Source organism: Pseudomonas yamanorum (assembly GCF_900105735.1).
GTDB lineage: Bacteria > Pseudomonadota > Gammaproteobacteria > Pseudomonadales > Pseudomonadaceae > Aquipseudomonas > Aquipseudomonas yamanorum.
This window is the reverse complement of record NZ_LT629793.1, coordinates 4949085-5064059: the sequence shown is the minus strand read 5'-3', so window position 1 is coordinate 5064059 and position 114975 is coordinate 4949085. Positions and strand designations below refer to the sequence as shown.

The 114975-nt window shown below is 60.6% G+C and carries 104 protein-coding genes, 1 tRNA gene and 2 pseudogenes (2 of these 107 running past the window's edge); 54 read left to right on the top strand and 53 right to left on the bottom strand.

What is annotated here, in order from left to right; genetic code table 11:
- The 4 genes from BLU46_RS23780 to BLU46_RS23765 form a co-directional block, all read left to right on the top strand.
- On the top strand, positions 1–280 hold the 3' end of the coding sequence (locus BLU46_RS23780) for a glutathione S-transferase family protein (RefSeq protein WP_093206923.1). Its footprint begins 353 nt before the window's first position; only the last 280 of its 633 coding nucleotides appear in the window; its start codon lies beyond the left edge, outside the window; its stop codon occupies positions 278–280.
- Between the two features lie 16 nt (positions 281–296).
- Entirely contained in the window at positions 297–1034 is a 738-nt protein-coding gene (locus BLU46_RS23775; RefSeq protein ID WP_093206920.1) for an NAD-dependent epimerase/dehydratase family protein, read from the top strand.
- Positions 1035–1045: 11 nt separating this feature from the next.
- Complete coding sequence (locus BLU46_RS23770; RefSeq protein WP_093206918.1) at positions 1046–2455, top strand: MFS transporter; 1410 nt, start codon at positions 1046–1048, stop codon at positions 2453–2455.
- A gap of 135 nt (positions 2456–2590) precedes the next feature.
- On the top strand, positions 2591–3097 hold the full coding sequence (locus BLU46_RS23765) for a hypothetical protein (protein ID WP_063027741.1): 507 nt from the start codon (positions 2591–2593) through the stop codon (positions 3095–3097).
- Positions 3098–3172: 75 nt separating this feature from the next.
- Here BLU46_RS23765 and BLU46_RS33615 read toward each other — a convergent pair.
- From BLU46_RS33615 to BLU46_RS23755, 3 genes and pseudogenes are all read right to left on the bottom strand, one after another.
- Positions 3173–3598 (bottom strand): annotated as a pseudogene (locus BLU46_RS33615) (methyl-accepting chemotaxis protein); the annotation flags it as partial.
- Between the two features lie 165 nt (positions 3599–3763).
- Positions 3764–4387, bottom strand: a pseudogene (locus BLU46_RS33610) (PAS domain-containing protein); the annotation flags it as partial.
- A 272-nt stretch (positions 4388–4659) separates the two neighbouring features.
- A complete protein-coding gene (locus BLU46_RS23755) occupies positions 4660–5529 on the bottom strand; it encodes a LysR family transcriptional regulator (protein ID WP_093206915.1) in 870 nt (289 codons plus the stop codon).
- 98 nt (positions 5530–5627) lie between these two features.
- Between BLU46_RS23755 and gstA the strand changes: the two genes are divergently transcribed.
- Entirely contained in the window at positions 5628–6230 is a 603-nt protein-coding gene (gene gstA, locus BLU46_RS23750) for a glutathione transferase GstA (RefSeq protein WP_093206912.1), read from the top strand.
- A gap of 107 nt (positions 6231–6337) precedes the next feature.
- On the opposite strand, the gene BLU46_RS23745 is transcribed toward gstA, so the two are convergent.
- From BLU46_RS23745 to BLU46_RS23705, 9 genes are all read right to left on the bottom strand, one after another.
- A complete protein-coding gene (locus BLU46_RS23745) occupies positions 6338–7732 on the bottom strand; it encodes an HAL/PAL/TAL family ammonia-lyase (protein WP_093206909.1) in 1395 nt (464 codons plus the stop codon).
- Positions 7729–8733 (bottom strand): ornithine cyclodeaminase family protein, encoded by a 1005-nt coding sequence (locus tag BLU46_RS23740; RefSeq protein ID WP_093206906.1) that lies wholly within the window; start codon positions 8731–8733, stop codon positions 7729–7731. The genes BLU46_RS23745 and BLU46_RS23740 overlap by 4 nt, the downstream gene beginning before the upstream one ends.
- A gap of 65 nt (positions 8734–8798) precedes the next feature.
- On the bottom strand, positions 8799–9725 hold the full coding sequence (locus BLU46_RS23735; RefSeq protein ID WP_093206902.1) for an aliphatic sulfonate ABC transporter substrate-binding protein: 927 nt from the start codon (positions 9723–9725) through the stop codon (positions 8799–8801).
- Positions 9725–10738 (bottom strand): ABC transporter substrate-binding protein, encoded by a 1014-nt coding sequence (locus BLU46_RS23730; protein WP_093206899.1) that lies wholly within the window; start codon positions 10736–10738, stop codon positions 9725–9727. Before BLU46_RS23730 ends, BLU46_RS23735 begins: the two co-directional genes overlap by 1 nt.
- A gap of 165 nt (positions 10739–10903) precedes the next feature.
- Positions 10904–13543 carry a TonB-dependent receptor gene (locus BLU46_RS23725; RefSeq protein WP_093210186.1) on the bottom strand — a complete coding sequence of 880 codons (2640 nt, stop codon included), beginning with the start codon at positions 13541–13543 and terminating at the stop codon, positions 10904–10906.
- Between the two features lie 253 nt (positions 13544–13796).
- Positions 13797–14732, bottom strand: a complete 936-nt coding sequence (locus BLU46_RS23720) for a FecR domain-containing protein (RefSeq protein WP_093206896.1) — start codon at positions 14730–14732, stop codon at positions 13797–13799.
- A complete protein-coding gene (locus BLU46_RS23715; RefSeq protein ID WP_093206893.1) occupies positions 14729–15238 on the bottom strand; it encodes a sigma-70 family RNA polymerase sigma factor in 510 nt (169 codons plus the stop codon). The genes BLU46_RS23720 and BLU46_RS23715 overlap by 4 nt, the downstream gene beginning before the upstream one ends.
- A gap of 137 nt (positions 15239–15375) precedes the next feature.
- Complete coding sequence (locus BLU46_RS23710; RefSeq protein WP_093206890.1) at positions 15376–16155, bottom strand: phosphate/phosphite/phosphonate ABC transporter substrate-binding protein; 780 nt, start codon at positions 16153–16155, stop codon at positions 15376–15378.
- 9 nt (positions 16156–16164) lie between these two features.
- Positions 16165–17106, bottom strand: coding sequence for a fatty acid desaturase (locus BLU46_RS23705; protein ID WP_093206887.1), 942 nt, complete (start codon positions 17104–17106; stop codon positions 16165–16167).
- 334 nt (positions 17107–17440) lie between these two features.
- Here BLU46_RS23705 and BLU46_RS23700 point away from each other — a divergent pair, with 334 nt between their 5' ends.
- Entirely contained in the window at positions 17441–17878 is a 438-nt protein-coding gene (locus BLU46_RS23700; RefSeq protein ID WP_093206884.1) for a GNAT family N-acetyltransferase, read from the top strand.
- Between the two features lie 60 nt (positions 17879–17938).
- A complete protein-coding gene (locus BLU46_RS23695; protein ID WP_093206881.1) occupies positions 17939–18763 on the top strand; it encodes a class I SAM-dependent methyltransferase in 825 nt (274 codons plus the stop codon).
- A gap of 124 nt (positions 18764–18887) precedes the next feature.
- Here the strand turns inward: BLU46_RS23695 and def are convergent, their stop codons facing one another.
- The 3 genes from def to BLU46_RS23680 form a co-directional block, all read right to left on the bottom strand.
- Entirely contained in the window at positions 18888–19427 is a 540-nt protein-coding gene (gene def, locus BLU46_RS23690) for a peptide deformylase (RefSeq protein ID WP_003213049.1), read from the bottom strand.
- Between the two features lie 3 nt (positions 19428–19430).
- On the bottom strand, positions 19431–20375 hold the full coding sequence (locus tag BLU46_RS23685; RefSeq protein WP_063027715.1) for a YihY/virulence factor BrkB family protein: 945 nt from the start codon (positions 20373–20375) through the stop codon (positions 19431–19433).
- 182 nt (positions 20376–20557) lie between these two features.
- Positions 20558–20743, bottom strand: a complete 186-nt coding sequence (locus tag BLU46_RS23680) for a CsbD family protein (RefSeq protein ID WP_003213044.1) — start codon at positions 20741–20743, stop codon at positions 20558–20560.
- 199 nt (positions 20744–20942) lie between these two features.
- Here BLU46_RS23680 and BLU46_RS23675 point away from each other — a divergent pair, with 199 nt between their 5' ends.
- The gene (locus tag BLU46_RS23675; protein ID WP_093206874.1) at positions 20943–21320 is read left to right on the top strand and encodes a hypothetical protein; all 378 of its coding nucleotides are present in this window, start codon (positions 20943–20945) and stop codon (positions 21318–21320) included.
- 184 nt (positions 21321–21504) lie between these two features.
- Here BLU46_RS23675 and fadD1 read toward each other — a convergent pair whose 3' ends face one another.
- Together fadD1 and fadD2 are read right to left on the bottom strand one after the other, a co-directional pair.
- Positions 21505–23196: a long-chain-fatty-acid--CoA ligase FadD1 gene (fadD1, locus tag BLU46_RS23670; protein ID WP_093206871.1), complete on the bottom strand. Its 1692-nt coding sequence runs from the start codon at positions 23194–23196 to the stop codon at positions 21505–21507.
- A 394-nt stretch (positions 23197–23590) separates the two neighbouring features.
- Positions 23591–25279, bottom strand: coding sequence for a long-chain-fatty-acid--CoA ligase FadD2 (gene fadD2 / locus BLU46_RS23665; RefSeq protein ID WP_093206869.1), 1689 nt, complete (start codon positions 25277–25279; stop codon positions 23591–23593).
- Positions 25280–25486: 207 nt separating this feature from the next.
- Here fadD2 and BLU46_RS23660 point away from each other — a divergent pair, with 207 nt between their 5' ends.
- Positions 25487–26431: an alpha/beta hydrolase gene (locus BLU46_RS23660; RefSeq protein WP_063027711.1), complete on the top strand. Its 945-nt coding sequence runs from the start codon at positions 25487–25489 to the stop codon at positions 26429–26431.
- A 58-nt stretch (positions 26432–26489) separates the two neighbouring features.
- Entirely contained in the window at positions 26490–26960 is a 471-nt protein-coding gene (locus BLU46_RS23655) for a MaoC family dehydratase (RefSeq protein ID WP_003213034.1), read from the top strand.
- 56 nt (positions 26961–27016) lie between these two features.
- Here the strand turns inward: BLU46_RS23655 and BLU46_RS23650 are convergent, their stop codons facing one another.
- Entirely contained in the window at positions 27017–27484 is a 468-nt protein-coding gene (locus BLU46_RS23650) for a ferritin-like domain-containing protein (protein WP_017475745.1), read from the bottom strand.
- 206 nt (positions 27485–27690) lie between these two features.
- On the opposite strand from BLU46_RS23650, the gene BLU46_RS23645 reads away from it, so the two are divergent.
- Together BLU46_RS23645 and BLU46_RS23640 are read left to right on the top strand one after the other, a co-directional pair.
- Positions 27691–27927 (top strand): DUF3820 family protein, encoded by a 237-nt coding sequence (locus tag BLU46_RS23645; RefSeq protein ID WP_003213031.1) that lies wholly within the window; start codon positions 27691–27693, stop codon positions 27925–27927.
- Positions 27928–27939: 12 nt separating this feature from the next.
- Positions 27940–29115, top strand: coding sequence for an aminotransferase class V-fold PLP-dependent enzyme (locus tag BLU46_RS23640; protein WP_093206866.1), 1176 nt, complete (start codon positions 27940–27942; stop codon positions 29113–29115).
- A gap of 220 nt (positions 29116–29335) precedes the next feature.
- Here BLU46_RS23640 and BLU46_RS23635 read toward each other — a convergent pair whose 3' ends face one another.
- The 3 genes from BLU46_RS23635 to zwf are packed head-to-tail and all read right to left on the bottom strand — an operon-like array spanning position 29336 to position 32185.
- A complete protein-coding gene (locus BLU46_RS23635; protein WP_076015855.1) occupies positions 29336–30001 on the bottom strand; it encodes a bifunctional 4-hydroxy-2-oxoglutarate aldolase/2-dehydro-3-deoxy-phosphogluconate aldolase in 666 nt (221 codons plus the stop codon).
- A 17-nt stretch (positions 30002–30018) separates the two neighbouring features.
- A complete protein-coding gene (pgl, locus tag BLU46_RS23630; RefSeq protein WP_093206863.1) occupies positions 30019–30732 on the bottom strand; it encodes a 6-phosphogluconolactonase in 714 nt (237 codons plus the stop codon).
- A complete protein-coding gene (gene zwf / locus BLU46_RS23625; RefSeq protein WP_063027707.1) occupies positions 30719–32185 on the bottom strand; it encodes a glucose-6-phosphate dehydrogenase in 1467 nt (488 codons plus the stop codon). The genes pgl and zwf overlap by 14 nt, the downstream gene beginning before the upstream one ends.
- Positions 32186–32403: 218 nt before the next feature.
- On the opposite strand from zwf, the gene BLU46_RS23620 reads away from it, so the two are divergent.
- Positions 32404–33264, top strand: a complete 861-nt coding sequence (locus BLU46_RS23620; RefSeq protein WP_172834605.1) for a MurR/RpiR family transcriptional regulator — start codon at positions 32404–32406, stop codon at positions 33262–33264.
- A gap of 142 nt (positions 33265–33406) precedes the next feature.
- On the opposite strand, the gene BLU46_RS23615 is transcribed toward BLU46_RS23620, so the two are convergent.
- From BLU46_RS23615 to BLU46_RS23570, 10 genes are all read right to left on the bottom strand, one after another.
- Entirely contained in the window at positions 33407–34252 is an 846-nt protein-coding gene (locus tag BLU46_RS23615) for a D-hexose-6-phosphate mutarotase (protein ID WP_093206860.1), read from the bottom strand.
- A gap of 178 nt (positions 34253–34430) precedes the next feature.
- A complete protein-coding gene (locus tag BLU46_RS23610) occupies positions 34431–35777 on the bottom strand; it encodes a carbohydrate porin (RefSeq protein ID WP_063027703.1) in 1347 nt (448 codons plus the stop codon).
- Between the two features lie 105 nt (positions 35778–35882).
- Positions 35883–37043 carry an ABC transporter ATP-binding protein gene (locus tag BLU46_RS23605; protein ID WP_017475738.1) on the bottom strand — a complete coding sequence of 387 codons (1161 nt, stop codon included), beginning with the start codon at positions 37041–37043 and terminating at the stop codon, positions 35883–35885.
- Between the two features lie 2 nt (positions 37044–37045).
- Positions 37046–37891, bottom strand: coding sequence for a carbohydrate ABC transporter permease (locus BLU46_RS23600; RefSeq protein ID WP_003213012.1), 846 nt, complete (start codon positions 37889–37891; stop codon positions 37046–37048).
- Entirely contained in the window at positions 37884–38792 is a 909-nt protein-coding gene (locus tag BLU46_RS23595; RefSeq protein WP_003213011.1) for a carbohydrate ABC transporter permease, read from the bottom strand. Before BLU46_RS23595 ends, BLU46_RS23600 begins: the two co-directional genes overlap by 8 nt.
- An 87-nt stretch (positions 38793–38879) precedes the next feature.
- Positions 38880–40166 (bottom strand): ABC transporter substrate-binding protein, encoded by a 1287-nt coding sequence (locus tag BLU46_RS23590; RefSeq protein WP_003213009.1) that lies wholly within the window; start codon positions 40164–40166, stop codon positions 38880–38882.
- Positions 40167–40272: 106 nt separating this feature from the next.
- Positions 40273–41532 carry a D-mannose isomerase gene (locus BLU46_RS23585; protein ID WP_093206857.1) on the bottom strand — a complete coding sequence of 420 codons (1260 nt, stop codon included), beginning with the start codon at positions 41530–41532 and terminating at the stop codon, positions 40273–40275.
- Between the two features lie 156 nt (positions 41533–41688).
- On the bottom strand, positions 41689–42516 hold the full coding sequence (locus tag BLU46_RS23580) for a hypothetical protein (RefSeq protein ID WP_063027699.1): 828 nt from the start codon (positions 42514–42516) through the stop codon (positions 41689–41691).
- Between the two features lie 117 nt (positions 42517–42633).
- Positions 42634–43632, bottom strand: coding sequence for an NAD-dependent epimerase/dehydratase family protein (locus BLU46_RS23575; protein ID WP_093206854.1), 999 nt, complete (start codon positions 43630–43632; stop codon positions 42634–42636).
- A gap of 52 nt (positions 43633–43684) precedes the next feature.
- A complete protein-coding gene (locus tag BLU46_RS23570; RefSeq protein WP_063027695.1) occupies positions 43685–44578 on the bottom strand; it encodes a LysR family transcriptional regulator ArgP in 894 nt (297 codons plus the stop codon).
- Positions 44579–44677: 99 nt separating this feature from the next.
- Here BLU46_RS23570 and BLU46_RS23565 point away from each other — a divergent pair, with 99 nt between their 5' ends.
- From BLU46_RS23565 to BLU46_RS23540, 7 genes are all read left to right on the top strand, one after another.
- Positions 44678–45079 carry an ACT domain-containing protein gene (locus BLU46_RS23565; RefSeq protein WP_093206850.1) on the top strand — a complete coding sequence of 134 codons (402 nt, stop codon included), beginning with the start codon at positions 44678–44680 and terminating at the stop codon, positions 45077–45079.
- 5 nt (positions 45080–45084) lie between these two features.
- Positions 45085–45687: a LysE/ArgO family amino acid transporter gene (locus tag BLU46_RS23560; protein ID WP_076015866.1), complete on the top strand. Its 603-nt coding sequence runs from the start codon at positions 45085–45087 to the stop codon at positions 45685–45687.
- Between the two features lie 175 nt (positions 45688–45862).
- Positions 45863–46459 (top strand): superoxide dismutase, encoded by a 597-nt coding sequence (locus BLU46_RS23555; protein WP_003212997.1) that lies wholly within the window; start codon positions 45863–45865, stop codon positions 46457–46459.
- A gap of 153 nt (positions 46460–46612) precedes the next feature.
- Complete coding sequence (locus BLU46_RS33085; protein WP_167410150.1) at positions 46613–46789, top strand: hypothetical protein; 177 nt, start codon at positions 46613–46615, stop codon at positions 46787–46789.
- A gap of 220 nt (positions 46790–47009) precedes the next feature.
- Positions 47010–49061, top strand: a complete 2052-nt coding sequence (locus BLU46_RS23550) for a putative bifunctional diguanylate cyclase/phosphodiesterase (protein WP_063027689.1) — start codon at positions 47010–47012, stop codon at positions 49059–49061.
- A 162-nt stretch (positions 49062–49223) separates the two neighbouring features.
- A complete protein-coding gene (locus BLU46_RS23545; RefSeq protein ID WP_063027687.1) occupies positions 49224–50561 on the top strand; it encodes an imelysin family protein in 1338 nt (445 codons plus the stop codon).
- 261 nt (positions 50562–50822) lie between these two features.
- A complete protein-coding gene (locus tag BLU46_RS23540; protein ID WP_093206847.1) occupies positions 50823–52277 on the top strand; it encodes a TrkH family potassium uptake protein in 1455 nt (484 codons plus the stop codon).
- Here the strand turns inward: BLU46_RS23540 and BLU46_RS23535 are convergent.
- Positions 52234–53289, bottom strand: coding sequence for an AraC family transcriptional regulator (locus BLU46_RS23535; RefSeq protein WP_003212986.1), 1056 nt, complete (start codon positions 53287–53289; stop codon positions 52234–52236). The two genes, BLU46_RS23540 and BLU46_RS23535, sit on opposite strands and share 44 nt — an antisense overlap.
- A gap of 161 nt (positions 53290–53450) precedes the next feature.
- Between BLU46_RS23535 and BLU46_RS23530 the strand changes: the two genes are divergently transcribed.
- Both BLU46_RS23530 and BLU46_RS23525 read left to right on the top strand, forming a co-directional pair.
- A complete protein-coding gene (locus BLU46_RS23530) occupies positions 53451–53762 on the top strand; it encodes a DUF962 domain-containing protein (RefSeq protein WP_063027685.1) in 312 nt (103 codons plus the stop codon).
- Between the two features lie 33 nt (positions 53763–53795).
- Complete coding sequence (locus BLU46_RS23525) at positions 53796–54380, top strand: HD domain-containing protein (RefSeq protein WP_063027683.1); 585 nt, start codon at positions 53796–53798, stop codon at positions 54378–54380.
- On the opposite strand, the gene BLU46_RS23520 is transcribed toward BLU46_RS23525, so the two are convergent.
- On the bottom strand, positions 54377–55651 hold the full coding sequence (locus tag BLU46_RS23520) for an MFS transporter (RefSeq protein ID WP_063033910.1): 1275 nt from the start codon (positions 55649–55651) through the stop codon (positions 54377–54379). The two genes, BLU46_RS23525 and BLU46_RS23520, sit on opposite strands and share 4 nt — an antisense overlap.
- Positions 55652–56215: 564 nt before the next feature.
- On the opposite strand from BLU46_RS23520, the gene BLU46_RS33080 reads away from it, so the two are divergent.
- Together BLU46_RS33080 and BLU46_RS23515 are read left to right on the top strand one after the other, a co-directional pair.
- Positions 56216–56389, top strand: a complete 174-nt coding sequence (locus BLU46_RS33080) for a hypothetical protein (protein WP_010169883.1) — start codon at positions 56216–56218, stop codon at positions 56387–56389.
- A gap of 86 nt (positions 56390–56475) precedes the next feature.
- Positions 56476–57675, top strand: coding sequence for an MFS transporter (locus tag BLU46_RS23515; protein WP_017475721.1), 1200 nt, complete (start codon positions 56476–56478; stop codon positions 57673–57675).
- On the opposite strand, the gene arfB is transcribed toward BLU46_RS23515, so the two are convergent.
- Positions 57672–58085: an alternative ribosome rescue aminoacyl-tRNA hydrolase ArfB gene (arfB, locus tag BLU46_RS23510; protein WP_093206840.1), complete on the bottom strand. Its 414-nt coding sequence runs from the start codon at positions 58083–58085 to the stop codon at positions 57672–57674. The two genes, BLU46_RS23515 and arfB, sit on opposite strands and share 4 nt — an antisense overlap.
- Before the next feature lie 414 nt (positions 58086–58499).
- On the opposite strand from arfB, the gene BLU46_RS23505 reads away from it, so the two are divergent.
- Entirely contained in the window at positions 58500–59675 is a 1176-nt protein-coding gene (locus BLU46_RS23505; protein WP_093206837.1) for an integrase core domain-containing protein, read from the top strand.
- Between the two features lie 763 nt (positions 59676–60438).
- Here BLU46_RS23505 and BLU46_RS23500 read toward each other — a convergent pair.
- Both BLU46_RS23500 and BLU46_RS32925 read right to left on the bottom strand, forming a co-directional pair.
- A complete protein-coding gene (locus tag BLU46_RS23500; RefSeq protein ID WP_093206834.1) occupies positions 60439–61845 on the bottom strand; it encodes an amino acid permease in 1407 nt (468 codons plus the stop codon).
- Positions 61846–61951: 106 nt separating this feature from the next.
- Entirely contained in the window at positions 61952–62251 is a 300-nt protein-coding gene (locus BLU46_RS32925) for a hypothetical protein (RefSeq protein ID WP_157721311.1), read from the bottom strand.
- A 118-nt stretch (positions 62252–62369) separates the two neighbouring features.
- Between BLU46_RS32925 and BLU46_RS33075 the strand changes: the two genes are divergently transcribed.
- Together BLU46_RS33075 and BLU46_RS23495 are read left to right on the top strand one after the other, a co-directional pair.
- Positions 62370–62507, top strand: a complete 138-nt coding sequence (locus BLU46_RS33075) for a hypothetical protein (RefSeq protein ID WP_003175756.1) — start codon at positions 62370–62372, stop codon at positions 62505–62507.
- Positions 62508–62584: 77 nt separating this feature from the next.
- A complete protein-coding gene (locus BLU46_RS23495) occupies positions 62585–63544 on the top strand; it encodes a M29 family metallopeptidase (protein WP_017475719.1) in 960 nt (319 codons plus the stop codon).
- 210 nt (positions 63545–63754) lie between these two features.
- On the opposite strand, the gene rluB is transcribed toward BLU46_RS23495, so the two are convergent.
- The 6 genes from rluB to BLU46_RS23465 form a co-directional block, all read right to left on the bottom strand.
- Entirely contained in the window at positions 63755–65005 is a 1251-nt protein-coding gene (gene rluB, locus BLU46_RS23490; RefSeq protein WP_093206831.1) for a 23S rRNA pseudouridine(2605) synthase RluB, read from the bottom strand.
- A 143-nt stretch (positions 65006–65148) separates the two neighbouring features.
- Positions 65149–65340, bottom strand: coding sequence for a DUF1289 domain-containing protein (locus tag BLU46_RS23485; protein ID WP_093206828.1), 192 nt, complete (start codon positions 65338–65340; stop codon positions 65149–65151).
- Positions 65341–65466: 126 nt separating this feature from the next.
- Positions 65467–66426, bottom strand: a complete 960-nt coding sequence (scpB, locus tag BLU46_RS23480; RefSeq protein WP_093206825.1) for an SMC-Scp complex subunit ScpB — start codon at positions 66424–66426, stop codon at positions 65467–65469.
- A 12-nt stretch (positions 66427–66438) separates the two neighbouring features.
- Positions 66439–67137 (bottom strand): segregation and condensation protein A, encoded by a 699-nt coding sequence (locus BLU46_RS23475; RefSeq protein ID WP_172834604.1) that lies wholly within the window; start codon positions 67135–67137, stop codon positions 66439–66441.
- Between the two features lie 120 nt (positions 67138–67257).
- Complete coding sequence (locus BLU46_RS23470) at positions 67258–67887, bottom strand: L-threonylcarbamoyladenylate synthase (protein WP_003220075.1); 630 nt, start codon at positions 67885–67887, stop codon at positions 67258–67260.
- A 13-nt stretch (positions 67888–67900) separates the two neighbouring features.
- Positions 67901–68764: a PHP domain-containing protein gene (locus BLU46_RS23465; protein ID WP_017475714.1), complete on the bottom strand. Its 864-nt coding sequence runs from the start codon at positions 68762–68764 to the stop codon at positions 67901–67903.
- 87 nt (positions 68765–68851) lie between these two features.
- On the opposite strand from BLU46_RS23465, the gene BLU46_RS23460 reads away from it, so the two are divergent.
- The 7 genes from BLU46_RS23460 (at position 68852) to BLU46_RS23430 (ending at position 74481) form a co-directional block, all read left to right on the top strand.
- Entirely contained in the window at positions 68852–69448 is a 597-nt protein-coding gene (locus BLU46_RS23460; RefSeq protein ID WP_093206822.1) for a septation protein A, read from the top strand.
- Position 69449: 1 nt separating this feature from the next.
- The gene (locus BLU46_RS23455) at positions 69450–69749 is read left to right on the top strand and encodes a YciI family protein (protein WP_063027669.1); all 300 of its coding nucleotides are present in this window, start codon (positions 69450–69452) and stop codon (positions 69747–69749) included.
- Between the two features lie 106 nt (positions 69750–69855).
- Positions 69856–70263, top strand: coding sequence for a hypothetical protein (locus tag BLU46_RS23450; protein ID WP_003220067.1), 408 nt, complete (start codon positions 69856–69858; stop codon positions 70261–70263).
- Between the two features lie 7 nt (positions 70264–70270).
- On the top strand, positions 70271–70948 hold the full coding sequence (locus tag BLU46_RS23445; RefSeq protein ID WP_093206819.1) for a response regulator transcription factor: 678 nt from the start codon (positions 70271–70273) through the stop codon (positions 70946–70948).
- 269 nt (positions 70949–71217) lie between these two features.
- Positions 71218–71682 carry an LTXXQ domain protein gene (locus BLU46_RS23440; protein ID WP_093205766.1) on the top strand — a complete coding sequence of 155 codons (465 nt, stop codon included), beginning with the start codon at positions 71218–71220 and terminating at the stop codon, positions 71680–71682.
- A gap of 65 nt (positions 71683–71747) precedes the next feature.
- Positions 71748–73091, top strand: coding sequence for a sensor histidine kinase (locus tag BLU46_RS23435; RefSeq protein ID WP_017475708.1), 1344 nt, complete (start codon positions 71748–71750; stop codon positions 73089–73091).
- 40 nt (positions 73092–73131) lie between these two features.
- Complete coding sequence (locus BLU46_RS23430) at positions 73132–74481, top strand: CoA transferase (protein ID WP_093205761.1); 1350 nt, start codon at positions 73132–73134, stop codon at positions 74479–74481.
- Positions 74482–74597: 116 nt separating this feature from the next.
- Here BLU46_RS23430 and BLU46_RS23425 read toward each other — a convergent pair whose 3' ends face one another.
- Entirely contained in the window at positions 74598–75461 is an 864-nt protein-coding gene (locus BLU46_RS23425) for a DNA-3-methyladenine glycosylase family protein (protein WP_093205756.1), read from the bottom strand.
- 2 nt (positions 75462–75463) lie between these two features.
- Complete coding sequence (gene arcD / locus BLU46_RS23420; protein WP_063027659.1) at positions 75464–76891, bottom strand: arginine-ornithine antiporter; 1428 nt, start codon at positions 76889–76891, stop codon at positions 75464–75466.
- 450 nt (positions 76892–77341) lie between these two features.
- On the opposite strand from arcD (BLU46_RS23420), the gene arcD (BLU46_RS23415) reads away from it, so the two are divergent.
- The 12 genes from arcD (BLU46_RS23415) (at position 77342) to BLU46_RS23360 (ending at position 91767) form a co-directional block, all read left to right on the top strand.
- The gene (gene arcD, locus BLU46_RS23415; protein ID WP_063027657.1) at positions 77342–78769 is read left to right on the top strand and encodes an arginine-ornithine antiporter; all 1428 of its coding nucleotides are present in this window, start codon (positions 77342–77344) and stop codon (positions 78767–78769) included.
- 24 nt (positions 78770–78793) lie between these two features.
- Entirely contained in the window at positions 78794–80050 is a 1257-nt protein-coding gene (gene arcA, locus BLU46_RS23410) for an arginine deiminase (protein WP_093205752.1), read from the top strand.
- Between the two features lie 11 nt (positions 80051–80061).
- Entirely contained in the window at positions 80062–81072 is a 1011-nt protein-coding gene (locus BLU46_RS23405; protein ID WP_010169901.1) for an ornithine carbamoyltransferase, read from the top strand.
- Between the two features lie 167 nt (positions 81073–81239).
- Positions 81240–82169, top strand: coding sequence for a carbamate kinase (arcC, locus tag BLU46_RS23400; protein ID WP_063027655.1), 930 nt, complete (start codon positions 81240–81242; stop codon positions 82167–82169).
- An 18-nt stretch (positions 82170–82187) separates the two neighbouring features.
- Positions 82188–82550, top strand: coding sequence for a DUF5064 family protein (locus BLU46_RS23395; protein ID WP_063027653.1), 363 nt, complete (start codon positions 82188–82190; stop codon positions 82548–82550).
- A 184-nt stretch (positions 82551–82734) separates the two neighbouring features.
- Positions 82735–84243, top strand: coding sequence for a sigma-54-dependent transcriptional regulator (locus BLU46_RS23390; RefSeq protein WP_093205747.1), 1509 nt, complete (start codon positions 82735–82737; stop codon positions 84241–84243).
- A gap of 387 nt (positions 84244–84630) precedes the next feature.
- Positions 84631–85014 (top strand): glycine cleavage system protein GcvH, encoded by a 384-nt coding sequence (gene gcvH / locus BLU46_RS23385; RefSeq protein ID WP_005790845.1) that lies wholly within the window; start codon positions 84631–84633, stop codon positions 85012–85014.
- A 10-nt stretch (positions 85015–85024) separates the two neighbouring features.
- Positions 85025–87871 (top strand): aminomethyl-transferring glycine dehydrogenase, encoded by a 2847-nt coding sequence (gene gcvP, locus BLU46_RS23380; protein WP_093205742.1) that lies wholly within the window; start codon positions 85025–85027, stop codon positions 87869–87871.
- Positions 87872–88040: 169 nt separating this feature from the next.
- Positions 88041–89417: an L-serine ammonia-lyase gene (locus tag BLU46_RS23375; RefSeq protein ID WP_063027647.1), complete on the top strand. Its 1377-nt coding sequence runs from the start codon at positions 88041–88043 to the stop codon at positions 89415–89417.
- 39 nt (positions 89418–89456) lie between these two features.
- Positions 89457–90581, top strand: coding sequence for a glycine cleavage system aminomethyltransferase GcvT (gene gcvT / locus BLU46_RS23370; protein ID WP_063027645.1), 1125 nt, complete (start codon positions 89457–89459; stop codon positions 90579–90581).
- A gap of 389 nt (positions 90582–90970) precedes the next feature.
- A complete protein-coding gene (locus BLU46_RS23365; RefSeq protein WP_003316897.1) occupies positions 90971–91183 on the top strand; it encodes a cold-shock protein in 213 nt (70 codons plus the stop codon).
- Positions 91184–91278: 95 nt separating this feature from the next.
- Positions 91279–91767, top strand: coding sequence for an RDD family protein (locus BLU46_RS23360; protein WP_093205738.1), 489 nt, complete (start codon positions 91279–91281; stop codon positions 91765–91767).
- Positions 91768–92613: 846 nt separating this feature from the next.
- Here BLU46_RS23360 and nadA read toward each other — a convergent pair.
- The 3 genes from nadA to BLU46_RS23335 form a co-directional block, all read right to left on the bottom strand.
- Complete coding sequence (gene nadA, locus BLU46_RS23345) at positions 92614–93672, bottom strand: quinolinate synthase NadA (RefSeq protein WP_003209852.1); 1059 nt, start codon at positions 93670–93672, stop codon at positions 92614–92616.
- 219 nt (positions 93673–93891) lie between these two features.
- Positions 93892–95463, bottom strand: coding sequence for a lactate dehydrogenase (locus BLU46_RS23340; RefSeq protein ID WP_231988830.1), 1572 nt, complete (start codon positions 95461–95463; stop codon positions 93892–93894).
- A 128-nt stretch (positions 95464–95591) separates the two neighbouring features.
- On the bottom strand, positions 95592–96878 hold the full coding sequence (locus tag BLU46_RS23335) for an OmpP1/FadL family transporter (RefSeq protein WP_093205723.1): 1287 nt from the start codon (positions 96876–96878) through the stop codon (positions 95592–95594).
- A 359-nt stretch (positions 96879–97237) separates the two neighbouring features.
- On the opposite strand from BLU46_RS23335, the gene BLU46_RS23330 reads away from it, so the two are divergent.
- Entirely contained in the window at positions 97238–99196 is a 1959-nt protein-coding gene (locus BLU46_RS23330; protein ID WP_093205718.1) for a hybrid sensor histidine kinase/response regulator, read from the top strand.
- On the opposite strand, the gene BLU46_RS23325 is transcribed toward BLU46_RS23330, so the two are convergent.
- Positions 99193–100101: a LysR family transcriptional regulator gene (locus tag BLU46_RS23325; RefSeq protein ID WP_017475691.1), complete on the bottom strand. Its 909-nt coding sequence runs from the start codon at positions 100099–100101 to the stop codon at positions 99193–99195. The genes BLU46_RS23330 and BLU46_RS23325 overlap by 4 nt on opposite strands.
- 108 nt (positions 100102–100209) lie before the next feature.
- Between BLU46_RS23325 and lldD the strand changes: the two genes are divergently transcribed.
- The 7 genes from lldD to pstB all read left to right on the top strand — a co-directional run bounded on the left by lldD (position 100210) and on the right by pstB (position 112375).
- Positions 100210–101352 (top strand): FMN-dependent L-lactate dehydrogenase LldD, encoded by a 1143-nt coding sequence (lldD, locus tag BLU46_RS23320; protein ID WP_063027632.1) that lies wholly within the window; start codon positions 100210–100212, stop codon positions 101350–101352.
- A gap of 394 nt (positions 101353–101746) precedes the next feature.
- Positions 101747–103417 carry a ShlB/FhaC/HecB family hemolysin secretion/activation protein gene (locus BLU46_RS23315; protein WP_218167857.1) on the top strand — a complete coding sequence of 557 codons (1671 nt, stop codon included), beginning with the start codon at positions 101747–101749 and terminating at the stop codon, positions 103415–103417.
- A 103-nt stretch (positions 103418–103520) separates the two neighbouring features.
- On the top strand, positions 103521–108476 hold the full coding sequence (locus BLU46_RS23310; RefSeq protein ID WP_093205709.1) for a hemagglutinin repeat-containing protein: 4956 nt from the start codon (positions 103521–103523) through the stop codon (positions 108474–108476).
- 173 nt (positions 108477–108649) lie between these two features.
- On the top strand, positions 108650–109666 hold the full coding sequence (pstS, locus tag BLU46_RS23305; RefSeq protein WP_093205704.1) for a phosphate ABC transporter substrate-binding protein PstS: 1017 nt from the start codon (positions 108650–108652) through the stop codon (positions 109664–109666).
- Positions 109667–109731: 65 nt separating this feature from the next.
- Entirely contained in the window at positions 109732–110727 is a 996-nt protein-coding gene (gene pstC / locus BLU46_RS23300) for a phosphate ABC transporter permease subunit PstC (protein ID WP_093205700.1), read from the top strand.
- Positions 110724–111596 (top strand): phosphate ABC transporter permease PstA, encoded by an 873-nt coding sequence (gene pstA / locus BLU46_RS23295; protein ID WP_063027624.1) that lies wholly within the window; start codon positions 110724–110726, stop codon positions 111594–111596. The genes pstC and pstA overlap by 4 nt, the downstream gene beginning before the upstream one ends.
- Positions 111596–112375 carry a phosphate ABC transporter ATP-binding protein PstB gene (pstB, locus tag BLU46_RS23290; RefSeq protein WP_063027622.1) on the top strand — a complete coding sequence of 260 codons (780 nt, stop codon included), beginning with the start codon at positions 111596–111598 and terminating at the stop codon, positions 112373–112375. Before pstA ends, pstB begins: the two co-directional genes overlap by 1 nt.
- Positions 112376–112492: 117 nt before the next feature.
- On the opposite strand, the gene BLU46_RS23285 is transcribed toward pstB, so the two are convergent.
- The 5 genes from BLU46_RS23285 to pal form a co-directional block, all read right to left on the bottom strand.
- Positions 112493–112568, bottom strand: a tRNA-Lys gene (locus BLU46_RS23285).
- Between the two features lie 63 nt (positions 112569–112631).
- Positions 112632–113309: a 7-cyano-7-deazaguanine synthase QueC gene (queC, locus tag BLU46_RS23280; RefSeq protein WP_093205696.1), complete on the bottom strand. Its 678-nt coding sequence runs from the start codon at positions 113307–113309 to the stop codon at positions 112632–112634.
- A gap of 1 nt (position 113310) precedes the next feature.
- Positions 113311–113958 carry a 7-carboxy-7-deazaguanine synthase QueE gene (queE, locus tag BLU46_RS23275; protein ID WP_063027618.1) on the bottom strand — a complete coding sequence of 216 codons (648 nt, stop codon included), beginning with the start codon at positions 113956–113958 and terminating at the stop codon, positions 113311–113313.
- Between the two features lie 164 nt (positions 113959–114122).
- Positions 114123–114959 (bottom strand): tol-pal system protein YbgF, encoded by an 837-nt coding sequence (gene ybgF, locus BLU46_RS23270; protein WP_063027616.1) that lies wholly within the window; start codon positions 114957–114959, stop codon positions 114123–114125.
- A 6-nt stretch (positions 114960–114965) separates the two neighbouring features.
- A protein-coding gene (gene pal / locus BLU46_RS23265) for a peptidoglycan-associated lipoprotein Pal (RefSeq protein ID WP_003209827.1) crosses the window boundary here: on the bottom strand, positions 114966–114975 show its end. The gene runs 491 nt beyond the window's last position; 10 of the gene's 501 nt are visible here — the last part of the coding sequence; its start codon lies off the right edge, out of view; its stop codon occupies positions 114966–114968.

The window sequence follows — 114975 nt, the reverse complement described above, 5'->3', positions numbered from 1 at the left end:
GGTGCGCAAGAACCCGGACTACCAGGACCCGCAACGCATCAAAGCCGGGGTAAAAAGCTGGAACGACAAGATGGGCCTACTGGAACAGCAATTGATCAAAACCGACGCCTACGTCGCCGGTAATGACTTCACACTCGCCGACATCCTCATCGGCCTGTCGGTGCACCGCTGGTGGATGACGCCCATGGAGCATCCGTCCTACCCGGCCGTCAGCGCTTACTACGAAACCCTCAGCCAGCGCCCCGGCTTCAAAACCTTCGCCCTCGATGGCCATAACTAAAAACAAGGACTACACAATGAACGGACTCAACGTACTACTCACCGGCGCCTGCGGCCGCATTGGCAAGACGTTTTTCGAAGCATCGAAAGACCGCTACCGCTTCACCCTCACCGATCGCATCGAGCCGGATTTCGCCCTCGGCGAACACCGTTTCATCCGCGCAGACCTGAGCGACAAAACCGCCCTCGCCGCCCTGCTCGACGGCATTGACGTGATCGTGCACCTGTCCGGCATCCCTCACGCCAGCGCCACCTTCGACGAGTTGCTGCCCAACAACATCCTGGCCACCACCTACCTGTTCGAAGCCGCCGTGGCTGCGGGTGTGAAGCGCCTGGTGTTCGCCAGCAGCGCCCAGACCATCGAAGGCTACCCGGTCGACCGGCAAATCACCCCCGGCATGCAGGTGATGCCCGCCAACCTGTACGGCGTGAGCAAATGCTACGGCGAAGCCCTGTGCGGTTTTTACGCTGCCAAAACCCCGCTCTCCACCATCGCCCTGCGTATTGGTGCATTCGAATTCCCGGAAGCCCCCGACCTGAACAACGCCCGCGACCTCAGCGCCTGGCTCAGTCCGCGGGATGCCGTGCAATTGCTGCAACGCTCGGTAGAAACCGAAGGTGTGAAACACCTGATCGCCCACGGCATCTCCAACAACCGCTTCAAACGCCTGGACCTCAGCGAAACAACCCGTGTGCTGGGTTACCAACCGGTGGATGATGCGTTCCAGGAATTCGAGATCCCGATCACTTATTGAGTCTTCTGCCCATGTCTTTCCCTTCTACCGCAGACGGCATCGACCCGATCCGCGCCGCGCACATCAGCGCGCGCATTGATCGGTTGCCCGCCGTCGCCACCGTCTGGCGCTTGGTGGCGCTGCTGTCGATTGGCGGTTTTTTCGAGCTGTATGACTTGTTCCAGACTGCCTATATCAGCCCCGGCCTGATCAGTGAAGGAATTTTCCACACCGGCAGCCAGGGCGTATTCGGCTTCTCTGACCAGGCGGCCTTTGCCTCGGCGACCTTCCTCGGCCTGTTCCTCGGCGCCAGCCTGCTCAGCCCGATTGCCGACCGTTACGGGCGCCGGGCGATCTTCACCTTTGCGTTGATCTGGTACACCGTCGCCACCGTGTTGATGGGCATCCAGACCTCCGCACTGGGCATCATCTGCATGCGCTTTTTGGTGGGCATTGGTTTGGGGATCGAGCTGGTGACCATCGACGCCTACCTCTCGGAACTGGTGCCCAAGCGCATGCGCAGTTCGGCATTTGCCTTCGCGTTTTTCATCCAGTTCCTGTCGGTACCGGCGGTGGCCTTGATGTCGTGGTGGCTGGTGCCCCAGGCGCCGTTCGGGATCTCCGGCTGGCGCTGGGTGGTGGTGAGCAGTGCGGTGTTTGCGCTGTTTATCTGGCAACTGCGCAAGCGCCTGCCGGAGTCACCGCGCTGGCTCGCGCAAAAAGGCCGCTTCGACGAAGCCGGGCAGATCATGGACAGCCTTGAAGCGCGCTGCCAGAAAGACCACGGCAAGCCGCTGGACGAACCGGAGCCGGAAGCCGTCAGCGTGCAGGGCCAAGGGCGCTTTGCCGATATCTGGCAACCGCCGTACCGGCGCCGGGCGTTGATGCTGATTGTGTTTCACGTGTTCCAGGCCATCGGCTTTTTCGGCTTCGGCAACTGGCTGCCGGCGCTGCTCTCGGGCCAGGGCGTAAGCGTCACTCACAGCTTGGGTTATGCCTTCATCATCACCCTCGCCTACCCGCTGGGGCCGCTGCTGTTTGTGAAGGTGGCGAACCGATTTGAGAACAAATGGCAGATTGTCGGCTCGGCCCTGGGGGCGGTGATCTTCGGCAGTTTGTTCGCGCTGCAAACCACCGCCGTGGGGCTGGTGATCTGCGGGGTGATGATCACCTTCTGCAACGCCTGGCTGAGTTTCAGTTATCACTCCTACCAGAGCGAATTGTTCCCCACCAATATCCGCGCCCGGGCGGTAGGGTTCTGCTATTCGTTCAGTCGGCTGTCGACGGTGTTCAGCAGCCTGTTGATCGGTGTGATCCTCGAACACCTAGGCACGCCCGGCGTGTTGGCGTTTATCGCCAGCAGCATGTTGATCGTGATGATCACCATCAGTTGGTTCGGCCCGCGCACCCGCAACCTGGCGCTGGAGAACATTGCCCACTAGCGGCAAACCCTGGCCGTCGGCGTGCCAAGGCTTGCCGACGGTGGCGGCCAAAAGCCCCGTAAACACGGGGCCACACCATTGGGCACGCTAATTGCTCCTCCTGTGGCACCGCCCACATCCACAGGTGTCCTGATCATGCTGATCAACAACAATCCCCAGGCTCAGTCGACGATCCAACGCATCAAGCGCGCAGACATGGACCCGGCCAACGCTGCCGCCAGCGCGCTGTACAGCGGTGCCGCGCAAAACGCGCAGGGTGCCGCCGGCGTGTCCACCACCCAGGCCGCCGCGGATGCCAAGGCTGACAACATCGACGCAGCCTTTGCCAAGACCCGCGTGCAGTTGCAGGCCACCACCGCGACCACGTCGAGCACCGATGTGCCCAAGACCGACTCCACCACATCGGCCCGCAGTGACTTCACCGACTACATGAAGAAAAGCCCGGCCGAGCGCATCCGCGAGCAACTGCTCAAGGAACAGGGTTTGACCGAAGAAGATGTGAAAAACCTGCCACAGGAAAAGCAGGATGCCATTTCCAAGGAAGTGGCCGCACGCCTGAAGGACCAGCAGGCGCAGCAAGTAGCAGCGAAAACCGCTGACCCGCAGGCGCAGACGGTGAAAGAAACCCTGGCTGCGATCTAAGCAACACCACAAACCAAATGTGGGAGCGGGCTTGCTCGCTCCCACACAAGCTCATTCCACATTTGATCTGCGGTGTTACTGCAGTTGCAGTGTCGAGTTGAACTGACTGATCGCATCCACCACATGCCGTGACCCTTCCTGAATCTCCAGGATCACCTGCCCCGCTTCATTCGCCAGCTCCACCCCAAGCCCCGTGCGGCTCAAGCTCGACTGCATGCTCGACACCGCGCTGATCGACAGGTCGTGGTTCTTGCGCACCACGTCCACAATCTCGATCGTCGCCTGGCTGGTACGTGCCGCAAGGCTGCGCACCTCATCCGCCACCACCGCAAACCCGCGCCCATGTTCACCGGCCCGGGCCGCTTCGATCGCGGCGTTGAGCGCCAGCAGGTTGGTCTGGTCAGCAATGCCCCGGATGGTCTGGACGATGCTGCCGATAATGTCCGACTGCTTGCTCACCGCATCGATACTCACGGCAGCCTCATTCAGGTCACGGGAAATTTCTTCGATGATCTGCACGGTCTGCTGCACCACTTCCGAACCCTTGCGGGCGCAGGCGTCGTTCTGCACCGAGGTGGCGTGGGCCGAGTCGGCGGCGGTGCGCAAGGTGGTGACCTGGTCGGTGATGTCACTGGCGAACTTCACCACTTTGTACAGGCGTCCGCTGGCATCGAAGATCGGGTTGTAGGAGGCTTCCAGGAACAGCGTCTGGCCGAATTTGTCTTTGCGTTCAAACCGGTGGGAGTGATATTCGCCGCGATTGAGCGAGGCCCAGAAGGCTTTATAGGCCGGCGAATCGGTCTCACCGCGATGGCAGAACATACTGTGGTGCTGACCAACAATTTCACCGAGGGAATACTTCACCGTCTTCAGGAAGTTGTCGTTGGCATTCAGAATCTGGCCTTGTGGGGTGAATTCGATCACCGCCATGGAGCGGCCGATGGCGTCGATCAAGCTTTGGTTTTCATGCTCGTGGTGAATCCGCGCCGAGATGTCAGAGGCCACCTTGATCACGCTCTGCACCTGGTTGTCGGCACCGATTACCGGCATGTAACTGGCCTCCAGCCACACTTCCTGACCATGCTTGTTCAACCGCATGAAGGTGCCACTGAGAGGCTCGCCCCGCGCCAGGTCGCGCCAGAGCTTGGCGTAGGCGTCGGTGTGGGTGTAGGCCTCTTCGCAGAAAATCCGGTGATGCTGGCCGCGAATTTCTTCGGCGCGGTAGCCCATGGTCCTGCAGAAGTTTTCATTGGCATCCAGCACGATGCCGTCGCGATCAAACTCGATCATTGCCATGGAACGGCTGATGGCGGCCAATTTGGCTTTGGCTTCGGTAAGCGCACAGGAGAAACGTTCGATTTCCAGCAGGTCGGATTTGTGTTGGCGGTTGAACATGGCGGATCACCCTTTATTTTCCCGACGCCCACGCGGGCGCATTCCATTCACGGTTTGAATCTTGATCGCAGACCTTTATGGGGGAACCTATCCGAAACGCTTTATATGCCGAGCGTCATCAACGGTTCTGGGTGAGCATAGACAGGCGTTGGCGCTATGCAAGGCCACTAGTCAGCCAGCATTTGCAACAAAGCATTAACCACTGCGGAAGGCGGTTGGTGGCGTGATGTCACCAACGCAAACTCGCGATGCACCGGCTCCGCCAGCGGCATGATGCGCAAGCCGTGGCGCTGGGCCGGCAGGGTCATCTCGGGTACCAGGGTGACGCCGACACCTTCGCGCACCAGGCTGAAGGCGCTGTTCCATTCCCGCACTTCCACCCGTACCTCGCGCAATGTCAGACCGGCTTCCTGCGCCAGGCTGCGGGCGTTGACGGTGCAGCCGCCGGTGGCAAGCACAAAGGGTTGCTCCACCAATTCTTCCAGCATCACGGTTGCCTGCGCCGGGCGCCGGGAAAACCCGTGGGCCATCGGCAGCACCGCCACCCAGTTATCGCGCCCCAGCACCGCAGCATTGCGCTCGGAAGGCGGGTTGAGCACCACCCCCAAGTCGATCAGATTTGCGTCGAGCAAGGTGTTCACTTCATCGTCCGTGACTTCCAGGGCCGTGACCTCGATGCCCGGGTAAAGCTGGTTGAACCGCCGCAACAGCGGCGGCAGGAACACCGCCAGCACCATGGGGAAACTCGCGATGCGAATCGTCCCACGCAGCATGGGCCGCGCCTCGTCCACCGTGGTACGAATCGCCTGCAAGGTCCCCATCATCACCCGCGCCTGCTCGATCACTTGCAGGCCCAAGGCGGTGGGCACAGTCTGGCGTGCCTCACGCACAAACAGTTGCGCACCGAGGTTGGCCTCCATGGCCGCCATGGCCTGGCTGGCGGCGGACTGAGTCATGCCCACCCGCTCGGAGGCCGCGGTGATACTGCCGTTGTCCGCCACGGCTACCAGCAGGCGCCAGTGCATCAGGTTCATCATGGCAGTAGCTGTCCTTATGGCAGGGTTCTGAAAGATTAATTTTACGCAAGGTGCCATGCCCACGAGACTGAAGGCAACTGTCCTGCGGAGTTGCCCCGATGAAGCTGTATTTTTCCCCGAATGCCTGTTCCCTCGCGTCCCATATCGTGCTGCGGGAACTGGCCCTGCCGTTTGAATTGATTCGCGTCGACAACCAGAAAAAGCTCACCGCTGACGGTGATGATTTCCTGCAGATCAACCCCAAGGGCTACGTGGCGGCGCTGCAACTGGACAACGGCGAGGTGCTGACCGAAGGCGCCGCGATCCTGCAATACCTGGCTGACCGGGTACCTGCGGCAGGCCTGGCGCCGGCCAATGGCAGTTGGGAGCGGGTGCGTTTGCAGGAGTGGCTGAACTTTGTCTCCAGCGAGATTCATGGCGGGCTGGGGGTGTTGTTCAAGGATGCGATTCCGGATGAGGTGAAGGCGCTGTTCAAGGCCACGCTGTTCAAGCGGTTTGCAATTCTGGTGCAGACCCTGGAGCGTCAGGACTACCTGCTGGGCGCGCAGTACTCGGTGGCGGATGCGTACCTGTTTGTGGTGCTGCGCTGGGCGGGGTTGTTTGATATCGATTTGCAGCAGTGGCCGGCGCTGGCGAAGTTCCAGCAGCGGATCAGCGAGCGGCCGGCGGTAATTGCCGCCCTGGCCGCTGAAAATCCATGACCTGAAATGCAGTCAAAAATGTGGGAGCTGGCTTGCCTGCGATAGCGATGGTGAATCCAATACCGCTATCGCAGGCAAGCCAGCTCCCACATTTGATCTCCATTGTTTTAGAGAATGGGTTTCAAGCCATCGTTTTCGATGAATGTAGCCAACGCCAGCACATCCACCGACCCCGATCGATCCTGATCCAGATGCGCCACCTGGCTGCGCACTGCCTCATGAATACGCCGGGTGCCCTCCCCCAGTTGAACCGTGCCGCGCAGATCCACTGCCTGCGCCGCCACGATCAACTCAATGCTGCCCAGCCACACCACGCGCTGCACCAGCTGCCGGGTTTTCTCGACCACCGCCAACGCCTGCCCCGCATAATCTTCCACGCGATCCGCCACCGGCACGCTCACCGCCGGGATCGGATTGGCCAAATGCCCAATCTCCGCCACCAACGCCGAACCGGTGCGCTGCAAGGCGGCCATGCCTACGTGCCCGGGCTGTTTGATCAAAAAGCGTGGCAGTTCACTGGAGGCCGGCGACAGCAACTTGGCAATCCGCTCGGCGCTGCACACCGCCACGCGGCTCAACGCCAGGCCCAAGCCTTCGGCCGCCAGCGCGAGATGGGTGCTGTCGAAATTGGCCGTGGCCAGCACCAACACGTCTTCGCTGATCAACGCCGGATTGTCCGCACCGCTGGCCAGTTCCAGTTCGATCAACTCGCGCAACGCCTGCACCGCCTGTCGCGCCGCGCCTTGAATCACCGTGGCACAGCGAAAGCTCAGCGGGTCCTGTAACCGACGCGGGTTATCGGCCAATTCGCCGCCCGCCAGCAATTCCAGCACCGCCGCTGATTGCCCGCTTTGCCCCGGCGCCGGACGCAACCGCGAAGCCCACGGCTGGAACGGACTGAGGTTGGCCCGATAGCCTTCACACGACAACGCCAGCCCCGCCAACACGGCCTGCAATGCCTGTTCGGCTTCAGCCACCAGCAACGCCCCAAGGCCGATACTCGCAGCGTTGGCCGACACCAGCGCCAGGCCATCCTTGCCCGTCAGTGGTACGTTCAGCGCCAGGCTCAAATGGGCCAACGGCGCCAGGTCGCTCTCGCCTAATGATCCGAGCAACGGCACCTCGGGTTCGAGGCCGCTATTAAGCAAATCCAACAGCGCCTGCGCCGCCCTTGGCGAAATGCCCGAGCGCCCCTGGGCCAACCCGGCCAACCGGGCTGCCGTGATCGCGCGTAACTCCTTTCGATTGGCCAGGCGCCCAACGCCCACTGCGCGCCCCAGTGGAATGTTTGCCTGCACCGGCGACACCGGCGTATCCACCGCCGCACCCAGGCCGGTGGTCACCCCGTAAATCGGCGTGCCTTCAGCCACCAGGCGCAGCAACAGTTGATGGCCTTCGTCGATACGCTGGCGGGCCGCACCGCTGAATTCAGCCGGTGCATCCTGCCGGGCAATCAACAGTAAATCCTCAATCGCCAAACCATCGGGATCGAAGTGAATCATGCCCAACGCAACCGCTGGCCGATGCCCAGGCGCTTGGATTTTTCCAGCAGTGCGTGGCCCAAGGCGATGTCGCTCAGGCTCAACCCACGGTGCCAGAACAGGATGGTTTCTTCGGGTGTTTCGCGGCCGTTCTTCAACCCCGCGACGATCTGCCCCAACTCCGCATGCAAGGTCTCGGCACTGAGTTTCCCGGCATCGACATGGGCGCGCAATGCGCCAAACATACCGTCCTTGCACTGGCCCCAATCGTCCACCACCCGTTTGTGCATGATGTCGGTCAAGGACAATTCCACTGCGCTCATGGTGCCGTAGGGCACGACGAAGGCGCCGGGCTTGATCCACTCGGTACGCAGCAAGGGTTGCGGCTGATCCAGGCGTGACGCCTCCACCACAATGTCGGCGCCGCGCACCGTAGACTCCCAATCGTCGGTGACAATCACCGGTTTGCCGAGGTCCCGGCGCAGGCGCTCGGCGAAGGCTTCGCGGCTTTCGCTGCGCCGCGAGTGCACGCGGATTTCGTCGAAGTCGAACAGATGGTCCAGCAGCCGCACGTTCCAATACGCGGTGCCACGGGCGCCGATGTGCGCGAGGATTTTACTGTCGGGCCGGGCCAGGTATTTGGCGCCGATAGCAGTGACGGCGCCGGTGCGCATGTCGGTGATCGCCGAGGCATCAAGGATAGCCTTGGGGATGCCAGTGGCCGGGTCCAGCAGGTTGAGAATCGCCAGTTCCGAGGGCAGGCCCTTGCGGTAGTTGTCGACAAAGTCGCCCACCACCTTGACCCCGGCGTAGCCGATTGCGCCGCCCAATACACCGCGCAGCACGTTGAAGTGGCCGTTTATTTCACCGCCGGGAATCAGGTGCATGCGCGGCTCGATCACCGCCTCGCTGCGGCCCTGGATCGCCAGGCTGGATTCGATGGCGTCGAGGATTTCGTCGTTGGTCAGGGCCAGTTCGTCGATGTCCAGGCCGTTAAGGAAGTCGATGTAGATCGGTTGCATGGTCTGCTCACTGATGGGTTACGAAGGTCGACGCTGAAGAGGCTTTTATGTGCCGAGGGAGCTTGTTATGGGGCCTTGAACACAACTTGCTGCACATCGACCTTTTTCGGGATTAGGCCATTGGCAAAAAACGCGTCGGCGGTGCCTTGTTGGGTGGCGATGTCCGTCGCATTCAGTGGCCGGCTCGGCGTCGGCGAGCGATGCTGGAAGTAGCTTTCCACCACCGCCGGCTGCAAGCCCAGTGTCTTGGCCATCAGCGCGACGCTTTCGTCGTGCTGGTCCAGGGACAACCGCTGCGCCTGGGCAAACACCTTGAGAATCGCGGCAATCGCCTGCGGGTGCTGCTTGGCAAACGGGCCGCTGGCGATGAAGAAACTGCCCGCCGGGTTCAGCCCCTGGCCATCCCCCAACACTTTCGCCGAACCGTCCACCACCGCCGCCGAGTAGTACGGGTCCCACACGACCCAGGCGTCGACCTTGCCTTGTTCAAACGCGGCACGGCCGTCGGAGGGCGACAGGTACACCACGTTCACATCCTTCCACTGCAAGCCCGCACGCAGCAGGCTTTTGAGGAACAGGTTGTGGGCGCTGGAACCCTTGAGCAGCGCAACGCGCTTGCCCTTGAGTTCGGCCACGCTTTGCACGGTGCTGTCCTTGGGCAGCAGGATCGCTTCGGTGCGCCCGTCATTGGGTTCGACGCCGATGTAGCGGATGTCGATGCCGGCAGCCTGGGCGAAGATCGGCGGGATGTCGCCGATATTGCCGATGTCGATGCTGCCGCCGTTCAAGGCTTCGATCAGCGGCGGGCCGCCGAGGAATTCGATCCACTCGACCTTGGTGCCCGGCAGCCCTTCTTCGAACAGGTGATGCTCACGGGCAAGCACCATGCTCACCGAGCTTTTCTGGTACCCGACGCGCAGGGTGGCCGGGTCTGCCGCCAGCAGAGGCCCGGCGCACAGCGCCAACAGTGTGGCAGCGATGAGCTTGTGCATCAGAGACTCTCCTTGACCTTGGCTGCGACGTCCGCCGGCACCCATTGCTGCCAGACCTGCGGTTGTTCTTTCAGGAACGCTTCGGCCACTTGGCGCGGCGCGGTGCGTTTCTCGGCCATTTGCGCGAGGATGCCGTTGAGCAGGTCAATCGGCAGGTCGACCTTTTCAAAGAACGTCACCAGTTGCGGGTACTGCGCCTTGAACGGCGCCGACACGCCAATCGCCAGGTGCGCTGGCATCGAGCGAGTACCGATGGGGTGCGGGTTGTTGGCGTCGGCCAGGGTCTTCCAGGCTTCGGCGTTGAACGGTGGCTCTTCCAGTTTGATCAGCTTGAAGCGCCCCAACAGTGGCGTCGGCGACCAGTAGTAGAACAGCACAGGTTTGCCGCGTCGGATCGACGAAGCGACCTCGGCATCCAGCGCCGCGCCGGAGCCGGTGCGGAAGTTGACGAAGGTGTCGGTCAGGCCGTAAGCCTTGAGTTTCTGGCTGTTGACGATCTCCGAGGTCCAGCCGGTGGGGCTGTTGAGGAAGCGCCCGCGGGTGGGGTCTTCGGGGTCGCGGAACGCATCCTTGTAGCGGGCCAGGTCGGCGACGGATTTAAGCTCCGGGGCCAGGGGTTTAATGCCGCGTTCGGCGTCGCCCTTGATCACGTATTCCGGCACCCACCAGCCTTCGGTGGCGCCTTTGACGGTATCGCCCAGGCCGAACACTTTACCTTCGCTTTCGGCCTTGACCCACGCCGGACTGCGCCCGGCCCACTCTTCGCCGATCACCTGGATATCGTCCTTGGCCAGGGCGGCTTCCAGGCTCACGGTGCTGCCGGGCAAGGTGTCGGTGGGCAGGCCATAGCCTTTCTCGACGATCAGGCGCAGTACTTCGGTGATGAGGCTGCCGCTTTCCCAGGTGATGTCACCGAAGTGGATCGGTTTGACCGGTTCGGCGGCCGTGGCGGACTGCGCCAGGACGGTCAGTGCCAGTAGCGAGCCACCGAGCAGGTTTTTGAGTGTTCTCATAAGTAGCCTCTTGGAGATTCAAGACAGATCCAGAGTGGGCAGTGTCAGCGTGGGAGCTGGCTTGCCCGCGATGCAGACACCTCGGTTTTTCAGGAAGACCGAGGTGATGCAATCGCAGGCAAGCCAGCTCCCACAGTTGATCTCCACACCTTTCTAGATCAGGGTTTAAAAGTCATAACTGAGCCGCGTGTAGTAAAACGCCCCTTCCGGCGCTGTCGGCGACAGGTAGCTGTATTGCTGGCCCGGGGTCTGGCGCAAACGGGTGTTGTAGTCATCAGGCTTGCTGTCGAACAGGTTGTTGACGCCCACCGACACCCGCAGTTGTTTGGTGAAGGCGTAGTTCACGTCCAGGTCGGTGGTCCATTGCGCGCTGAAGGTCTGGTCGTACTGGGCGTTGGCTTCGCTCGAGGCATATTTGCGGTACTTGCCGTAACGGGTTTCGTTGAGGGCGATGGTCCATTGGTTGAGCTTGTGGACCGCGCCGAACACCACCTTGTCTTCCGGGTAACCGTGCTCCAGGAAGCCACGGGACTCGCGGGTCAGCACTTCGAAACCATTGGGGTTTTCGTGGACCTTTTCGATTGTGGTGCGGGCCTTGGTGTAGCCCGCCGACAGGTTCAGGTTGCCGAACTGCTCAAGGTCCAGGTTGTACTTGCCCACGATGTCGACGCCACGGGTGCGGGTGTCGGCAGCGTTGGTCATGAACTGCGCCCAGGAGTACTGGCCGTAGCCGGCATCCTTGAGGATCTGCTCGGCCAGTGGTCCGGAAATCCCGCCGCTGAACAGCAGGCGGTCACGAATCGAGATCTGGTAGGCATCGATGGTCAGCGAGGCCTGTTCGGTTGGGCGCAGCACCAGGCCCAGGGAATAGTTGGTGGACTTCTCGGGTTTCAGCGGCTGGGCACCGAGGGCGCGGGCGGCCGGGTTGTCGGCGGGCAGCATGCGGGTCAGCACCGGGTTGCCGTTGGCGTCGAGGTTGGTGGTGGTGGTCCAGGAAGTACCGATCTGCCCCAGGCTCGGCGCGTGGTAGGCGTTATTGACCGTGGCCCGCAGGCCGACTTGCGGGGTGAAGTCATAGCGCGCCGAGAGCTTGCCGGTGGTGGCCGAGCCGAAGTCCGAGTAGTGCTCGGTACGCCCGGCAATGCCCACCTGGAGCTTGTCGGTGACCTGGTTTTCCAGGCCGAAGTACACGCCACCTACATCACGCTTGAAGGTGCCGGCGTCGTCCGGGGTCAGGCCCGACGCCTGCACCGCACCAACCTGCACGCCGTCGATGCCGCCGTAAGAGTAGGAATCGTAGTCGCCCGCCTCCAGCCGATACTGTTCATGCCGGTAGGCAACGCCCGCCGACACGGTGAGGGGATGGCTCGACCAGTCGACGTTCAGATCCTTGGCGTAATCCAGGGCGATGTTGGTCTGGTCGTTGACCAGCGTGGCCACGTTGAACTTGGTCGGGCTGTTGAGTCCATAGCTCGGGTTGACGGTGTTGAAGGCCAGCTCGTCGTGCTCGTCGCGGCCATAGGTAGCGCTCAAATCGAAGCGACCGATGCTCTCGTCTTCGTAGCGGGTGCCGACGGTGACGGCGCCGTCTTCATAGCGATAGCGGTATTTCGGGATGGTGCCGTTGGGGTAGATCCCGGCCACGTTGTTAGGGCTGCTGGCCAGCAGCGGCGGCGTGTTGTTGACCGAGGTGTCCTGGCCGAAGGTGGCGAAGCTGTAGAGACGCCATTGGTCATTCAGGCCGATCTCGGCGTTGGCTGCCAGGTTGTATTTGTCGCGCCCGGCACCGCCCCAGCGCGGGTCTTGTACCTGGCCATCGGCGACGTATTTGTCGCCGATGTCATCGGGTTTGTTGTTCAGGGTGTTGAAGCTCAGGGTCAGGAAACCGTCCCCTGGCAAGCCGATACCGTACCAGCCATCGGTGGTTTTGCTGAAGCCGTCGCCTTGGGCGTATTTGCCCAGTTGGGTGTTGATGCCGCCACCGCTGTCGCGCTCCTTGAGCACGATGTTGACCACCCCCGCCACCGCGTCAGACCCGTATTGCGCCGAGGCGCCATCGCGCAGCACTTCGACGTGGTCGATGGCGCTGATGGGGATCATGTCCAGGTCCACCGGCTGCGCGCCAATGAACGGCACGCCGCCGGAAATGTTCACCACCGCCGAGGTGTGCCGGCGCTTGCCGTTGATCAGCACCAGGGTCTGGTCCGGGGACAAGCCGCGCAGGGACGCGCCTTTCGGATCCTGGCCGCGGGTGGCGCTGTTGTTCTGCGGAAAGTTGAACGACGGCAGCAGTTGGAACAGCGCCTGGTTAAGGCTGGTGGCGCCGGTTTGCTTGAGTTCTTCGGCGTTGATCACGTCTACCGGGGCGCTGCTGGTCAGGGCCGTGGCATCGCTGCGACGGGTACCGATGGCGACCACGCGGTCGAGGGTCGGCGCCTGGGCTTCGGCGGTTTGCGCCTTGATGCTGTTGCTGGCGGGCGCGGCTTTGGCGCCTTCCTTGATGATGAAGGCACCGTCCGGGCTGACCTGGACTTGCAGGCCGGTGCCCTTGAGTGCGGCGTCTACGGCCTGTTGCGCCGACAGTGAACCGTCGACCCTGGCCGAGGAATAGTTGCCCAGCTGCGGCGTGAAGGAAATCACTTGGCCGCTCTGGCGGCTGATGTTCAGCAGCACTTCGTCCAGCGGGCCGGGCGCGATGTGGTAGACCTGTCGCGCGTCTTCGGCGCTGGCAGCGAAAGAAAGGAACAGACTGGCCAACGGCACCAGGGCAAAGGTTCGAAGCGGTGTACGGTTGAATGGGCTCACGTTGGCTCCCCCCAAGGAAACTCCTGAGCGCTGCTCCCCGCAGCGCTTACGGGAGTGATGTGGGATGGCCGGGGCAAAACTTGCAGATCGTTTGGTTATGTCGTTAGAACCGACATTCGGAAACGACGCGGTCAACTGTGGAAGCTGTCGAGCTTTAGCGAGGCTGCGATGGGATCGCTGCGGTACATCTGAGAGGCCGAGGTGCTCGCATCGCAGGCAAGCCAGCTCCCACCTTGACCGAGGTGAACCGTTTTCAGGTGGCACTGACGGTCACCCACAACCCGGTCCGACGGGTGATGTGGATCGGCAGGGTGCGCGCCAGGGTGTCGAGGATCTGGTCGGGATTGTCGAGGCGGTACAGGCCGCTGACCCGCAACCCTGCTACTGCCGGATCGAGGCGCAGCACGCCGTTGTGATACGGACGCAGTGCATCGATCACCTCCACCAGCGGGCGGTCGCGCACTTGCAGGAAGCCATCGATCCAGGCGGTCGCGCCCGAGGAACTGGCGAGCACCGGTCCGAAGCCGAAGCGGTCGTAAGTGACCTCGTGCCCGGCCTCCAGCTGCAGGCGTTCGCCGTTCTGGCCGTCGATCTCCAGGGCGCCGTTGAGCGCAACCACGTGGCCCTGCCCTTCGCGCTCACGCAACAGCAGGCGATTGCCATCGGCGCGCACTCGGGCCTGGTCGGTCTGGATGAAAAACGGCCGGTGGCTGTCCTTGGCGATCTTCGCCAGCAACTCACCGTCGCGCAGGCGCACCACGCGGCGTTGTGGGTCGAATTGAATATCGGCGGCACTGCGGGCGTTGAGCAGTAACTCGCTGCCATCGGCCAGCTCTACAGTGCGCCGTTCGCCGGTGCCGGTGCGGATATCGGCGGTCAAATCCTCCACCACCGGCCGGGCCAGCCAACCGGCGCCCAGCATCAGGCCAGCGCCCACCAGGGCGCCGCGCAACACGGTGCGGCGGCTGGAAGGCGCGTCCAGTGCCTGCTGCAATACCTTGCCGCTGACGCCTTGGGCCTGCGGAATTTGAAACACACCGAGGCGGGTTTCCAGTTGTTGGCACAAGGCTTCGTGACGCGGATCTGCGGCGCGCCACTGGTGATAACGCTGCCAGTCCGTGGCACTCGCCTCGCCGGAGCGCAGCAACACCACCCAGCGAGTGGCGCTGTCGATCAGTTCGTCACTCATTCCAGGCACAGCCGCAGGCAGCGATTGACGGCGCGGGTCATGTAGTCGCTGACCGAGCGTTGGGAAATGCCCAGCTCGGCCGCGATTTCCGGGTAGGTCAGGCCGTTGAGTTGCGACAACAGGAAGGTCGCCTTGACCTTGGCCGGCAAGCCGTCGAGCAACTGGTCGATGGCCTGCAGGGCTTCGAGCATTTGCGCGAGGTCTTCCGGGGATGGCGCGGGCGAGGTTTCGTCCTGATAGAGGGCGTCGAGGTAGGCGCGCTCCAGGTCTCGACGGCGCCATAGCTGGTACATCAGGCGTTGGGCGATGGTGGTGAGCAAGGCGCGTGGCTGGCGGATCGGCGTCACGCCCGGGGAACTCAACAGTTGGACGAAGGTGTCGGCGGCGATGTCTTCGGCGTGGGCACGGGAATCGAGATGGCGGTGCAAACGGCCGCACAGCCAGTCGTAATGACTGCGGAATAATCCGCCCACGTAATCGCTGTGAGAAGTGTCGGCGCCGGACATAGTGGCTCCATCTGAGTAGGTTGCGCGTTATGTCCGGTGTTCCGGTGGAGCGATCCTAGCAAGGCTGCTTATTCTTTAATAATATTTAAAAGGCATTTTTATATAACCTATCGTTCCCACGCGGAGCGTGGGAACGATCATTGGAGGCGTGGATAACCCAAGGCTTCCGCCTGCTGCCGGTAATCCAGCAGCACCTGGTAATCCGCTTCGCTGGCGGGCAGCACTTCGTGTACGCCGAGGGTTTGCACCACGTCGGGCAGGTCCTGCAAGGCCAGGTTCATGGCTTCCCGCAGGTGTTCACTTGAGCCCGGCGCGGTGATGTACGGCAACGTCGGGCTGGGCGCACTGCGGGTGACGATCCGCAGCCCGGCCACTTCCTGCGGCGCAAAACGCGCGAGGTAGTCGAAGGTCACGCTGTCGATGGCGGCAAGGTCGGCGCGGTTTTCCCGCAGCCAGCGCAGGCTTTCGCGATGAGCGCCGCTGATGCCGACTTCGGCAAAGAACCGACCGCCCTGCTGCAGCGGCGCCAGGCGTTCACGCAGCAGGTTCATGCCGCTGTTGGAGTCATGGCCGTTGATCACGCCGCGGCTGTTATGGAAGTCGGCCAAGGCGGTGCGTGGATTGTCGTCGCGGGTCAGCAGCAGGCTGCAATGCTGGCCGCCGCTGCTGTGGGGCAGTTCGTAGCGCGGGCGGCCAATCACCTGGACTTGCCCGCGCAACTCGGTCATCAGCGGGTAGCCGCAGGTTTGCGTCAGCAGCAATTCGGGGGCGCGCCACAGGCTGCGCAGGTCGAGGTGTTCGGCATTGCGGCGGGTCAGGCCCAGGCGTTCAAGGATACGCGAAAGCCAGCGCTCATTGGCCTGTTGCACTTCTTGTGGCGCCACGTACATCAGCAGTTCGGCGTAGCGGTCACTCATGGTCGTCTCTCAAGCAAAGGGATGCCGTGGGCTGTCGATGGCCTTGAGCCCGTGACGGCCGATCAACTGGCCGTAACCCTGCACCAGGAACCCGCCGCTGCGCGCCACCCATTGTTCCCGGCGCGCACGATAGACGGTGGGCAGCAAGTACCACGGCAACTTCGGCAAATCGTGATGCACCAGGTGCAGGTTGTTGTTGAGGAACAGCCAGGTCCACGGCCAGGCCGCTTCATTGAGCACCGTGCGCTGTTCCGGTTGTGGGTGCGGGCGGTGTTCATAGTAGGAACGGATCGCCGCCACCGACAAGGCCGGCACGCTGACCAGCACCACGTAGTGCCACACCGGCAACACGCTGTAGTGGGCAATGAAGGTCAGCATCAGCGCGGTCACGGTGCCATGGCTCAGCCACATCAACCAGGCTTGGCGCTGGCCTTGGCGCAGGCGCCTGAATTCGTTGCGCGCCAGTTTCCACAGCGCCAGCGGCGAACCCAGCAGGAAGCGCCCGAGGACGGTCTTGGTGAGCCAATGCAGGGTGCGCTCAAAGGGTGAACTCGCTGACCACTGCAATTGATTCAGGTAGCGGCTTTCCGGATCGACACCCGGCACCGTCAAGTCTTCGTCGTTGTGGTGCACCAGGTGGTAGTTGCGGTACAGGGTGTAGGGGTACCAGACGGCAAACGGCGCGTAGCCGAGGACTTTGTTCAGGGCATTGAAACGGGTGGGATGGCCGTGCAGGAGTTCGTGTTGCAGGGACATCCACAGCGTCACAAGCGGAATCAACAGCGCGGTACTCAGCCACAGGCCAAGCCAATGGCTGCCGAGCATCACCGTAAACCAACCGGCATACACACCGATCAACAGCAGCCAGGTCGGCCACTCGGTGCGAGCGGTAAAGGTCTGGGCCAGGGCTTCGATTTCGAGGCTGTGGGTTTCATCAAGGTAGTTGGACATCGGCAGCTCAGGGCAGGCGTGGCCGACGAGAAAGTCGGCTTCATCCTGCTCTGTGCAATGAGGCGGGAAAATCTTGCAGATCGTTTGGTGCTTAGCTTAGAACTTTAGTGACCGAACAGATTGCTGTCGGTTTTCTTGGCCTTTTTCTCGGCGCGTTTTTCATCGGCGGTCTTTGCCGGTTTCTTCTTGTCAGCTTTCTTGGAATTCAGACCTTTGGCCATGATGCGTGCTCCACTTACAGGGGATGTAACACTGGGTATAACACCGATTGCCCAACAGAAGGCGCTTTGCCCGACTTATAATCTTCGCCCCTGAATTCGCGTGTTTGAAAACCATGCCCGAGTTGCACATCGACCGACTGGCAGAGCCTCTGTGGCCGCTGCTGAACAAGTTCTACCGCAGCCATAACTCACCGATGAAGGCCCTCAAGGGCGGCCAGTTGTGGGTGGCCAAAGGCGGCGAGATTATCGCGGGCCTGTGCCTGACGCCGGTGGTGGGCGGGCAATGGTTGACCGGGCTGTTTGTCGACCCGGCGATGCGTGGCCAGGGGCTGGCGGCGCAATTGGTTCGAGCCTCGGTGGCCGGTGTTGAAGGCACGGTATGGCTGCTGTGCCATCCGGACCTGGAAGGCTTTTACCAACGCCTGGGTTTTACCCAGGACACGTTGCTGCCGCAGTCTCTGTCCGAGCGCCTGGTGCGTTACAAACGTAACAAGCCAATGATTGCGATGGGCTTAGAACCGTTGGTGAGGTCGACCTTCAATAAAGTGTGATCAGCCGTTGTGGGCCCCATGCTAGCCTCGGCGGCACCAGCGGCCCATTACAGGATGATCATGAAAGCGACCCTTGCAGCCTTATCCCTTGCAGCCCTCCTCGCCCCGGCCTTGAGCCAGGCAGCCGAAGCGCCGGTTTCCGCCGAGCAGTACGCAAGCGTGCTCGCCGGCAGTTGGCGCCTGCCGGCCAACAGCGCGCGCGATGTTTATCGTCACCCGCAACAGACCCTGGAATTCTTTGGCTTGCGGGCTAACCAGACCCTGATCGAAATCACCCCGGGTGCCGGCTGGTACAGCGAAGTGCTGGCGCCGCTGCTCAAGGATAATGGCCATTACATCGCCGCTGTGCAGGCGCCGAATAGCAGTGCCTATGCGCGTACGTCAGAGGAAAACCTGAAGAAGAAATTCGCCGCAGACCCGGTGCATTATTCCAAGGCAGGCTTTGCCGAGTTCGACCCCAAGGCGCCGGTGCTGGGCACGCCAGGCTCGGCGGACACCGTGCTGACTTTTCGCAACGTGCATAACTGGGTGATGGCGGATACGGCGCCGGCGATGTTCGAGGCGTTCTTCAAGGTGTTGAAGCCGGGTGGCGTGCTGGGGGTGGTGGATCACCGGGCCAAGGATGGGGCATCACTGGAAGACATCAAGCACAGCGGTTACCTGACCACGGCGTATGTGGTGAAACTGGCGACCGATGCGGGGTTCAAGCTTGAGGGGCAGAGCGAGGTGAATGCCAACCCGAAAGACACCAAGGATTACCCGGATGGGGTCTGGACGTTGCCGCCAGCGTTGACGCTGGGGGAGAAGGACAAGGCGAAGTATGTGGCGATTGGTGAGTCGGATCGGATGACGTTGCGGTTTGTGAAGCCCGCAAAATCTGAATGAACATGACCTGATTGTGGGAGCTGGCTTGCCTGCGATGCAGGCACCTCGGTGTATCAGCTAAACCGAGGTGATGCTATCGCAGGCAAGCCAGCTCCCACAGTTTGATGTGTGTTTTGCCTGAGGGTTATTCGTCTGCCGTCGGATCCATATCCGGGAACATCACTTCAATAAACCCGAATTTGCTGAAATCGGTAATCCGCGACGGATACAGCCGGCCGATCAGGTGATCGCACTCGTGCTGTACCACCCGTGCGTGAAAGCCTTCGGCGATCCGCACAATCGGCTCGCCCTTGGGATCAAACCCTTCGTAGCGAATCTGCTGGTAGCGGTCCACTGCCCCACGCAAACCAGGCACCGACAGGCACCCTTCATAACCCTCTTCCAGCACCGGGCTGAGCGGCGTGATCAGCGGGTTGATCAGGATGGTCTGGGGCACGGCGGGCGCGTCGGGGTAGCGTTCGCTGCTCTCGAAACCGAAGATCACCAGTTGCAGGTCCACGCCAATCTGCGGTGCGGCCAGGCCAACGCCGCCGACGTGTTCCATGGTCTGGAACATGTCATCAATCAACTGCCACAGCTCGGGGCTGTCGAACATCTCCGGCGGAACCGGCGGGGCAATACGCAGCAGGCGTTCATCGCCCATTTTCAGGATTTCACGGATCATCGATCAGACTTCGTCGGTAGTGGGCTTGAGTGAGGGGTCTCGGCCGAGGCCGGAAACATGCTTTTTTTCGTCGTGCTCGTCAAAGTCCTTTTCACCAGGATCCTTGCCTTCCGCCGACATGTGTTCGATCACCGCGTTCATCTCCGCCCCCAGCAACAGCACGGCGGCCGAAATGTAGAAGTACAGCAACAACACAATGATCGCGCCGATACTGCCATACATGGCGTTGTAGTCTGCGAAGGTTTTGACGTAGTAGCCAAACCCCAGGGAAGCGATGATCCAGACCACCACCGCCAGCACCGATCCTGGGGTGATAAAGCGAAACTTCTGCTTCACGTCAGGCATTACGTAGTACATCAAGGCCACGGAAAACATCAACAGGATCACGATCAGCGGCCAGCGCAGGATGGTCCACAGCGTGACCACGAATTCCTGCATGCCGATCTGCCCCGCCAGCCATTCCATCACCTGCGGCCCAAGCACCATCAGTGCAGCGGCGGCCAACAGCATGCCGGCGAAACCTACGGTGTAGAAAATCGACAACGGGAACCGCTTCCAGATCGGCCGGCCTTCCACCACGTCGTAGGCGGCGTTCATCGCACTCATCATCAGGCGCACACCCGCCGAGGCGGTGTACAGCGCAATCACGATACCCACCGACAACAGTCCACCCTTGGATTGCTGCAACTGGTCGATCACCGGGTTGACCTGCTCCAGGGCCTGGGGCGGCAATACCAATTCCGATTGCATGCGCAGCCAGGTGAAGAAGTCCGGCAGGTGCAGGAAACCGATCAGGGCAATCAGGAACAGGAGGAAGGGAAACAGCGAGAACAGCATCTGGTAGGCCAGTGCCGAGGCGTACGTAGGCATCTCGTCATCGAGGAACTCTGTGACGGTGCGCACCAGCACTTTGTGCAGGGGCAGGCCTTGTAATACCGGAAAAATCATAGCGTCTCCTTTCGCCGCAAAAAATATGAGTTCGTGGGCGACTCAGGGGCCGTTTTCTACATCAAGGTAGCCCATTTGGCGACCTTGAAACAATTTCCAATGTTTAATCACTACGGGTGACACAAAAACGGCCATCCGTGGATGGCCGTTCGGCTGCTGGAGAGCAGTCAGCCAGGTCAGGACTATTTGACCGCTTTCTTTACCGCGTCCTTGGTGTCGCCGACTGCTTTTTGCACTTCGCCTTTCTTTTCCTGAACCACGCCTTCAGCCCGCAACTTGTCGTTGCCGGTGACTTTGCCAACACCTTGTTTGATGTTGCCGACGGCTTCGTTCGCCAAACCTTTTGCCTTATCCGATGTGCTACTCATGGTATTTCTCCTGGGAACAATCGAGGATTTTGGTCACTACGTAATCGTTGACCCTTGGCCTTTCCAGAGAGTTTCAATTATTTTTTGAGCGGCATTTCATCGCGCCGTACAGGTTTGGCTTTATGTTTTGCGGCCAACCCACGAGAATGCCGGGCACATCCAGGCGCAAGCGCTGGATAACAGATCCCGTAGGAAGGTTATGAAACTCAATAAAGCACAGGCCATTGCCCGCAGAAACCAGGAACTGGGCGGTGCCGTACTCGGCGTCAACAACTGCCACTTCACCGACCTGGACCGCAAACGCAACATCTGGTGGTTCGACCTGCCGGTGGGCCGGATTGCCCTGGGCCAGTACGAGTGGATTCACTTGTTGATGCACAACGCCGAAAGCGACCAGTTGCTGCACCTGAAGGTGCCGACGGTGTTTTTACGCGAGAAGCTCGAAGGGCTGGTGGTGCGCAATGCTGGCAAGCGTAAGCCGGAGATTACCCTGGAGCTGAGTGCCGACAAGGACTCGTTCCTGAAGGATGTACGCCCGGCTGGTGCCGGTGTGAGCTTCGCGCAGTTCGCACTGTAGGAATACGGTTCAAACCTGTGGGAGCTGGCTTGCCTGCGATAGCGGTGGGTCAGCTCACACGGCGGTGACTGGCCCACCGCTATCGCAGGCAAGCCAGCTCCCACATTTGGATTGCATTCCAAGTGGCGGAATCAGCGTTCAATAAAAAGCCCCGCATCTGCGGGGCTTGTTTATTGGGGCCGAGTTACTTCTTCAAACCCAACTTTTTCAGTTCTTCGTCCCGCAGTTCACGACGCAGGATCTTGCCCACGTTGGTGGTCGGCAGCGCATCGCGGAACTCCACGGCCTTGGGCACCTTGTAGCCGGTGACGTTGGCACGCATGTGCTCCATCACCTGGTCTTTGGTCAGGGTGGCACCGGGCTTGACCACGATGAAGATCTTGATGTGTTCCCCGGACTTCTCGTCCGGCACACCAATGGCCGCACATTGCAGCACGCCCGGCAGGGTCGCCAGCACGTCTTCCAGCTCGTTGGGGTACACGTTGAAACCGGAGACCAGGATCATGTCCTTCTTGCGGTCGACAATGCGCATGTAGCCATCGGGCTGGATGATCGCGATGTCACCGGTCTTCAGCCAGCCTTCGCTGTCGAGGATCTCGGCGGTGGCGTCTTCGCGCTGCCAGTAGCCCTTCATCACTTGCGGGCCCTTGACGCACAGCTCGCCCACTTCACCCAGCGCCAGTTCGACGCCGTCATCGGTGATGACCTTGCACAGGGTCGACGGCACCGGGATGCCGATGGTGCCGATCTGGATGTTCTGGATCGGGTTCACGGTGGCCACCGGGCTGGTTTCGGTCATGCCGTAACCTTCGCAGATGGAGCAGCCGGTAACCGCTTTCCAGCGCTCGGCCGCCGCCAGTTGCAGGGCCATGCCACCCGACAGGGTGACTTTCAACGCCGAGAAATCCAGCTTGCGGAAGGCGTCGTTGTTGCACAGCGCAACAAACAGGGTGTTCAGGCCGACAAAGCCGCTGAACTTCCATTTCGACAGTTCCTTGACCATCGCCGACAGGTCGCGCGGGTTGCTGATCAGGATGTTGTGGTTGCCGATCAGCATCATCGCCATGCAATGAAAGGTGAAGGCATAGATGTGGTACAGCGGCAGCGGGGTAATCAGGATCTCGCAGCCTTCATTGAGGTTGGAGCCCATCAGCGCCTTGCACTGCAGCATGTTGGCGACGAGGTTGCGGTGGGTCAGCATCGCGCCCTTGGCCACGCCGGTGGTGCCGCCGGTGTATTGCAATACGGCGACTTCGTCGCTGGCGGGGCTGACTTCGTTCACCGGCTGGCCGTGGCCCTTGGCCAGGACGTCGTTGAACTTGATGGCCTTGGGCAAGTGGTAAGCCGGGACCATCTTCTTCACGTACTTGATGACGCTGTTGATCAGCAGGCGCTTGAGCGGCGGCAACAGGTCGGCGACTTCGGTGACGATCACGTGCTTGACGGAAGTCTTGGGCACGACTTTTTCAGCCAGGTGCGCCATGTTGGCCAGGCAGACCAAGGCCTTGGCACCGGAGTCGTTGAATTGGTGTTCCATTTCCCGCGCGGTGTACAGCGGGTTGGTGTTGACCACGATCAAGCCGGCACGGATGGCACCGAATACGGCGACCGGGTATTGCAGGACGTTGGGCAGTTGCACGGCGATTCGATCACCGGGCTGCAAGTCGGTATGCTGTTGCAGGTAGGCGGCAAAGGCGCCGGACAGTTCGTACAGTTCACCGTAGGTGATTGTCTTGCCCAGGTTGCTGAAAGCCGGTTTGTTGGCGAAGCGTTGGCAGGACTGTTTCAGTACCGCCTGAATATTCGGATACTCGTCTGGATTGATTTCTGCAGCAATCCCGGCGGGGTACTTATCCTTCCAAAAGTCTTCGATCATGGAAGCCCACTCCTCAGCGACGCGAATTCATTCATCGCATTTGATGCGATTATTATTTGTTTGTTTTTGGGTGAGTCTGGCGGTTAAAAGCAGGCCAAGAGGTCACAAAGCGCGCCGAGAGTAGCAGCTTTGCCAAAGGCCGCCTAGAGCCAAAAGAGGCCCCTACGGTCATAAACATGACTCAAGAATATCTAATGGTCATTTTTAGAGCAAAGATTCTATAAGCCGATAAAAGGCTCTGGAATGGGCTTCTACACATTTAAACTGAATGAATAAACACCACATGTGGGAGCGGGCTTGCTCGCGAAAGCGCAGTGTCAGTCACAGGATATGTCGACTGGTACACCGCTTTCGCGAGCAAGCCCGCTCCCACATTTTTTGACCTTATTTCAAATCAGGCTATGTCGCGCAATTCACGCCGCAAGATCTTGCCCACCGGCGTCATCGGCAACGACTCACGCAACACAATGTGCTTGGGCACCTTGTAGCCAGTGAAGTTGGCCTTGCAGTAGGTCTTCAGCTCTTCAAGGCTCACGCCCTGGGCACGGGCCACCACAAACAGCTTCACCGCCTCGCCGGTACGCTCGTCCGGTACGCCGATCACTGCGCAGCTGGCCACCGCTGGATGCGCCATCACCACGTCTTCGATCTCGTTGGGGTACACGTTGAAACCCGAGACGATGATCAAATCCTTCTTGCGATCAACAATGCGCACAAAACCATCCGGGTCGATCACCGCGATATCGCCGGTCTTGAGCCAGCCTTCGGCGTCCAGGGTCTCGGCGGTCGCCACCGGTTGCTGCCAGTAGCCTTTCATCACTTGCGGGCCCTTGATGCACAACTCGCCCCGCTCACCCAGCGGCAACTCCACGCCGTTGTCGTCGATGACTTTCATCGCCGTGCCCGGCACCGGAATGCCCACGGTACCCAGCTTCGATTTGCCGCCATAGGGGTTGGTACTGGCCACCGGTGAGGTTTCGGTGAGGCCGTAGCCTTCACCAATCGCACAGCCGGTCAGTTGCTGCCAGCGCTCGGCCGTCGCCTTGACCAGCGCGGTGCCGCCGGAGTTGGTGAGCTTGAGGTGAGAGAAATTCAGGCTTTTGAAATCAGGGTGATCCATCAACGCCACAAACAGCGTGTTGAGCCCCAGCAGCCCGGTGAAGCGCCACTTCTTCAGCTCCTTGATAAAGCCGCCGATGTCCCGGGGATTGGTGATCAGCACGTTGTGGTTGCCCGACACCATCATGCACATGCAATTCGCGGTGAAGGCATAGATGTGGTACAGCGGCAGCGGCGCGACCATCACCTCCTGCCCTTCCTTGATCAGCGGATGGCCGTCGTCCCCCAGTTGCGACATGCACGCCCGCACTTGCTGCATGTTGGCCACCAGGTTGCCGTGGGTGAGCATGGCGCCCTTGGCCAGGCCGGTGGTGCCGCCGGTGTATTGCAGCACCGCGATGTCGTCCAGGGTCACCGGGTGGCGGATGAGCGCCTGGCCGGCGCCCAAGTGCAGGGCACGCTTGAACGAGATGGCCTGGGGCAGGTTATAGGCCGGGACCATCTTCTTGACCTTGTCGACCACGGTGTTGATCAGCCAGCCCTTGGCGGCGGGCATGAAGTCGCCCATTTTCGCTTCGATCAGGTACTCGATCTCGGTGTCTTTGCTGACTTCTTCAACCCGCGAGCCGAACAGATTGAGGTACACCAATGCACGAATGCCGGCGTCCTTGAACTGGTGACGCATCTCCCGCGGGGTGTACAGAGGGTTGGTGTTGACCACGATCAGCCCGGCGCGCAGGGCGCCGAACACGGCAATCGGATAATGCAGGACGTTGGGCATCTGCACCGCAATGCGGTCACCCGGCTTGAGGTCGGTGTGCCCTTGCAGGTAACCGGCGAACGCGGCACTGCGCCGGTCCAGCTCGGCGTATGTCAGAGTGATCCCCATGTTGCTGAACGCCGGACGATCGGCAAAGGTCTTGCAGGAACGCTCGAAGACTTCGATCACCGACTTGTAGGCGCTCAGGTCGATCTCGCTGGGCACCCCGGCCGCGCGTTTGTCATTCCAGAAATCAGGTTGCATTATTCTTGTCCTCTTACCTGAGTGGTCCGGCCGCTTTTGATTGCAATGAAAGCGGAGCTTTGGGGACGTTAGCAGCTATGGTCAATCAGGCAAATACAACAAGATGCGTCATTGATTGTGTGAATCTCCCCGCCAAGGCCAGCACTGATCCAGCGGCCCGAGGCGATTGAGCGATACACTGCAACGACCCTGAGCAAAGGAAGCGCCATGAACCACACCACTTTCTGGCTGACCGCGAATGACCGCAGTCGGGTGTACGTCAACCAATGGCTACCCGACGGGCCGCCCAAGGCGCTGATCATGCTGGCCCACGGCATGGCCGAGCACAGTGGCCGCTATGGGCGCCTGGCCCAGGCGTTGTGTGACGCCGGTTACGGCCTGTACGCCCCCGACCAGCGCGGCCACGGGCGTACCGCCGACGAGGGCACCCTGGGGCTGTTCGCCGAGAAAGACGGCTGGAACAAAGTGGTGGGTGACCTGGCGAGCCTCAATCAGCACATCGGCCAGCAGGCGCCGGGCGTGCCGATCATCCTGCTGGGGCATAGCATGGGCAGCTACATCGCCCAGGCGTATCTGCTGCACCACAGCGCCAGCCTCAATGGGGCGATTCTCAGCGGCTCGAACTTCCAGCCGGTGGCGCTGTACGGCGCGGCCAAGGTGATTGCCCACGTCGAACGCCTGCGCCAGGGCTTGCGGGGGCGCAGCGCGCTGATTGATTTCCTGTCATTTGGATCGTTCAACAAAGCGTTTAAACCCAATCGCACCGCTTTCGACTGGCTCAGCCGCGACCCGGCGGAGGTCGACAAGTACGTCAACGACCCGCTCTGCGGCTTTCGCTGCACCAACCAGCTGTGGATCGACCTGCTCGGCGGCTTGCAGCAAATCAGCAAAGCGTCCAATCTCGCTCAGATCGATCCGGGCCTGCCGATCCTGATAATGGGTGGAGAATGTGATCCGGTCAGTGAAGGCAAGCGTCTCAAAAGTCTGGCCAACGCGTTGCGCGAAGCCGGCTGCCAGAATCTGGAGCTGAGCATTTATCCGCAGGCGCGCCACGAATTATTCAACGAAACCAACCGTGATGCGGTCACAGCCGATGTGCTGACGTGGCTGGCCCAGGCAGCAGTACTGCGCCGCCCTACTCGCTGCGAATGATTTTTCGTTTAAAATCAATACATTAAGATTATCGATTAGCCACAGGATGCAGCATCTGATGACCCAGGTTACCAACACGCCTTACGAAGCCCTCGAAGTCGGCCAGACCGCCAGCTACAGCAAGACCGTCGAAGAACGCGATATCCAGTTGTTCGCAGCGATGTCCGGCGACCACAACCCGGTGCACCTGGACGCCGAATTCGCCAAGGCGACCATGTTCAAGGAGCGCATAGCCCACGGCATGTTCAGCGGCGCCCTGATCAGCGCAGCGGTGGCGTGCGAGTTGCCCGGGCCCGGCACGATCTACATCGGCCAGCAAATGACCTTCCAGAAGCCGGTCAAAATCGGCGACACCCTGACCGTGCGTCTGGAAATCCTGGAGAAGCTGCCGAAATTCCGCGTGCGCATCGCCACCCGCGTGTTCAACCAGCGCGATGAATTGGTAGTGGACGGTGAGGCCGAGATCCTCGCGCCGCGCAAGCAGCAGACCGTGACCTTGACCGAATTGCCGGCCATCAGCATCGGCTGAATAATCGCCCATGAAAAAGCCCCGCATCTGCGGGGCTTTTTTTATTCAGGCGGGGCTCAAGACTGAGCGCGAGCCTGGTTACGCAGGGCTTTCACCTGGTCGTGGTTACGTTGCGCGCCGTGGAACTGACGCTCCACCAGGTCACGAATGCCCAGCAGGTTGTGCTTGTTGATCTTCTCGATCGCTTCTTTGTAAGCCTTCAGTGCGTGGTCTTCACCGCGCTCGGCTTCGTTCAGTACAGCCTCTTCGTCTTTACCGGTAACCATCGACTTCACGTCGACCCAGCCACGGTGCAAGGCACCGGCGACGCTACCGGATTTTTCCGGATCGCCACCCAGGGCTTTAACGGCAGTCTGCAGTTCGGCAGCGGCGGTGGCGCAATCAGCGGAACGCTTGGCAAACAGAGCTTTTAGCTCTGGATGCTTGATGTCTTCTGCGCAGGTCTTGAAGCCTTCCTGGCCGTCCTTGCTGGTCTCGATCAGGTCATTCAGTACGGAGATCGATTCTTTGTTGATATCAGTCATTTTTCAATTCCTTCGCGGGTTAAGAAACGTGTCTTAGTAATTGCAGCGCCCGTGCCAGCTTTTGAAAAACGATTTAACCCTTATATTTCAACAAGTTATAAATTAACCAAAAATCTGTATCCGCTTTATTTGCATGATCTGTCATTTGGCCTCCATGCAGAATGCCTGTATTTTCCAAGGCATCGACTCAAACACCTGAAGCCCCAATGAATCCTGAAAAACTTGAATTGCTGATCACCCGCGAAATGCCCTTCGGCAAGTACAAGGGCCGGATCATCGCTGACCTGCCCGGCCCCTACCTGAACTGGTTTGCCCGTGAAGGCTTCCCCCACGGCGAGCTGGGCGGGTTGCTGGCACTGATGCAGGAAATCGACCACAACGGCTTATCCGAATTGCTGGAGCCCCTACGCGCCAAACACGGCAAGCCTGCCCCTCGTCATTAATAGAGCACGCACATGGACAGTACCCGCGACGAACAACACTGGCACGCCATCGCCCAGCGCTACGACCTGGAGCCCGGCCCGATCAACCTCGAAAACGGTTACTTCGGGCGCATGAGCCGCGCGGTACTGCAGCAGTATCAAGACAACGTCGCCTTCATCAACCGCAGCAACTCGATCCATGTGCGCCAGCGTTTCGAGCAGGGCGAGAACGTCGAGATCCGTAACCAGTTGGCGCAATTGATGGACGCCGACCCTGAAGCCATCGCCCTCACCCGTTGTGCCTCGGATGCGTTGCAGTCGCTGATCCGTAACTACAACCGCTTGCAGCCCGGCGACCAGGTGCTGATCAGCGACCTGGAGTACGACACCGTCAAGGGCGCCATGCGCTGGCTGGCGCAGAATCGTGGCGTAGAAGTGATCGAGATTGCCCACGAACACCCGGCCAGTTTCGACAGCCTGGTGCAGACGTACCGCGATGCCTTCGTGCGCTACCCGCGGCTCAAATTGCTGGCACTGACCTACGTCACCCACCGCACCGGGCTGGTAATGCCCGTGGAAGCGATTGCCAGCGCGGCCAAAGAACACGGAATTGATGTGATCCTCGATGGCGCCCATGCGCTGGGGCAGATCGAATTCAACCTGGCACAGTTGGGTATCGCGTTTGCCGGTTTCAACCTGCACAAGTGGATTGGCGCGCCATTGACCCTGGGCTTTATCTACATCGACCCACAGCGCTTGGCGGACATTGATCCGGACATGGGTGAGTTTCACTACCCCATCACCGATGTACGGGCCCGTACGCCGTACAGCACACCGAATTTCCCGGCGTTGATGACCTTGCCGCTGGTGTTCGAGGAGCATCGCTTGTTGGGCGGTTCGAGGGCCAAGGGTGCCCGACTCAACTACCTGCGGGATTTGTGGGTAAGTGAGGTGCGGCAGTTGCCGGGGATTGAAGTGCTGACGCCGGATGATCCACGGCTGTATTGCGCGATCACCTCGTTCAAGTTCACTGATCAGCCGGATCAGCAGGTGATGGCGGATCGGTTGCTCAAGGAATACGACCTCTTCACCACAACCCGCAGCGGGGCGTCGTTCGGCAGTTGTATTCGGGTGACACCAGGCTTTTTGACCTCAGCGGCGGACATTCATGTGCTGATCAAAGCCATCACCGAACTCTGCAAAAACTGATCCGTAGCAGCTGTCGAGCGCCAGCGAGGCTGCGTCAGGCGCGACTCGGTTTTGCGCCGGGCTCGATATCAGCGGTGCTGCAACGCAGCCTCGCTGGCGCTCGACAGCTGCTACGGGGGTCGTGTCCTTGGTTTTCCTCCAGGCAAAAAAAAGCGGCACACCGACCAAGTGCGCCGCAAAAATGCCGTAGAACACAGCAACAACGATTCGGTAAATCCAATCAGTCCAGCAGGGCCAGCGCCTCGGCGGTGGTTTCCTGGATACGCGCCCAGTCGCCGTTCTTGACCCATTCAGGATCAAGCATCCAGCTACCGCCCACGCACATCACATTCTTCAAGGCCATGTAGCTCTTGATGTTGGCCGGGCCTACACCGCCAGTCGGGCAGAATTTCACTTCGCCAAACGGGCCGCCCAAGGCCTTGATCGCCGCCACGCCACCGCTCACCTCAGCCGGGAACAGTTTGAAGCGGCGATAACCCAGGCCATAACCTTCCATGATCCCGGAGGCATTGCTGATGCCCGGCAACAGCGGAATCGAGCTGTGTACCGAGGCTTCCAGCAGATCACGGGTAATCCCGGGGGTGACGATAAATTGCGAACCGGCCACTTCGGCCGCTTCCAGCATCTGGCGATCCAGCACGGTACCGGCACCGGTGCACAGCTCCGGACGCTGCTCACGCAGCACCTGGATGGCCTTGAGGCCGAACTGCGAACGCAGGGTCACTTCCAGTGCGGTCAAACCACCGGCTGCCAGGGCATCGGCCAGAGGCAGAATGTCCTGTTCACGGGCAATGGTGATCACCGGCAGGATCCGCGCCTTGGCGCAGAGGCTGTCGATCAAGGCAACTTTGTCCGCCATGGAAACGGTAGGTTGAGGGCTGTTCATCGCGGCTGATCCTTGGCTCATGGGCACCAGTAAATCTCTAAAGTAGGTTGCAAAAACGCGCGTATCGGCATGGCAGCAACGTCGTCACTGGCCAGCGCGGCGCTCAAGGTGGTCAATTTCGAGCTGCCGGAAATCGACAGCACGGTGTAGTGGGCGGTAGCCAGCAACGCGCGACTCATGGTCAGGCGCTGGTGCGGCACGGTCGGCGCCAGCATCGGCCAGCAACGACGGCTGCCATCGGGCTTCAGCGCTTCAGCCAGGTTCGGGCTGTTGGGGAACAGCGATGCGGTGTGGCCGTCGTCGCCCATGCCCAGCACCAGCACGTCAATCGCCGGCAACTCGGCCAACAGGCGATCGGCCTGCTCGGCAGCGTCATCAAGGGTGGCGGCCACGCTGTACAGGCTCAGGAACTTCGCCTTGGCCGCCGGGCCTTGCAGCAAATACTTCTTCAACAGGCCGGCATTGCTGTCGGCATGTTCCACCGGCACCCAGCGCTCGTCGGCCAGGGTGATGGTCACCTTGGACCAGTCCAGGCCTTGCTTGGCGAGGTTCTGGAAGAACGCCACCGGGCTGCGGCCACCGGATACCACCAGGGTCGCTGCGCCACGGGCACTGATGGCCGCGCGCAGTTGTTCGGCCACGTCATTGGCCAAGCCATCGGCCAGCAGCACCGGGTTGCGGTACTCATGGGCCGTCACGCCCTGAGGCAGTTTCAAATCAGATATCGCCATACCAAGACCTCCCGTCCCGCGTGATCAGTGCAATCGAGCTCATCGGCCCCCAGGACCCCGCCGCGTACGGCTTGGGCGCATCACCGGATTTTTTCCACCCGGCGATCAACTGGTCACACCACTTCCACGCGGCTTCGATTTCATCTTTGCGTACAAACAGGTTCTGGTTGCCACGCATGACTTCAAGTAACAACCGCTCGTAGGCATCGGGAATCCGCGCGCTGCGATAGGTGTCGGAAAAATTCAGTTGCAGCGGGCCGCTGCGCAGTTGCATGCCCTTGTCCAGGCCCTGCTCCTTGGTCATCACCCGCAAGGAAATCCCTTCGTCCGGTTGCAGGCGGATGATCAGTTTGTTGCTGATCTGCAAGCGCTGCTCGGGGGCGAAGATGTAGTGGGACGGTTCCTTGAAGTGGATGACGATCTGCGACAGTTTTTGCGGCATGCGCTTGCCGGTACGCAGGTAGAACGGCACCCCGGCCCAACGCCAGTTACGGATATCGGCACGCAGGGCGACGAAGGTCTCGGTGTCGCTCTGGGTGTTGGAGTTCTCTTCTTCCAGGTAACCCGGTACCGGCTTGCCGGCGCTGTAGCCGGCGATGTATTGGCCACGCACCACCTGGGTGGTCAGGCCGTCCGGGCTGATGGGCGCCAGGGCCTTGAGCACCTTGACCTTCTCGTCACGAATACTGTCGGCAGACAGGTCGGCCGGCGGGTCCATGGCGATCAGGCACAGCAGCTGCAGCAGGTGGTTCTGGATCATGTCCCGCAGTTGCCCGGCCTTGTCGAAATAGCCCCAGCGACCTTCGATACCTACCTGCTCGGCCACGGTGATTTCCACGTGGGAGATGTAGTTCTGGTTCCACTGGGTTTCAAACAGGCTGTTGGCAAATCGCAGGGCGATCAGGTTCTGGACGGTTTCTTTGCCCAGGTAGTGGTCGATGCGGTAGGTGCGGTTTTCCGGGAAAAACTGCGCCACGGCGTCGTTGACCTTGCGCGAGGAATCCAGGTCCGAGCCGATGGGTTTTTCCAGGACGACCCGGGTGTTTTCCGCCAGGCCGACCTTGGACAGGTTCTCGCAGATCGCGCCATACACTGCCGCCGGGGTGGCGAAGTAGGCAATCAGGCGTTGTTCGGTGCCGGCGTTCTCTGCCAGGGCGACGTAGTCGTCGGCCTTCAGGAAGTCGACGTGCAGGTACGTCAGGCGGGCCAGGAAGCGCTGGGCGACGGTTTCGTCCAGTTCCTTGCCAACGTAGCTACGCAATTCTTTTTCGATGTGGGCCAGGTGCTGTTGCTCGGAACCGGCCTCACGGGCCAGGGCCAGGATGCGTGTGTCTTCGTGCAGGAGGCCGGCGCCATCGAGTTGATAGAGGGCAGGAAATAACTTGCGCAGCGCCAGATCACCCAAGGCGCCAAACAGGGCAAAGGTGCAGGGTTCTACGGTTATCGAAGGCATGATGTTTGTTCTTTTATCAAGTTAAGCTACAAATACCTTTTTTTAAGGCATCACTCAAGGAAAAATGTAGTAATAACCACAACATTTTCCCGAAAAACGTATTCCGAGTGGTGGTGTTCAACTACCCTCAGTAGGATAGGCCACCGCAAAGGGCCGCTCGTCGATTGGTTGACGACCCTTATTTGCATCGTCGCCCTAAGGAAACATGAATGGACCGCGTGCGAAATCTACTGGAACAGATCCAGAAACGCCTCGATGAATTGAACAAGGCTGAACGTAAAGTCGCCGAGGTCATCCTGCTCAACCCGCAGCAGGCGACCCGCTTCTCTATTGCCGCCCTCGCCCAGGCCGCCTCGGTCAGCGAACCTACAGTGAACCGCTTCTGCCGCTCGTTCGGCGTGAGTGGTTACCCTGAACTTAAATTGCAGCTGGCGCAAAGCCTGGCCAGTGGCGCGGCGTATGTCAGCCGCGCGGTGGAGGCCGATGACAACCCGGAGGCCTACACCCAGAAGATCTTCGGCAGTGCCATCGCGTCCCTCGACAGCGCCTGCCAGGCCCTGGACCCGAACCTGATCAGCAAGGCCGTCGACCTGCTGATCCAGGCCCGGCAGATCCACTTCTTTGGCCTGGGTGCTTCGGCGCCGGTGGCCATGGATGCCCTGCACAAGTTTTTCCGCTTCAACCTGTCGGTCACGGCCCATGCCGATGTGCTGATGCAGCGGATGATCGCCTCGGTGGCCCACACCGGGGAATTGTTCGTGATCATTTCCTACACCGGGCGTACCCGTGAACTGGTGGAAGTGGCGCGTATTGCGCGGGAGAACGGCGCCTCGGTGCTGGGGGTGACCGCCGAGAACTCGCCGCTGGCCAAGGTCAGCACGGTGAGCCTGAACATTCCGTTGCCGGAAGACACCGACATCTACATGCCAATGACCTCGCGGATCATTCAGTTGACAGTGCTGGACGTGCTGGCGACGGGCATGACCTTGCGTCGCGGGGTGGATTTCCAGCCTCATTTGCGCAAGATCAAAGAGAGTTTGAACGACAGCCGGTATCCGGTTGGGGATGAATTCAACTAGGCCCGAATCGACTGTGACTGTGCCGGCCTCTTCGCGAGCAAGCCCGCTCCCACATTAGACCGAGTTCCACTTTTGGAATGCAGTCGAATGTGGGAGCGGGCTTGCTCGCGAAAGCGGCATCAGCAACACCAGAACATCCGGATCAAGCCCCCGCCCTCGCCTGCAAACTCAAATGCGCCCTCTCCCCCGGCGCAAGGCTCGCGGCAGCCATCGCCGACTCCACACACACAAACCCCGAAGCCTCGTTGAAGCTCACCCCCAGCAACGGCCGGGTCCCTGGGTGCCACACCACCGTGTCGGCACTCTCACCGGTATCGATGCACAGCTCGCGCTGCCAGGCGTGGTCCTTGAGGTGCAATTCGCCCTCGTGCTGGAACACTCGCTGACAACCGCCATCCACCCGCAACTCGCCTTCCTGCTGGCACGCCTGGCGATTGAGCTGGTCGTAGCCTTGCGCACCATCCAGCCCAGACAGCGCTACCTCACCCACGTTGCCAATCCGCCAATAGGCATGCAAAGCATGGCTCAGTTGGCACGGCAGCTCATCCTGGTGCTCGGTGGCCAGACGCAGTTCCAAGGTTTCCCCCAGGTGCGCATGCAGATCGACCTGCCAATCACATAACTGCAATTGCCAGTGCAAACGCACGCCGTCGTCGTCGGTGCTGCTGTCCAGCAGCTTCCAGTCGATCAGCCGCGCCCAACCATGGGATGGCCAGGCGTTTTCGCTGGGATGGCGGCCATACCACGGCCAACACACCGGCACGCCGCCACGAATGGCGCCGACCTGCGGCCACTTGGCCGTGCACCACAGCCAAGGCTTCTGGCCCGTGGGCTGAAAGTGCAGCAATTGCGCGCCCTGACGACTGAACACCGCTTGGCAGAGCGGGTGATCAATCACCAACACATCGCGCATCTGGAAGCGTTCCCACGCGAATACCGGCCGCTCGCGCAGGGATTTGAAAAAGCGTTGCAGCGGATGCTCATGCATGTGCCACGGTCCTGAATATCCTTGCAGGAGCTGGCTTGCCTGCGATGGCATCGCCTCGGTGTGCCAGATACACCGCGGGGCTCGCATCGCAGGCAAGCCAGCTCCCACACAAAAAAAAGCGGATAGCCATGGCTACCCGCAAAATGCGCACAGAGAGAAGGAGCTTATCGCAACAACGTTAGAACGTAGACTGAATTTTCAGGCCCGCTACCACCGCGTTGTCGACTTGTTTCACACCACCTGGGTTGGCGATGTACTGCAGGTTAGGACGCACGGTCAGCCAGTTGGTGACGTGGAAGCCGTAGTTGAGTTCGACGTTGTACTCCGTGTTACGCAGCGGTGCGTAACCCGATTGGTCGTAATCCGTGAAACCGCCGGCCGCGTTGAGCAACTCAGCGTTTTTCTTCACGTCACTGTTGGCATGGATACGGGATACACCGATACCCACGTCATCTTTTGTACGTGCGTCGAATGGACCTTTATACACAAGCATCAGCGACTGGTAGTTGTCGACCAGGTTGGTGTCTTTGTCGTGGAAGGTGACGTTGGCCGCAATGTTCAAGCCGCGGGACGCATCGCCATTGTGGGTGGTGAGTTGCTGTTGCAGAACGCCCCAGTAACCGCTTTTGCTGCTGCGAACGCGGAAGGCTGCGCCCGTGGTGCCAGCATCGTTACCGTTGACGTCTTCACGTACGTCGGTAGCGTCGGCGGTGCTCTTGTAGTAACCCACACGGTATTCGCCCGGCAGGCCATTGACCTTCGGCGACCAGACCAATTCAACCGGCAATACGGTGCCCTTGGTGCCGCTGCCGCTGAGTTTGAAGCCGTTGCCGTGCTCCAGTTGCGACGGGTTCTGGTTGTACGCACCGATTTGCGCATACAGCTCAGGCGTGATGTTGTACTTCACGCGGATAGCCGCCTGGCTGACGGGCCAGTTGTACCAGGTGTTTACATAGTTACCGACCTGCGAGCCACAGAACGACAGGTTCTGGAAGTCGCACGGGAAGGTGTTGAAGTCTTCGCCTTCACCGAAGTAACCGAGTTTCACGTCCAGCTTGTTGTCGAACATCTGGTGCTGAATCCAGAACTGGGTCAGACGCACCATGTGGCCTCGGCCGTCGACTTCTTGAGACGAACTCAAGGTGCCGGCACGCGGGTCACCAATACGGTCGTTGGAGATGTTTGCGCCATTACGATTGGTCAACTGGATCTTGGCCTGGGTGTTATCCCAACCCCACAGCTTTTGCAGGTCCAGTGCCACGCCCAGACCGAACTGGTCAGCGTAACGGGCAGTTTTGTCGTTGTTGTAGCCACCGCTGAGGTTGCCACCGACTTCACCGACGTAATCCGCCTTGATGTCGATACCTTGCTCGATCAGCTTGGTACGCTCGCCGCCCCAATCGCCGGTCATCCACTTGGAATCGGCGCTGAACGCGTCGTCCGCCATCGCATTGGCGGACAGTACCAGGGCGGCTGCTGCTGACAGTTGGCAGATCAGCCGGGTGTTGTTGTGGTGCTTTTTCATCCCTACATCCTCGTCTTTATTGTTATTAACTGTTTTTATCTAACGCGGTTTACTTCTTTGTGAGAGCAGGACTCTCACAAAAGCCCCTACACATCATTTGAAACTTCAGCGTCCCTTGAATTGAGCGACGTTGTCCGCACGGTCCTGTGCCGGCAACGAAGCGGCAGTGCCCAGGCGCTCGCCGGTCTTGGCGTCGAACAGCAACACCTTCGCCGGGTCGAACTGCAAGGTCAGGGTCTCGCCCACTTGCGGCGCCACATCGGGCGCCAGGCGGCAGCAGACCTTGGTGTCATTGATTTGCACGAACACCAGGGTGTCCGGACCGGTCGGCTCGGTGACTTGCACCTCGGCGCGAATGGTCGGCGCGCCGGTGGCTTCAGCGGCGGCCAGTACGATCTGCTCCGGGCGCAGGCCCAGGATCACTTCGCGGTCTTCAAGACCAGCATCGTTCATGTTCAACGGCAACTCACAGCGGGCCTGGCCGCTGTCCAGCAACGCCACCAGGCGGCCGTCCTTGCGTTGCAGGCGCAGTGGAATGAAGTTCATCGGCGGCGAACCGATGAAGCTCGCCACGAACAGATTGGCCGGGTCGTTGTAGATCTCTTTCGGCGTGCCGAACTGCTGGATGATGCCGTCCTTCATCACCGCCACTTTGTCGCCCAGGGTCATCGCCTCGATCTGATCGTGGGTGACGTAGACGGTGGTGGTTTTCAGACGCTGGTGCATCAGCTTCATTTCAGTACGCATCTCGACCCGCAGCTTGGCGTCGAGGTTGGACAGTGGTTCGTCGAACAGGTAGATCTTCGGACGACGCGCCAGTGCACGGCCCATGGCCACACGCTGTTGCTGGCCGCCGGAGAGCTGGCCCGGCTTGCGATTGAGCAGGTGCTCGATCTGCAGCAGCTTGGCCACTCGCGCCACTTCTTCGTCGATCGCCGCCTGGGGCATCTTGCGAATCTTCAGGCCGAATTCGATGTTCTCGCGCACGCTCATGGTCGGGTACAGCGCGTAGGACTGGAACACCATGGCGATGTCACGATCCTTGGGGCTCATGCCGCTGACGTCCTGGTCGCCGATCATGATCGCGCCGCCGGTGATGTTTTCCAGGCCGGCGATGCAGTTCATCAGGGTCGACTTACCGCAACCCGAAGGCCCGACCAGGATCAGGAACTCACCCTCCTTGATCGACAGTTCGATGTTCTTCAGGGTGTCCGGCAGGCCGGTACCGTAGGTCTTGTTTACGTTACGAAGTTCAAGCGTTGCCATGATTACCCCTTGACCGCGCCGGCCGTCAGGCCGCGCACGAAATACTTGCCTGCGACCACATAGACCAGCAGGGTCGGCAGCCCGGCGATCATCGCCGCCGCCATATCAACGTTATATTCCTTGACCCCGGTGCTGGTGTTGACCAGGTTGTTCAGCGCCACCGTGATGGGCTGCGAATCACCGCTGGAGAACACCACGCCGAACAGGAAGTCGTTCCAGATCTGCGTGAACTGCCAGATCAGGCACACCATGATGATGGGTGTCGACATCGGCAGGATGATCAGGCGGAAGATCGTGAAGAACCCCGCGCCATCCAGGCGTGCCGCTTTCACCAGTGCATCGGGAATGCTGACGTAGTAGTTACGGAAGAACAGTGTAGTAAAGGCCAGTCCGTAGACGATGTGCACAAACACCAGGCCCGTGGTAGTACTGGCCAGGCCCATCTTGCCGAGCGTGAACGAGGCTGGCAGCAGCACGGTCTGGAAGGGCAGGAAGCAGCCGAACAGCAACAGGCCGAAGAACAACTGCGAACCGCGGAAACGCCACATCGACAGCACGTAGCCGTTCAGCGCACCGATGGCGGTGGAGATCAGTACCGCCGGAACGGTGATCTTGATCGAGTTCCAGAAGTAGCCGTCAACCGTGGCCCAGGCTTTCACCCAGCCAATGCCGGTGATCACGGTGGGCCAGCTCAGCAGGTTGCCGGTGCTGATGTCTTCCGGGGTCTTGAAGCTGGTCAGCAACATGACCACCAACGGCACCAGGTAAAGCAGGACAGCGAGGATCAGCACCGCGTAGATCGCGACGCGGCTCAGGCTGATGGCAGGTTTGCCGGCGAGACTAGTCATTACGCTTGGTCCTTAGCTCGGAGTACAGGTAAGGCACGATGATTGCGAGAATCGCACCGAGCATCAGAATCGCACTGGCCGAGCCCATGCCCATCTGGCCGCGGCTGAAGGTGAAGGAGTACATGAACATCGCCGGCAGGTCGGAGGAGTAACCCGGACCACCCGCCGTCATTGCCGCCACCAGGTCGAAACTCTTGATCGCGATGTGCGCCAAGATCATTACCGCACTGAAGAACACTGGACGCAGGCTTGGCAGCACCACTTTCCAGTAGATGCGCGGCATGCTCGCGCCGTCGATCTGCGCGGCACGGATGATCGATTGATCAACACCCCGCAGGCCGGCGAGGAACATCGCCATGATGAAGCCCGAGGCTTGCCACACAGCGGCGATCACCAGGCAGTACACCACACGGTCCGGGTCGATCAGCCAGTCCAGGCGAAAGCCTTCCCAGCCCCAGTCTCGCAGCAATTTGTCCAGGCCCATGCCCGGGTTGAGCAGCCATTTCCAAGCCGTACCGGTAACGATCATCGAGAGCGCCATCGGGTACAGGTAAATGGTGCGGATAAAACCTTCGCGACGGATTTTCTGGTCGAGGAAAATCGCCAGGGTCACGCCGATCACCAGGGTGATGCCGATGAACATGCCACCGAACACCGCCAGGTTCTTGCTCGCGACCCACCAGCGGTCGTTGTCGAACAAGCGCACGTATTGCGCCAGGCCTACAAACTTATAGGTTGGCAGGAAAGTCGAGTTAGTGAACGACAGCACGAACGTCCACAGGATGTAGCCATAGAAGCCCACCAGAACGATGAACATGCTCGGCGCCAGCACCAGTTTGGGTAGCCAGCGCTGCAGTGCATCGAACGGCGAGGCTTTGCTGAACACAGCAACAGAACTCATGGGAAAATCCAGTACAGGGAAAAGGACTACAGGAACATGCCTTGTGGGGGTTAGGGGTCCCCCCACAAGGCCATTCGGTACTAACCGTTACTTGGCCGACTTGATCGCCGCCGCGAGTTTCTTCGCGGTATCGGCAGGGTCAGCTTTCGGGTCGTTGATGTAGTTGGTCACGACATCAAAGAACGCGCCTTGTACCGCCAGCGTGGTCGCCATGTTATGGGCCATGCTTGGTTGCAGGCCGCCAGTCTTGGCATCCGCCAGGAAGTCCTTGGCCGCAGTCTGGGCGCAGGAGTCGAAGCCGTATTTGCCCATGTCTTGCAACATGTCGATACGAACCGGGATCGAGCCCTTGTTGATGCTGAAGACTTTCTGGAAGTTTTCGCTCAGCACGACCTTGGCGATGTCCTGCTGACCGGCAGCAGTGCCTTTGTCTTTCTGCTTGAAGGCTGCGAGGGAGTCGATGTTGTAGGTGAAGGCCTTGTCGGTGCCCGGGAAGGCTACGCACTCGTAGTCTTTGCCGGCGACTTTCTTGGCGGCGGTCCATTCACTCTTGGCCCAGTCACCCATGATCTGCATGCCGGCCTTGCCGTTGATGACTTTGGCGGCTTCGAGGTTCCAGTCCTGGCCCTTGCCGTCGGCATCCATGTAGGTCGCGACTTTCTTCAGCTCGGTCAGGGACTTGATCATTTCAGGGCCGGTCAGGGCTTTTTCGTCGAGGTCCACCAGGGCTTTCTTGTAACCGTCAGCCCCCATGACCGAGAGCACGACCGCTTCGAATACAGTGCTGTCCTGCCAAGGCTGGCCACCGTGGGCGAGCGGAATGAAGCCCGCGGCCTTGAGCTTGTCGCCCGCTGCGTAGAATTCTTCGAGGGTGGTCGGGTTCTTGGTGATACCGGCTTTCTTGAAGACTTCCGGGTTGATCCACAGCCAGTTGACGCGGTGAATGTTCACCGGCACGGCCACGTAGTTACCTTCGTACTTCACGGTATCGGAGACTTTCTTGTCCAGCAGGCTGTCCCACTTCTCTTCTTTGGCGGGTTCCTTCAGGACGTCGGTGTCGAGCAGCCCGGTGGACGCCCATTCCTGGATGTCGGGGCCTTTGATCTGAGCCATGCCAGGCGGGTTGCCAGCAACGGCGCGGCTTTTCAGGACGGTCATGGCAGTCGAACCACCACCGCCGGCGACGGCACCGTCTTTCCAGGTGAAACCGTCTTTTTCAACTTGGGCCTTCAGGACATCTACTGCCGCTTTCTCGCCACCCGAGGTCCACCAATGCACAACTTCAACCGTCCCTTTCGAGTCGGCGGCAAAAGCACTGAGGGGAAACAACGAGGCAACGGAAATAGCTACGGCGAGGCGACTGATCGCTTTCATCTGAGTACCTTTTTTCTTGTTGTTATGCATGCAAGTCGGTGCTTGCGCTGCAAACGAGTTTAAACAGGGATTTTTCAGGTGCAGGTAACAAAGGGACGCCAAAATGTCACCACTTGGTGACATAACGCCCGGCGGCCACGGCACTGGCCATGCTCGGTGACAAGGGTAGACCCGGCAACAAGACAGACTGCCAAGCGTGGTAGAGGTCCGGCTTGCCCCCCCAGATCTTGCTGCTGGGCTGGTTTTTCGGGCTCAGTTCGTGGTGCCAGCTGCCGAGGGTTCGGTCAATGAAATGGCTTTCACAGAACTCCCAGAAGCGCCGGTACCAGGTTTCGTAATGCAGTTCGCCCGTGCGCTTGAGCAGCGCCTGGGCAGCGGCGCTGGCTTCGCAATGGGTCCAGTGCAGGCGCTCGCGCACCACGGGGCGCTGGCTCCAGTCGAGGGTGTAGACAATGCCCGGGGCGCCGTCGACGGCCCAGGCATATTCGCAGGCGCTGGCGAACAGGCCCTTGGCATCGGTGACCAGCCACTCAGGGGTGGCGAGCCCGGCATCCAGGCGCGCGGCCTCAAGGTGCAACACCAGCCGCGCCCATTCGAAGCCGTGGCCGGGGGTGATGCCGTAGGGGCGAAAACCATCGGCCGGGTTGTCTTCGTTGTAACCGCGCAGGGGTTGCCAGTGGCTGTCGAAATGCTCGATGACCATGTCCCGGTTTTCCGCCGCATGGGTATGAATAATTCGTTCGACGATGCGCAGCGCGCGGTCCAGCCAACGGGTTTCGCCGGTGACATCGGCCAGGGCCAGGAACGCTTCGGTGGCGTGCATGTTGCTGTTGGCGCCGCGATAGGCTTCTACACCACTCCAGTCCTGGGCAAAGGACTCGAGCATCGCGCCCTCCTCTTCACTCCAGAAATACTGGTCGATGATGTGGGTCGCGTCGTTGAGCAAGGTTTGTGCGCCGGGCGCGCCGGCCACTACCGCGGAGCTGGCGGCCAGGGCGACAAAGGCATGCAGATAGGCGGCCTTGCCGGTGTTGCCATCGCTGGCATTGGGCGTGGCGAACCAACCGCCATGCCGGGCATCGCGCAGCGGGCCGCTGAGGGCCGCAACCCCGTGCTCCACCAGGTCGGCATAACCGGGCAGGCCCAGGCCATGGGCCATGGCGAAGCTGTGGGTCATGCGGGCGGTGTTCATGGTTTCGGCGACGGCATCGGGCGGCAAAACACCGTGATCGTCGAGATTGCCGAAGCCTTCAGGCAGTTTGGAAGCCTTGGCGAATGACAGCAGGCGCTGGCCTTCAGTGGCAAGCCAGGCGTGATGGGCAGGAGCGTTCAGCCAACTACTGGCAGGCAGTGGTTGCGTGGTCATGATTAGCCCTTTTTATTATGTGCGGGATAACGGGAGTCTAAACAAGGGCGGGGCGAGGGCAAGTAACGAAGGAGGTAGGAAATGTCACAGGATGGTGACATTGATTGTGCTAGGGCCTGCAGGCGTCATGTGTAATGACGCCTGCAGCGCCTCACATCACTGCTGCCCGAGAGGGGTGATCCGGGCTGGCTGGTTGATCTGCTGCTGCAGGTTCTGCACCTGGCTTTGCAAGGCAGTGACGTTACGCGTGGTCTGGATGCGGAACACGTCGAACTCCTTGGTGGACGGACCGTCGGAAGCCGCCGCGCGGTTGTCCAGTTCGCTCTTGAGGACCACAAGGTCCTGCTCCAGGCGGGCGATGGCGGCCGTGGGGTTGCCCTGTTTTTTCAGGGCTGCGACGTCGGCGGAGAGGTCCTTGAACTCGGCATCCCGGGACTTGAGGGCAGCCACCGCCTCCGTCAGCGCCTGGACCTGCCCTTGCAGTTGCGCGTTGGCACTGGACAGTTGGGTCGTGCTGGCGGTCATTTGCTCCAGGCGCTTGTCCAGGTCAGTGGCCTGGCCGGCCACGCCCAACTGCTGCTTGCCCTGCTCCAGCAACTGGGTCTCCAGTTGCTTGATCTGCAGCTTCAGGGCTTCGCTACCGTTGTTCACGTTGGCTTCGCTGGCCACCACCTTGCCGGAAATATCCTGCAGGCGCCCCGCCGCTTCCTCGCTGATGCGCGCGAAGCTTTCCTGGGTGGCCACCAGTTGCTGGCCCATCAGGGAAATCTGCTGGAAGCTCCACCAGGCAAGGCCGGCAAAGGCAAACAGCAACGCACCGACCAGTGCCCACAACGGCCCGGTGCTGGCGCTCTTGACCTTGACCACAGGCGCTGGCCGGGAGCGCACGGACGTGGCCGGCGTAGGCTCGAAATCATCGTCGTCCGAGGTGTCCGCCCGCAGGCTGGGAACGTTGTCAAAGTCGTCGTTAGCATCGTTACGCATGAATCAACCTTAAATCCTTTGAGGTGGCATATGGATAGCCAAGCGCCGGAGTATAAACCTCCGGCTGCCGCACTGATCGACCGGGGTTCGCCCATTCGGTTCCCGGTGTGTTGCCGGTTATTTAAGCCCTGCGTCCTGAGCCTTCCACCAACTGCAGAACTCATCAAGGGCCGCCCACAGGCTGACCTTGGGCTGGTAGTCGAGATAATGCCGTGCCCGGGTGATGTCGAGGGTGAAATCTTTGTTCATGACCTGCATGCCCAGCCGTGACAACGACGGTTCCGGGCGCCCCGGCCACATGGCACAGAAGGCTTCGTTGAGCGCCGCGACACTGTAGGACAAGCCGTAGGACCGGTAACAGGTGACCTGGGGCATGTCCATTTGACGCATCACATAGTTCACCACATCCCACACCGGCACCGGGGCGCCGTTGCTGATGTTGTAGGCCTTGCCCAACGCTGAACCCGTCGCCAGCAAACCGCTGAGCAACGCTTCATTGAGGTTGTGCACGCTGGTGAAATCCACCTTGTTCAGGCCATCTCCGACAATCGCCAGGCGGTTCTTGCGCTGCATCTTCAACAGGCGCGGGAAGATACTCATGTCGCCGGCACCGGTGACAAAACGCGGGCGCAGGGCCAGCACTTCCAGGCCAAACTCCTGGGCGCCAAACACCTTTTGCTCCGCCAGGTACTTGGTGGCCGCATACGGGTGCTTGAAACGCTTGGGCACTTGTTCTTCGGTCAACCCCAGGTGGTCGCGGCCATCGAAATAGATCGACGGCGACGACAGGTGCACCAGGCGCCCCACCCGCTGCTTGAGGCAGGCCTCCACCACGTTTTCGGTAACCAGCACATTGCCCTGGTGGAAGTCCTGATAGCGCCCCCACAGCCCCACGGCCCCGGCGCAATGCACCACGGCCTCGACGTCGCGGCACAACTCGCGCACCAGGTCCGGATCATTCAAATCACCCTGGATAAACTCGGCGCCGCGCCGTACCAGGTGCTCCACACCTTCGGCCCGCCGCCCGTTGACCCGCACGTCCAGGCCCTGCTCCAGGGCGAAACGCGCAAAACGCCCGCCAATGAAGCCGCTTGCGCCGGTGACCAGAATTTTCATGACTTACTCCGCATTCTTTCGTTTTTCATCGCTGTTGCCTTGACGCTGGCCATCACGCCAACGGCACCAACCATTGCCCCGTTGTGTGTGCCAGATGATCCGTCAGCAGACCCAGCAATTGTCCACCACTGCGCCAATGATGCCAGTACAGAGGCACATCGATCGGCTTATCTGGTAATAACTCCACCAGCACGCCTCTTTCCAGTTGATCGCGCACCTGCAATTCGGGCACCAGGCCCCAGCCCAATCCAGCTTCCGTCAGGCGGATAAAACCTTCGGACGAGGGGCATAAATGGTGTTCGAAACCACCGTCGACACCCAGGGATGCCAGGTAGCGATGCTGCAGAAAATCATCCGGGCCAAACACCAGCGCCGGAGTGCGGGCCAGTTGATCGGCGCGTACGCCATCGGGAAAGTGCCGTGCGACAAACGCCGGGCTGGCCAGCGCCCGATAGCGCATGGCACCGAGCAACAGGCTGCGGGCACCGGCCACCGGGCGTTCGCTGGCGCAGATACACGCCGCCACTTCGCCGGCACGCATGCGTTTGAGGCCGACGGTCTGGTCTTCTACGACCAAATCCAGCAGCAGGTGTTGCTCGGCGCAGAAGTCGCTGACGGCCTCGGCCCACCAGGTGGCGAGGCTGTCGGCATTCAAGGCGATGCGCAGGCGCTCGGGCATGCCCTCTTCATCCAGCGCGGGCACTTGGCTTTGCAGGTCGCGCTCCAACAGCCGCACCTGTTGCACGTGGTTGAGCAAACGGCGGCCGATTTCGGTGGGCGTCGGCGGCGTGGCGCGCACCAGCACCGGCTGGCCGACCCGCGCTTCCAGCAGCTTGATGCGCTGGGAGATCGCCGACTGAGAGATTCCCAGCACCTGGGCGCCCCGCTCAAAGCCGGCCTGTTCCACCACCGCAGCGAGGGCGGAAAGCAATTTATAGTCGAACATCAGTTTTCCTAATGAGCGATCAGCAATATTGGTTTTTCTTATACAGCCTTGGACGGGAGAATAGCCAGCATCGCTTCTTTTTATTCAAGGACCTTCCACATGGCTGGCGAAACCGCCCTGGCAACCCTGCTGCGCAGCATGAGCCCACAGCTTAATGACGGTGACTACGTGTTCTGTACCCTGGCCGACGGCCGCATCCCCGAGGGTTGCGAAGTGATCGGCAGCTTCCGCGAGCAGGAAGGTCTGACGCTGATCGTCGAGCGCCAGCAGGCCGAACGGGCCGGACTGGCTTTCGAATACGTAGCGGCGTGGATCACCCTCAACGTGCATTCGGCCCTGGAAGCCGTCGGCCTGACCGCGGCCTTCGCCACCGCCCTGGGCAAGGCCGGGATCAGTTGCAACGTGATTGCCGGCTACTACCACGATCACTTGTTCGTTGGCCGCGCCGATGCCGAGCGCGCGATGAAGGTGTTAAAGCAATTGGCAGCGGACGCGGAGTAAATCCTATGTGGCAGAGCTATACGAATGGCCTGTTGGTAGCCTTTGGTTTGATCATGGCGATCGGCACCCAGAACGCGTTTGTGCTGGCGCAGAGCCTGCGGCGCGAACATCACCTGCCCGTGGCGGCATTGTGTGTGGTCTGTGACGCAATCCTGGTGGCCGCCGGCGTGTTCGGCCTGGCGACCGTGCTGGCGCATAACCCGATATTGCTGGCAGTTGCCCGTTGGGGCGGCGCGGCGTTCCTGTTGTGGTACGGCACCCTTGCCCTGCGCCGGGCCTGCTCGAAGCAGAGCCTGGGCCAGGGCGAGAACCTCAAGGTACGCTCGCTGAAGGCGGTGATGCTCAGCGCCCTGGCGGTGACGTTGCTCAATCCCCACGTGTATCTGGACACCGTTCTGTTGATCGGCTCCCTCGGCGCCCAGCAGACCGAGCCGGGCGCCTACGTGGCCGGTGCCGCCAGCGCTTCATTCCTGTGGTTCATGACCCTGGCCCTGGGCGCCGCATGGCTGGCACCGTGGCTGGCGCGCCCTGCCACCTGGCGAATTCTGGACCTGCTGGTGGCGGCCATGATGTTCAGCGTGGCCTATCAATTAATCAGCGCCGCGTAGATATTCCAAAACGCTCTGGAACCTCTATCCCACACAGTTGTTGCGTGGTTTTGCCGCACCCCCGGTGCTATGATCCAGCCCCTGCGCCGCAAAGAGTACAAACTCCCCGGCGCTTGTTTGGCCGCCCGTGATCGGCCTTGCGCTCACCGCAACTGACCTGATTAGGAGAATCATCATGGCTTTCGAATTGCCGCCGCTGCCCTACGCACACGATGCCCTGCAGCCGCACATTTCCAAGGAAACCTTGGAATATCACCACGACAAGCACCACAACACCTATGTCGTGAACCTGAACAACCTGGTGCCCGGCACCGAGTTCGAAGGCAAGACCCTGGAAGAAATCGTCAAGTCTTCTTCGGGCGGCATCTTCAACAACGCCGCTCAGGTCTGGAACCACACGTTCTACTGGAACTGCCTGGCGCCAAACGCCGGCGGCCAACCTACCGGCGCGCTGGCTGAAGCCATCAACGCTGCGTTCGGTTCGTTCGACAAGTTCAAGGAAGAGTTCACCAAGACTTCCGTCGGTACCTTCGGTTCCGGTTGGGGCTGGCTGGTGAAAAAGGCTGACGGTTCCCTGGCCCTGGCCAGCACCATCGGCGCCGGCAACCCGCTGACCAGCGGCGACACCCCGCTGCTGACCTGCGATGTCTGGGAACACGCTTACTACATCGACTACCGCAACGTGCGTCCAAAGTATGTGGAAGCGTTCTGGAACCTGGTCAACTGGAAGTTCGTGGCTGAGCAGTTCGAAGGCAAAACCTTCACCGCTTAAGCAACGCTTGCAGTAGAAAAAGCCCGGCAATTGCCGGGCTTTTTTGTGGCTGATGCAAAAGCGTAATGCAGGCCCCGTGGAACCCAAGGAGATGAACTGGCCACCCACCAAGTGAGAGAAATAACTCTCTCATTTCTAGTAGGAGAGTGCGCAATGGATCCGTTAACGATGGGAATGTCTGCCGTGTCATCACTCATGCCGCTGGCAGAAAAAGGCATGGATTTGCTGGGGAAGCTCCTGGATTCACAAAATCAGGGTGCCGATAACGGGCAGGGAAAAATCGGCGAAGATGTCCACCAGCAATCATCCGCGCAGATTACTTTCAGCTGATAAAACTCTCGACAATCTCTCGCGAGCTCTCAAAAAGGCATTTGCCTTCGCTCCCCCGCGCGGTACAAGAGGACGGCGGACAGGATCCGCCTTCCTCCTTCCCGGCCTTCACTTGTTAGTATTCACGTTCTTCGGGCCCAATGTTCCTTTGACTGCCTTCACGGGATTGCCAATACTCATGGCATATTGAGGCTACCCGCATGGAACAAGGAATACCCCTTTGAAGCTGGAACTCAAAAACAGCTTGTCGGTGAAGTTGCTACGGGTGGTGCTGCTTTCGGCATTGGCAGTGGGCGTGGTGCTGAGCGCGGCGCAGATCGTCTTTGATGCCTATAAGACGCGCCAGGCCGTGGCCGGTGATGCCCAGCGCATCCTCGACATGTTTCGCGACCCGTCGACCCAGGCCGTCTACAGCCTGGACCGGGAGATGGGGATGCAGGTCATCGAAGGTCTGTTCCAGGACGATGCCGTGCGCATGGCCTCCATCGGCCACCCCAACGAAACCATGCTCGCGGAAAAAACCCGCGACCTGCAACAATCCCCAACCCGCTGGCTGACCGACCTGATTCTGGGCCAGGAGCGCACGTTCACCACGCCACTGGTGGGGCGCGGGCCTTATAGCGAGTACTACGGCGACCTGAGCATCACCCTCGACACCGCCACCTATGGCAAAGGGTTTCTCGTCAGTTCGGTGATCATTTTCATCTCCGGGGTGCTGCGGGCCCTGGCCATGGGCCTGGTGTTGTACCTGGTCTATCACTGGCTGCTGACCAAGCCGCTGTCCCGCGTCATCGAGCACCTGAGTTCGATCAACCCCGATCGCCCCAGCGAGCACAAGATTCCGCAGCTCAAGGGCCACGAGAAAAACGAGCTGGGGATCTGGATCAGCACCGCCAACCAGTTGCTCGAATCCATCGAGCGCAACACCCACTTGCGCCACGAGGCGGAGAACAGCCTGCTGCGCATGGCCCAGTACGACTTTCTCACCGGCCTGCCGAACCGCCAGAAGTTGCAGGAGCAACTGGACAAGATCCTGACCGACGCCGGCCGCCGGCAGCGCCGTGTCGCAGTGCTGTGTGTGGGGCTGGATGACTTCAAAAGCGTCAACGAGCAGTTCACCTACCAGGCCGGCGACCAATTGCTGCTGGCCCTGGCCGACCGCCTGCGCGCCCACAGCGGCCGCCTCGGCGCCCTCGCCCGCCTGGGTGGCGACCAGTTCGCCCTGGTGCAGGCCGATATCGAGCAACCCTACGAAGCCGCCGAGCTGGCGCAAAGCATCCTCGATGACCTGGAGGCCGAATTCGCCCTCGACCACGAACAGATCCGCCTGCGTGCCACCATCGGCATCACCCTGTTCCCGGAAGACGGCGACAGCACCGAGAAGCTGCTGCAAAAAGCCGAACAGACCATGACCCTGGCCAAGAGCCGTTCGCGCAACCGCTACCAGTTCTATATCGCCAGCGTCGACAGCGAAATGCGCCGCCGCCGCGAGCTGGAAAAGGATTTGCGCGACGCCTTGAGCCGCGAGCAGTTCCACCTGGTGTACCAGCCGCAGATCAGCTATCTCGACCACCGCGTGGTGGGTGTCGAAGCCTTGATTCGCTGGCAGCACCCGGAACATGGCCTGGTGCCGCCTGACCTGTTTATCCCCCTGGCCGAACAGAACGGCACCATCATTGCCATCGGCGAATGGGTGCTGGACCAGGCCTGCCGGCAACTTCGGGAATGGCATGACATAGGCTTCACCGAGCTGCGCATGGCGGTCAACCTGTCCACCGTACAGTTGCACCACGCCGAGCTGCCACGGGTGGTCAACAACCTGCTGCAAATCTACCGCCTGCCGCCCCGTAGCCTGGAGCTGGAAGTTACCGAGACCGGCCTGATGGAAGACATCAGCACCGCCGCCCAGCACCTGCTGAGCCTGCGCCGCTCCGGGGCGTTGATTGCAATTGATGACTTCGGCACCGGCTATTCGTCCCTGAGCTATCTGAAAAGCCTGCCGCTGGACAAGATCAAGATCGACAAGAGCTTCGTCCAGGACCTGCTGGATGACGACGACGACGCGACCATCGTGCGGGCGATCATCCAGCTCGGCAAAAGCCTCGGCATGCAGGTGATCGCCGAAGGTGTGGAGACCGCCGAACAGGAGGCCTACATCATCTCCGAGGGTTGCCACGAAGGTCAGGGCTACCACTACAGCAAACCCCTGCCGGCACGGGAGTTGGCGGCCTACTTGAAACAGGCCCAACGCAATAACGCCGCCATTCTCTGAAGCAATGCTGGCCAGCGGTGCCGCACGCGCCGATGGCCAGCAAATCGATACTAAATATTTCCTAGTTATAACCCTTTACACAAAATGCAAATCTTTCGCATTATGTCGCAGTTTTGCGCGCCCCCCGCGTGCCCCATCATCAACCGAAGCAGGATGTTCGCCATGATTCGTATGCCCCTGGCCACCGCCAGCCTTCTCGCCATTGCCATTTCTCTTGCCGGTTGCGGTGAAGGCAAAGACAAGGCCGCCGCGCCTCAAGCCCCGGCCGCCGCCAGCACTCCAGCCCCTGCGGCTGCCCCGGCAGGCCAGGTCGACGAGGCCGCTGCCAAGGCCGTGGTCGCGCATTACGCTGACATGGTCTTCGCCGTATACAGCGATGCCGAGTCCACTGCGAAGACCCTGCAAACCGCGATCGACACCTTCCTCGCCAACCCGAACGACGACACCCTGAAAGCGGCCCGTACCGCCTGGATCGCCGCGCGCGTGCCGTACCTGCAGAGTGAAGTGTTCCGCTTCGGCAACACCATCATTGACGACTGGGAAGGCCAAGTGAACGCCTGGCCCCTGGACGAAGGTCTGATCGACTACGTCGACAAAACCTACGAACACGCCCTGGGCAACCCTGGCGCAACCGCCAACATCATTGCCAACAACGAAATCCAGGTCGGCGAAGACAAGGTCGATGTGAAAGACATCACCCCGGAAAAACTCGCCAGCCTGAACGAGCTGGGCGGTTCCGAGGCCAACGTGGCCACCGGTTACCACGCGATTGAATTCCTGCTCTGGGGCCAGGACCTGAACGGCACCGGCCCGGGCGCCGGCAATCGTCCAGCGTCAGACTACATGACCGGTGATGGCGCTACTGGCGGCCACAACGAGCGCCGCCGCACCTACCTGCGCGCCGTGACTCAACTGTTGGTCAGCGACCTGGAAGAAATGGTCGGCAACTGGAAACCCAACGTCGAAGACAACTACCGCGCCACCCTGGAAGCCGAAGCGCCGACCGATGGCTTGCGCAAAATGCTGTTCGGTATGGGTAGCCTGTCCCTGGGCGAACTGGCCGGTGAGCGCATGAAGGTTTCCCTGGAAGCCAACTCGCCGGAAGACGAACAGGATTGCTTCAGCGACAACACCCACAACTCGCACTTCTATGACGCCAAAGGCATTCGTAACGTTTACCTGGGCGAGTACACCCGCACCGACGGTACCAAAATGACCGGTCCAAGCCTGTCGTCCCTGGTGGCCAAGGCTGATCCAACCGCCGATGCGACACTGAAAGCCGACCTGGCGTCGACCGAAGCGAAGATCCAGGTGATGGTGGATCACGCCAACAACGGCGAACACTACGACCAGTTGATCGCGGCCGGTAACGATAAAGGCAACCAGATCGTGCGTGATGCCATCGCCGCGCTGGTCAAGCAGACCGGTTCGATCGAACAGGCCGCTGGCAAGCTGGGCATCAGTGACTTGAACCCGGATAACGCTGATCACGAATTCTGATCCGTGCCGCGTTGAATGAGGCGACCTTCGGGTCGCCTTTTTTGTGCCTGCCCTTCAAGGTCCATTAACCACCGCAACCCCCCTGTGGGAGCGGGCTTGCTCGCGAAAGCGGTGGGTCAGCCAATGCATCCGTTGACTGGCACACCGCTTTCGCGAGCAAGCCCGCTCCCACATTTGCCCGGCGTCGCCTTCCAGCCCCCGGTTTACTTGCCCTGCACCGCAGGTAGAATGGCGCCTTTCCTGTCACACCGAGCGGACCTCATGGCGTTGCCGACCTTACGGATAATCGGTTTCATAATCGGCATCTTCCTGATCACCCTGGCGATCGCCATGGTCATCCCCATGGCGACCCTGGTCTTCTTCGAACGCACCAGCGACCTGCCATCGTTCCTCTGGGCCAGCCTGATTACCTTCATCGCCGGCCTGGCGCTGGTGATCCCCGGCCGCCCGGAGCACGTGCACCTGCGCCCCCGGGACATGTACCTGCTGACCGTCTCCAGCTGGCTGGTGGTGTGCATCTTCGCCGCACTGCCGTTCCTGCTGACACAGCACATCAGCTACACCGACTCGTTCTTCGAAAGCATGTCCGGCATCACCGCCACCGGTTCCACGGTGCTCAGCGGCCTGGACACCATGTCCCCGGGCATCCTCATCTGGCGCTCGCTGTTGCACTGGCTCGGCGGCATCGGCTTTATCGGCATGGCGGTGGCGATCCTGCCGCTGCTGCGCATCGGTGGCATGCGTCTGTTCCAGACCGAATCTTCCGACCGCTCGGAAAAGGTCATGCCCCGCTCGCACATGGTGGCGCGCCTGATCGTTGCCGCGTACGTGGGCATCACCATCCTCGGCAGCCTGGCGTTCTGGTGGGCAGGCATGGGCCTGTTCGACGCGATCAACCATGCGATGTCGGCGATTTCCACCGGTGGGTTCTCCACCTCCGATGAATCCCTGGCCCACTGGAAACAGCCGGCGGTGCACTGGGTGGCGGTGGTGGTGATGATTCTCGGCAGTCTGCCGTTCACCCTGTATGTGGCCACGATGCGCGGCAACCGCCGGGCGCTGATCAAGGACCAGCAGGTGCAGGGCATGCTCGGTTTGCTGGTGGTGACTTGGCTGGTGCTCGGCACCTGGTATTGGTGGACCACCGACCTGCATTGGCTGGATGCGCTGCGCCACGTGGCGGTGAACGTCACTTCGGTAGTGACCACCACCGGTTTTGCCCTGGGGGACTACAGCATCTGGGGCAATTTCTCGCTGATGCTGTTCTTCTACCTGGGCTTTGTGGGCGGTTGCTCCGGTTCCACCGCCGGCGGGATCAAGATCTTCCGGTTCCAGGTGGCCTACATCCTGCTCAAGGCCAACTTGAACCAGCTGATTCACCCAAGGGCAGTGATCAAGCAGAAGTACAACGGCCATCGCCTCGATGAAGAAATCGTGCGTTCGATCCTGACCTTTTCGTTTTTCTTCGCCATCACCATCTGCGCCATCGCCCTGGCCCTGTCACTTCTGGGCCTGGACTGGATGACCGCGCTGACCGGCGCCGCCAGCACCGTGTCCGGCGTGGGCCCGGGCCTGGGGGAAACCATCGGCCCGGCCGGCAACTTCTCCACCCTGCCGGATGCCGCCAAGTGGATCCTGTCGTTCGGCATGCTGCTGGGCCGGCTGGAGATCATTACGGTGTTTGTGCTGTGCATTCCGGCGTTTTGGCGTCACTGACAGGCAACTCGTGCAACCGCGCCCGGTACTCGCCGGGCGTGGCATCGAACCAGCGGCGGAACGCGCGGAAGAAGTTGCTCGGGTCGGCAAACCCCAGCAGGTAGGCAATTTCCAGCAGGGTCATGCTCGGCTGCGCCAGGTATTGCTCGGCCAGTTCGCGGCGGGTGTCATCGAGCAAGGTCTGGAAACTGGTGCCCTCCTCCTGCAAACGACGCTGCAAGGTGCGCTGGGACAGGTGCAACGTTTGCGCGACCACCTCGCGCTTGGGCTCGCCTTGAGGCAGCAATCGACACAGTACCTGCCGCGCCTTGTGGGTCACCCGGCTCTCGGAAAACCGCGCCAGGTATTCCCCGGCAAAACGATCGTGCAGCAACGCCATCGCCTCGTTCGCCGTAGGCAACGGCGCCTCCATATCCGCCCGCTCGAAGATCAGCGCGTCATAGGGCGCGTTGAACACCAACGGTGCATGGAACGCTTGTTTGTAGGGTGCCAGGTCCGCCGGTTGATCGCCCTGCACGAGCACCTTGCGCGGTTGCAGAGTGCGCCCGGTCAGCCAGCCGCATAACGCCAGGGCACTGGCCAGGGACGCTTCGGCGCTTTGTCGGGTGGGCGGCAGGTGGTCGCCGTGCACGGTAAGAATCAACGCATAACCTTCGGGTAACAGTCGGAAACTCAAGTCGGCACTTTCAGCGATGATTCGCTGATAACGCACCAGGCGCATGAAACCTTCGGCCAGGGTGTTACTGGACATCAACGCGTAGCCAGCCACATGAAACGACGCAGGGCGCACCACCTTGCCCATGTTCAAGCCGATCGCCGGGTTGCCCGACAGCTCGACCGCACGCTGCCAGAGCCGGGTCATGGAGTCCTGGGGGAAACGTGCATCCGGGTCATTCAGCGCGGCGTAATCCAGGCCAAGCTGCTTGAACAAGGCACGGCAATCCAGGCCGTCCATCTCCAGCGCCTTGACTATCCCCATCGCCCAGCTTGCAGAAGTCGTTCGTTCGCTCATGGCGTTTTCTTAACAAGGAAGGCTGAAACGACAGCCAGGAATCCGAAGGATACTAAAGTGGCATCTATTGTCACTGGCTGTTACCACTGATGACTCTAGACTCAAATAAGCTCCCCGCCGAACATCTGTCGGGCAGAACAATAATCAGAGGGCCGGATACTGTGGAAAATGTCAGACAATTCAATAGCTTCGCTGATTTCTACCCGTATTACTTGAGGGAACACGGCAACAGCACCTGCCGTCGCCTGCACTTTATCGGCACCAGTCTGGTGATCTTCATTCTGGCGTTCGCGATCGGCAAAGGCGCCTGGTGGCTGCTGCTGGCGGTGCCGGTGGCGGGCTACAGCTTTGCCTGGGTCGGCCACTTCTTCTTTGAAAAGAATCGCCCGGCGACCTTCCAGCACCCGCTTTACAGCCTGTTGGGGGATTTTGTGATGTACCGCGACATGATTCTGGGCAAGGTGCCGTTCTAGCCCTGCACCTCAAAAACAATAAGAGAGGCTTTGATGAACCAGCAGGCCCGCTTCACCCATATGCAGGATGGCACCCAGGAAGACTGGGCGATCATCGCCAAGGATTTCAGCGCCTACGCCCGGCAACTGCCAACCCGAATCGTGGCGCACCTGCGACTGCTGGAAGGCGACTTCGGCGGCTTCCCGGTGGACCGCCTGACTCACTCGCTGCAAACCGCCAGCCGCGCCTGGCACGACGGACGTGATGAAGAGTACGTGGTCTGCGCCCTGCTCCACGACATCGGCGACACCCTGGGTTCCTACAACCACCCGGACATCGCCGCCGCGATCCTCAAGCCGTTTGTGAGCCCCGAGAACCTGTGGATGGTGGAGAAGCACGGGATTTTCCAGGGTTACTACTTCTTCCATCACCTGGGGATGGACCGCCACCTGCGCGAGCAATTTGGCGACCACCCGCAGTACCGGCAAACCATCGAGTTCTGCGCGCAATACGACGCGGCGGCGTTCGATCCAGCCTACGACACCCTGCCATTGAGCTTCTTCGAACCGATGCTGGCGCGGGTGTTTGCCCAGCCGAAGCACTCGCTCTACAAGGCGGCGATGGAGCGCCAGGGTTAAACCGGCAACAACCTGCCGCCGTGCCCCGTCTGGACGGTCGGCTCCGGGCCTTTAACAATCTCCCGGGCCACAGTCAGGATGATGATGGCCGCGATGATGTCGAAAATCGCCAGCACCACAAATAGCGGGCTGTAGCCGACCTTGGTCACCAGCACGCCGAACACGGCGGTAAATGCCGCAGCCCCGATAAACCCGCACATCTGCCCGCCACCGGTGGCGGTGGCCACGTCGTTCTTGCCGAATGAGTCCGAGGCAATGGAAAACAGCGCGCCGGACAAGGTCTGGTGCGCGAAACCACCGACACACAGCAGGGCAATCGCGGTGTAGGCACTGTCCACCAGGCCGATGCACGCCGGGCCGATCATGCACAGGCAACCGAACAGCATCACCAGCTTGCGCGAAGTGAACAGCGAAACCTTGAAGTAGCGATGGAACAGCGGGCTCAGGTAGCCACCCAGTACGCAGCCGATGTCGGCGGCCAGAAACGGCAGCCAGGCGAACAGCGCCATTTCCTTGATGTTCATGTGCCGCTCGGTCATCAGGTACAGCGGAATCCAGGCGTTGAAGGTCTGCCAGGCCGGTTCCGAGAGCATCCGCGCCGAGGCGATGGCGAAAAAGTTACGGCTCTTGAGGATGCGCTTCCAGCTGGCTTTCTTCTGCACACCTTCCTTGAGGTGGGTTTCCTGGCCGGCTTCGATGTACTCACGCTCGGCTTGAGCCAGCAGGCGCTGGTCACGCGGGTGCTTGTACAGCAGCAGCCAAAGCCCGCTCCATACCAGGCCGATACCGCCGACGATCAGGAACGCCAACTGCCAGCCACTGTGCAAAATCGCCCAGACCACCAGTGGCGGCGCCAGCAGCGCACCAAACGACGAACCAAAGTTGAACCAGCCGATGGCGACGGAACGCTCCTTGGCCGGGAACCACTCGGTAATCGCCTTGACGCCGCCGGGGAAGCCCGCCGACTCCGTCAGCCCCAGGGCGCCACGGGCCACTGCCAGGCTCTGCCAACCGGTGGCAAACGCCGCCAGGGCACACACCACCGACCAGGAAATGGCGAAGATCGCAAAGCCCATCTTGGTACCAATCGCATCGATCACATAACCGGCGATCGGCTGCATCAAGGCGTAGCATACCTGCCAGGCAACAACGATGTGGGAATACTGCTCAGTGGAGATACTCAGGTCGGTCATCAGCGTGGGGGCTGCGACGGACAGCGTGTTGCGGGCCAGGTAGTTAATAATCAGGCCGACCGTCATCAGCCCGACCATCCACCAACGGATGCCTTTGATTTTCATCGCTTCACCTTAATTATTTTTAGATTTGAGGCTTACGTTCTGCGACCGAGCGCACCCGTATTACGGGCGCTATAAAACTGTAACGTCATATGTCGTCATACAACTGTTAGCGTTATATTCAGTCCGCAACACGATGTCAATCCGTTACGGGTGATGTTGTACGATGACAACCAATCCGCCTGTGGCGCCACGTCACTTGCGCGGCGGGATGAAGAGGTGTTCATTTTTCGAGATAAAATCTTTCTGTCATTTACAGTGCTGTATCCTGCCCAAGCTTTTTGAAAGCGCGGAATCACCTGCGATTGATAAAACAGATCTTGCGAGGAGCGACGACGATGCACGAAATCCCTAATCTCCCCTTCCCAAGCCTGCGCGAAACTGAGCAGCCAACCCCGCAACAGGCCGGTGCCAGCAAGCCCGAGCCAAAAGAGGCAAAACCGGTCGACCGCAAAAGCGCAGACTGAGTGCCGTACCCAGACCGTGTGGAAAGCGTGACATTGCGTGCTTTCCACACCGCCTGAACACCGTGAGCCCGCCATGACCGACACCACCCCCGATACCGCCCTGCTCGACACTGCCCTGCAGATGGTCGACGTATGGAACCGCCTCACCCCGGAAAAACAGGCACTCCTGCTCAAGCGCTTCGGCACTCAGGAAAACGCCCTCGCCGCGTTGGTAACCACGCAACTGCTCAACCCCGCCGATCGCTAAAAGTTTGGTTTGCTGCCCCCGCACGCGCCCAGCATCGGTATCATAAGCAGCCTATCTTTTCCTGCTGCGACAGTGGACCTCTCCCCATGCCAGATACCCAGCGCCCCATGGCGGTCACGCTGCAAGTCGTTTCCATCGTTCTGTTCACATTCATCGGCTACCTGAATATCGGCATTCCCCTGGCCGTGTTGCCCGGCTACGTGCACAGCGACCTGGGCTTTGGCGCCGTGATCGCGGGCCTGGTGATCAGCGTGCAATACCTGGCCACCCTGCTGAGCCGGCCCTATGCCGGGCGCATCATCGATAACCGCGGCAGCAAGCGCGCCGTCATGTACGGCCTGGCGGGCTGCGGGTTGAGCGGCGTGTTCATGTTGCTTTCTGCGTGGCTGTCACACCTGCCGGCGTTGAGCCTCACCAGCCTGCTGATCGGCCGCCTGGTACTGGGCAGCGCTGAAAGCCTGGTGGGCTCGGGCTCCATTGGCTGGGGCATCGGCCGGGTGGGCGCGGCGAATACCGCCAAGGTCATCTCCTGGAACGGCATCGCCAGCTACGGCGCCCTAGCCATCGGCGCACCGCTGGGGGTGTTGCTGGTCAGTCATTTCGGGCTGTGGAGCATGGGCGTCAGCATCATCCTGCTGGCGGTATTGGGCCTGCTGCTGGCCTGGCCGAAAGTCGCCGCGCCGATCGTGGTGGGCGAGCGCCTACCGTTCATGCATGTGCTCGGGCGCGTACTGCCCCACGGCTGCGGCCTGGCGCTGGGCTCGATCGGGTTTGGCACCATTGCGACCTTCATCACCCTGTATTACGCGACCCAGCACTGGGACAACGCGGTGCTGTGCCTGAGCCTGTTCGGTGCCAGCTTTATCGGGGCGCGGTTGTTGTTCGGTAATTTGATCAACCGCATTGGCGGGTTTCGCGTGGCGATTGCCTGCCTGTCGGTAGAGACCCTGGGCCTGCTGCTGTTGTGGCTGGCGCCGGATCCTCATTTGGCGTTGGCGGGTGCGGCGTTGAGCGGGTTCGGGTTTTCCCTCGTGTTTCCGGCCTTGGGTGTGGAGGCGGTCAACCTGGTGCCTGCCTCGAGCCGGGGCGCGGCGGTGGGGGCGTATTCGCTGTTTATCGATTTGTCGTTGGGGATCACCGGGCCGTTGGCCGGGGCGATTGCGGCGGGGTTCGGATTTGCCTCGATCTTTCTGTTTGCGGCGATCGCGGCGTTTGGCGGGTTGCTGTTGAGCCTGTATTTGTATCGGCAGGCGCCTAAGTACCGCGAGGAGCGGGAGGCGGCTTAGAAATCAACCTTGCCGCGACCGGCCTTGATGCTGCCGCGTTTGGTTTTGGATTCGAGGCGGCGCTTTTTTGAGCCCAGGGTGGGTTTGGTGGGGCGGCGTTTCTTTTCGACCTTGGTGGCGCTGAGGATCAGCTCGACCAGGCGCTCGAGGGCGTCGGCGCGGTTTTGTTCCTGGGTGCGGTATTGCTGGGCCTTGAGGATCAGCACGCCGTCGCTGGTGATGCGGGTGTCGCGCAGGGCCAGCAGGCGTTCCTTGTAGAAGTCAGGCAGGGACGAGGCCGGGATGTCGAAACGCAGGTGCACGGCGCTGGAGACTTTATTGACGTTTTGACCGCCGGCGCCTTGGGCGCGGATGGCTGTCAGCTCGATCTCGGCGTCGGGGAGGTGCACGTTGTTGGATATCACCAGCATTTTTTGATCGGGCCTTGGGGTGGAGGGGTAAGGATACGCCAATGTGGTGGGCTGCTGGGGGCTGGGGGTATATCCGTTGCTGCGGCTAGGGCCGCTATTGGTTCCGCTCTTACAGCCAGCCCTTTCAAGGTCTTTGGAAAAAGCCTCAAAACATGATCATTTTTTGACCAAAAGAGATGCTAACTGAACCAAATTCAACTCGTTTTTTCTTAATTTCAGCCCGGAATAGGCGTAGGACGCGATTGAGGCAAAGACCTTGAAAGGGCTGGCTCTTACAGCGGCTCACTTTTGAAAAGCGCAAAAGTAAGCAAAACGCTCTTGCCGGTATGACTCACCCACATGGGTTACAAATTAGTTCACGCACATAGGTAACAGTTTTTTAACTGGCAGGGTCGATTTCGCGAGGATCTGACCATGCCCTGGAAAGAGCTGAAACCTATGGACCTCAGAGTGAAGTTCATCGCCGACTATTTGGAGGACGAGCACAGCTTTAGCCAGCTGTGCCTGGACCATCAAATCAGTCGCAAGACTGGCTATAAATGGGTCGAGCGCTACAAAGCGGAGGGGCCCAGAGGCCTCGAAGAGCGAAGTCGCAGCCGCCACAATCAGACGTATGTGGTCCCTTTTGCTGTCCGGCAGGCAATTATTGAATTGCGTTCGACTGGAGAAACGGTTCCCGGCCCGAAGAAGATCCAGAACGACTTGATACGGCGTTTTCCTGGGCAGAACCCACCCTCAAAAACCACCATTTACAACATCCTCAAGGCCGCTGATTTGATCACGCCTCGGCAATTGCGCCCGCGTGTAGCTGTCTATCCCAAGCCTTTACGTAAGGCAGAAATCCCCAACCAGCTTTTCAGCGCTGATTACAAAGGGCAATTTCTGACAGGGGCAGGTGTGTGGTGTTATCCGTTGACGATAATGGATCACGCGAGTCGCTTTTTACTGGCCTGCGAGAGTATGGCCAGCACCAATTTCAAGGAAACCCAGCAAACCTTCGAGCGGGTTTTCCGCGAATATGGGCTGCCTGAGCGCATCCGTACCGACAACGGTGTGCCGTTTGCCAGCACGGGCCGTGCCGGGCTGTCGCAGCTATCGATCTGGTGGCTACGACTTGGGATCATTCCTGAGCGAATTGAACCGGGCCGCCCTGATCAGAACGGGCGCCACGAACGTATGCACAGGACGCTGAAAAGTACGTTACCCCAACCACCGGCGGTTGCGTGGGATGCTCAGCAGCGTCACTTTGATCGCTTCGTGCAGCACTATAATTACGAGCGTGGACACGAGGCTCTTGGGCAGAAAACGCCAGCCTCGTGTTACATGCCTTCAACACGAGTCTATCCGGAGCGGTTGCCGGAGATGGGCTATGCGAGTCATGTCGAGTGTTACCTGGCAGACAGTAGTGGGATCATCAATCGAGCAGGTCTAAGGATTTATGTTGGTAATTTGCTGAGCCATCAAACCATCGGAATGGAGATGATCAGTGATGGCATATGGAATGTGATCTTCGGTCCGGTGATCTTGGGCCGAGTAAACGCTAGGGATGCAAAAAACGGTTATGTTTCAATCAAAGTGTCACCTATGTGAAGGCACTTTTTTGTAACCCATGTGGTTGTCCCGTACATGCCCCACCACTCGGCACCTCGCCTAGGCTCGGTGTACCCTCACTCCGGCTTTGGACCGTGGGCCGCCGTCATGGGCCATCCTTGGCCCAGGACGGCTAACCTGGCGTCCTGCCAGGTTACCCACGCTCCAAAGCCTGCGTTCGGCCAGCGTGGTTTAACGGGGCGCCTAAGATCAAAATCAAGATCAACATCAAGAGCACAGCGGCCTCCCGGCCGGCTTGAGTGTTGAAGAGCAAAAACCAAATCAAAATCTAAAGCGGCCACGGTCCAAATGTGGGAGCCGCTTGCCTGCGATGGCATCACCTCGGTGTGCCTGAAAAACCGAGTTGTCTGCATCGCAGGCAAGCCAGCTCCCACAGAAAAGCAGCTTTGCTTTCGCTCTGGTCTTTGCCTTTGCTTTTAACACTCAAGCCGGCCGGTAGGCCGCTGTGCTCTTGATCTGCTTTTGATTTTGATCTGCGGGCCCCGTTAACCACGATGGCCGCAAGTAGGCACGGTGGAGCGGGTAAATCGGCAGGGATGCCGATTTAGCCGCGCCGGGCCATGGATGGCCCGTCGCGGCGGCCCGCGGAGCCGGGCCGGAGTGCGGGCATGCCGAGCCTAGGCGAGGCACCGAGTGGTGGGGCAGAGACCTTTTGGTTACTTTTGGGGCGTTTGCCAAAAGTGACCCGCTGTAAGAGCGGAACCATAAGTCGCCGTTACCGAAGAAACGGATATGTACACCATCAACTCAACACCACCCCCTCCCGAGCCTTGCGCCTGTTCTTGATCCCGTAGCAAACCCACATAAACACCACCCAAACCGGAATCGCATACACCGACACCTGAATCCCCGGAATCAGCAGCATCACCCCAAGAATAAACACCACAAACGCCAGGCAAACATAATTCCCATACGGATACCAAAGCGCCTTGAACAACGGCACCTGCCCCGTCCGATCCATGTGCTGGCGAAACTTGAAATGCGAAAAGCTGATCATCGCCCAGTTAATCACCAGGGTCGCCACCACCAGCGACATCAGCAACTCCAGCGCATGCTGCGGAATCAGATAATTCATCAACACCGCCACCAGCGTGATCGCCGCCGAAGCGAGGATCGACCGCACCGGCACCCCACGCTTGTCGATCTTCGCCAATGCACGCGGCGCGTCACCCTGCTCGGCCATCCCCAACAACATCCGGCTATTGCAGTAAGTGCCGCTGTTGTAGACCGACAACGCCGCCGTCAGCACCACAAAGTTGAGAATGTGCGCCGCCGTATTACTGCCCAACATCGAAAACACCTGCACAAACGGACTGCCGCTATAGGCGTCACCGGAGGCATTCAGGGTCTCCAGCAGACTGTCCCAAGGCGTCAACGACAACAGCACCACCAACGCGCCGATGTAGAAAATCAGAATCCGGTAGATCACCTGATTGATCGCCTTCGGAATCACCGTACGCGGCTGGTCCGCCTCGGCTGCGGTAAACCCGAGCATCTCCAGACCACCAAACGAAAACATGATGATCGCCATGGCCATCACCAAACCACCCACACCATGGGGAAAGAACCCACCGTGCTCCCACAGGTTGGTCACCGAAGCCTGCGGCCCGCCGGTGCCGCTCACCAGCAGGTAACTGCCCAGGGCGATCATGCCGACAATGGCGACCACTTTGATGATCGCAAACCAGAACTCGGCCTCGCCAAAGACTTTGACGTTGGACAGATTGATCACGTTGATCAACACAAAAAACGCCGCCGCCGACACCCAGGTCGGGATCTCGGGCCACCAGTAGTGCACGTACTTGCCGACGGCCGTCAGCTCCGACATGCCCACCAGGATGTACAGGATCCAGCAGTTCCAGCCCGACAGGAAGCCGGCGAAACCGCCCCAGTATTTGTGGGCAAAGTGGCTGAAGGATCCGGCCACCGGCTCTTCGACGATCATCTCGCCCAGCTGGCGCATGATCATGAAGGCGATAAAGCCGCAGATGGCATAACCGAGGATCATCGACGGCCCGGCGGATTTCAGCACGCCAGCCGAACCCAGGAACAACCCGGTGCCAATCGCGCCACCGAGGGCGATCAGTTGAATATGGCGATTTTTCAGGCCGCGCTTCAGTTCGCCTGAATGCGAGTTGGCTTCACTCATGGAAAGGGTCTCACGCAAGGTTTGAGGGTGCTCATGGAGGGATGCTGCTTTGGTAACGGGCTACAGCAGCGCCGATCAAACCTCGGTCCAGCGTTTTTTCTTACGGTCATACGTCACCTGTTGTTTTTATCTGTGACGAAATCGAACCCGACAGGCTTGTGGCCAGGCGGAATGAACAAGGCGGATAGCCCTGAAAAAGTGGGATCACAGTAAAACGCGGCGCATTGTACACCGCCAAACCTGTCTGGGCCGACAGGATGCGATGCGGCGGATAGCAGGGACATTGGGAAAATTCTTTCAGATATCGGGAAATTGACGGCGAGACAATTCCTTCAGAAAGACGCAACCAACTGTCTGTTTCATCGACATAAACCAAATCGCCATCAAAACAGAATAAAAAATCCAAATGAAACCGTGTCAATAAAAATTTTGCATTCCCAAACACACTCTTCTAGGTTCATCCACTTGCCCAGCGCAGCCCGCTGGCAAATTCGTCTCAAACACCGTCATCTAGGAGATTCACCATGCAAGCACTGGAAAATGACCTGGAAACCGAACTGCAACTCGACGATTGGTTTGAAGCGCCGACCCACGAGGCCGCCGTTGAAATGATGCAAGCCGACGCCGTTGTGCCGTTCGGCACCGCGATGTGGCCTTTCTAATCTGATCAGGCACCCCGGCAGGTGCGGGACGCCGCACCTGCCACTGCTCCTACCGAAGGCTTTGAAGGAAGGACGTCATGGACAAGGCCCGCGCCGTCGAACATTTTCTCTATTACCTCGCCCATCACCCGGCCCTCACCGGCCTGCACCGCCCCACCATTCTGCTCGGCCATACCGAACGCTACGACGCCATCGCCCACTCGATCACCCAAGGCAGCGCCGCCCGTTTCGACTTCCAGGTACAACGCCTGGACCAGGCCCCCAGCGAAGCGCTGGCCAAGGCCATCGAAGCCTGCGACCTGTACATGTTTCTCTACGATTCCTCGACCTTGCCCAACCCACGTGCCGAGGGCCCGGACTTTATCCGTGCGCTGCAAGGCGTGATGGCCGAGCACTGGAAAAAATCCCTGCTGCTCAAGGACTACGGCGACTATTTCTACGACACCTTCAGCGTCGCCCCACAGCGGATTGCCGACCTCAACGCCACGTTGATCCGGCGCATGTCCCAGGCCAGCGTGCTGAGCTTCACCGACCAGCATGGCTCGCGCCTTGAAGCGCCCATGAGCAGCATCAAGAAGTGGACCAATATCAACGGCGTCGGCAACCACGACCTGGCGCCCGGCGAGATCGCGACCCACAGCGAGGCCATCAATGGCCAGGTGCGGTTTGTAGGCACCTTTCTCAGCACCATTCCCTTTGCGCGCAAATACGGCGTGCTGCAATCGCCGCTGGAATTGTGGATCGAGAACTCGACCATCTGCACCGTGGCCAGCGAAGTGCCGGGGTTGGCAGATGACTTCAACAAATACCTGAATGCCAACCCGTCCAATCGCCGGGTGGAAGAACTGGGTATTGGCACCAATGAAGGTGTGAAGGATTTGTATGCGCGCAATGCAGGCTTTGAAGAGCGCCATTGCGGGCTGCACCTGGGCTTGGGTGGCGGGCAGAAAGGCAGCCACCATCTGGACCTGATCTTCGCCAGTGGCGTGTTGGCCCTCGACGATAAACCCGTGTTCGATGGGGCGTTCATGTTCTGACCCGCCCGTCAAAACAATGGAGATCAACTGTGGGAGCTGGCTTGCTCGCGAATGCGGTGGGTCAGTCACTGGATGTATCAACTGATAGACCGCATTCGCGAGCAAGCCCGCTCCCACAATGGACCTGCTTTGCTCATAGAGCAGGTTCCAAATCCAGACCAAAAAAAACGCCAACCCGAGGGTTGGCGTTTTTATGCAGCGCTTAACGAATCACTGCGGCTTCTTGCGACCAAAACCTGGACGCTGGCCGGAACCGGCCGGTGCACCACGACGCTTGCCCGATGACGCGTCATCGACCAGTTTCAAGCCCGGGCGCTTTTTCGGCGATGGCTTGGCTGGGCGTTTGGTGCTGGCGCTGTCGTCGGGACGGCCCGCAGCCGGAGCACCACGGCCAGACTCGCCCCGGTTACCGCGACCGCCCGTTGGGGCATCACCGCCACGACCGGCTGGACGCGGAGCGCGCGGCGCACGTTCGCCATCCTGACGGGCCGGTGCCGAAGGACGACGCTCGCCTTCGATATGCGGCTCGCGGGAGATACGACCGCCAGTGGCCGGTGCATCCAGCGCAGGGCGCAGGGTGCGGGCAACACGGTCGGTGCGTGCCACCGGACGCGACGATTTACGCTGCATACGCTCGAGCTTGTCTTTGCTCTTGGCGTTCATCTGCGGCATGGCCACCGGCGTCAGGCCGACTTCGGCACTCAGGATGTCGACTTCGTACTGGCTCATTTCGCGCCAGCGGCCCATCGGCAGGTCGGAGTTGAGGAACACCGGGCCGAAACGCACGCGCTTCAGGCGGCTGACCACCAGGCCCTGGGATTCCCACAGGCGACGTACTTCACGGTTACGGCCTTCCATCACCACGCAGTGGTACCAATGGTTGAAGCCTTCGCCGCCTGGAGCCTGCTTGATGTCGGTGAACTTGGCCGGGCCGTCTTCCAGCACGACGCCGGCTTTCAGACGCTCGATCATTTCGTCATCGACTTCGCCACGTACACGCACCGCGTATTCACGGTCCATCTCGTAGGAAGGGTGCATCAGGCGGTTGGCCAGTTCACCGTCGGTGGTGAACATCAGCAAGCCGGTGGTGTTGATGTCGAGACGACCGATGTTGATCCAGCGGCCTTCTTTAGGGCGCGGCATCTTGTCGAATACGGTTGGACGGCCTTCCGGGTCGTCACGGGTGCAGATTTCGCCATCAGGCTTGTTGTACATGATGACGCGGCGCACCGATTCGGCGGCCTCTTCACGCTTGATGACCTTGCCATCAATGGTGATGGCATCGTGCAGGTCGACGCGCTGGCCAAGAGTGGCTTCAACGCCGTTGACCTTGATGCGCTTCTGGGTGATCCAGGCTTCCACGTCGCGGCGCGAGCCTACGCCGATACGGGCGAGGACTTTCTGCAGTTTTTCACCTGCGGGGCCGATTTCCTGGCTGTCTTTCTGGTCTTGGTCACTCATCTTAAGCACCTCCCGGTGTGTCGATTCAGGCTGGGCCTGAAGATAGTAAAAGCTGGGCTTTTGGCGAACGCATCGCCAAAGGGTCGCGAATCATACGCTCATGGCGAGCGTTGCGCATCAGAGACTAGTCGATATGTGCGGGTTCATTTGCCTTTCCGCCGACCGGTGGCACCTAGCGCCAGCAGGCGCAGTTCAGCTTCGGCGAGTACCGTGCGCTTTTCGACCTTGTCGAGTTTCTTCCAGGCACGGATCTCGCGCTTGCTGCGGCCGCAGCCCACGCAGATGTCGTCGGTGAATTTGCAGATGCTGATGCAGGGGTCTTTGGTGGAGCTCATTGAAATCCTTCCAGGCACTGGTTTTCTGTGGGAGCTGGCTTGCCTGCGATGGCATCGCCTTGGTGTAGCAGAAAGACCGAGTCGCCTGCATCGCAGGCAAGCCAGCTCCCACATTTTGAAGCGGCGTCAGTCTTCGAATTGGCGGCGTTCGTTTTCGATGGCTTCGGCCAGGGCGCGGGCTTCGTCTTCTTCGTCGCTCAGCGGCGGTTGTTCGAGCGCAGCTACGGCGGCCAGGAGTTTGGCACGGGCTTCGGCGACGCCAAGGATGTCCTCCTCGTGTTCAGGCTCGGTCTCATCTTCAACTTCGACTGGCAGCTCAACCTCAACGTTCAGTTGCAGCGCAGGCTCCGGCTCACCCTCACCCACCGCGCCATCACGCAGCAAGTCGTCGAAGTCGGTCTTGATGCCCTGCTCCATGTCATCCAGTTCCAGCAACAGCGTATGGAAACTGGTTTCGTCCTTCGGCTCTTCCGGCTCGGCGCTGGCGTCGGCCAGCTCTTGCAAACTGGCCGGCACCGGTGCGTCGTCGAAATCCAGGACCGGGTCCGGCTCCATCTCCCGCAGCTCGGCCAGCGGCGGCAAGTCGTCGAGGTTTTTCAGGTTGAAGTGGTCGAGGAACACCTTGGTGGTAGCAAACATCGCCGGCTTGCCGGGCACATCCCGATAACCAACGATCCGAATCCACTCCCGCTCCAGCAGCGTCTTGACGATATGGCTGTTAACCGCCACGCCCCGCACGTCCTCGATCTCGCCCCGGGTGATCGGCTGGCGATAGGCGATCAGCGCCATGGTTTCCAGCATCGCCCGGGAATAACGTTGCGGGCGCTCTTCCCAGAGGCGGCCCACCCACGGCGAAAACTTCTCGCGGATTTGCAGGCGATAACCGGAAGCCACCTCCCGCAGCTCAAAGGCACGGCCGTCGCAGGACTTGCGCAGAATCTCCAACGCCTTCTTGAACACCGGCGGCTCAGGGCGCTCGGCTTCTTCAAACAGTTCGAACAGGCGTTCCAGGGATTGCGGCTTGCCCGAGGCCAGGAGAAAGGCCTCCAGCAGCGGGGCCAGTTCGCGGGGTTCAGTCAGATTCATCGATTCAGCTCTTTATTCGGCTCGCGCCCGCACGTGGATAGCCGCAAAAGGCTCATTCTGGACCAGCTCGACCAAGGATTCCTTGACCAGTTCGAGGATCGCCATAAAGGTCACCACCACCCCCAGGCGCCCTTCTTCCTTGGTAAACAGTTCGACGAAAGGCACAAACCCGCCGCCCTTGAGACGGTCCAGCACATCACTCATGCGCTCGCGGGTGGACAGCGCCTCGCGGCTGACCTGGTGGCTTTCAAACATATCGCCACGGCGCAGTACTTCGGCCATGGACATCAGCAGTTCTTCCAGGCTTACGTCTGGCAGCAGTTTGCGCGCCCGGGCTTCCGGGGCGTCGAGCTTGGGCACCACCACATCGCGGCCCACCCGGCTCAGGCCGTCGATGCCTTCGGCAGCGGCCTTGAAGCGTTCGTACTCCTGCAGGCGACGGATCAGTTCGGCGCGCGGGTCATCCTCTTCCGCTTCGATGCTTTCCGAACGCGGCAGCAGCATGCGTGACTTGATCTCCGCGAGCATCGCGGCCATCACCAAGTACTCGGCAGCCAGTTCCAGGCGCACGGTCTGCATCAACTCGACATAGCCCATGTACTGGCGGGTGATTTCCGCCACCGGGATGTCGAGGATGTTGATGTTCTGCTTGCGGATCAGGTACAGCAGCAAGTCCAGCGGGCCTTCGAAGGCTTCGAGGAAGACTTCCAAGGCGTCCGGCGGGATGTACAGGTCCAGCGGCATTTCCATGACGGCCTGGCCGTAGACCATGGCAAATGGCAGTTCCTGCTGGGCGCCCGCCTGGCTGTCGACGGATTCCACGGCCGACATTCAGGCCTCGACCATGAACGGTGCCGGGTCGCCACAACCCACGCGCACCACTTCCGGCTCGCCGTCGGCCAGGTTGATCACGGTGGAGGCCTTGTTGCCGCCGTAGCCGCCGTCGATGATCAGGTCGACGTGTTTTTCCAGCAACCGGCGCATTTCATAAGGGTCGTACAACGGCTCTTCTTCACCCGGCAGGATCAGCGACACGCTCATCAACGGCTCACCGAGTTCGGCCAGCAGCGCCAGGGCGATCGGGTGTTCCGGCACCCGCAGGCCGATGGTGCGCTTCTTCGGGTGCAGCAGCAGGCGCGGCACTTCGCGGGTGGCGTTGAGGATGAACGTGTAGGGCCCCGGCGTGTGGGCCTTGAGCAGGCGGAAGGTGCCGGTGTCGACCTTGGCGAACAGCCCCAGCTGAGACAGGTCGCTGCAAATCAGTGCGAAGTTGTGGTTCTTGTCCAGGTCACGCAGGCGTCTTACTCGCTCGACTGCATTCTTGTCACCGATCTGGCAACCGATAGCGTAGGAGGAATCCGTGGGGTAGATCACCACGCCACCGGCACGGATGATCTCCACGGCCTGTTTGATCAGGCGCGCCTGGGGGTTTTCCGGATGAATCTGGAAGAATTGACTCACGTGTTCTACCTGTTCAGACGGTGGCAATAATGGGGTCATGTTTGAAGCGACACCAAAGGGGCGGCAAATCTTCCGGGACGGCGCGGTACTCGCCAATCTCGGACCAGCCGCCAGGGCCATGAAAATCACTGCCGGCGCTGACCAGCAGACCAAATTCGCGGGCAAGAATCGCCAAACTACCCACCTGTTCGGCGGGTTGATGCCCGTTGACCACTTCGATTGCGTGGCCGCCCGCTCCAATATAGTCGCCAATCAGCTTGCGGCGCTTGCTGCGGGTGAAATCGTAATGCCATGGATGCGCCAGGCTGACCCAGGCACCTGCTGCCCGCAGCGTGCCGACGGTGTCTTCCAGGGTGGGCCAGTGTTGCTTGACGTCCCCCAGCTTGCCGGCGCCCAGCCACTTGCGGAACGCTTCGGCACGATCCTTTACAAAACCTTCACGCACCATCCAGTCGGCAAAGTGCGGACGGGCCGGGGCGTTGCCGCTGTCGCCCAGTTCCTGCTGGATGGCGCGGGCGCCTTCCAGGCCGTTGGGCATGCCCTTGAGGGCCAGCTTGCGGCTTATTTCTTCGGACCGCAGCCAGCGGCCATCGTGCAATTTGGCGATGGCCTCCACCAGCGGCGGTGCGTTTACGTCAAAACCGTAGCCCAATACATGAATCGTCGCGCCGCCCCAGGTGCAGGACAATTCAACCCCGTTGACCAGTTGCATGCCCAACGCATTCGCCGCATCACGGGCCTCTGCCAGGCCTTCGAGGGTGTCGTGGTCGGTCAACGACAGGACTCGCACGCCTTTTTCAAACGCACGCGCAACCAGGACCGCGGGCGCCAGGGCGCCGTCGGAGGCTGTGCTATGGCAGTGCAAATCAACATTCACGGGAGTGTGTAACCTCAAGTCAGCTGGCGCTTTCGCTACCAAGGATGTTTGTTATTATGCCGCCACATCCAGCTTCTGGCTCTTACTGTGAAACAATTCATCGACTTCATCCCGCTGTTGCTGTTTTTCATCGTTTACAAAATCGACCCTCGCGTCATCGATCTTGCCGGCCACGAGCTGACAGTCGGTGGCATCTACAGTGCCACGGCGGTGCTGATCATCAGCTCCGTGGTGGTCTACGGCGCGCTCTTCATCTCCCAGCGCAAGCTGGAAAAAAGCCAATGGCTGACCCTGATCGCCTGCCTCGTCTTCGGCAGCCTGACCCTGGCCTTCCACAGCGAAACCTTCCTTAAATGGAAAGCCCCGGTGGTCAACTGGCTGTTCGCCCTGGCCTTTATCGGCAGCCACTTCATCGGTGACCGCTTGCTGATCAAGCGGATCATGGGCCACGCGCTGAGCTTGCCGGACCCGATCTGGGTGCGCCTGAACATCGCCTGGATCGTGTTTTTCCTGTTCTGCGGCGCCGCCAACCTGTTCGTCGCCTTCACCTTCCAGAGCTACTGGGTGGACTTCAAGGTGTTCGGCAGCCTGGGCATGACCGTGCTGTTCCTGGTCGGCCAGGGTATCTACCTGTCGCGCCACCTGCATGACACCGACCCTACCACGCCGAAAACCGAGGACTGACATGCTCTACGCCATCATTGCCACCGACGTTGCCGACTCGCTGGAAAAACGCCTGGGCGTGCGCCCGGCCCACGTCGAGCGCCTGAAACAGCTGCAAGCCGAAGGCCGTATCGTGCTCGCCGGCCCGCACCCGGCAGTCGACAGCAATGACCCGGGAGACGCCGGTTTCACCGGTAGCCTGATCGTCGCCGAGTTCGCCTCCCTGGCGGCGGCACAAGCCTGGGCCGACGCTGATCCGTATGTCGCGGCCGGCGTGTATGCCCATGTCCTGGTCAAGCCGTTCAAGCAAGTCCTGCCTTGATTCGTTGTGCGCTGAACCAATTGGCTTCAGCGCACTCCTAAACGCTCATTATTCCCGGTAACCTGCCGACAACGTTCTGAATATTCGTGTGGAATCAGGAGTTCCGATGCGCTTACGTCAGTTGTGTCTGTTGGCAGTGTTAATGATCGGGGCTACGGCCCACGCTGAAGAAACCTCGAACACCGGCAGTTCCACGCCCCTGTCCTTGAGTGCCGGCAGCCAGATCACCGATTTGCAGCAACGTTTGAAAGAAAGCGAACGGCAGCGGGATGAACTGAGCAAGCAATTGCAAAGTGCTGACGCCACGCGGGAAAGTACCCAATTGAGTAAACTGCGCCAGGAGAACCAACGCCTGGTCCAGCAACTCAAAGAAGCACAGGGCAGTGCCTTGCCACGCTGGCTTACCGAGCAACAGCAATGGTTCGTGACCGGTGGAGCAGTCGCGCTGATCGCCCTGCTGTGCGGGATCTTCGCCAGTGGCGGGCACCGGCGCCGTCGACAATGGCTAAATTGAGTGAGTCATGAGCGAGCTGTTACTGATAGATGATGACCAGGAGCTCTGTGAGCTGCTGACCAGTTGGTTGAGCCAGGAAGGTTTCCAGGTGCGCGCCTGCCATGATGGCTTGAGCGCCCGCAAGGCTTTGGCCGAAGCCGCCCCGGCGGCCGTGGTGCTCGACGTGATGCTGCCCGACGGCAGCGGCCTGGAGCTGCTCAAGCAATTGCGCAACGACCACCCGGAGCTGCCGGTGCTGATGCTCTCGGCTCGCGGCGAACCGCTGGACCGGATCCTCGGCCTGGAGCTGGGCGCCGACGATTACCTGGCCAAGCCCTGCGACCCTCGCGAACTGACCGCCCGCCTGCGCGCCGTGCTGCGCCGCAGTCACCCGGCTGCCGTGTCCACCCAGCTGGAGCTGGGTGACCTGTGCTTCAGCCCGGTGCGTGGCGTGGTCACTATCGATGAACAGGAATTTGCCCTGACCGTTTCCGAAAGCCGTCTGCTGGAAGCCTTGCTGCGCCAGCCGGGCGAGCCGCTGGACAAGCAGGAACTGGCGCAAATCGCCCTGGGCCGCAAGCTGACCTTGTATGACCGCAGCCTGGACATGCACGTCAGCAACCTGCGCAGGAAGATCGGCCCGCACCCGGATGGCCGACCACGGATCGTGGCGCTGCGTAGCCGCGGTTATTACTACAGCCTCTAAGCACAACACCTGTCCCCTGTGGGAGCTGTCGAGCCTTCGCGAGGCTGCGATGGCATCACCCCGGTGCAACGGATAGACCGCGGTGCCTGCATCGCAGCCTCGCCAAGGCTCGACAGCTCCCACACATGATCTCCCCTGCCGGGATAGTTTTGTCAGCTTCGCCCAAAATCCTCTTTACCCAAGCTTTACCGTCCCCTGACTGCCGCTGACCTTGTTCTCCGTAATCTACTCACATCCGGACTCACCGGAATAGAGACAGGAGAATCACCATGCGCAAGACCCTTATCGCTTTGATGTTCGCTGCTGCCCTGCCAACCGTTGCCATGGCCGCAGCACCTGAAGGCCCAGGCCCGATGGGCGGTCCTGAAGGCCACATGATGGGTGGCCCAGGCCACGGCGGCGAACACGGCATGCGGGGCAAAGGTGGCCCTTTCAGCCAGCTGGACCTGAGCCCTGAACAGCGCCAGCAGATCGGCAAGTTGATGGGCCAACAGTGGCACGCTCGCAAAGAGCTGGTGCGCAAGTACCTGGACAAACTGCCAGCCGCTGACAAGCAAGCCATGAAAGACGACATGGCGGCCGCCAAGCAGAAAACCCAGACCGACATCCGTGCCGTGCTGAAACCCGATCAACAGAAGAAATTCGACGAGATCGTGAAGAAACAAGCCGAACGCCGCGCCGAGTGGAAGGAATTCCAGGCCTGGAAAGCCCAACAGCCGCAAAAAGCGCAATAATGATCTAGCTTCACTCCCAGCCCAGTGGCCACCGCCGCTGGGCTTTTCCTGTTTGAGGGTTTCTTGTGCGTTCATTGTTCTGGCGCGTCCTAGCCAGCTTCTGGCTGGCCATCGCCCTGGTTGCCGGGCTGTCGATCCTGCTTGGGCATATGCTCAACCAGGACGCCTGGATTCTCAGCCGCCACCCCGGGCTCAATAACCTCGCGCAGGAATGGACGCAGCTCTATGAGGCCCAAGGCGAGGACGCCGCCCAGGAATTGCTGCAGCAGCGCAAGCGCCAGTACCACATCGACGTACAAGTGCTTAACGAAAGCGGCGAGCCCGTAGTGCTCGGTACCTTTCCGCGCCGCGCCGCCGCCCTCGAAGCCCGACAAAAAGACAGCCAGGACCGCCATCTGCCCTGGCGGCGCCTGACCGCCGAGTACACCAGTGAAAAAACCGGCGACACTTACCTGCTGATCTACCGCATTCCCCACCCGGAACTGGACGCCTGGCACCGCAACAGCCTGCTCTGGCCATTGAGTGCCCTGGCGATCGCGTTGGTGGTGCTGACCCTGTTCAGTTTGCTGGTGACGCTGTCCATCACCCGCCCCCTCAGCCGCCTGCGCGGCGCAGTGCACGACCTGGGCCAGACCACATACCAGCAGAACAGCCTGGCGCGGCTGGCCAACCGTCGCGACGAATTCGGCGTACTGGCCACCGACTTCAACCGCATGGGCGCCCGCCTGCAAAGCCTGATTGGCAGCCAGCGCCAATTGCTGCGTGACGTGTCCCACGAACTGCGCTCGCCCCTGGCCCGGCTGCGGATCGCCTTGGCCCTGGCAGAACGCGCCACCCCCGAGGCACGGGAGAAACTCTGGCCCCGCCTGACCCGCGAATGCGACCGCCTTGAAGCGCTGATCAGTGAAATCCTGGTACTCGCCCGGGTGGATGCCGACAACGCCAGCGCCGAAGACATCGACCTCAACCCGTTGCTCAGGACCCTGCAAAAAGACGCCTTGCTCGGCGCACCGGACCAACCCGTGCAGCTCGATGCCGAGGCCGGGCTGCAACTCAAGGGCTGGCCGACCATGATTGAACGCGCCGTGGACAACCTGCTGCGCAACGCCCAGCGCTTCAACCCGCCAGGCCAACCGATTGAAATGGACGCCAGACGCCAGGGCGACCGCATTGTGATCAGCGTGCGCGACCACGGCCCCGGCGTGGACGCCGAACACCTGAAGCAACTGGGCGAGCCGTTTTACCGCGCCCCGGGGCAAACCGCCCAGGGCCACGGCCTGGGCCTGGCCATCGCGCGGCGCGCCGCAGAACGCCATGGCGGCAGCCTGATCCTGGCCAATCATCAAGGCGGCGGTTTTATCGCCAGCGTGGATTTACCGCTGGAGCCAGGGGTTGTCATTCAACCCTGATGATCTTCTATGATGGTCCTTCTCATAAGGAGGGCCTTTGATGACTGATCTGCTCACCCCCATCCAGGAAGCACTCGATTTACCCGTCACCCCGCTGGCCTTTACCGAAGCCGGCGCCCTGCCCTCGACCTTTGCCGTCACCGAACTGGCCAGCGCCAGCATCGGTGTGGCAGGCCAGGCAGTTGCCCAGTTGCTGCTACAGCAAACCGGGCGCCTGCCCTCGGTGACCGTGGACCGGCGCCTCGCCTCATTCTGGTTCTCCTCGTCCCTGCGTCCCGATGGCTGGACCACCCCGCCGCTGTGGGACCCGATTGCCGGCGACTACGCCTGCGCCGACGGCTGGATTCGCCTGCACACCAATGCGCCGCACCATCGTGCCGCCGCTGAACGCGTACTCGGGCAGGTCGCTGACCGTGATGCGATGGCCGCGAAGGTCGCCCAATGGAACGCCGCCGAACTGGAACAGGCGATTGTCGAAGCCAACGGCTGTGCGGCGCAGATGCGCTCGTGGCAAGACTGGCAGGTGCATCCACAAGGTTTGGCGGTCAATCAGGAACCGCTGGTCCATCGCCAGACCTTTGCAACCCTCAGCGACAAACCCTGGCTGGGCTCGGTGGCAAGGCCGATGGCGGGGATCAAGGTGCTGGACCTGACGCGCGTATTGGCCGGCCCCACTGCCAGTCGCTTTCTTGCAGGCCTTGGCGCCGATGTACTGCGCATCGACTCACCGGACTGGAACGAACCCGGCGTCGTACCGGAAATGACTCTGGGCAAACGCTGCGCCCGCCTGGACCTGAAGAACGCCGACGACCGCCAGACCTTCGAAAACCTGCTGAAGGACACCGACATTCTGCTGCACGGCTACCGCGCCGATGCCCTGGAGCAGTTGGGCTACGGTGAGGCCGCGTTGCAAGCCATCGCCCCCGGCCTGATCGACGCCAGCCTCAATGCCTATGGCTGGAGCGGCCCATGGCGCAATCGCCGAGGGTTCGACAGCCTGGTGCAGATGAGTACCGGGATTGCCGAGGCCGGCAGGCAGTGGAAAAAGTCGGACAAGCCGGTGCCGCTGCCATTGCAGGCACTGGATCACGCCACCGGGTATTTGATGGCGGCCAGTGCAATCCAGGCCTTGAGTGAACGATTGAAATCCGGGCGCGGCGGTTCGGCGCTGCTGTCCCTCGCGCGCACGGCAAAACTGTTGGTGGACGCAGGACAAGTCCCGGAACAACTACCGCTGCGGGCCGAAGAGCCGGGCGATCAAGGCTTGGTGGTGGAGCAAACAGCCTGGGGCCCGGCCCACCGGTTGCTGCCCCCGGTGACCATCAGCGGAACACCGTTGCAGTGGGATTTGCCAGCAGGTGAACTGGGTTCACATCGGGCGAAGTGGTGACTTGAAAATCGCTATCGCGGGCAAGCCCGGCTCCCACAGTTGATCGAGTTGCCTGAGCTGACTCGGATCTCCTGTAGGAGCCGGGCTTGTCCGCGATGAGGCCCTTGCAGTCACCGTCAATCCACCCGGCTCAGTGATGTCCACAAATGCTGCGCCGCATAGGCTCTAAGCGGTCGCCAGGCCTCAGCCCGCGCCAGCAACTGGCGTGGGCTCACCGGCCCGCCTTCCAGCGCCACCAACGCATTGATCAAGCCGATATCCCCCGAGGCAAACGCATCCTGCTCGCGCATCTGGCGCATGGCGATGTACTGCGCCGTCCAGTCTCCAATCCCCGGTAATGCCACCAACCGCGCCACACCCTCCTTCAGGCTCGCCTTCGGCTGGAATACCTGCGGGTCATCCAGTAAGGCCTGGGCCACACCCGACAAGGTGCGCCCGCGACTTTTCGGCATGCCGAGGGTCGCCAAATCTGCTGCTGCCAGCACCTCGGCGGAAGGAAACACGTGGGTCACACCGGCATGGGGCGTCACCAGCGGCGTGCCGTACTGCGCCACCAGCTTGCCCGCCAACTTGATCGCCGCTACCACGGTAATCTGCTGGCCCAACACCGCGCGGATCGCCAACTCCAATCCATCCCAGGTTCCAGGCACCCGCAGACCAGGACGCGCTGCCACCAAGCTCGCCATCAAGGGATCATTCGCCAATTGCCGGTTGATCCGCTTCGGGTCAACCGACAGGTCAAACATGTCCCGCAACCGCCGCTCAATTTCCGGCAACGCAGACGGGTTGGGGAAGTTCACCGTTACCTCAAGCCAATCCCCGGCCCCCGGCGACACACTGAGCCAACCCTGCTGAGCGTCGACAGTGATACTGCGCGAGTACACACCGCCGTCCACCGTCTCCAACCCGCTGATCGCCCGCGCCGACAAAAAGCCCAGCATCGCCGCCCAGTCATACGGCGCCTGATACGCCAGCTGCATCCTCACAACGACAACACCCCGCTGTACAACCCATACGCCGCCAGGCTCGCCCCGGCGATCACGCAGGCGAAAATGCCTTTTTCCAGGTGGGTAAACAAGGGCTGGCCTTGCTCACGCTTGGCCAGGGCAAACAGGATCACCCCCGGCGCGTACAGCAACGCCGACAGCAGCAGGTACTTCAAGCCTCCGGCGTAAAGCAGCCACACTGCGTAAGCCAGGGCGATAAGGCTCACCAGCAAGTCCTTCATGCGTTCGCCATGGGCACCTTCGTAGGTTTCACCGCGCCCGCTCAACAGCACCGCATACGCCGCCGACCACAGGTAGGGCACCAAAATCATCGACGACGCCAGATAGATCAGGGTGGTGTAGGTACTTTCCGAAAACAGCGTGATCACCAGGAACAGCTGGATCATCACATTGGTCAGCCACAATGCATTGACCGGCACCTGATTGACGTTTTCCTTTTTCAGGAACGCGGGCATGGTCTTGTCATGGGCGGTGGCATAGAGAATTTCGGCGCAGAGCAACGCCCACGACAGCAACGCCCCCAGCAGCGAAACCGCCAGCCCGATGCTGATCAACAGCGCGCCCCAGGGGCCGACGATATGTTCCAGCACCCCGGCCAGGGACGGGTTTTGCAGGTTGGCCAGTTCCGGCTGGCTCATGATCCCGAGCGACAGCAGGTTGACCAACACCAGCAGCGCCAACACCCCCAGAAAACCGATCACCGTGGCCCGGCCCACATCCGAGCGTTTCTCGGCCCGCGCCGAGTAGACGCTGGCGCCCTCGATGCCGATAAACACAAATACCGTGACCAGCATCATGTTGCGCACCTGGTCCACCACGCCGCCGAACTTAGGGTTGCTCAGGCCCCAGATATCCCGGGTAAAGATGTCGGCCTTGAATGCCACCGCAGCGATCACGATAAACATCACCAGCGGCACGATCTTGGCCACGGTGGTGATCTGGTTGATGAACGCCGCCTCCTTGATCCCGCGCATCACCAGAAAATGCACAGCCCACAGCAATACTGACGCACAGCCGATCGCCACCGGGGTATTGCCTTGGCCGAACACCGGGAAGAAGTAGCCGAGGGTACTGAATAGCAACACGAAGTAACCGACGTTGCCCATCCAGGCACTGATCCAGTAGCCCCACGCGGACGAGAACCCCATGTAGTCGCCAAATCCGGCCTTGGCGTAGGCGTAGACGCCGGAATCCAGCTCAGGCTTGCGGTTGGCCAGGGTTTGAAACACGAAGGCCAGGGTCAACATGCCAACAGCGGTAATGCCCCAGCCGATCAACACCGCGCCCACTTCAGCCCGCGCTGCCATGTTCTGGGGCAACGAGAAGATCCCGCCGCCGATCATCGAACCCACCACCAGGGCGATCAAGGCGTTGAGGCGAAGCTTTTCTGACGCTTGGGACATGGATATTCCTGAATAAAGAAACAGCTGTTGAGGCAACAAGCGTGCACTCAACTAATTTATCTAACGTGAGCAGCGTTTATTAGATATAGCTAATAAACCCTAACGCCTCATAACTTAAAGGCATGACAACAAACAACCTTCTGGCAAATTTATAATTTAAATAATGATTGAACTTTCCAGACGGTGAGGCGTTGCACAAGCCCTTTCCAAAAAGTTTGCATATCTGAAAAAACGAACTAGCTTCAAACGTCCACACCAATGAGAACACCTGCTGTTTGAAACGTAGAAACGCTCTACGACGAGCCTCTGCGTGGCGCTCGAGCGCCCGGACCTTTCATCATAAGTCATTAATTCACAATGGAATGTGCCAATGAAGTGATCTGAGTCAGCTGTTTGATTAGCGCACGGATTTATTCTGTGGTCTCTCTTCTCCTGCATTGGAGTCATGCGATGTCTGATTCTCCCGGAAAACTTCGATTAGGCGCACTGGTTGCACTTGTCGTGGGATCAATGATTGGTGGCGGGATCTTCTCATTGCCGCAAAACATGGCGGCCAGCGCCGATGTCGGCGCGGTATTGATCGGTTGGGTGATTACCGCCGTGGGCATGTTGACCCTGGCCTTCGTGTTTCAGACCCTGGCCAATCGCAAGCCCAACCTCGACGGCGGGGTCTACGCCTACGCCAAGGCCGGGTTTGGCGACTACATGGGTTTCTCATCCGCCTGGGGTTACTGGATCAGCGCCTGGCTGGGCAACGTCGGCTACTTCGTGCTGCTGTTCAGCACCCTCGGTTACTTCTTTCCGATCTTCGGCGAAGGCAACACCCCGGCGGCGGTGATCGGCGCGTCGGTGCTGCTGTGGGCCGTGCATTTTTTGGTACTGCGCGGGATCAAGGAAGCCGCGTTCATCAACCTGGTGACCACCGTCGCGAAGGTCGTGCCGCTGGTGCTGTTTGTGTTGATCGCGCTCTTCGCGTTCAAGCTGGACATCTTCACCGCTGACATCTGGGGTGTGAAAAACCCGGACCTGGGCAGCGTGATGAACCAGGTGCGCAACATGATGCTGGTCACCGTCTGGGTGTTCATCGGCATTGAAGGCGCGAGCATCTTCTCGTCCCGCGCCGAAAAACGCTCCGACGTCGGTAAGGCCACCGTGATCGGTTTTATCACCGTGCTGCTGTTCCTGATGCTGGTGAACGTGTTGTCCCTGGGGATCATGACCCAACCGGAACTGGCCAAGCTGCAGAACCCTTCGATGGCCGCCGTGCTGGAGCATGTGGTGGGTCACTGGGGCGCGGTGTTGATCAGCGTCGGCTTGATCATCTCCTTACTCGGGGCGCTGCTGTCGTGGGTGCTGCTGTGTGCGGAGATCATGTTCGCCGCGGCCAAGGACCACACCATGCCGGAATTCCTGCGCAAGGAAAACGCCAACCACGTGCCGGCCAACGCCCTGTGGCTGACCAACGCCATGGTGCAGATTTTCCTGGTGATCACGCTGTTCTCGGCCAGCACTTACCTGTCGCTGATCTACCTGGCCACCTCGATGATCCTGGTGCCTTACCTGTGGTCGGCGGCCTATGCACTGCTGCTGGCGGTGCGCGGTGAAACCTATGAAAGCGCCCCGGGCGAACGCCGCAAAGACCTGCTGATCGGCGCCATCGCGTTGATCTACGCGGTCTGGCTGCTGTACGCCGGTGGCACCAAGTACCTGTTGCTGTCCGCCCTGCTCTACGCCCCTGGCGTGATCCTGTTCGCCATGGCCAAGCATGAACTGGGCAAACCGATTTTCACCAACGTCGAGAAGCTGATTTTCGCCGCAGTCGTCATAGGCGCCTTCGTGGCGGGCTATGGCCTCTACTCCGGCTTCCTGACCCTGTAATTATTGTTCACTGGAGGATCTGTAATGACCACGGAAAAAGTGAAGTACGGCGTACATTCCGAAGCCGGCAAACTGCGCAAAGTCATGGTGTGCTCCCCAGGTTTGGCCCACCAGCGGCTGACCCCCAACAACTGCGATGAACTGCTGTTCGATGACGTGCTGTGGGTAGCCCAGGCCAAGCGCGACCATTTCGACTTCGTGACCAAGATGCGCGAGCGCGACATCGATGTGCTGGAAATGCACAACCTGCTGACCGACATCGTCGCCATCCCCGAAGCGCTGGACTGGATCCTGGCGCGCAAGATCACCGCCAACCAGGTCGGCCTGGGGCTGGTCAATGAGGTCAGCTCGTGGCTGCGCAGCCTGGAGCCGCGCAAGGTCGCCGAGTTCCTGATCGGTGGCGTGTCGGCCGATGACCTGCCGAGCAGTTTCGGTGGCAAGACCATCGAGATGTTCCGCGATTTCCTCGGGCACTCCAGCTTCATTCTGCCGCCACTGCCGAACACCCAGTTCACCCGCGACACCACCTGCTGGATCTACGGCGGCGTGACGCTGAACCCGATGTACTGGCCGGCACGACGCCAGGAAACCCTGCTGGCCAGCGCCATCTACAAATTCCACCCGGAGTTCACCAACGCCGACTTCCAGGTGTGGTACGGCCACCCGGACCAGGAACACGGCAACGCCACCCTGGAAGGCGGCGACGTGATGCCGATCGGTAACGGCGTGGTGTTGATCGGCATGGGCGAGCGTTCCTCGCGCCAAGCCATCGGCCAACTCGCCCTGAACCTGTTCAAGCACAAGGCCGTGGAGCGTGTGATCGTCGCCGGCCTGCCGAAATCCCGCGCGGCGATGCACCTCGACACCGTGTTCAGTTTCTGCGACCGCGACCTGGTCACGATCTTCCCGGAAGTGGTCAACCAGATCGTCGCTTTCACCCTGCGCCCGGACGAGACCAAGCCCGGCGGCATCGATATCCAACGCGAAAAAACCAACTTCCTCGACACCGTCGCCGCCGCCCTGAACCTCAAGGCCCTGCGCGTGGTGGAAACCGGCGGCAACAGCTTCGCCGCCGAACGCGAGCAGTGGGATGACGGCAACAACGTAGTGGCCGTGGAGCCTGGCGTGGTGATCGGTTACGACCGCAACACCTACACCAATACCCTGCTGCGCAAGGCCGGTGTGGAAGTCATCACCATCAGCGCCGGTGAACTCGGCCGGGGCCGTGGCGGTGGCCACTGCATGACCTGCCCGATCATTCGCGACCCAATCGACTACTAAGGAGATCCATCATGGCTTTCAACATGCGCAACCGCAGCCTGCTGTCGCTGATGCATCACACCACCCGCGAACTGCACTACCTGCTCGACCTGTCCCGCGACCTCAAGCGCGCCAAATACACCGGCACCGAGCGTCCGCACCTGAAGGGCAAAAACATCGCGCTGATCTTCGAAAAAACCTCGACCCGCACCCGTTGCGCGTTCGAAGTCGCGGCCCACGACCAGGGTGCCCACGTCACCTACATCGACCCGGTGTCGTCGCAGATCGGCCACAAGGAAAGCATGAAAGACACCGCCCGCGTTCTGGGCCGGATGTTCGATGCCATCGAGTACCGTGGCTTTGAACAGGAAATCGTCGAAGAACTGGCCAAGTTCGCCGGGGTGCCGGTGTTCAACGGCCTGACCGCTGAATTCCACCCGACCCAGATGATCGCCGACACCCTGACCATGCGCGAGCACAGCGACAAGCCGCTGCATGACATCAGCTACGCCTACCTGGGCGACGCCCGCTACAACATGGGCAATTCGCTGCTGATGATTGGCGCCAAGCTGGGTATGGATGTGCGCATCGGCGCACCGAAAGCCCTGTGGCCCCATGCTGATTTCATCAAGCAGTGCCAGGAATTCGCCGAAGAAAGTGGCGCGCGCATCACCATCACCGAAGACCCGAAAGAAGCGGTCAAAGGCGTGGACTTCATCCACACCGATATCTGGGTGTCCATGGGCGAACCGGTGGAAGCGTGGGACGAGCGCATCGAGCAACTGCTGCCGTACCAGGTCAACGCCAAGATGATGAAGGCCTCGGGCAACCCACGGGTGAAATTCATGCACTGCCTGCCGGCGTTCCATAACAGTGAAACCAAGGTCGGCAAGGACATCGCCGCGCGTTATCCGAACCTGGCCAACGGTGTGGAAGTGACCGAAGAGGTGTTTGAGTCCCCGGCCAATATCGCCTTTGAGCAGGCTGAGAATCGCATGCATACCATCAAGGCGATTCTGGTGTCGGCGTTGGCGGATATCTAAACCCACACCGCTCCCACTGTCGAAACACAGTCAATGTGGGAGCGGGCTTGCTCGCGAAGGCGGCGTGTCAGTCGCTGCATCTTTCGCCGATACATCGCTTTCGCGAGCAAGCCCGCTCCCACATTTTGTCCTGTGTTCACAAGGCCGAATTTTAGAAGGATTGAATTATGCGTATCGTCGTTGCACTGGGCGGCAACGCCCTTCTGCGCCGTGGTGAACCCATGACCGCAGACAATCAACGGGCCAATATCCGCATCGCCACCGAACAGATCGCCAAGATCCACAAAGGCAACGAGCTGGTGATTGCCCACGGCAATGGCCCGCAAGTGGGCCTGCTGTCGCTGCAAGCGGCGGCTTACACCCAGGTGTCGCCGTACCCGCTGGATGTGCTGGGCGCCGAAACCGAAGGCATGATCGGCTACATCATCGAACAGGAACTGGGCAACCTGCTGGACTTCGAAGTGCCGTTCGCCACGCTGTTAACCCAGGTTGAAGTCGACGCCAAGGACCCGGCCTTCCAGAACCCGACCAAGCCCATCGGCCCGGTCTACTCCAAGGCCGAAGCGGAAAAACTCGCGGCCGAAAAAGGCTGGGCAATTGCCCCCGATGGCGACAAGTATCGCCGCGTGGTGGCCAGCCCACGGCCGAAGCGGATCTTTGAAATCCGTCCAATCCAGTGGCTGCTGGAAAAAGGCAGCATCGTGATCTGCGCCGGTGGCGGCGGCATTCCGACGATGTATGGCGAAGACGGCAAGCTCAAGGGCATTGAAGCCGTGATCGACAAAGACCTGTGCTCATCCTTGCTGGCCGGGCAATTGGACGCTGATTTGCTGGTGATCGCCACCGACGTCAATGCCGCCTTTATCGACTTCGGCAAGCCCACCCAGAAAGCCATCGGCCAGGCGCACCCGGACGAAATCGAAAAGCTCGGCTTCGCCGCCGGCTCCATGGGACCCAAGGTCCAGGCCGCTTGCGAGTTCGCCCGCCAGACTGGCAAAACCGCAGTGATCGGTTCACTCTCGGACATCGAAGCGATCGTCCAGGGCACTGCCGGCACGCGAATCAGCACGGCGAAACCCGGAATCACCTACCTGTGAAGTAGAGGAGAAATGCCTATGGCTACCTTTGAACCTGGTCACCTGCACATCGAACGCCACGCGCTGAACAAGGATGACTACAGCTACAACCTGTGCATCGACTACGAAGTCAGCCAGGACCCAAAGGAAGGCAAAGGAATGCTCTTCAAAATGCACGGCTCGGTGCAGGACAAGGAGCTCAAGGAAGAGTTTTTCCTGCCCAAGGACCAGTCGTTCGACTTCGCCCGGCACGCGATGAATATCGCGCAGAAGTACGGCATGCCGAAGATTGCCGTGCTCAATGGGCAAATGCACAAGCAGTACGATTTGATGTTTGAAGATGTGCGGCATCAGTTGGATGTGAAGCCGGGGGATCCGGTCAAGCCCGAACACCTCGAATAACCCGATTTCCCAGGCACCAACCATCAAATGTGGGAGCGGGCTTGCTCGCGAATGCGGTGTGTCAGTCACCGGATGTATTAGCTGATACACCGCATTCGCGAGCAAGCCCGCTCCCACATTTTGATCTCCATCTTCTCCAAGGCATACTTGCCACCTCTCGCTCGCCAGAACCGCTAACCGCCCCATGCGTATCCACGTCAGCTTCATCGACCGCGTCGGCATCACCCAGGAAGTCCTGGCCTTGCTCGGTGGGCGCAATCTCAACCTGGATGCGGTGGAAATGGTTCCGCCCAACGTCTACATCGACGCTCCAACCCTGAGCGCCGAAGTGCTGGAAGAGCTGCGCGACGCACTGTTCAGCGTGCGCGGCGTGCAAGCCGTGACCGTGGTCGACATCCTCCCCGGCCAACGCCAGCACCTGCAACTCGACGCCTTGCTGGCCGCCATGACCGACCCGGTGCTGGCCTTGGACAGCGCCGGCAAGATCCTCCTGGCCAACCCGGCCTTGGTCGCCTTGTACGGTCGCGAGCCCGCCGGCGAGAGCATCAATGAACTGTTCGACGACCCAAAGTTGCTGGCCACCTTGCTCGAACACGGCTTTCGCCTGGCCCTGCGGGAAATCAACGTGAACGGCCAGACCCTGCTGCTGGACGCCACGCCGATCACTGACGCCGGCGCCCTGCTGACCCTGTACCCACCCAACCGCATCGGCGAACAACTGTCGGCGCTGCACCATGACCATGCCGAAGGGTTCGACGCGCTGCTGGGCGAGTCCCCGGCGATCCGCACCCTCAAGGCGCGGGCGCAACGGGTGGCGGCGCTGGATGCACCGTTGTTGATCCAGGGCGAGACCGGTACGGGCAAGGAACTGGTGGCCCGCGCCTGCCACGCCATCAGCGCGAGGCACAGTGCGCCGTTCCTGGCCTTGAACTGCGCCGCGCTGCCGGAAAACCTGGCCGAGAGCGAGCTGTTCGGTTACGCCCCCGGCGCCTTTACCGGTGCCCAGCGCGGTGGCAAGCCGGGGCTTATGGAACTGGCCAACCAGGGCACGGTATTCCTCGACGAGATCGGCGAAATGTCACCGTACCTGCAGGCCAAGTTGCTGCGGTTTCTCAACGACGGCAGTTTCCGTCGGGTAGGCGGCGACCGCGAGGTGAAGGTCAATGTGCGGATCCTCAGCGCCACCCACCGCGACCTGGAAAAAATGGTCAGCGAAGGCACCTTCCGCGAAGACCTGTTCTACCGCCTCAATGTGCTCAACGTCGAAGTACCGCCCCTGCGCGAGCGCGGCCAGGACATCCTGCTGCTGGCCCGCTACTTCATGCAGCAGGCCTGCGCGCAGATCCAGCGCCCGGTGTGCCGCCTGGCGCCGGGCACCTACCCTGCACTGCTGGGCAACCGCTGGCCGGGCAACGTGCGCCAGTTGCAGAACGTGATCTTCCGCGCCGCGGCCATTTGCGAAAGCAGCCTGGTGGACATTGGCGACCTGGACATCGCCGGCACCTCGGTGGCGCGCCAGAACGACGGTGAAGTCGACAGTCTGGAGCAGGCGGTGGAAGACTTCGAGCGCGGGTTGCTGGAGAAGCTGTATACCAGTTACCCGTCCACTCGCCAGCTGGCGAGCCGCCTGCAAACCTCCCACACCGCCATCGCCCATCGCTTGCGCAAGTACGGCATTCCCAACAAGCCCTGACTGAACGCGGTCAACATGTGGGAGCTGGCTTGCTTGCGATAGCGGTGTCGACTGACCCAACGCTATCGCAGGCAAGCCAGCTCCCACATTGATTGCATTCCAACGTTGATATCAAAAGCGACGCCCACCTGTACTGAAAGCGCTACAGCGGAACGATATCGATACACGCCGCCCCGAGCGTCGCCATGCAAGGCTTTGATCCTCATAGGCTTTTTTTCAACGGCCCAGCTGTAGCGATATCGCTACAGCCAGCGTTCGAACACCACCGGCCATAATCAGTAACCAATTGTTTTATAACGATAAAAAAACATTGGCCGCAATTTTGCTAAGCAACTCCTAATTATTCCAATCCCGTCCACCAGACGAATCTGGCCCTGAGGAGTTTCCATGAGCGAGTTGCGCTTTACTGAAGATCACGAATGGCTGCGCGCCGAAGCCGACGGCAGCGTTACCGTGGGCATTACCGCTTTTGCGCAGAACGCGCTGGGTGATGTGGTTTTCGTGCAACTGCCTGAACTGCAGGCCTACGACAAGGGCGCAGAAGCCTCCACCGTTGAATCGGTCAAGGCCGCCAGCGGCGTATACATGCCATTGGACGGCGAAGTCCTCGAAGTAAATGACAAGCTGGATGGCAGCCCCGAGCTGGTCAACGAAGACCCGATGGGCGAAGGCTGGTTCTTCCGCTTTAAACCGGCTGATGCCGATGCAGTAGCTAAGCTGTTGGATCAGGATGCGTATGACCGCCTGATCAAAGCCAACGCTGAAGCCTGAGGAGCGCGCCATGACTAATCTGACCACCGCCAACGAATTCATTGCCCGCCACATCGGCCCGCGCCAAGACGACGAGCAACACATGCTCGCCACCCTGGGCTTTGATTCCCTGGAAGCCCTGAGCGCCAGCGTGATCCCGGAAAGCATCAAGGGCACCGCCGTGCTGGGTCTGAGTGATGGCCTGAGCGAAGCCGACGCACTGGCTTCGATCAAGGCGATTGCCGCCAAGAACGAGCTGTTCAAGACCTACATCGGCCAGGGCTACTACAACTGCCACACACCGTCGCCGATCCTGCGCAACCTCCTGGAAAACCCGGCCTGGTACACAGCCTACACGCCGTATCAGCCGGAGATTTCCCAGGGCCGCCTGGAATCGCTGCTGAACTTCCAGACGCTGATCAGCGACCTCACCGGCCTGCCGATCGCCAACGCCTCGCTGTTGGACGAAGCCACCGCCGCTGCCGAAGCCATGACCTTCTGCAAACGCCTGAGCAAGAACAAAGGCAGCAACGCGTTCTTCGCCTCCGTGCACAGCCACCCGCAAACCCTCGACGTACTGCGCACCCGTGCCGAGCCGCTGGGCATCGACGTAGTCGTGGGCGACGAGCGTGAACTGACCGATGTCAGCGCCTTCTTCGGCGCCCTGCTGCAATACCCGGCGAGCAACGGTGACGTGTTCGACTACCGCGAACTCACCGAGCGCTTCCACGCCGCCAACGCACTGGTGGCCGTGGCCGCCGACCTGCTGGCCCTGACCCTGCTGACCCCGCCGGGTGAGTTCGGTGCCGACGTGGCCATCGGCAGCGCGCAACGCTTTGGCGTACCGCTGGGCTTCGGTGGCCCGCACGCGGCGTACTTCTCCACCAAGGATGCGTTCAAGCGCGACATGCCGGGCCGCCTGGTAGGCGTCTCCGTGGACCGTTTCGGCAAGCCGGCCCTGCGCCTGGCCATGCAGACCCGCGAGCAACATATCCGCCGCGAGAAGGCCACCAGCAACATCTGCACCGCCCAAGTGCTGTTGGCCAACATCGCCAGCATGTATGCCGTGTACCACGGCCCGAAAGGCCTGACCCAGATTGCCAACCGCATTCACCACCTGACCGCGATCTTCGCCAAAGGCTTGAGCGCATTGGGCCTGGCGGTTGAGCAAGCCAACTTCTTCGATACCCTGACCATCAAGACCGGCGCGCAAACCGCCGCCCTGCACGACAAGGCCCGTGCCCAGCGCATCAACCTGCGTGTGGTCGATGGCGAACGCCTTGGTCTGTCGGTGGACGAAACCACCTCCCAAGCCGATATCGAAACCCTGTGGAGCGTGTTCGCCGGCGGCAAAGCCCTGCCAGACTTCGCCGCATTGGCTGCCAGCGTTGAAAGCACCCTGCCGGCCGCGCTGCTGCGCCAGTCGCCGATCCTCAGCCACCCGGTGTTCAACCGTTATCACTCCGAAACAGAGCTGATGCGCTACCTGCGCAAGCTGGCCGACAAGGACCTGGCCCTGGATCGCACCATGATCCCGCTGGGCTCGTGCACCATGAAGCTCAACGCCGCCAGCGAAATGATCCCGGTGACCTGGGCCGAGTTCGGTGCCCTGCACCCGTTCGCCCCAGCCTCGCAAAGCGCCGGCTACCAGCAACTGACCACCGAACTGGAAGCCATGCTCTGCGCGGCCACCGGTTACGACGCGATCTCCCTGCAACCGAACGCCGGTTCCCAGGGCGAGTATGCTGGCCTGCTGGCCATTCGTGCCTATCACCAGAGCCGTGGCGAAGAGCGCCGCGACATCTGCCTGATCCCGTCGTCGGCCCACGGCACCAACCCGGCCACCGCCAACATGGCCGGCATGCGCGTAGTGGTCACCGCTTGCGATGCCCGCGGTAACGTCGACATCGAAGACCTGCGCGCCAAAGCTATCGAGCACCGCGAACACCTCGCTGCGCTGATGATCACCTACCCGTCCACCCACGGCGTGTTCGAAGAAGGCATCCGCGAAATCTGCGGGATCATTCACGACAACGGCGGCCAGGTGTACATCGACGGCGCCAACATGAACGCGATGGTCGGCCTCTGTGCCCCGGGCAAGTTCGGCGGCGACGTGTCCCACCTGAACCTGCACAAGACCTTCTGCATTCCCCACGGCGGTGGCGGCCCGGGCGTTGGCCCGATTGGCGTCAAATCCCACCTGACCCCGTTCCTGCCCGGCCATGCCGCGATGGAACGCAAGGAAGGCGCAGTCTGCGCCGCACCGTTCGGCAGCGCGAGCATCCTGCCGATCACCTGGATGTACATCAGCATGATGGGCGGCGCAGGCCTCAAGCGCGCTTCGCAGTTGGCGATCCTGAATGCCAACTACATTTCCCGTCGCCTGGAAGAGCACTACCCCGTGCTGTACACCGGCAGCAATGGCCTGGTGGCCCACGAATGCATCCTCGACCTGCGCCCGCTGAAAGACAGCAGCGGCATCAGCGTGGATGACGTGGCCAAGCGTCTGATCGACTTTGGTTTCCACGCCCCGACCATGTCGTTCCCGGTAGCCGGCACCCTGATGATCGAGCCGACCGAAAGCGAATCCAGGGAAGAACTGGACCGCTTCTGCGACGCGATGATCGCCATCCGCGAAGAAATTCGTGCAGTGGAAAACGGCTCGCTGGACAAGGACGACAACCCGCTGAAGAACGCACCACACACTGCCGCGGAACTGGTTGGCGAATGGAGCCACCCATACAGCCGTGAACAAGCGGTGTACCCGGTGGCGTCGTTGATCGAGGCCAAGTACTGGCCGCCGGTTGGCCGGGTCGACAACGTGTTTGGCGATCGCAATTTGGTGTGTGCGTGCCCGTCGATCGAGAGCTACGCGTAACCTGACCGGTAGGACGCGATCAATGTGGGAGCTGGCTTGCCTGCGATAGCGGTGTATCAGTTGACAGACATGTTGCCTGACCCACCGCTATCGCGGGCAAGCCCGGCTCCCACAGGGATCGGGTACAACCGAAAATCTGCGTCCAATAATAAGAAACCGGAGAACAACCATGTCTTTAAGCGTGTTCGACCTGTTCAAGATTGGCATCGGCCCCTCCAGCTCCCACACCGTTGGCCCGATGCGCGCTGCCGCTCGATTCGTCGAAGGCCTGAAGCGCGATAACCTGTTAGCCACCACCACCTGCGTCAAGGTGGAGCTCTATGGTTCCCTCGGCGCCACCGGCAAAGGCCACGGCAGTGACAAGGCCGTATTGCTGGGCTTGGAAGGCGAACACCCGGACACCGTGAACACTGAAACCGTCGCCGCACGCTTGTCGGAAATTCGCGGCAACGCACGCTTGAACCTGCTCGGCGAACACAGCATTGCGTTCAACGAGAAAGAACACCTGGCGATGATTCGCAAACCTCTGCCCTATCATCCCAACGGCATGATCTTCCGCGCTTTCGACGCCGCCAGCCTGCAGATTCGCAGCCGCGAGTACTACTCGGTGGGCGGCGGGTTTGTGGTGGATGAAGACGCCGCCGGCCACGATCGTATCGTCGAAGACGCCACGCCCCTGACCTTCCCGTTCAAAAGTGCCAAGGACTTGCTCGGCCATTGCGCCACCTATGGGCTGTCCATCAGCCAGGTGATGCTGACCAATGAAAGCGCCTGGCGACCGGAAGCGGAAACCCGTGCCGGCCTGCTGAAGATCTGGCAGGTGATGCAGGACTGCGTGGACGCGGGCTGTCGCAACGAAGGGATTTTGCCGGGAGGCCTGAAGGTCAAACGACGCGCTGCCGCGCTGCACCGCCAGCTGTGCAAGCACCCGGAATCGGCGCTGCGTGACCCGTTGTCGGTGCTGGATTGGGTCAACCTGTACGCCTTGGCGGTCAACGAAGAAAACGCCAATGGCGGGCGCGTGGTGACTGCGCCCACCAACGGGGCGGCCGGGATTGTGCCGGCGGTGTTGCACTACTACATGCGCTTTATCCCGGGGGCCAGCGAAGACGGTGTGGTGCGTTTCCTGCTCACCGCCGCGGCCATCGGCATTCTGTACAAGGAAAACGCCTCGATTTCCGGCGCCGAAGTCGGCTGCCAGGGGGAAGTCGGCGTGGCCTGTTCCATGGCCGCCGGCGCCCTGTGTGAAGTGTTGGGCGGTACGGTTTCCCAAGTGGAGAACGCCGCGGAGATCGGCATGGAACACAACCTCGGCCTGACCTGCGACCCCATCGGCGGCTTGGTGCAGGTGCCTTGCATCGAGCGCAACGCCATGGGTTCGGTCAAGGCCATCAATGCGGTGCGTATGGCCCTGCGCGGCGACGGGCAACACTTCGTGTCCCTCGACAAGGTCATCCGCACCATGCGCCAGACCGGCGCCGACATGAAAAGCAAATACAAGGAAACCGCCCGTGGCGGTTTGGCGGTCAACATTATCGAGTGCTGACGCCTACAAGCGCGTCCGCACGTTTTTCAGGAGCTGAATATGTCCACCGAAACCCTGTTGAAAACCCCATTGCACGCCCTGCACATCGAGCTGGGCGCACGCATGGTGCCCTTCGCCGGCTACGACATGCCGGTGCAATACCCGCTGGGCGTGATGAAAGAACACCTGCACACCCGTGAACAGGCCGGGTTGTTCGATGTGTCGCACATGGGCCAGATCCGCCTGACCGGCGCCGGTGCCGCCAAGGCCCTGGAAACCTTGGTGCCGGTGGACATCATTGACCTGCCGGTGGGCATGCAGCGTTATGCGATGTTCACCAACGAGCAAGGCGGCATCCTGGATGACCTGATGGTTGCCAACCTGGGTAACGACGAACTGTTCCTGGTGGTGAACGCTGCCTGCAAGGACCAGGACCTGGCCCACCTGCGCCAGCACATCGGTGACCAGTGCAGCATCGAGCCACTGTTCGAGGAACGCGCCCTGCTCGCCCTGCAAGGCCCCGCTGCCGTCAGCGTGCTGGCGCGCCTGGCACCGGAGGTCAAGCACATGACCTTCATGCAATTCGCACCGACCCGCCTGCTGGGCGTGGACTGCTACGTCAGCCGCTCGGGCTATACCGGCGAAGACGGCTTCGAAATCTCGGTGCCGGCCGCCAGCGCCGAAGCCCTGGCCCGCAGCCTGCTGGCCGAAACCGAAGTGCAGGCCATCGGCCTGGGCGCTCGCGACTCCCTGCGCCTGGAAGCCGGCCTGTGCCTCTACGGCCATGACATGAACACCGAGACCACGCCGATTGAAGCCAGCCTGTTGTGGGCGATTTCCAAGGCCCGTCGCGCCGATGGCGCACGTGCCGGCGGCTTCCCGGGTGCCGACGCAATCTTCACCCAGCAACAAACCGGCGTGAGCCGCAAACGCGTGGGCCTGTTGCCGCAAGAGCGGACACCGGTGCGCGAAGGTGCAGAGATCGTCGACGAACACGGTACCGTGATCGGTAGCGTCTGCAGCGGCGGCTTTGGCCCGAGCCTGGGCGGCCCGCTGGCCATGGGTTATCTGGACAGTGCGTTCATCGCGTTGGATACCGAAGTATCTGCATTGGTACGTGGGAAAAAGGTGCCACTTCGTGTAAGTAAAATGCCATTCGTGCCACAACGTTACTACCGTGGTTGATTGACTGTTCCTATAAGTAACGCGGTTGCGTTAACGTGCACTAATCTGTAACGCAACCGCCACATTAAAGTGCACTGTCGATAGTCAATGTTATGTTCTGTCACCTATAACAAGTGACGGATTCTATCGAATAAAGACGTTCCACATTGTGAACAGAACTGTAATGAAGCCGAGCAAAACCCGGGCTTTTCCCAGGGCTTGTTTTTTCTGTCTTAGTTGTCGTAGAGTTTGCCCACTGTGTTTGCATGGGTCGCTTTGAACCTGGACCTGGGCAGTAGCCAAAGTTTGCTACAACCCGTTCGACGTCTCTTACTTTCCTGCAACCCAGCCCAGTACTCTTTCATGTGAAAGGGGCTGTCATTAATTTTTAGCGTCAAGGAAATAAGAAAATGGCTGAACGTCAGAGCGGTACCGTCAAGTGGTTTAACGACGAGAAAGGGTTTGGTTTTATCACTCCAGAAAGCGGTCCGGATCTGTTCGTCCACTTCCGCGCTATTCAGGGCAACGGCTTCAAAAGCCTGAAAGAAGGCCAGAAAGTGACCTTCATCGCGGTGCAAGGCCAAAAAGGCATGCAAGCCGACGAAGTACAAGCAGAAGGCTGATCCTTGCTGCGACAAAAAGCCTCTGATATGACATCAGGGGCTTTTTTATGGGCGTTCTTCCGTAAAATGGCTTTTTTCCTGCCGAGAGCCATGCCATGTCGAAACACCTGCTGAGCCCCCAAGGCGAGTTTCCCGCCGTAGGCCTGGGCCGTCGTCTGGCAGCGATGTTCTATGACTTCCTGTTGTGCACGGCCCTGCTGATCGTCACGGCCTTTATCTACAAGCTGGTGTGGATGGGGTTTGTCGGGGAGGCCAAGTTGCGGGCGCTGTCTGAGTCTGGCGCGCTGGATGGTGATCCGCTGTTGTCGACGATTTTGTTTTTTGTGTTGTTTGGGTTTTTTGCCAAGTTCTGGACGCATTCGGGGCAGACCCTAGGGATGCAGGTTTGGGGGGTGCGGGTGCAGAACGCTGATGGGTCGCGGATTAGTCTGTGGCAGGCGTTGTTGCGGTTTGTGGTGTCGATTGCTTCGTGGTTGTGTCTGGGGCTTGGGTTTGTCTGGTCGTTGTTCGACAAGCAGAAGCGTGGCTGGCATGACATTTATTCGGATACGCGGTTGGTGCGGGTTCCGAAGAAAAAGAAGTAGGTTTTTAGATTGGGGGCATATCCGTTGCTGCGGTTATGGCCGCTTAGGGTTCCGCTCTTACAGCGGCTCACTTTTGAAAAGCGCAAAAGTAAGCAAAACGCTCTTGCCCCACCACTCGGCACCTCGCTTAGGCTCGGTGTGCCCTCACTCCGGCTTTGGACCGTGGGCCGCCGCGATGGGCCATCCTTGGCCCAGCGCGGCTAACCCGGCGTCCTGCCGGGTTACCCACGCTCCAAAGCCTGCGTTCGGCCAGCGTGGTTTAACGGGGCGCCTAAGATCAAAAGCAGATCAAGAGCACAGCGGCCTACCGGCCGGCTTGAGTGTTAGAAGCCAGATCAAAAGCCAAAGCGAAAGCCAAATCTGAAGCTGATGCAGCTCTGCTTTTCTGTGGGAGCTGGCTTGCCTGCGATGCAGACACCTCGGTGTATCAGGCAGACCCAGTTGATGCCATCGCAGGCAAGCCAGCTCCCACATTTGACCGTGCCCGCTTTAGCTTTTGATTTGGCTTTTAAACACTCAAGCCGGCCGGTAGGCCGCTGTGCTCTTGCTTTTGATCTTGATCTGCGGGCCCCGTTAACCACGATGGCCGCAAGTAGGCACGGTGGAGCGGGTAAATCGGCAGGGATGCCGATTTAGCCGCGCCGGGCCATGGATGGCCCGTCGCGGCGGCCCGCGGAGCCGTGCCGGAGTGCGGGCATGCCGAGCCTAGGCGAGGCACCGAGTGGTGGGGCAAAGACCTTTTGGTTACTTTTGGGGCGTTTGCCAAAAGTGACCCGCTGTAAGAGCGGAACCATAAGCCGCCGTTACCGCAGCAACGGATATGTACACAAACCAACCCACCGCAAATCAGGCATTCCCCGCCAACCTCAACCGAGCCGCCTGCGTAAAATCCAACATCCGCTTCAGCGGCCTAACCGCCTGCGGAATCACCGAAGGCTCAACAAAAATCTCATTACTCCCCTCACGCAAACACTGCAGCGTACGCTCCAGGGTATTCATCGCCATCCAGGGACAATGCGCACAGCTGCGACACGCCGCCCCATTCCCGGCCGTCGGCGCCTCGACAAACACCTTGTCCGGACACAACTGCTGCATCTTGTAGAAGATGCCCCGATCAGTAGCCACGATAAACGTCTTGTTCGGCAACCGCTGCGCCGCCGCGATCAACTGGCTGGTCGACCCCACCGCATCCGCCAACTCGATCACCGACGTCGGCGACTCCGGGTGCACCAGAATCGCTGCGTCCGGGTACAACGCCTTCATGTCCTCCAACTGCTTGGACTTGAACTCCTCGTGAACGATGCACGCACCGTCCCACAGCAGCATGTCCGCCCCCGTCTGACGCTGGATATAGGTACCCAGATGCTTATCCGGCCCCCAGATAATGGTCTCGCCGTTATCCATCAGGCTTTCGACAATCTCCAACGCACAACTGGAGGTGACCACCCAATCAGCCCGTGCTTTCACCGCCGCCGACGTGTTGGCATAAACCACCACCGTGCGCTCGGGGTGCTGATCACAGAACGCCGAGAACTCATCCACCGGGCAACCAAGGTCCAGAGAGCACGTGGCTTCCAGGGTTGGCATCAGGATGCGTTTTTCAGGGGTAAGGATCTTGGCCGTTTCGCCCATGAAGCGCACGCCCGCCACCAATACGGTCTTGGCCGGGTGCGCCGCGCCGAAGCGGGCCATTTCCAGGGAGTCGGAGACACAGCCACCGGTTTCTTCGGCCAGGGCCTGAATCACCGGATCGCAGTAGAAGTGCGCCACCAGCACCGCGTCCTGAGCCTTGAGCTCGGCGGCGATGGCGGCACGGTAGCCCGCCTCTTCTTCGGCGCTCAGCACCTTGGGCTGCTTAGCGTCGAGGTGGGCTTGGACCAGAAGGCGTTCGGAAATTTGCGTCATGTTCGCAAGACCTGCAGGCGCAGTTGCGCGAAAGTCGAGTGTACCACCGGCTCTGGAGCCTTTCGGGCGCCGCCGGACGAAGTGATTGTGTTCATCAAGCACGGTGAAGCTGCGCAAGGCTACAGAATATCGAATGGTTTCAAAAGCCTAATCTGGGATTCGGCGAGGCATAAAAAAGGGAAACCCGGCCAGGGGTTTCCCTTTTTTACAACGACCGGTTTAACGGGGCAAAACGGTGGGGTCGTCTTGCAGCAACACCCACTGATGCATGTTCGCCAGCGCATCCTTCAGGATGGTTTCATCAGCGCCCTGGGCCTTCTTGCCTTCGCGCGCCGCATACTCCAGCAACACCAGATAGTCGCGATGGCTGCTGGCCTGGTTCGGCGCCACGCTGTCTTTAACCAATATCCCCATCTCATAGCGCTGGGTGCGGGTGTTCTGGCTGGCGCTCTGGTCCACGGAGGCGTTGGTCAGGAGTCCGTCCTTGTAGGTGATATTCGCCGCGCTGCTGGCCTTGTCGTCGACCTGCACGTAGAGGTAGTTCTGCGACTCGCGCCGGGTGCCGAGGTCCGGCGCCTTCCCACCGTCGAGCCCCAAATGAAAACTGGCTTTGAGACTTGATTGCTGGGCCTGATGGATCGTGCGATTCAAAATATCATTGCCGCCCACGCGCGTCTTCTGGGAGACGTCATAGGCAAAGGTGTCGGTTTCTCCCAGGCGTGCAGGGTTAGTGGACTTGGTGGCCTGGGTGATGGATGCCTTGAAGTCGGCCAGGCCCGTCAGCAGGCCTTGATCCGCCGCGCTCCGGGTCAGCGCCGCAGGGGCTTTGACGCCCTGCGGGTAGTTGCTGTTCATGGCGGTAAACGCATCCTTGAACATTGCCATCAGGTCAGCATCGGCTTTGCCTCGCGCCTGGGCCTTGTCGAATTGGGCCAGGTAGCTTTTCAGCGCGATGGCCTGTTGCTTGGCGTTACCGATGATGCCGGCGTTTTTCAGGTCGACCGAGAGATTCACCTCCCCTGCCGGGCCACTCATCCGCGTCGTACGGCTTTGGCTGTCCGCATGGAATGCAAGGGTGAGGTCCTCAGCATTGCGTACTTTCAATTTGCCGCTGAGGTCCACCGAGGACAACACACTGGAATCAAACTGCGTCAGCTTGCTCAGCTCGAGTTTCGGCGGCTGGGCGGCCAGGCCGTCAATAGCACCCTGGAAGGCTTCGCCCAACTTGGCGATTTCCTTGAGCTCGGCGGCGCTGAGGGTGCCGCCGTCCACCTTGGCCTGCGCGGCCAGGCCACCGGACTGGCTGGCCAGGCTGAAGGTGACGGTCTTGCCGCTGGCCGTCTTGACGGTGAGGCTGACCAGGTTGTCTGCCTTGCTGTGGAGCAGCGCCTGTTGAATCTTGAGCTCGTCGGGGCTTTGGGTCTTGGACGAAGTGGTGGTCAGCGCCGACTGGGAAATGTCGGTACCGCTCTTCGCAAATTGCTCGATCAGGGTAGCGCCCAGGCCGCTGAAGCCCGTGCCTCTGGGCAGCGCATAGAAATTCGTGTTGATCGCTTTAGTGACCGCATCGTAGCTGTCACTTTCCCAGGCGTTGATCGACCCATGGCCGGGCAATTGGCCGTTACGGGAATAGGTCTCGGCTTGAACCTCCACCGTGACATTACCAAGGCTGACCACCGAGGAAGGACGCACGGCAGTGGCGTCCGTTTCGGGCGTCAGCGTTGCTGGCGGCGTAACGGCGGGTCGATTGATAAGGGGAATGGCGGAGCTGATCGGCGAAAGCGTAGTCATGACGATCCCTGTCTTGAGCTGGATTGCTCCTAATCTAACCAAGACAGGCAGGGTTTGGTAGCACGATTGATACAATTAATAGCAAAGAGCCACGTCAGAAAAATGACTCTTTGCCCTCTTTCGGTGCGTCAGAAGCGGTAAGTGACCGAACCACCAAAACCGTTGGCGCTGTTTTCATACTTGGCGTCGTAGGTCAGGCCCAAGGCGGGCTGGTTCTGATGCACCTTGATCGGTTCTTCCTTGAGGTAGGAATAGGCCACGTCAAACGTTACGTTTTCAATTGGCGTCCACCCGGCACCGAGGCTGAACACCGTGCGGTCACCCGTCGGAATCCGCACGGAACGGTCGGTGTTGTTGGTTGGCGTCTGGTCCACCGAGAACCCGGTACGCAGCACCAGTTGTTTGTTGACCCGATACGCCGCGCCAATGGCGTGGGACCAGGTGTCATGCCAGTTCTGCTGTTCGGTGATTGAATTCAAACCGCCAAACTGGGCGGCCAAAGCGGACACACCGTCGTTGTTGATGGTGATCTTCTTCAACTGGCTCCAGCGCGTGTAAGTGCTGCCCAGGTACAAGGTCCAGTCATCGTTCAGTTGATGGGTAACCGAGAAGTCCACCGACGAGGGTGTGGTGACATTGAGGCTGGCGTCATAGCGTTGCGGGCCGCCATCAAAGGCATCGGAAATCAGGCCGGAAGCGTTGGTCTTGCCGCTGAGGTGGTAGACCACTTGCGAGTGATAAGTCAGGCCGATGCGCGTGTTTTCCAGCGGCTGTACAAGGATACCGGCATTGAAACCGGTGGCGGTGTCGTCACCCTTGACCTTGACCTTCTCGCCGGCGCCACCCCCGAGAGGCACGTTGGAATCCAGTTCACCCGAGATCCGGTTGAAGGTGGGACCGAAACCCACCGACACCTTGTCGTTGAAGGCATAACTGACCGTCGGCTGGACGGTAATGACCTTGATCTGGCTTTTATTGCCAAAGCCATTGCCCTGAAAGCTGCGCTCATAGTCGGTTTCCAGGCCGAACGGCGCGTAGATCCCCAGGCCGAACGCCCAGTGTTCATCAATCGGCGTCACCAGGTAGCCCATCGGAACGGCAATGCCCGGCACCATGTCGCCCTTGTCGGTGCCGGGGTTGTTGGCACCAAATTGCGAGGAGCTGGCATTCTTGATATTCGAACTGGCATCCAGGTAGGTCGCCCCGATGCTCACTTCATTCTGCTTGAGGCGGGCCATGCCGGCCGGGTTGCCGTACACCGTGCTGGCGTCATCGGCGGAAGAGGAACGCCCGGCGTAACCGGTACCCATTGAACTGATGCTTTGTTCATTGAGGGCGAAACCACCCGCAAGCAGGGAAGTGGAGGCGAGCGAAATCGACAGCGCCAAAGCGCTCTTGAAGAGTTTTTTATTCATTATTAGAACTCGAATTATTGGGCAGCGAGAGGAAGCTACCAATCTTCGAGCGGGCAAATTATGAAGAGTTTTTCATGGGAAAAATTGTCCGACAATCTTAGTTTTTTCAAAGACTTCGACGGTTTTCCCGGCACTTATTCAGACCTGAAAACCCGAATATGACTGATGGGTTTTAACCCTGGTCCTTCCGCTTGCAGCATGGCGAGCGATGGTCACCGAATAAGTGTCAAGTCGCTGGTGATATAGGTGTCGTAATGACATGATGGCGGCCATTTAACACGCGCGGCCGCACTCAAATGAATAGCACCATCGGGAAGGGCTCCGATACAAATAGCCCACCTGAATCTGGCGAGAGTGATTTGTCCGCCGCGGGCCTTACTCACAGTGAAGCCTTCACTGAGCGCGTGCTTGCCAGCATCAATGACTGCATCAAGGTGCTGGACCTGGACGCCCGTCTGACCTTCATGAGCGAAGGCGGCAAGCAGATCATGGAAGTCAGCGACTTCAATGCGATTCGCGGCTGTCCCTGGCCCGACTTCTGGCAAGACCAGGGCAATCTCGACGCCAAGGCCGCCGTGGAGGCCGCCAAGGCCGGTCGCAACGCCAGCTTTGTCGGCGCCGCCAACACCCTGGCCGGCAACCTGAAATGGTGGCACGTGAACGTCAGCCCGATCATGGGCAGTGACGGCCTGCCGGAAAAAATCCTCTGCGTGTCCCGGGACATCACGCCCCTGCGCGAAGCCGAAGAGTCCCTGCGCAAACTCAACGAGTCCCTGGAACAGCGGGTGATCGAACGCACCCGCGACCGCGACCGCATCTGGCGCCTGTCGCCGGACCTGATGCTGGTGGCGCAACTCGATGGTGTGATCTCCGCCGTGAACCCGGCGTGGACACGCATGCTCGGCCACACCGAAAACGACCTGGTGGGCAGCCAATTGCTGGCCCTGGTTCACCCCGACGACCTGGCCGTCTCATCCTCGGCGGTCAGCCGTCTGGGGGACGGCAAGAACTTCCCCAACTTCAAGAACCGTTACCGCCACCAGGACGGCAGCTACCGCATGATCGCCTGGACGGCCGTGCCCGACAGCGATTACATCCATGCCGTGGGCCGCGACATCCAGGCCGAGGAAGAAGCCAAGGAAGCCTTGCGCCTGTCGGAAGATGCCCGGCGCCAGTCGCAGAAACTGGAAGCCATCGGCCAGCTGACTGGCGGTGTCGCCCACGACTTCAATAACCTGCTGACGGTGATCAAGTCCTGCGCCGACTTGCTCAAGCCGCCCGCCCTCAGCGAAGCGCGGCGCGTGAAATACGTGGAAGCCATCGCCAGCACCGTCGACCGCGCAGCCCGCCTGACCGCCCAGTTGCTCACGTTCGCTCGCCGCCAGGCCCTGCGGCCAGAAGTGTTCAACGTCGGCGAAAGTGTGAAGCGGGTGGGCGAGATGATGGACAGCCTGACCGGTTCACGGGTCAAGGTAAGCATCCAGGTGCCTGACGACGCCTGCTTTATCAACGCCGATGAAAGCCAGTTCGATACCGCGCTGGTCAATATGGTGGTCAACGCCCGGGACGCCATGGCCGGTCATGGGCATTTGACGATCACCGTTTCGACGGCAGACTGGTTGCCTTCGGTTCGCGCTCATCCGGTACGCATCGCCGAATACGTAACCATCGAGTTGGCCGACACCGGCTCGGGTATCCCGCCGGAAAAACTCGACGCGATCTTTGAGCCCTTCTACACCACCAAGGGCATCGGCCAGGGCACCGGTCTGGGCTTGTCTCAGGTGTACGGCTTCGCCAAGCAGTCGGGCGGTGAAATCCTGGTGCAGAGCGAGTGCGGCACCGGCAGCCAGTTCACCCTGTACCTGCCCAAGGTCGAGCCAAGTACCCTACCGGTTCTTCAAGACACCAGCGCCACGCCCATCGTCTCAAGCTTGTGTGTGCTGATGGTCGAGGACAACGCCGATGTCGGCCTGTATACCTCGCAAACCCTGGAACAGATGGGCTTTCACGTACTCTGGGTCCCGGATGCCAACAGCGCACTGGAAGCCCTGGCCCCCAACCCGGAAAGCTTTCAGGTGGTGTTCTCCGACATCTCCATGCCCGGCATGAGCGGCCTGGAGTTGCTGGACGCAATCGAGGCCCTGTATCCCTGGCTGCCGGTGGTGCTCACCACTGGCTACAACGACGAGTACGCGCGTATCGCTCAGGAAGAGGCCAGCCGTTTTGTCTTGCTGCAGAAGCCATACTCCACCGAGGCACTGGCCCTGCTGCTGCAAAAAGTCGTCAAGAGCCGCCTGACCCTGATCGCACAAGGCTAAACCGCCGGCTGGGCCGCGCTGTCTGGAACATTGCCCATCTCCAGGGCCAAGTCCAGCCAGGCCCGCGCTGCGGGGGGCAAATGCGCCTGTCGCCGCCAGGCCAGGGCGATGTGCCAATCGGTCTGGGGCTCGTCCAGCTGGATCAGAGCAATACCGGCGTGCAGGTGTTTGTAAGCCAGCATGCTCGGCAAAAACGCGACTCCCAAGCCTGCGGCAACCAGGTCGACGATAAAGTCGATCTGGGCGCTGCGGGCGGTGACGCGCGGGACTACGCCTCTGCGCTCGCAGGCCGTGAGAATAATCCGGTTAAGCGCAAACCCGGCTTCGAACAGAATAAAGGGCGAGTCGGCCAGATCGGAAAAATCGACGCTTTTGCGCCCGGCCAATGGATGGTCGATCGGCATCACCACCATCAGCGGCTCGACGCGTACATCCTGATATTCAAATTCACCCGCCACCGGTACCAGCAACGCGGCCAGGTCCACCTCCCCGGCCTCCAGGCATTCGCCCAACTTCTTGCTGCCGTGCTCGATCAGCTCGATCTCGATCTCCGGATAACGCTGTCGATACAACGCAAACATCGCCGCAAACAGCACGCCACTGCCCACCGGCGGCAAGCCGATGCGCAAGACACCGCGCTTGAGCCCCAGCAGATCATTGATCTCGGCCACCAGGTCACTGCGCTCGGCCAGCAACACCAGAGCGCGTCGGTAGGCAATTTCGCCAGCGGCCGTCAGCTCGCTCTTGTGGCCGATGCGATTGAACAGCGGCGTGCCCAACTCATCTTCCAGGGTCTTGACCGCCTTACTGACGGTAGACTGGGTGAGCGAAACCACCTCGGCCGCCTGTGAGAAGCTGCCCTGGCGAACCACTTCGACAAAGGCCAACAACGTACGAAGGTTCATGAGTATTCCATTTGCGACTTGATTCAAGTTGGAAAAGTTGTTTTTACCATGAAAGGCCTTTGTCTATGCTCACCCCACCGTTTTTCTTCACTCGGGGCATCACTGTTCATGATCATTTCGTCCGCATCGGATTACCGCGAAGCCGCCCGCCGCAAACTGCCGCGTTTCCTGTTCGACTACATCGACGGCGGTGCCTACGCCGAACACACCCTCAGGGCCAACAGCTCGGACCTGTCCGATATCAGCCTGCGCCAGCGCATCCTGCGTAACGTCGAAAGCCTGAGCCTTGAAACCACGCTGTTCGACCAGCCCTTGGCGATGCCGGTGGTCCTCAGCCCGGTGGGCCTGACCGGCATGTTTGCCCGGCGCGGTGAAGTTCAGGCGGCGAAGGCGGCGGCGAACAAGGGCATTCCGTTTTGCCTGTCGACGGTGTCTGTGTGCCCGATCGAGGAAGTGGCGTCCCAGAGCGCGCAATCCATCTGGTTTCAGCTGTATGTGCTGAAAGATCGCGGCTTCATGAAAAACGCCCTGGAGCGAGCCCAGGCAGCCGGGGTGAAAAACCTCGTGTTCACCGTCGACATGCCCACCCCCGGCGCACGTTATCGCGACGCTCATTCGGGGATGTCCGGCGCCTACGGGCCGCAACGCCAAATCCTGCAGGCCATGACCAAACCGGCCTGGGCCTTCGATGTGGGTCTGCTGGGGCGCCCCCACGACCTGGGCAACATCTCCAAATACCTGGGCAAGCCCACCCAACTGAAGGACTACATCGGCTGGCTGGCCAACAACTTCGACCCGTCCATCAGCTGGAAAGACCTGGAGTGGATCCGCGAGTTCTGGAAAGGCCCGATGATCATCAAAGGCATCCTCGACCCCGAGGATGCCAAAGACGCGGTGAGCTTTGGCGCCGACGGCATCGTCGTCTCCAACCACGGCGGCCGCCAGCTGGATGGCGTGCTGTCCACGGCGAAGGCGCTGGCACCTATCGTACAAGCCGTGGGCAGCGATCTGACGGTGCTGGTGGACTCCGGCGTACGCTCGGGGCTGGACGTGGTGCGCATGCTCGCGCTGGGTGCCAAGGGCGTATTGCTGGGCCGTGCACAAGCTTATGCACTGGCCGCCGACGGACAGCGTGGCGTGGAAAACCTGCTGGATATCTTCGCCAAGGAGATGCGCGTGGCCATGACGCTGACCGGGGTCACGTCGATTGCACAAATCAATGAATCGATTCTGGTGCGCGGCCAAAACTGAGTTGAAGCGAAGCAGCCCCGGTCTCTTGCCAAGGCCGGGGCTGCCCTTTTCAGTCACGTATAAACAAAACGATTAAGCACCTGTATTGCAACAATCCAAAAGCCCCCTCGCACCATCCCCCCTGACAAAAGCCCGCAAAACCAACCTGCATTAGGCAACCGCTTGCCCGCCCTGCACCACCTCTGTGCATTTATTTTGTGAATAACGCGGCATTCCCCACGTTTTACGTAATAAATCCTGCCACTGATGTAACAAACCGTTTAATGATGGCTCAACTGTGGAAAGTCCCTGAGTTCACCGTTTTGGCTCAGGGGCATGGATCGTGCGTATTTCACGTTAAGGATGTCGAGTGCCGAATCAGCCCTCAACCGAGCGACTCTGTTGTAGCAACAGACTGATCGTTGCCCTGCTCTGCCTGTGCACGCTGCCGGCGGCCGCCGCCGATGGGCCGCTGCCTGGCCAGGAAGCATTGCGCTTGCAGCAGCAACAGCAGCGCGACCTGCAGCAATTACAACTGGAACAGCGTCAGCGGCAAATCCAGCGAGGCAGTTTCGCAGTACCACCGACCACACCCGCACTGCCGGCAGACACCGCCCAGGACCAGCGCTGCTGGCCTTTGAGCGGTACGCGCGTGGCCGGTGTCACGCTGTTCAACAAGGCTGAACTGAACACCCGCATCGAACCCTATGTGGCGCCGTGCATGGGCGTCGCGCAGATCAACCGCCTGCTCGCCGAGATCACCCGCCTGTATGTCGAGGCCGGCTATATCGCCAGTCGCCCATACCTGATCAGCACCCCGGCCGCCGGGCACCCGCTGGATATTCACGTCGAGGAAGGCTACGTCGAAGCCATCGAGCTGGCCGATCAGAGCCTCCCCGTGTCGTTACGCGGGGCATTCCCAGGAATGCTCGGCGAACCGCTGAACCTGCGGGACCTGGAACAGGGCCTGGACCAACTCAATCGCCTGCGCTCGGTTGACCTCACCGCCGACATCGCCCCCGGCAGCACACCGGGCGCCTCACGGATCATCCTGCGCTCGCGCAGCAGTGCCTCGCGGTGGGCGTTGGGACTGGGTGTCGACAACCTGGGAAGTGCCGGCACCGGCCGTGATCGCAATGCGGTGAGCCTGAGCCTGGACAGCCCGTTGCAGCTCAACGACGCCCTCAACCTGAGCTTCAGCGACACCCTCAACCACGGCCCGCGTTACAGCCGCAGCAACAGCCTGTTTTATTCCATCCCCTACGGTTACTGGACCTACAGCCTGTTCGCCAGCCATGCCGAGTACCGCTCGCCGTTCAAGCTCAGCCGCACCACGCTCTATAACAGTGGCCGCACCGATCAAGTCAGCCTGCGCACCGACCGGGTGTTGTGGCGCGACCAAAGCCATCAACTGAGCGCCAACCTGCAACTGGCTTACAAGGACGTCGACAGCTACCTGCAAAAGGTTCGGCTGGGTATTCAGAGCCCGACCCTGACCGTGGCCGAGGCCGGTGTGAATCTGTTCTGGCTCAACAGCGCGGTGTGGAACCTGGACGTCAATTACGCTCAGGGCCTGACCTGGTTCGGCGCCGACCGCGATGCCGATCAGGTAGTGAAAAACCTGCCCCAGGCGCAATTTCACAAGTACCGAGCCAACCTCACCCAATGGCGCAACGGCCAGCTTATCGGGCAACCGTGGCAGTGGCAGAGCCAACTGTCGGTGCAATACAGCCCGGATGCATTGCCTGCCATCGAACAACTGCTGGTGACTGACGATTCGGCGGTGCGTGGCTATCGCGAGAACAACGCGTCCGGTGCCATTGGCGCGGTGTGGCGCAACACCCTGCGCCTGCCACTCAACAGCGACCTGCCGTTCAAGATCACCCCGCGGCTGGGCCTGGACAACGGCTGGGTCAAGCGTGAATACGGCGCCCGCAGCCAACGCCTGAGCGGCGCCAGTGCCGGGCTCAACCTGAGCTGGAAGAACGTGCAACTCGACCTCGATTACCAACGCAACTTGAACACCCCCGCGGGGTTTGCCCAGGAGCCGGAGGTCTGGCTGACGCGCCTTAGTTTGCAGATATGAGCCGACACCTGATTTGCCTGAAATAACCGCAGCACCTGATCAGCACGGCAGCGTTGCACCGAACGACGCACTTCACCGATCAGCCAACAGAGCGAGACTATTTATGCCGACTAACACTCATGCTTTTCACCTCTCTCCACAGGGCAAACTGCGCTGGGCCATCGCCAGCCTGTTCCTGTTACCTCAACTCGTACTGGCCGGCGGCTTGACCGTCGTCGAAGGGCCCGGCGGCACCCCACAACTGCAAAACCAGGCGGGCGTGCCTATCGTCAATATCGTCGCGCCGAATGCCGGCGGCCTGTCCCACAACCAATTTCTCGACTACAACGTCGACCGCCAAGGCGTGGTGTTGAACAACGCCTTGCAGGCGGGGCAATCCCAACTCGCCGGGCACCTGGCGGCCAACCCGCAGTTCCAGGGCCAGGCTGCGAGCGTGATCCTCAATGAAGTGGTCAGCCGTAACGCCTCGGCTCTCAACGGTGCGCAGGAGATTTTTGGCCAGGCGGCGGATTATGTGCTGGCCAACCCGAACGGGATTTCTGTCAACGGTGGCAGCTTCATCAACACCCCCAACGCCAGCCTGGTCGTCGGCCGTCCCGAGCTCAGCGACGGCAAGCTGCAAGGCTTGAACACCCGTGATGCAAGCGGCCAACTGACGGTGCAGGCCCAGGGCCTGCAAAACCGTGACGGCTCGATCAACCTGATCGCACCGCGCATCGACAGCGAAGGTCGGCTCAGCGCCCGTGATCAATTGAACCTCACCATCGGCCGCAATCAGGTCGACGTTGCCAGCGGCCAGGTGCGCCAGGTAGACCCGGCCAGCAAGACCGGAGACCAGCGTATCGACGCCAGCCTGTTCGGTGCGATGCAGGCCGGGCGGATCAATATCGTCAGCACCGCCGAAGGTGCCGGCGTACGCGTGGGGGCCGTGCAAGTGGATGGGCGGGACGGCGTGAACATCCGCTCGGCCGGCGACCTCGACATCAGCGGCCAGGTGCACGCCAATAGCCTTGAGGCCACCCGCGCCGGGGTGCAAAGCCGCCAGGGCGATGTCGACCTGCACAGCGCCAAGGACTTGAGCCTGGCCGCCACCGATATTGGCGGGCGCAACGTCAAGCTCGACGCTGGCCGCAACCTGACCTTGAGTAGCCTGGAGAGCCGCAAGCTCCAGGAAAAGCGTGAGCAGTGGAACAACAGCAACTTCCTCTTCACCTACGAAACCTACGACCGCACCACCACCGACAAGGACTCGCGCCAGCACGGCAACAGCGTCGTCGCGCAGCAGAACGCCGCGCTGTCTTCCGGCGCCAACACCGAGATCAAGGCCAGCCGTGTCGACGCCGGCGATACCGTGCGCGTCAACAGTGGCGCAGACCTGCGCCTGACCGCCGCCACCGAGACCCATGAAACCCGCGACCAGGGCAACCACCGCAAGCACCTGTGGAAAGCCGACTGGGACAGGTCCGCCAGCGAACAACGCAGCATCACCAGTAGCCTCAAGGCCGGCAAGAACCTGGAACTGACCGGCCGGCAGGCCCTGCAATTGCAGGGCGCCGAACTGAAAACCCCGGGGGATATTCAACTGGCCGCCCGGCACGTGGAAATCACCAGCGCCAGCCGGACCCAAAGCAGCCGGGATAACGGTTACTCCGGTGACCTGGTGGGCGGCAGTTTCTTCGGCTCCAAGGGCGATGGCGACAAGGGCAAAACCCTGAATACCGGCAGCAAGGTCAACGCCGACGGCAAGCTGATCGTGAAGGCCGATGAAGTACGCATCAGCGGCAGCCAGGCCCGTGGCGGCACGCAGGCCAGCGTCATCAGCGACAAGGGTTCGCTGGTGATCGATGGCGTACGCGACACGTCCCACGACAACCGCTACAGCAAGGACAGCAAGTTCTTCGGGATCTCCAAGGACGAAAGCCGCAAGAACCTCAAGGACAGCACCGTGGTCGCCAGCGAACTGCGCTCGGACAGTAACCTCGCACTGCACAGCGCCAAGGACATCGAAGTCAGTGGTTCCAAGGTGTCTGCCACAGGCGAACTGACGGCCGACGCCAAGGGTGATATCAAGATCGCTTCGGCGGAAAACACTTCCAGCGACACCACCCGCACTCACACCCGGGGTTTTGATGGCTACGCCAAGGAAACCGCCGACGGCACGCGCCAGTACCGCGCAGGCGTGAACTACGAAGACCAGCAGAAAACCAGCCACACCGACACCACCCGCCAACAAGCCTCCAGCCTCAGCGGCGGTACCCTGGCCGTCGCCGCGGGTGGCGATTTGAGCGTAGAGGGTTCAGGCCTCAAGGCCACCCAGGGTGATGCGACCTTAAGCGGGAAAAATGTCGAGTTGCTGGCGACCCATGACAGCACTGCCAACACCACCGAGCAGACCACCACTGGCGGTGGCGTCTACTACACCGGCGGCCTCGACAGGGCCGGCAGCGGCGCGCAGTTCAGCCATCAAAGCAGCCACGACACCAACAGCAAAACCACCGCGCACACCAGCACCGTTGCGGCGGCCGGCAAGCTGACCATCAATGCCGGCAACACCCTCACCAGCCAGGGCGCACAGGCCAAGGCCGGTTCCGGGTTGCAGGTCAACGCTGCGCAGGTCGACAACCAGGCGGCGCATAACAGCGAGTCCAGCACCCACAAGGAGAATGGCTGGACGGCCGATGCCGGCGCCAATATCGAATACAAAGGCATCACCCGGCCCATCGAAAAAGCCATCGAAGGTGTGGCCCAAAGCAAGTTTCATCAGCCAGGGCTGCTGGACGCGTTCGAGCAACCCAATGTCGGGCTCGATGTTGAAGTCGGCCATGCCAACAAGTCCCGCACACAGCAGGACAGCACGGCAGTGGTCAGCCAGTTCACGGGCGGCACGGTGCAGGTCAACGTCGCCGGCAAATTGCAGGATGAAGGCACTCAATACCATGCCACCGAGGGCGGCCTGAAAATCGATGCCGGCAGCCACCTTGCCACCGCTGCCGCCACTACCCACAGCAGTAGCGAGCAAGGCGTGGACGCCAAGGCCGGCGTACGGGTCTACACCACCACGGGTGAAGACTTGAACGTGCGCGGCAGCGGCGCCGGCGGCAGCAGTGACGTACGCGAATCCACCAGCACGGCAGTGGTCGGCAGCTACGCCGGGGCCCAAGGCGTGGGCATCGACGTCAAGGGCGATGCGCGTTATGAAGGCAGCCAGTTCAACGGCGGCCAGGCCGGCGTCGACCTCAAGGCGGGCGGCGAGTTGGCGCTGAATCAAGCCAACGACACCCAGAGCAAAACCAGCAGCACCCTGCGCGGCAACGGCTCGTTGACCGTGGGCACGGCGCCGGGCACCAACGGCAATAACGTCAACCTCGGTGCCGGCGTGCAGCTGGACAACAAGCGCCTGGACACCCAGGACAGCCAGGCCCGGGTCGCGACCCTCCAGGGCAAAGGTCCGGTGCAACTCAACAGCGGCGCCGACCTGACCCTGCAAGGCACCCGGATTGGCAGCAGCAGCGCCAAGACCGGTGACATCAACCTCGCCGCCGGTGGCAAGCTGGACCTGCAAGCCGCCACCGAGCGCCACGTCAGCAACGCCAGCAACCTGGGCGGCGGCCTGAACGTCGGCGCCGGCAAGACCAGCAGCGCTGAAAGCAGCGGCAAGACCGGGAGCCTCAGCGCCAACTTCAACATCGGCAAGGGCGCGGAAAACGACCAGACCGTCAGCGTCGGACAGCTGCACAGCAACGGCAACGTGACGCTCGCCAGCGGCGGCAACAGCGCCGATGCCATCCACCTGCAAGGCACGCAAATCGCGGCCAGCAACGTCAGCCTCGACGCGGTAAATGGCGGCATCCTGCAAGAGTCGGCGCAATCGACCCAGGCCCATGACAGCTGGGGCGTGACCTTGGGCGCGGGCGGCAGCGGCGGCAAAACCACGCTGGCCAACGCGGGTGAACACGACACGCCAAAGACCCAATACGGCATCAATGCCCGGGCCAAGGTCGACGTCGATTACCTGCAAGGCACCACTCAGCACGACAGCCAGATCAAGGCCGACACCGTGGTGATCAACAGTGCCGGTGATACCCGATTGTCCGGGGCACGGATCGACGCGAATCAGGTGAGCGGCAAGATCGGCGGCGACCTCGTGGTCGAGAGCCGCAAGGATCACGTCAGCAGCACCCAGGTCAACGTCGATGCCAAGCTGGACGTTGAGAAAAACCAGCCCGGCGTCGTCAACAAACTCGCCAAGACCACCGGCCCCCTAAAGGACAAAGTGCAGGCCAAGGCAGAAGGCGCGTTCGACAAGCACCGCGAAAAACTCGAGAACGCCGTCGACAAGGGCACCGAGCACCTGGCCTCGGCCAAGGACAACGTGGTTAATAGCGTCGGCAACGCCAAGGAGCGCCTGGGCGAAAAACTCACCCGCAGCGGTAGCTACGACGTGAACCCCGAGCCCCGTGGCGCCTTCGGCACCCGCGTGGAGCAGGCCAAGACTTACCTCGCCGACAAGAAGGACGCCCTGGGCACGCGCCTGTCCAGCGTCAAGGAAAAGCTCTGGCCGAAAACCAGTGACAGCTACGCCGTCAGCGGCAAGAACACCACCGGCAGCTCGGTGGCCAATACCGCAGAAAACGTGTTGTTCGGCGACAAGAGCGGCACCACCGCCTACACCCCGACCTTGAACCTGAACGTCAGCCACGTCGCCAAGGACAGCGTCACTCAGGCCTCGGGCATCAGCGGTACCCAGGGCGTGAACTTGCAGGTGGGTGGTGAGACTCGCTTGACCGGTGCGCGCATCGGGGCTTCGGAAGGCAAAGTCGATTTGGGTGGTTCTGCGGTAAACGCCACCACGTTGACGGGCAGCGATTATCGCGCGGATGTCGGGCTGAACGTCTCGAAGTCACCGGTCAATCTGGCGCTTGGCGCCAAGGATGAACTGACGCGCAAACAGGACGACGCAACGCGTAAGGATCAAGCCATCAACCTCGGACCGCTGCGGGTTGGCGGGCACAGTAATAGCCAGGAGTTGCAGGCCGGGATTGATCAAGGCACCCACTAAGCAACCCTGCTCCGGTGGAGACGGGCATGCCCGCTTTCATCGGAGCAAACATTTCTAAATGTTTCTTCATAAAGCCAAACCGTCATTAAACAGACACATTTCAGGAATTAAATCGTCACGTCCCAGACAGGTGGAGCCCTCCACCTACCCCCTTCCTTTGAGGTGTCGTCGTGATGTTGCTGACCAAAAAGAGTCTGTCAGTGTTGTTCACTGCCCTGTGCCTGAGTGGTGTCGCTCACGCCACTGACGTCACGGGTGCAGGCTCCAGTTTCGTCTACCCGGTGCTGTCCAAGTGGTCCCAGGAATACAGCAAAAGCTCCAGTGACCGGATCAACTACCAGTCCATCGGTTCTGGCGGCGGCATCGCCCAGATCAAGGCGGCCACCGTGGATTTCGGCGCTTCCGACGCACCGCTGTCGGCGGATGAACTGAAGGCCGGCGGCCTCGGCCAGTTCCCCAGCGTGATTGGCGGTATCGTACCGGTGATGAACGTCGAAGGCGTTGCAGCAGGCCAGCTGAAACTCGATGGCGAGGTGCTGGCGAAGATTTTCCTCGGTGACATCAAGGCCTGGAACGACCCGGCGATTGCCGCGCTCAACCCCGGCCTGAAGCTGCCCGGCGCGAATATCACCGTGGTCCACCGCTCGGACGGCTCGGGCACCTCGTACAACTTCACCAACTACCTCTCCAAAGTCAGTGATGGCTGGAAAAGCAAAATCGGTTTCGGCACCACCGTGCCGTGGCCAGTCGGTGTGGGCGGCAAGGGTAACGAAGGTGTTTCGGCCTACGTAAAGCAGATCAAGAATTCCATCGGCTTTGTTGAATACGCCTACGCCCTGCAGAACAAGATGACTTACGCCTCACTGAAGAACGCGTCCGGCAAATTCGTCGAGCCCAACGCCAAGGCCTTCCAGGCAGCGGCGGATACCGCCGACTGGGCCAACGCCAAGGACTTCAACCTGATCATGACCAACGCACCGGGCGAGAACGCGTGGCCGATCACGGCGACCACCTGGATCATCATGTACAAGCAGGCAAAGAACGCCGAGCAAAGCCAGGCCGCTTTCAACTTCTTCAAATGGTCATTGGAGAAAGGTCAACAGCAGGCTGCGGCATTGGACTACGTCGCGCTGCCTGTTTCCCTCGTGACCCGGATCGAAGGTTACTGGAAGTCCGACTTCGCCCACTGATCCGTCCCTGAGACCCGCGCCCTCAAGCAACCTGATGCCAGGGGGCGCTGGTGAGCACATCTGATATGAACGAAACCGTGCAATCGATGGTGATGACTACTCACGCGGGCGATGTGAGCGGTGACAACCGTGCTGCTCGCGATCAGCGCAATGACCTGTGGTTCAAACGCTCCATGTTCGGCGCTGCCATGCTGGTCTTGCTGTTATTGGCCAGCATTGCTGCCTCAACGCTTTGGGGCGGCGGCCTGGCCTTCAAGACTTTTGGTTTCGGTTTCATTACCAGCACCGACTGGGATGCGGTCAACAACCACTTCGGCGCCCTGGTGCCGATTTACGGCACCTTGGTCACCTCTTTCCTCGCGTTACTGATTGCGGTGCCCGTGAGTTTCGGCATCGCGATTTTCCTCACCGAAGTGGCGCCGCCCTGGCTGAGAATGCCAGTCGCCTCCGCCGTTGAATTGCTCGCGGGCATTCCCTCAATCATCTACGGCATGTGGGGCCTGTTTGTTTTCGGGCCCTTTATGGCAGAACACTTGTCACCCTGGATCAATGACTACCTGGGCGCACTTCCGTTTATTGGCTCGCTGTTCCAGGGACCGCCGCTGGGCATCGGGATGCTGACCGCCGGTATCGTCCTGGCGATCATGATTACGCCGTTCATCACGTCGGTGATGCATGAGGTTTTCCGCAGTGTTCCGACTCAATTGAAGGAGTCGGCCTACGCACTCGGTAGTACTACCTGGGAAGTGGTGTGGGACATCGTGTTGCCCTACACCCGCTCGGCCGTGGTCGGCGGGATCTTTCTTGGCCTCGGTCGCGCCCTGGGTGAAACCATGGCCGTCACCTTCGTGCTGGGTAACGCGCAACAGTTCTCCGCCTCGTTGCTGATGCCCAGCAGTTCCATTGCATCGGTCATCGCCAACGAGTTCAGCGAGGCCTACACCGACCTGCATCGTTCGGCGCTGATCGCCCTGGGCTTCCTGCTGTTTATCGTGACATTCGTGGTGCTGGCACTGGCGCGGTTGATGCTCATGCGCCTGTCACGCAAGGAGGGCCTATGAACAGCAACGACCGCCTGTACCGCAAGCGTGCCTTCAAGAACCGGGTGGCCATGCTGCTCAGTTGTGGCGCGACGGTCTTTGGCCTGCTGTGGCTGGCGTGGATTCTGCTGACTACCATCATCAACGGTTTTCAGGCACTCAACCTGCGCCTGTTTACCGAGATGACGCCGCCGCCCGGAACAGACGGCGGCCTGGCCAACGCGTTTTACGGCAGCGCCCTGATGTCCGGGATTGCGCTACTGATTGGCACGCCCATCGGGCTGATGGCCGGTATCTGGCTGGCGGAATTCGCACGGCACTCGCGCCTGGGTACCACAGTGCGTTTCATCAACGACATTCTGCTGTCCGCGCCCTCGATCGTCCTCGGTTTGTTCATCTACACCGGCGTAATCCTGCCGCTGAACCTGCTGACCAATCACCAGGTCGGCTTCTCTGCCATTGCTGGCGCCCTGGCGTTGGCACTGCTGGTGATTCCGGTGGTGGTGAGGACAACCGACGAGATGCTCCAACTGCAGCCCTCCACCATGCGTGAGGCGGCCCTGGCCCTGGGCGTGCCGCAATGGAAGCTGACGTTGCAGATCGTGTTGAGGGCGGCCAAGGCGGGTGTGGTGACCGGCATCCTGCTGGCGCTGGCCCGGATTACCGGGGAAACCGCCCCGCTGCTGTTCACCGCCTTCGGCAACCAGTTCTGGAGCAGCAACCTGCTCAAACCGATCGCCAGCGTGCCGGTGGTTATTTTCCAGTACGCCATGAGCCCCTTCGATGACTGGCACTCCCTCGCATGGGCAGGCGCCTTGGTACTGACGATGTTCGTGCTGGTGCTGAGCTTGCTGTCTCGCCTGATTCTTTTGCGCAATAGGTCCCACTGATGCAATCGACCCGCCTTGATCCTGAAAAAACCAAAATCCGTGTCCGTGGGTTGGAGTTTTTCTACAACAACCAACGTTCGCTGAAATCCATCGACATCGACATTCCGGAAAAACGCATCACCGCGATCATCGGTCCATCGGGTTGCGGGAAGTCGACCTTGCTGCGGGTATTCAACCGTATCTACTCGATGTACCCGAAGCAGGAAGCCCACGGTGAAGTGCTGCTCAATGGCGAAAACATCCTCGCCCCCGGCTACTCGATGAACCGCCTGCGCAGTCATGTCGGGATGGTCTTCCAGAAGCCGGTGCCGTTCCCCATGTCGATCTACGACAACATCGCCTATGCCGTGCGCCACCATGAAAAGCTGTCGCGCCGGGAAATGGATGATCGAGTCGAGCAAGCCTTGCGCGGCGGCGCGCTGTGGGATGAGGTGAAAGACAAACTCAAGCAGAGCGCCCAGAGTCTCTCAGGCGGGCAGCAGCAACGCCTGTGCATCGCCCGCACCATTGCGCTGCGGCCGCAGGTGTTGCTGCTGGATGAGCCGACCTCGGCACTCGACCCGATTTCCACCGGGCGCATCGAACAGTTGATCACCGAACTGAAAGAGCAATACACGGTGATCATCGTGACCCACAACATGCAGCAGGCCGCTCGGGTCTCGGACAGCACGGCGTTCATGTTCATGGGGGAGCTGATTGAGCACGGCAATACGGATGAGATCTTCACCAAGCCGAAGATGAAGCAGACCGAGGACTACATCACCGGGCGGTTCGGCTAGCTTTAACAAAAAAGCCGATCACTCTCTGCCATGAGAGTGATCGGCTTTTGTTGGGCAAAAAAAAACCCGGAAATCCTCACTTGCGTGGGCCTTCCGGATTTTCTAAACCGCCAAAAATGGTGGGTCGTGTGGGATTCGAACCTACGACCAATTGGTTAAAAGCCAACTGCTCTACCAACTGAGCTAACGACCCGCTGTGTGGTGGCGCGTATAATACTGATTTCTAAGGATTATTCAACACCTTATTTGAAATAAATCAGAAATAACGTGTTGGGTCAGTAATTCCGGCCGCCTGGAAGCCCTCTGCACGCAGTCGGCAGCTGTCGCACTTCCCACAAGCACGACCGTCAATGTCCGCCTGATAGCAGGAAACAGTCAGCGAGTAATCGACGCCAAGTCCTACGCCAGCCTTCACGATATCGGCCTTGCTGCGGTTCTGCAGCGGCGCCAGGATGCGAAAGCCCGGCCCCTCTACACCGGCCTTGGTAGCGAGGTTGGCCATGCGCTCGAACGACTCGATGTACTCGGGACGGCAGTCCGGGTAGCCGGCGTAGTCCAGGGCGTTGACGCCGATGAAGATGTCGCGCGCCTCGAGGACTTCGGCCCAGCCAAGGGCCAGGGACAGGAAGACGGTGTTGCGCGCCGGCACGTAGGTCACCGGGATGCCTTCGCTGGGGCCTTGCGGCACGTCTATGGAGCTGTCGGTCAGCGCCGAACCACCCATGCCGTCGAGGTTCAGGCCGATCACCTTGTGCTCCACCACGCCCAGGTCTCGAGCGACACGGGCAGCAGCATTCAACTCGGCGCGATGGCGCTGGCCGTAGTCGAAGCTCAGGGTGTAGCAGCTGTAGCCTTCTGCACGGGCCATGGCGACCACGGTGGCGGAGTCGAGGCCGCCGGACAGCAGGATGACAGCACGCTTTTGATCAGTCATCTCAGCGCCCCGGCTCGTCGTTCCACAGGTACTTGTGCAACTGCAGCTGCAGGCGCACCGGCAGATTGTCTGCGACAACCCAGTCAGCCAGGTCGCGAGCATTCAGGTCATGATGGCTGGGGGAAAACAGCACTTCGCCGGCACGGCGGTCCAGGCCATATTGGATCAGCTTGGAGGTCGCCCAGTCGTAGTCTTCACGGGAACAGATGACGAACTTGACCTGGTCGTTGGCCGTCAGCAACTCGATGTTCTCGTAGCGGTTGCGGTGCGCTTCCTTGGAACCCGGGGTCTTGAGGTCGACGACACGACTGACGCGAGGGTCGACCGCGGAAATATCCAGGGCACCGCTGGTTTCCAGGGAAACCTCGTAACCGGCATCACACAACTGCTTGAGCAGGGGAATGGCATTAGGCTGCGCCAGCGGCTCGCCACCGGTGACGCAGACATAACGCGGCCGGTAACCGGCCACTTGCTCGAGGATGTCGTCAAGGGTGCGCACGGTACCGCCACTGAAGGCGTAGGCGCTGTCGCAGTACTGGCAACGCAGCGGGCAACCGGTGAGGCGCACAAATACAGTGGGCAGCCCGGCAGTGCGCGTTTCACCCTGCAACGAGTAAAAAACTTCGGTGATACGTAATGTGTCTTGCATAGTCGCCACGGGCGTAACAGCTAAACAGGCTGTCCGCCTCCGTCAGGCACTTCGAGGAATTCCGCCAACGCGTAAACCCCAGGAAGCGTGTTTCATAAAAGGGCGTGGATTCTAACGAAAAAACCCGCGCAGGGCGCGGGTTTCTTCTGAACGGGTTGCGACGCTTACATGCGTTGCAGATCCCGCTGTGCCAACTGAGCAGCGGAGGTACCCGGATATTGGGCCACCACCTGCTGCAGAATGCCTTTGACCTTGTCGGTATGACCCAGGCGGCGTTCTACGTCAGCCAGTTTGTACAGCGAATCCGGCACCTTGGCGTGCTTGGGGTACAGCTGGCTGACCTTGGCAAACGCCTGACCTGCACCTTGCAAGTCGCCTTTGGCCAGGTTCACCTCACCCAACCAGTACTGGGCGTTGCCCGCGTACTGGCTGTTCGGGTATTTGCGCAGGAATGCGGTAAAAGCCTGGCTGGCCTTATCGAAATCCTTGGCTTTGATCAGGTCGAAGGCTGCGTCGTAATACAGTTTTTCCTTCGCCGGATCACCCGGTTCGCTGCTGGCGGCAGGGGCTTGGCTGGCAGCCGCGGCCCCTGCTGCTGCACCACCGGCGGCGGCACTTGGCGCGCCACCGGCAGAAGAATTATCAGGAGTAGCGGCTGGTGTAACGCCGGCTCCAATACGTCGATCAAGATCCTGGTAACGCTCCAGGCCTTCTTGCTTCAGCTGGTTCACTTGATTCTGCAGAACTTCAATCGTGCCTTGTTGCTGCGACAATTGATCCTGCATGCGTTGCAGCTGGTTGAACAGTTCGCCCTGTGCCGAAGGCGCGGCCGTAGCCGCCCCCCCGGCATAGGCGCCGTTCGTGCCATAACCCGCTGGCGGATAACTGCTCCCGCTATTGTTATAGCCAGAGTTGCTATCTTCCACAGGAACCGCAGCCCACACCGCAAGCGGTGCCAGGCTGAGAGCCAATACAGTTAGAGCACGACGGCACGTTCGCATGACGAATTACTTACGC

Coding starts and splice junctions, on each gene's coding strand:
- BLU46_RS23775 (WP_093206920.1), top strand. CDS start 297: ATGAACGGACTCAACGTACTACTCACCGGCGCCTGCGGCCGCATTGGC.
- BLU46_RS23770 (WP_093206918.1), top strand. CDS start 1,046: ATGTCTTTCCCTTCTACCGCAGACGGCATCGACCCGATCCGCGCCGCG.
- BLU46_RS23765 (WP_063027741.1), top strand. CDS start 2,591: ATGCTGATCAACAACAATCCCCAGGCTCAGTCGACGATCCAACGCATC.
- BLU46_RS23755 (WP_093206915.1), bottom strand. CDS start 5,529: ATGATGAACCTGATGCACTGGCGCCTGCTGGTAGCCGTGGCGGACAAC.
- gstA (WP_093206912.1), top strand. CDS start 5,628: ATGAAGCTGTATTTTTCCCCGAATGCCTGTTCCCTCGCGTCCCATATC.
- BLU46_RS23745 (WP_093206909.1), bottom strand. CDS start 7,732: ATGATTCACTTCGATCCCGATGGTTTGGCGATTGAGGATTTACTGTTG.
- BLU46_RS23740 (WP_093206906.1), bottom strand. CDS start 8,733: ATGCAACCGATCTACATCGACTTCCTTAACGGCCTGGACATCGACGAA.
- BLU46_RS23735 (WP_093206902.1), bottom strand. CDS start 9,725: ATGCACAAGCTCATCGCTGCCACACTGTTGGCGCTGTGCGCCGGGCCT.
- BLU46_RS23730 (WP_093206899.1), bottom strand. CDS start 10,738: ATGAGAACACTCAAAAACCTGCTCGGTGGCTCGCTACTGGCACTGACC.
- BLU46_RS23720 (WP_093206896.1), bottom strand. CDS start 14,732: ATGAGTGACGAACTGATCGACAGCGCCACTCGCTGGGTGGTGTTGCTG.
- BLU46_RS23715 (WP_093206893.1), bottom strand. CDS start 15,238: ATGTCCGGCGCCGACACTTCTCACAGCGATTACGTGGGCGGATTATTC.
- BLU46_RS23710 (WP_093206890.1), bottom strand. CDS start 16,155: ATGAGTGACCGCTACGCCGAACTGCTGATGTACGTGGCGCCACAAGAA.
- BLU46_RS23705 (WP_093206887.1), bottom strand. CDS start 17,106: ATGTCCAACTACCTTGATGAAACCCACAGCCTCGAAATCGAAGCCCTG.
- BLU46_RS23700 (WP_093206884.1), top strand. CDS start 17,441: ATGCCCGAGTTGCACATCGACCGACTGGCAGAGCCTCTGTGGCCGCTG.
- BLU46_RS23695 (WP_093206881.1), top strand. CDS start 17,939: ATGAAAGCGACCCTTGCAGCCTTATCCCTTGCAGCCCTCCTCGCCCCG.
- def (WP_003213049.1), bottom strand. CDS start 19,427: ATGATCCGTGAAATCCTGAAAATGGGCGATGAACGCCTGCTGCGTATT.
- BLU46_RS23685 (WP_063027715.1), bottom strand. CDS start 20,375: ATGATTTTTCCGGTATTACAAGGCCTGCCCCTGCACAAAGTGCTGGTG.
- BLU46_RS23680 (WP_003213044.1), bottom strand. CDS start 20,743: ATGAGTAGCACATCGGATAAGGCAAAAGGTTTGGCGAACGAAGCCGTC.
- BLU46_RS23675 (WP_093206874.1), top strand. CDS start 20,943: ATGAAACTCAATAAAGCACAGGCCATTGCCCGCAGAAACCAGGAACTG.
- fadD1 (WP_093206871.1), bottom strand. CDS start 23,196: ATGATCGAAGACTTTTGGAAGGATAAGTACCCCGCCGGGATTGCTGCA.
- fadD2 (WP_093206869.1), bottom strand. CDS start 25,279: ATGCAACCTGATTTCTGGAATGACAAACGCGCGGCCGGGGTGCCCAGC.
- BLU46_RS23660 (WP_063027711.1), top strand. CDS start 25,487: ATGAACCACACCACTTTCTGGCTGACCGCGAATGACCGCAGTCGGGTG.
- BLU46_RS23655 (WP_003213034.1), top strand. CDS start 26,490: ATGACCCAGGTTACCAACACGCCTTACGAAGCCCTCGAAGTCGGCCAG.
- BLU46_RS23650 (WP_017475745.1), bottom strand. CDS start 27,484: ATGACTGATATCAACAAAGAATCGATCTCCGTACTGAATGACCTGATC.
- BLU46_RS23645 (WP_003213031.1), top strand. CDS start 27,691: ATGAATCCTGAAAAACTTGAATTGCTGATCACCCGCGAAATGCCCTTC.
- BLU46_RS23640 (WP_093206866.1), top strand. CDS start 27,940: ATGGACAGTACCCGCGACGAACAACACTGGCACGCCATCGCCCAGCGC.
- BLU46_RS23635 (WP_076015855.1), bottom strand. CDS start 30,001: ATGAACAGCCCTCAACCTACCGTTTCCATGGCGGACAAAGTTGCCTTG.
- pgl (WP_093206863.1), bottom strand. CDS start 30,732: ATGGCGATATCTGATTTGAAACTGCCTCAGGGCGTGACGGCCCATGAG.
- zwf (WP_063027707.1), bottom strand. CDS start 32,185: ATGCCTTCGATAACCGTAGAACCCTGCACCTTTGCCCTGTTTGGCGCC.
- BLU46_RS23615 (WP_093206860.1), bottom strand. CDS start 34,252: ATGCATGAGCATCCGCTGCAACGCTTTTTCAAATCCCTGCGCGAGCGG.
- BLU46_RS23610 (WP_063027703.1), bottom strand. CDS start 35,777: ATGAAAAAGCACCACAACAACACCCGGCTGATCTGCCAACTGTCAGCA.
- BLU46_RS23605 (WP_017475738.1), bottom strand. CDS start 37,043: ATGGCAACGCTTGAACTTCGTAACGTAAACAAGACCTACGGTACCGGC.
- BLU46_RS23600 (WP_003213012.1), bottom strand. CDS start 37,891: ATGACTAGTCTCGCCGGCAAACCTGCCATCAGCCTGAGCCGCGTCGCG.
- BLU46_RS23595 (WP_003213011.1), bottom strand. CDS start 38,792: ATGAGTTCTGTTGCTGTGTTCAGCAAAGCCTCGCCGTTCGATGCACTG.
- BLU46_RS23590 (WP_003213009.1), bottom strand. CDS start 40,166: ATGAAAGCGATCAGTCGCCTCGCCGTAGCTATTTCCGTTGCCTCGTTG.
- BLU46_RS23585 (WP_093206857.1), bottom strand. CDS start 41,532: ATGACCACGCAACCACTGCCTGCCAGTAGTTGGCTGAACGCTCCTGCC.
- BLU46_RS23580 (WP_063027699.1), bottom strand. CDS start 42,516: ATGCGTAACGATGCTAACGACGACTTTGACAACGTTCCCAGCCTGCGG.
- BLU46_RS23575 (WP_093206854.1), bottom strand. CDS start 43,632: ATGAAAATTCTGGTCACCGGCGCAAGCGGCTTCATTGGCGGGCGTTTT.
- BLU46_RS23570 (WP_063027695.1), bottom strand. CDS start 44,578: ATGTTCGACTATAAATTGCTTTCCGCCCTCGCTGCGGTGGTGGAACAG.
- BLU46_RS23565 (WP_093206850.1), top strand. CDS start 44,678: ATGGCTGGCGAAACCGCCCTGGCAACCCTGCTGCGCAGCATGAGCCCA.
- BLU46_RS23560 (WP_076015866.1), top strand. CDS start 45,085: ATGTGGCAGAGCTATACGAATGGCCTGTTGGTAGCCTTTGGTTTGATC.
- BLU46_RS23555 (WP_003212997.1), top strand. CDS start 45,863: ATGGCTTTCGAATTGCCGCCGCTGCCCTACGCACACGATGCCCTGCAG.
- BLU46_RS33085 (WP_167410150.1), top strand. CDS start 46,613: ATGGATCCGTTAACGATGGGAATGTCTGCCGTGTCATCACTCATGCCG.
- BLU46_RS23545 (WP_063027687.1), top strand. CDS start 49,224: ATGATTCGTATGCCCCTGGCCACCGCCAGCCTTCTCGCCATTGCCATT.
- BLU46_RS23540 (WP_093206847.1), top strand. CDS start 50,823: ATGGCGTTGCCGACCTTACGGATAATCGGTTTCATAATCGGCATCTTC.
- BLU46_RS23535 (WP_003212986.1), bottom strand. CDS start 53,289: ATGAGCGAACGAACGACTTCTGCAAGCTGGGCGATGGGGATAGTCAAG.
- BLU46_RS23525 (WP_063027683.1), top strand. CDS start 53,796: ATGAACCAGCAGGCCCGCTTCACCCATATGCAGGATGGCACCCAGGAA.
- BLU46_RS23520 (WP_063033910.1), bottom strand. CDS start 55,651: ATGGTCGGGCTGATGACGGTCGGCCTGATTATTAACTACCTGGCCCGC.
- BLU46_RS33080 (WP_010169883.1), top strand. CDS start 56,216: ATGACCGACACCACCCCCGATACCGCCCTGCTCGACACTGCCCTGCAG.
- BLU46_RS23515 (WP_017475721.1), top strand. CDS start 56,476: ATGCCAGATACCCAGCGCCCCATGGCGGTCACGCTGCAAGTCGTTTCC.
- arfB (WP_093206840.1), bottom strand. CDS start 58,085: ATGCTGGTGATATCCAACAACGTGCACCTCCCCGACGCCGAGATCGAG.
- BLU46_RS23505 (WP_093206837.1), top strand. CDS start 58,500: ATGCCCTGGAAAGAGCTGAAACCTATGGACCTCAGAGTGAAGTTCATC.
- BLU46_RS23500 (WP_093206834.1), bottom strand. CDS start 61,845: ATGAGTGAAGCCAACTCGCATTCAGGCGAACTGAAGCGCGGCCTGAAA.
- BLU46_RS33075 (WP_003175756.1), top strand. CDS start 62,370: ATGCAAGCACTGGAAAATGACCTGGAAACCGAACTGCAACTCGACGAT.
- BLU46_RS23495 (WP_017475719.1), top strand. CDS start 62,585: ATGGACAAGGCCCGCGCCGTCGAACATTTTCTCTATTACCTCGCCCAT.
- rluB (WP_093206831.1), bottom strand. CDS start 65,005: ATGAGTGACCAAGACCAGAAAGACAGCCAGGAAATCGGCCCCGCAGGT.
- BLU46_RS23485 (WP_093206828.1), bottom strand. CDS start 65,340: ATGAGCTCCACCAAAGACCCCTGCATCAGCATCTGCAAATTCACCGAC.
- scpB (WP_093206825.1), bottom strand. CDS start 66,426: ATGAATCTGACTGAACCCCGCGAACTGGCCCCGCTGCTGGAGGCCTTT.
- BLU46_RS23455 (WP_063027669.1), top strand. CDS start 69,450: ATGCTCTACGCCATCATTGCCACCGACGTTGCCGACTCGCTGGAAAAA.
- BLU46_RS23450 (WP_003220067.1), top strand. CDS start 69,856: ATGCGCTTACGTCAGTTGTGTCTGTTGGCAGTGTTAATGATCGGGGCT.
- BLU46_RS23445 (WP_093206819.1), top strand. CDS start 70,271: ATGAGCGAGCTGTTACTGATAGATGATGACCAGGAGCTCTGTGAGCTG.
- BLU46_RS23440 (WP_093205766.1), top strand. CDS start 71,218: ATGCGCAAGACCCTTATCGCTTTGATGTTCGCTGCTGCCCTGCCAACC.
- BLU46_RS23430 (WP_093205761.1), top strand. CDS start 73,132: ATGACTGATCTGCTCACCCCCATCCAGGAAGCACTCGATTTACCCGTC.
- BLU46_RS23425 (WP_093205756.1), bottom strand. CDS start 75,461: ATGCAGCTGGCGTATCAGGCGCCGTATGACTGGGCGGCGATGCTGGGC.
- arcD (WP_063027659.1), bottom strand. CDS start 76,891: ATGTCCCAAGCGTCAGAAAAGCTTCGCCTCAACGCCTTGATCGCCCTG.
- arcD (WP_063027657.1), top strand. CDS start 77,342: ATGTCTGATTCTCCCGGAAAACTTCGATTAGGCGCACTGGTTGCACTT.
- arcA (WP_093205752.1), top strand. CDS start 78,794: ATGACCACGGAAAAAGTGAAGTACGGCGTACATTCCGAAGCCGGCAAA.
- BLU46_RS23405 (WP_010169901.1), top strand. CDS start 80,062: ATGGCTTTCAACATGCGCAACCGCAGCCTGCTGTCGCTGATGCATCAC.
- arcC (WP_063027655.1), top strand. CDS start 81,240: ATGCGTATCGTCGTTGCACTGGGCGGCAACGCCCTTCTGCGCCGTGGT.
- BLU46_RS23395 (WP_063027653.1), top strand. CDS start 82,188: ATGGCTACCTTTGAACCTGGTCACCTGCACATCGAACGCCACGCGCTG.
- BLU46_RS23390 (WP_093205747.1), top strand. CDS start 82,735: ATGCGTATCCACGTCAGCTTCATCGACCGCGTCGGCATCACCCAGGAA.
- gcvH (WP_005790845.1), top strand. CDS start 84,631: ATGAGCGAGTTGCGCTTTACTGAAGATCACGAATGGCTGCGCGCCGAA.
- gcvP (WP_093205742.1), top strand. CDS start 85,025: ATGACTAATCTGACCACCGCCAACGAATTCATTGCCCGCCACATCGGC.
- BLU46_RS23375 (WP_063027647.1), top strand. CDS start 88,041: ATGTCTTTAAGCGTGTTCGACCTGTTCAAGATTGGCATCGGCCCCTCC.
- gcvT (WP_063027645.1), top strand. CDS start 89,457: ATGTCCACCGAAACCCTGTTGAAAACCCCATTGCACGCCCTGCACATC.
- BLU46_RS23365 (WP_003316897.1), top strand. CDS start 90,971: ATGGCTGAACGTCAGAGCGGTACCGTCAAGTGGTTTAACGACGAGAAA.
- BLU46_RS23360 (WP_093205738.1), top strand. CDS start 91,279: ATGTCGAAACACCTGCTGAGCCCCCAAGGCGAGTTTCCCGCCGTAGGC.
- nadA (WP_003209852.1), bottom strand. CDS start 93,672: ATGACGCAAATTTCCGAACGCCTTCTGGTCCAAGCCCACCTCGACGCT.
- BLU46_RS23340 (WP_231988830.1), bottom strand. CDS start 95,463: ATGACTACGCTTTCGCCGATCAGCTCCGCCATTCCCCTTATCAATCGA.
- BLU46_RS23335 (WP_093205723.1), bottom strand. CDS start 96,878: ATGAATAAAAAACTCTTCAAGAGCGCTTTGGCGCTGTCGATTTCGCTC.
- BLU46_RS23325 (WP_017475691.1), bottom strand. CDS start 100,101: ATGAACCTTCGTACGTTGTTGGCCTTTGTCGAAGTGGTTCGCCAGGGC.
- lldD (WP_063027632.1), top strand. CDS start 100,210: ATGATCATTTCGTCCGCATCGGATTACCGCGAAGCCGCCCGCCGCAAA.
- BLU46_RS23310 (WP_093205709.1), top strand. CDS start 103,521: ATGCCGACTAACACTCATGCTTTTCACCTCTCTCCACAGGGCAAACTG.
- pstS (WP_093205704.1), top strand. CDS start 108,650: ATGTTGCTGACCAAAAAGAGTCTGTCAGTGTTGTTCACTGCCCTGTGC.
- pstC (WP_093205700.1), top strand. CDS start 109,732: ATGAACGAAACCGTGCAATCGATGGTGATGACTACTCACGCGGGCGAT.
- pstA (WP_063027624.1), top strand. CDS start 110,724: ATGAACAGCAACGACCGCCTGTACCGCAAGCGTGCCTTCAAGAACCGG.
- pstB (WP_063027622.1), top strand. CDS start 111,596: ATGCAATCGACCCGCCTTGATCCTGAAAAAACCAAAATCCGTGTCCGT.
- queC (WP_093205696.1), bottom strand. CDS start 113,309: ATGACTGATCAAAAGCGTGCTGTCATCCTGCTGTCCGGCGGCCTCGAC.
- queE (WP_063027618.1), bottom strand. CDS start 113,958: ATGCAAGACACATTACGTATCACCGAAGTTTTTTACTCGTTGCAGGGT.
- ybgF (WP_063027616.1), bottom strand. CDS start 114,959: ATGCGAACGTGCCGTCGTGCTCTAACTGTATTGGCTCTCAGCCTGGCA.